Consider the following 115,343-nt stretch of genomic DNA (forward strand, 5'->3'; position numbering starts at 1 on the left):
GGAGAAAAAGCACTCACTTTTGTGGGTGCTTTTTGCGTTCGGTAGAAAAAATGTTATGTATTATGCCGCTGTCTGGGTTGAGCATGGGAGGAATATTTATTAAAGCACCTTAGAATTTGTGTAGGTGTTTTTTATTTTTTATGGGCATTTCAAAGGAATTTCAAAATGAATATTGCGATAGAAAAGTAACTGTGATTATTGGGAGAATTTATGATGCTTACCGTTTCGGCATGTGTAATAGCAAAAAATGAAGAAGAAAATATTGTCCGCTGCCTGCAAAGCGTGAAAGAGATAGTCGAAGAAATGATCGTTGTAGATACGGGTTCCACAGATGATACGGTTGAAATTGCAAGAGAGATGGGTGCTAAAATTTTTCATTATACCTGGCAGAATGATTTTGCTGCGGCACGTAATTTTGCCTTAGATAAGGTAAAGGGAGACTGGATTATCTTTCTTGATGCTGATGAGTATATTTTACCAAGCAAGATTAAAAATGTGAGACCGTTTGTAGAAAATATTCATGCTAGTTTAAACGTTCAATCCATTACCTGTCGGATGGATAATCTGGAAGGGGTTGACGGGCAAGTTAGAACCTCCAATCCGACAGTAAGAATATTCCGTAATTTGCAGTCAATTCGCTACGAGGGCCGTATCCATGAGAGTATTTTTAATTCCGGAAAACCTGTGCAAACCATCATGGACGATAAACGTTTAATTGTTATTTGCCATACCGGTTATACCAAAAAAACAATAACTGCCAAAATACAGCGTTATGCAGCTCAAATGGAGGAGGAATTGGCCAATGGTGTTGTACGGGATTTAACTTATTACTATCTAAGTGACGCTTACTGGATACTTGGGCAGTATGAACAGGCAATAGAGTTTGCCTGGCATGCACTTGAACATAAGGTAGCCAATAATCCGCTCGCTTATAAACCTTATGTTATACTAATCCACAGCATGGTCCAATTAAGAAAATATAGTGAGGAGACAATTAGAGCCATTTGTGAACAGGCGGCAGAGAATTTTCCCCATCATGCCGAGGTAACAATGTATCAGGCACTTTACTACCGGTCGATAGGCCATTACCAACTTTCTTTAGGACTATTCCTGAAATCGGTTGAAAAATCCGGTAATGACAGTTTAAACAGTGATTTTTACAAGCTGCCGTCAATGGAGTATCCAAGGGCGCTTATAAACATTGCCCAAATGTACACTATGATGAACCGGCCGGCTCAAGCTCTTGAATATTATGTTAAAACCCTACAGCTAGACAAGCGGAATAAGGCCGCTTTTGATGGTCTGATATCTTTAATTAGAAAACAGGCTCCAGTTGATATCATTTATTTTTTGAATACGCTATATGATATTAAAAATGAAGAAGATATCGGGTTTCTTGTTTCAAGGCTGTCTAGATTGAAGGTGAGAACGGTAGTAGATTATTACCATAAAATTTGGTATGAAAAGTATGGACATAATGAATTTGTCGGTATGATTCTCTTGCTTAACGAGAAGTTTGAAAAGGCATTCGAGATATTTACCGTTTCTTTTCAAAAATCCGGTGATTATGGTGCACAATTATTTGCAGTGCTGGCGGCGCTTATCAGTAGTAATCCAGGCTGGGTAACAGCAAAAGCAGGATTAAATTTCTTTAAAAAAAATTAGTGCCGCTTTCTATCGGGCAAAAGCCGGAATTCAGTTATCGTCAGATGATTTTTCATGTTATTGTGACCTAATGGTCGAACTGGCTTACCTCGGCAGTACCGATCAATTAGAGCGGTTGTTGCAATTGAAAGCGAATTTTTCAGAGGATGTGGATTTTACGCAGGCTGGAGACATATTGTTGTATCAAGGTTTTGTTCATTACGCACTTGATATGTATTTATTTCAAATAAATAGAGGAGTTCAAGGAGAGTATCCTTGTGGAGAATATTACTGCAAGGCTGGATTCTGCTGCTATAAATTAAAAGATTTTTCAGGGGCCATAACCTGTTTTGGACAAGCATTAACGTATGGATATCGTAATCATGATATTTTTGAATTTTTAGAGTGGGTGTATCAACAATGTGATAATGAGGTTATAAAAGAAAAATGTCACATACTGAAAACGGATAATAGTTACATACGAAAATGACAAAAGGAATATCGAAAATGGAAACAAGTATTATTATTTTAACTTACAATAAGCTAAAGTACACAAAAAAATGTATTGAAAGCATTCGTGCGTATACTACGCCGGGGACTTATGAAATCATTGTCGTTGATAATAACTCTACCGATGGAACCGTACAATGGCTGAAAAAACAACAGGATATCCGGGTGATATTCAATAAGGAAAATAAAGGATTCCCTAAAGGGTGCAACCAAGGAATGGAAGTCGCCCGTGGCAATAATATCATGCTGCTAAACAATGATGTGATTGTGACTCAATATTGGCTTGACAATCTCTTGAAAGCCTTATACAGTGATCCGCAGATTGGCGCAGTCGGTCCGGTCACAAACAATAGTTCCTATGGGCAAAAGATTAATGTTAACTATAAGTCTATTGAACAAATGCAAAACTTTGCTAAAGAGTATAATATTTCTAATCCGATGCGATGGGATAAAAGGTTAAAACTCATAGGATTTTGCTTGGTATTAAAAAGAGAAGTAATGGATCGTGTGGGCTTATTGGACGAAATGTTTTCTCCGGGCAATTTTGAAGATGATGACTATTCGGTACGGATCAGGCGGGCAGGGTATCATTTACTGCTTTGTCGTGATACTTTTATTCATCATTTTGGTAATATTTCTTTTCGAGATAAAGCAGATGCTTATGGAGACCTGTTACGTCACAATGGTGATTTGTTTGAAAAAAAATGGGGCTATCGAGCAGAATATTCCATGATGGTCCGCAATGAAATTATTAATTGGATGGATGCTCCCAACGAAGCTTCAGTTCGGGTATTAGAAGTCGGTTGTGCCTGCGGCGGTACTTTGCTGCAGATTAAAAACAAGTATGGTAACGCTTCTTTGTTTGGGATTGAGCTAAATGAAAATGCAGCAAAGGATGCCAGCCTTTTTGCTGAAATTTCAGCGGTAGATATTGAAAATGCTGAATTGCAGTATCCTAAACGTTTTTTTCATTATATTATTCTGGCAGATGTTTTGGAGCACTTGCGCAATCCGTGGGAAACTGTGAAGCGGCTTTATGAATATCTGACTCCGGACGGTCAGCTGTTAGCCAGCATTCCCAATGTAATGCATTTTAGTGTTATCCGGCACATGATCAACGGACATTGGACCTATGAGGATGCCGGCATACTGGATAAAACTCATTTACGCTTTTTTACATTGGATGAAATACGGAAAATGTTTGTCGCGAGCGGGTTCTCGGATATTCAGTTTGGAGCGACCCACACCGAATTATCGGAAGAGGATAAGAATTTTATTAATTCACTTGCAGCTATTACCCAGGAAAAAATGAAACCTCAGTATACAGCATATCAATATCTTGTCAAAGCTAAAAAAGGCTTTCCCGGAAATGATTTAAAAGCATTGCTTCTGGAAATTGAGCAGGGGAATCATACTGAAGAAAATGTTCAACATGTCAATCACTATAAAATCGAATCCGTTTTACATTACATAAGCCTTTATAGTACTGATAAGCTTAAAGTACTGAACCTCATAGCAACTACAAATTATGTTCTCAAGGCTTATGAGTATATTATTCCTTATTTGCATGCGGCTTTACAAGGTAATCCAACTGATGCCGAGACTTTGTATAATCTTGGTTATGTTCTGTTTATGATGCAAGAGTATGATTTGTCACTACGTTATTTGGATCAAATTGTAAATCAGAGCGAAACAGTCCAGTCTTTAATAGAAATAGTAAAAGAGAAAAAGGCTGCTGCCAGGGGAACAACAAAAATGATCAGTCATGCATCTGGCAAACGTATGGTCACTTTATTTCCGGAGGCAGAGAATGTTCATTTGGCTAAAGATGTCGGGATGATTCCATTTGTACTGTATAAACATTTTGGCTACGATTCTGTCCTGGTTTGCTACCGGAATGGAGATTATCCTTACCTTAGCCAGGAAGTAAATGGATTGAAGATTGACTTTCTGGACCGCTATTATAAAGATTCTGCCGGCGATGGGTGTGATTATATTGCAAAGCATGCCGCGGAAATTGACATATTACATCTGTTTCACCTGGAAAATAGAACGTTACAATGGATAACTCAATACAAATCCTTGAACCCGGAAGGCAAGGTATATCTTAAACTAGATGCGAACATTAGAGCACTTGGTCTGGAACTGGACCATGCAGTTTTACACATATTAGGCTTATGCGATCTGATTAGTGTGGAAACGAGGCAATTGTATCAAAAACTCAGCAAGCTATGGCCATTGAAGCTGGAGTATATCCCCAATGGTTTCTACGATTTTGGTGAGAAAAGAAATGTCAGATGGGAAGAAAAAGACAATATTATTTGTACGGTAGGCCGCATTGGGCTCCCCGTAAAGGCCAATGAAGTATTGCTTCAGGCTTTTAACTTGGCTTCTTCTTTTATCCCTGACTGGAAGTTAAAGCTTATTGGCCCTGTAGAAAAGGAATTTACAGCCTATATTGATCATTTTTTTGCCGAGAATCCTAACTTGGTGGATAAAGTTATTTTTACCGGTGAAATTTCTAATAAACAAATGTTAGATCAGGAATACCGAAAAGCTAAGATCTTTTGCATGACTTCCATCATCGAGAGTTTTGGGCTGGTTTTTGTTGAGGCTATAAAAAATGGCTGCTTTGTTGTTACCACGAAAGTCTCGGCAGCCAATGATATTACCGATAATGGCAAATATGGATATTTCTTTGAGGCTGGCGATGCCAATCAGCTGTCACAGCATCTGATTGCACTTTGCAATAACCAGGAATTTCCCAGGTCGGTTTGTGGGAGTATCCAGGCATACGCCTATAACCATTTCCATTGGGTCAATATATGTGAAAAGATACTTAAGGCCTTGCTGTCTGCCGGCGATACAGGTATGAGGTAAAATAAGTTTTGTAGTAAAGCTGAAGAAAGAATATTGCTGCGGCAAATGGTTTGTGTGTCGCTCAAACTCGCTCATTTATAAAATTACCGGAACCTTCACATGGGTATTTGTGAAAGGTTCCGGTTTTAGTTTGAAATATATTCATCCAGTTGAGCTTTTTATCTTTGATCGCGAATAGTAGCGCTACTGTTGTTAGATTATTTCCTCGCAGGATCGTAAGGAGCACCTGTTGGTATGCTGGCCGGTAATGCGATATCAACCGCATTTTCCGGTAATCCCCAGGAGTTTTCCGAGGAGACAAAATATAATTTCTATGCAGAGGTTTTGTGTAATAAAGACAATGAAAAAGTTATCAAGCGTTGTAATAGGACATACTAAAAGCTGGAATGGCGTATGTAAAATTAAGATAATGTTTACTCGGATGATAAAGGATTTTGACAGCATACAGCGAATACTAGCAAAGTTAAAAAGGATATACTCTAAGTAACTAAACAAACTGGAATGTTTTTATGTTCTTGGCGTGGCAGGAGGAGATAGTATTTGCCTGATAATATGGTGCAACTTGTGAATGTAGTAAAAGAATTCGAAGATAATGTTGCCGTAAACCAGCTTTCCATTGATATCCGGCGTGGGGAGTTTTTAACCCTGCTCGGACCCAGCGGCTGTGGTAAGACAACCGCCCTGCGGATGATTGCGGGCTTTGAGCAGCCAACTAAAGGGGATATATTCCTTGATGGTGAGAATGTGGTCGGCAAGCCTGCCTACAAGCGTGTTGTAAATACCGTTTTTCAAAATTACGCGCTGTTTCCCCATATGAATGTTGCGGAAAATGTTGCGTTTGGCTTAAAAATGAAGAAAATTCCCAAACCGGAAATAAAACAACAGGTTGACAATATGCTGCGAATGGTGCAGTTGGAAGAGTATAGTGAACGGCGTCCCGATCAGTTAAGCGGGGGGCAAAAGCAGCGGGTGGCTATTGCCCGGGCCTTAGCTACCAATCCCAAGGTGTTATTGCTGGATGAGCCGCTGGGAGCGCTGGATTTGAAGCTGCGCAAGCAGATGCAACTGGAACTGAAGCATTTGCAGCAGAAGCTGGGAATCACCTTTATTTTTGTTACCCATGACCAGGAAGAGGCACTCATTATGTCGGACCGGATTGGGGTTATGAATCAAGGGCGGCTGGAGCAATTGGGTACACCTGATGAAATTTATGATAACCCGGCTACGGTTTTTGTTGCCGACTTTATTGGTGAAACCAATCTGTTTCATTCGGTGATTTCTTCCGTAGAGGGAGAAACTGCCTGGGTGGAAGTGGAAAGCCAAAGAATACCGGTACATGGACGGCAACTGAAAGCCGGAGAGAAAATCTGCCTATCGGTGCGGCCGGAACGTATTCAGCTTACCGGTCAACCGACCGAGGTTGGTTTTGCCTTCCGGGCCAGACTAAAGGAACGTATTTTTGTAGGGACGGCCTTAAAAACAGTCGTCATTTTAGATACAGGTAAAGAAGTGGTGGTGAGCGAGCCGGCTCATACCCCTATAGAAGCAGGAGAAATGTATGTGTCCTGGCCTGTTCAGGCAGCGGTGGTGATAAAAACTGAATAAGAAAATGCCGTTACTAACCCTTTCGCCGTTTGTGGTTTGGATGACCGTTTTTTTAACAGCGCCGCTACTGTTAGTGCTCATTGTAAGTTTCTGTCAGCGAAGTGCCTATGGCGAGATCCAGTATGTATTTACGCTGGCGAACTACAGCCGAATGCTTGACCCGCTTTTCCTTAATATAGGCTGGAGTTCGTTTATTGTATCCTTGGCGACAACCGTTTTATGCCTGGTGCTGGGCTATCCCTTTGCTTACTTTATAGCGCGTGCCCCCAAGCGTTACCGTATTTTTCTGTTGATGCTTACCATTATTCCCTTTTGGACAAATTCTCTGGTTAGAACGTATGCCTGGATTATGCTGCTCCGGACAGAGGGCATTATCAATTCGTATTTGTTGGCATTGGGGTTTGTTGATAAACCCTTGGCCATGCTGTATAATCAGGAGGCTGTCTTATTGGGGATGGTTTATACCTTGTTTCCATTTATGGTGCTGCCCCTGTATGCGTCCATTGAAAAGATGGACCGGACTTATCTCGAAGCTGCCGCCGATCTGGGGGCCAATCCGGTTTATTCGTTTTTTAAAGTAACGCTGCCTTTAACTTTGCCGGGCATTGTTGCCGGATCCTTGCTGGTGTTTGTGCCGACTCTAGGTTATTTCTTTATCCCGGATTTGATGGGCGGCAGCAAGATTATGCTGATCAGCAATATGATTAAGAATCAGTTCCTGACAGCCAGAGACTGGCCGTTTGGTTCGGCATTATCCATTGTCTTAATTGTACTGACCTTGGCGTTAATTGCGCTGTACATGCGTGTATTAAGAAAAGAAAAAGATCCGGAGGTGTTTTAGTTGAAGCAGAAACGGTTTCAATGGGCATCTGCCGTTTATCTCTTTTTCGGTTTTTTGTTTTTGTATGCTCCCATTATTATGCTGGTTATTTTTTCTTTTAATGATTCTAAAGTGAATGCAGTGTGGACAGGGTTCACTTTTAAATGGTATATGCAGCTTTTTTCCAATCAGGCCGTGTTGGAGGCGGCAGAGAATAGTCTGATTATTGCTTTGGTGAGTACGGTCGTTGCTGTCATGCTGGGAACGGTCACGGCAGTAGGCATGTATAAGTCTGCATTTAAGGGGAAAGGCGCGCTGGATGCCTTGCTGTACATACCTATCGTAATCCCGGAGATTGTTTTGGGTATAGCCCTTTTGGCACTTTTTTCCCTGTTTAAAATCAGTTTAGGGATGCTTACTTTGATTATAGCGCATATTACCTTTTGTTTGCCGTTTGTTGTTTTGGTAGTCCGTGCCAGGATTCAGGGATTTGATTCTTCTTTGGAAGAGGCGGCCATGGATTTGGGCGCCAATCCCTGGCAAACATTTATGCAGGTGACATTCCCGATTATTTTGCCGGGCATTGTGGCCGGTGCGTTATTGGCGTTGACATTATCACTGGATGATGTCATTATCAGCTTCTTTGTAGCCGGACCGGCCAATGTGACACTGCCGCTGAAAGTATTTTCCATGGTGAGAGCGGGTGTCAGCCCGGAAATCAATGCCCTGTCTACTTTATTGCTGGTCATTGTGATCCCTTTGGCCCTGATTGCCGAAAGATTGCGGCATAACAACAGGTAATGCAATACAAAGATTTCTTTAGGAGGATGGAAATGTCAAAAAAAATACCAGGTAGTTTTTTTGTGGTTCTTTTAGTCGTTTTTATGAGCCTGTTTTTGCTGGCAGGCTGTGGCGGCAGTGCCGGCAACAAGCAGGCTGCGGAGCAGAAAGATACCGAGCTCAATTTGTTTATTTGGTCGGAGTATATACCGCAGTCGGTTATTGACAAGTTTGAAAAAAAATACGGGATCAAGGTCAACTATACGACTTACTCGTCCAACGAGGAGATGCTGGCCAAACTTTCAGCCGGAGCTTCTCAGTATGATCTGTCGGTAGCTACTGATTATATGGTGGAAATTCTGCATAAGCAGGAACTGATGCAGCCATTGGAATTAAGCAATATTCCTAACTTTAAAAATATCGGCGATGAGTTTAAAAATATCGCAGCCGATCCGGGCAACAAGTACACCGTGCCGTATATGTGGGGGGCGGTACCCATTGCTGTGAATACCGAAAAGGTCAAAGCACCGGTAACCTCCTATAAGGATTTATGGCGGCCGGAATTTGAAAATTCTTTGGTTGTGCTAGATGATCAACGGGCAATTATCGGGGCGGCTTTGAAAAAACTAGGATATTCTTTAAATGAAACTGATCCGGCAAAACTGGAGCAGGCTAAGGCAGAGCTAAAGAAATTGATGCCGAATATCAAGTCTTTTGACAGTGACAGTCCCAAAACGCTGTTAATTAACGGCGAGGCCAAAGCGGCTTTGGTTTGGGGTGCCGAAGTATCACTGGCCGCCCGTGAAAACAAAAATATTAAAGTGGTGTTCCCGGAAGAGGGCATGTATTTATGGCAGGATAATTTCTTTGTTCCCAAGGGGGCACCGCATCAAAAAGCGGCGGAACTGTTTATTAATTTTATTCTGGAACCGGAAATCAGTGCGGAGATATCGCAGGCCTTTCCTTATGCTAATCCCAATGTGGCTGCACATAGTCTGATTGACAAGGCTATTATGGAAGATAAAGCGGTGTATCCGCCCAAGGAAGAACTGGCTAAAGGAGAACATTTAAGAGACGTGGGCGAGGCGACTACGATTTTTGACCGGATTTGGTCGGAAGTGAAACAATAATATCCGGACGTATGACAAAGGGGGAGATTACGTGATTAGTGTAAAAATGCAGGACGCTATCAACAAGCAGATTCAGGCGGAAATGTATTCCGCAAATCTTTACTTATCTATGTCGGCTTACTGTGAGCTTAAAGGGGTTAAAGGGGTCGGGAACTGGCTCAGGGTTCAATATCAGGAAGAAATGGCGCATGCCCTTTTGCTGCTGGATTATTTAAAAGAGCGGGGAGGAAAGGTGCAGTTGGCGCAAGTTGAAGCACCGCCAGCCGATTTTGGAACGCTGACCGAAGTGTTCACCAAAGTACTGGAACATGAGCGGCATGTTACCGGTTTGATTAATCAGCTTTATGAAGTGGCGATCCAGGAAAAAGATTTTGCCGCACAAATCTTTTTGCAGTGGTTTGTGAATGAACAGGTTGAGGAAGAAGCCAATGCGACTGAGATTCTGGACAAACTGGCGATTATTGGCGACCGGGGTGTGGATATATTGTATATGGATAAAGAATTAAGTACCAGAGTGTTTGTACCTCCTTCCATTGCCGCTACAAACAGTAATGGATAAAAAACGATAGATGGCTAATGAAATAAAAAAGATATCCGTGCCGTTTGGTACGGATATCTTTTTTATTTCATCAAGTTCAAGGAACTAAAGGTGTAAACAGTGTAATCGGGCGGAGGTCCGGCCACAGGGGCACGGGGTATGGTCGAGAACGGCCATGTCACCGGTGCGATAGCGAATGAGGGGCATACCTTCGCGGGAAAGCGTGGTAAGCACCAATTCACCGGGCTGTCCGTCCATAAGTACTTCTTGCGTATCGCGATCGATAATTTCCGCATAGAAATGGTCTTCATGGATATGAAGTCCCTGTTTTAGGTGACATTCGCCGGCTATTCCCAGAGGCATGATATCGCTGTGACCATACAACGCGTAGACCGGTACCGTATAGTGGGCGGCGAGGTTGGTCCGTTGCTCGGGGGTTAACTGCCTTGCTTCGCACCATAGCTGGATCACCGGCAGGTCATGGGTTGAAAAACCTAAATGGTGTAACACTTGAGCTAGTTCAATTAAGGTTGAAGGAGCCGCAAACAGTGTAGTTACCCCAAACTCCAGCATGGTTTTCAACTGGTCTTTGGCATTGATGGTAAAACCGGTAATGACTGTAGCCCCCAGGGTTTCGGCTGTCTGTTGCAGCGACAAGACGTTTGCCGGATCGAGACCGGCCGGTAGGATCATCACCACAGAGGCCAGCGTGACGTTGCCGGCGATCAGGCAACGGGCCAGCATTTCAGTTTGGTTGGCAAGGTCTCGCTGTGTCAGACCTGTCGCCTTGGCGGGAGCCGACTGCTGAAAACGGACAATACCGCTGACCGGGATGGTCAGCAGGCCGTAGGGGAAATTAAGCATTAGGTCGTTGGCATTTATAAGCGGCAGTTTTCTGATATCTGCAATTGTTTGAATGTTATTGGGGGTCACATGGGAAGCTTGTAAAGCGTCGTGGTAAAACCGGTTTTTTTGGTCAATCCGTGTAAGCAGAGCGTGCAGTTGTTCGCTTTGCAGCGCTTCTTTTTCTGCCGGGGACAAAGTTTCCCGCTGTGTATTGAAGATCAATGAACCTACCTCCGCAAATGTAGTATGTTTACTTTTTACCATAACGTTTTGAGTCAAATGTGTCAAGAAAAGGTTCATTATATCTAATAGGCATAACCGTACAAGTTGAATGGATGTTTAATATTGATTTTGCGACAGGTAGGCTTTACCTTTTTTTATTCAGCTTATGTAAATAATAGGACTAATGTACTAATTTCGACGAAATATTTTAATTTACGAGGTTTTCCAAAGAAACTCCAATAAACATCTACGACAATTAAGTAAAGAAAGTTGTGATAAAGAAAAGGAGGAGCGTCAGCTTGGAAGTCGCTACAAGGGCTGTCAATACTGCAACGAATTTAGTCAGGATGCAGGATTACCTGCTGGATATAGAGCGCCGTATGGCTCTTTTAAATAACCGCTATGTCGATTTAACAACCAAAGAGTTTGATCTCTTGGTGTTATTTGCCAGACACCGGGGTATCGCTCTTTCGAGGGAACAAATTATCCGTTTTGTCTGGGGCGAGAATTATTTTGGTTCCGACCGGGCGGTGGATGATTTAATAAGAAGGATGCGCAAAAAAATGAAACGGCTCAGAGTAGAAACCTTATACGGCTATGGTTACCGGATCATATCCTGACGGTAATAGAACACAGCAATATGTCGCTTCAGAGTGATATGTTGCTATTTTTTTACTTTAATACAAAAAAATACAAAATCCCACAATTATCCCATAATTATTCCGAATTTGCTTTGTAAAATTACAGTGGTATAGGCATAGCCTCATGCAAAAACACAAAAACAAGGGGGATTTTTTATGAGCACGTCAGTATCTGTCGATTCATTGAATTCGAGTACCACCTCGACTACTACTACTACCAGCACAAGCAACACCACCATTGATTTTGAAGATTTTATTTCCCTGCTGGTAACCGAACTGCAAAACCAGGACCCAACAGATCCGGTAGAAACTTCGGAGTATATGTCGCAATTGATCGGGATTGAATCACTGGAACAATTGAACAACACCTATACTCTGAATGCCACGTCACAGGCCATCAGCTTAATCGGCAAGGAAGTGGCTTATCAGACGACCGATTCGAGCGGTAATACGACATCGGCAACAGGTACGGTGGATTCGGTTGTAGCTGTCAGCGGCAGTGTGTATTTGATTGTGGATGGTACCCAGGTGGATCTCAGTTCGGTATACCAGGTGGCAGATGCCTCAGATTCCACCACAACTGCTTAAGCTTATAAAAATGCATTCAGCCGGACCGTTAACGGGGGCTGAGGGCTATTTCTGAATGACGGAAGAAATAGTAACTAACAGGAGGACGATTCTATTATGATGGCATCAATTTATTCGGCCGTTTCGGGTGTTTCGGCCCAGGCGACCAAATTGGATGTAATTGCAAACAATATTGCCAATGTCAGTACAACGGGTTATAAGCAGCAGAATGTCACTTTCAGCGATTTACTGAGTCAGACAATTAGCGGTGCCACCGGCTCCAGCGCCACAAGAGGCGGCACCAATGCGGTCCAATTAGGGCTCGGGGTGGCTGTTGCCTCGACGAGCATTGATTTTACTGCCGGCACCGCGCAGTCAACCGGGGTGGGTACGGATGTCTCCATAGGCGGCACCGGTTTCTTTATTGTCAGCGGGGGAACGGAAGGGAAATATCAGTTTACCCGCGACGGCAGTTTTGATGTTGACGAAGATGGCAATTTGACGGTAAACGGCTATCTGGTCAACGGCTGGCTTTCTTATACAGAAAATGCGGACGGCACTTACAGCTACGATACCAGTAAAGATATATCGGCAATTAATATTTATTCGGATATCTATAATGGCGATAAATCGCAGCTTGCAGCTGAAGCCACAACAAAGGCGACATTGACAGGTACCCTTGATCCAAGCGCGGATGCCAACTCCAATGCAACGGCCTTGAATTCTATAGGCGAACTTTCGCAGACGACCACAATTAAAAGCAATTCCACCGGAGCCAGCGTTTCTTCGACTACCGGGCTGACCGACAGCAGTGTGTATACCGTAACCTTGAAGGACAGCACTGTTACGAGTGGTAACTTTGATATCACTTTAACGGATGCTGACGGCAATGTCGTCGCTACTCTTACCGATGAAGACCTTAGCGATGGAGCGACTTTGACGGGGACGAATGGTGAAACCGTTGTGCTGGGGGCGTCGGATAGTGCTACGGCAGGCACGATGAAATTTACGAGTGCCACTGATTGGACGACATCGACCTCCGTGACGGCTTATGATTCGAAAGGGACTTCTTACGATTTGAGTGTCAATTTTGCAAAATGCTACTATGATTCTACTACCGGTACGACCAGTTGGTACTATGATGTAACATCGACATCTGATGGGGTGACCTCGGTAACGGGCAGTGGCTATCTTTTGTTCGATTCCGATGGCAAACTGATTACGGATAATGGCAGCTACAGCACTACTCCTTCGATTACAGTAGCGACTGACGAAGGTTCGGATATTACCATGACACTGGATATGTCGGGCCTTTTATCACAGACTCAGGATGACGAAGACGACATGATTGTCTCTGTTTCGTCGGTTGACGGTTGTGCGGCGGGAACGCTGACGGATATTAGTATTGGTTCCGACGGGGTGATTACCGGAACATACAGCAATGGGGAGACCAGACCGTTGGCTATGATTGCTTTGGCTACCTTCCAAAACGAGGGTGGACTTGAAAAAATTGGTGACAATTTATATGTTCAAACCGCCAATACCGGAACTTTTAAGATCGTAGCTGCCGGTGCCGGCGGAACGGGGACTTTGTCGACAGGAACTCTGGAAATGTCCAATGTGGACCTGTCGGGACAGTTTAGTGAAATGATGATTACCGAACGGGCTTATCAGGCGAATACTAAAGTGATCACGGCTTCGGATGAATGCCTGCAAACCCTGATTAATATGATCTAAGGGCTATAATGGTTATGCTTTTATGAAAAGGAGGGATGGTTATGGGATCGACTTTTGGCAGCTATGGTATTGCCACTTCCGGTTTGCGTGTCAATCAGGCAGCTCTGACGGTGGTCAGCAATAACTTGTCTAATGTGAACACCACCGGTTACTCGCGTCAGCGTATCAGCATGGTGGAAACAAGCAACGGCACGTCCCTCGGCATGGGGGCTAATGTGGAAAGTATTACGCGGGCGCGTAATACTTTCCTGGACAAAACGTACCGTAATGAAAATACCGATGCCGGTTATTGGACGGTAAAAAGCGGCGATTTGGAATATATGCAGGAGATTGTCAATGAATATGAATATTCGTCGGATGATGAAACCACTAAGACCAGCCTGCAGACGCTGCTGGAGGATTTTTTTGACAGCTGGTCGGATGTGGCGACCGATCCCAGCGATCAGAGCAGCCGGGAAATTGCCGTATCAAGCGCAGTATCCCTGGTGGAAGCCCTGAGCGATATGGATGCCCAGTTGCGGCAATTACAGGAAGACGCCTGTGATCGTATCGGTGAAGGTGTTGATACGCTGAATAGCCTGGCACAGCAGGTTGCGGATTTGAATGAACAAATTATGGCGGGCAAGATAAACGGCGGGGAAGTCAGCTACTTGGAAGATGCGCGTGACAGCCTGATTGATGAGATGTCGAATTATGCTCAGCTTACGGTTACGACTTATTCGGACGGGAATGTAACCGTCAGTATCGGTGGTATCAATCTGGTTAATGAGGATAAGGTTAAAGAACTGGTCGTGTCCGGTACCGGATCGGTCAGTGATCCGGTCACGATTTCCTGGGCGGATACCGGCCAGAAAGCGGATATCAGCAGCGGCACGCTCGGCGCCTATCTGGAAGAGTCGGAACAGGTGGACCTGGATGCGCTGGATGGAACGGACCTGCCTTATAATTTTACGACCGGTTCGCTGAGTGAAATCAATACCATGCGCCAAGCATTAAACACTATGATCACGACTGTTGCAGTAACCGTAAATTCGCTTTGCACATCGGGAACGGATTTAAACGGGGATACCGGTATTGCCTTCTTTACCAAGATTGATGACAGCCAGCCGCTTAGCATTAGCAATATTCAGGTTAACCCCGAACTGCTGGAAGACGACGGCTACCAGAAGGTGGTTGCCTCCAGTAATGGCAGTGAGGGCGACAATACCATCGCCAACGCCATATATGCATTGCAGGATGAGGAACTGTTCCAGTTTAACGGCACGTCCATGAACATCGCGACCTTTTATTCTACGTTCACCTCCTGGCTGGGGACTGCTGCGGACGATGCCAACAGTTCGTATGATACGCAGGCGGCGCTGGTATCTTCTGTGGATTCTGCGCGGCAGGAAGTTTCTTCTGTTTCACTGGACGAAGAAATGGCGAATATGGTTCAATTTCAGAATGCTTATGCGGCCAGTGCCAGGGTGTTGAGTGCGATAGACAGCCTGATCGGTGATATGATTGATCAAATAGGCGGATAAAGGAGGGAAAGATATGGCTTCGACTTTTGCGGGTCTGGTTACTTCGACCAACGGCTTAACGGCCTCCAAGGCTGGTTTGACTGTGACCAGCAATAATATCAGCAATGTGAATACGACCGGGTATTCCCGGCAGGTGTTGATTCAAAGCGCCATTGGACCCGCGGCTGTATATAACCGCAGCGCGGTGGGTGTAGGGGCTTCGGTGGATTCGGTGACACGGGTCTCCGACTCGCTACTGGATAAAAAGTACTGGACGGAGAATGCCACCCTGGGTGCCACTACAGTTTCCGTCAGCTATCTGGAAGAGCTGGAAGCGGTCATGGGGGATGCGGATGATACCTTTTCTAGCCTGATGAATGACTTCTATGAAGCATTGGAAGATGTATCCACTGACTCTGGTAGTTCGGAAACACGTACGGCTCTACAAACAGCCGGAGAAGCAATTTGTGACTATCTCAATGAAATATCCAAAGGCTTGTCCCAACTGCAAAGTGATGTCAATACGGAAGTAAAAACGACAGCAACACAGATCAATTCCTACGCCAGCCAGATTGCGGCGCTTAATGATCAAATCAGCAAGGCCCAGACATCGGGTGCCTCTACAAACGAACTGGAGGATTCACGGGATGCCCTGCTGGACAAGCTCTCCAGCTTGGCTGACATCACGGTCGGAGAGGTGGTCGTCGGGACTAATGCGGATGGCAGCGACCGGACAAAATTGACGGTTAGCATTAACGGCGTTAATCTGGTGTATGGTGACGATGTCAATGAACTGACTTGTGACGATACCGACGGGGACGGTCTGTATGATGTGGGCTGGTCCAACGGGGCCAAGTTCAGCGTGGACGATGGAGAATTGGCCACCTACCTTAGCCTCCGCGATGGTTCAAGCAGTACGGACAAGGGCATTCCCTATTATACCAACAAATTGGATGAATTTGCGCAGACCTTTGCCAAAGCCTTCAATGAAGGCGTATTTGCCGACGGGGAAACCTATTATGCCGGTCATGCCGGAGGGTATGATGCTGATGGGGATACCGGCGTAAGGTTCTTTTCCTATAACGGACTGTCGTCGGAGGAGCTGGCCAGTCTTATCTCCACCAGCGGGGTGGATGCGGTGTATGCCAATATTACGGCTGCCAATATATCGCTGTCTTCCGATGTACAGGACGATGTTAATAAAATTGCCGCTGCCTCCGAGGGCGGGGAAGAAAGCAATAATGAAAATGTGGATGCCCTGCTGGATTTGTGCAAAGACAGCAGGATGTTCAGCACCGGTACGGCGGAGGACGCCATGGCTTCCATTGTCGCCATTTTGGGCTCGCAAAGCGAGTCGGCCCAGAACAAGAGCGACCGGCAGTCCACCATAGTAGACTTTTTAACGGCCAGCCGTTCCTCTGTGTCCGGTGTGTCTACCAATGAAGAGACAATCAATATGACTACCTACCAGGAAGCCTATGAAGCGTCAGCCAGCCTGGTCAGTATGTGGAATGAAGTTTATGCGACGACCATTAATATGGTCAATGATGATTAAGGGGGGGGATAACGGTGCTACGGATTACTGACAGTATGGTTACGGCACAAACGCTGGCCAATATCAACAATAATACCAAGCGTTTGTCGGAAGCCAATGACCGGGTGGCAAGCGGCAAGAAGATTGATGAAGCTTCGGATGACCCGACGGTCGCTGCGCGGGCCATCAAATACCGCAACTATGTCGCCAAAATCGAACAGTACCAGGATAACGCCAGTGCCGCCACTTCCTGGCAGAAGGTGACCGACGATGCCATGGACGACCTGGACGACGTGATTCAGCGTTTGCAGGAAATTACTACGCAGGCTGCCAGTACGGCGACATCCTCAGATACCGATATGGAAGCGCTGCAGCAGGAGGTTACCGAACTGCAGCAGCAGCTCGTGGATATCTTAAATACCAGCTATGCCGGACGCTATGTATTTGCCGGCTATGATACCGGCGAAGCGCCTTATGCCCTGGTGCAAACCTATACTGCGGCCGATGTCACCACTACGGACGACACCGGCTATACGGAAGACAGTATCGGCGGGATAACCGGTTTGACGGCCGGAAGCAGCTATACGCTTACGGTTGCCGACAGTACAGCGTATGCGGGCGCCTATAGCTATACTTTGACGGATGCCAACGGCAATATAGTGGCCTCTGTTGATAATATTACCGATACCACCACGGCAGTGACGCTGACGGGAACGGATGATGAATCAATTACGCTGGCTGGTACTACCGGGGTGACTACCGGGGATATGACCTTTACGGTCAACAATTCTTCGCTTGGCAGTACGATTACGTACAAGGGGCAGGTTCTTAGCCTGTGTGGCGTGGTGGATTCCTCGGTCAGCGACGACGATATTATCAGTTACTATACGGCTAACGCCAGCGTGGAATATGACGCTGCCAATTCCGGAACACAGGCCATTAAATATAATATCGGCTACGGGATTGAAATTGCCGTCAATGTGGAGGGCCAGGACATTACCGGCACCGGGGCTGACGATACCAATCTGTTTGATACCGTTGCCAAGCTGTTATTGTCGCTGGATGGGGATACCAGCTATAAGACCTATAACAGCGAGACCGGTGAGGTAGAGACGGTCTCCTTTACCACCGACGAACTGCTGACCGAGCTGCAGACCAATGAAGACCGGCTGCTGACGACGCGGACCGATCTGGGAGCGCGGATGAGCTATACCAGTACGGTAACTAGCCGGTTGTCGAATGATTTAACCACCTACAAAGAGTTCAAGAGCGACAATGAGGATGTGGATATTGCCGAAGCGGCTACCGAACAGGCTACGGCGGAATATGTGTACCAGGCATCCCTGACGGTGGGGGCGAGCGTTATCAGCAAAACGCTGGTGGATTACCTTGCCTGAGTAATGAGAGGAGGTATAAGCAATGAGTGGAATCAGTACGGTCAATGGAACAACCCGGTATACCGGCCTGGCTTCCGGCCTGGATGTGGATTCCATCGTGGAAAGCCTGATGACGGCGGAGAAAACAAAACTGAATTCGCTGAACCAGGATTTGCAGCTGGCCGAATGGAAACAGGAAGCTTACCAGGACATCATTGACGATATAACCGAATTTTACGATACCTATTTTAGTACGACCTCGAGCAGTTCTTTAATGTTGCAGTCGAGCTTTCTGAAGTTTGATGTCAGCAGCGACAGCAGTGCCGTTACGGCAACCTATACCAGCTCTGCCAGTGCAGGGACGCATACCGTTACTGTCAGCCAACTGGCGACAGCGGCTACGCTGTCAAATAGCACGAACATTTCCAAAGAGGTTCAGGGTTCGTCTTCGGCAGATTACTCCAGTCTGAGCGGCACAAGCTTTGTCATTACGGTGGATGATGCCACACGAACGGTGTCGCTGGATAATGTCAGCGATCTTGATTCGCTGCAGGAGGCCATTGACGCCGCTGTTGGCGAAGGGAAGGTGGTGGTCAGCGAAGACGACGACGGTGTGTTAAGCATTACTGCAGCCGATGACAGCGGGGTACAGGAAATTGCAATCAGTGCTCCCAGTTCGGGAACCAGCGCACTGAGTAAACTGGGGTTTGGCAGTGACGCCAACCTGTCCAACCGATTAACTATATCTACCAAGCTGTCCGCGCTGGCTGATCAGTTTTCCAACGGTACCTTGACCTTTAATTCCCTGGGGCAGATTGAACTAACGATAAACGGGACAACTCTTCAGTTTGATTCGGATGATACATTAAGTGAAATGATTAGTAAAGTCAACTCCAGCGACTGCGGGGCCACCATGAAGTATGACGAGGTGTCCGGCAAGCTGACGCTGACGGCCAATGACACTGGTGCGGGCAATACGCTGACGGTTACCGAAAGCGACGGCAGCAACTTCCTGGAGGCTGCTTTCGGGATTACCGGCAGCACGGCGACGGCTTCCGGCAAGGACGCGATCGTTACGGTTGACGGCGTGAAATTGACCCGCAGTTCCAATACCTTTACGGTGGATGGTGTAAAATATACAGTTACGGCCGAAACTTCCGAGAAGGCCAATATCACCGTTACCCAGGACTCGCAGGCAATTTATGACCTAATATCCAATTTTGTCGATGCCTATAACGATCTGATTGACACCATTAATTCAGCGCTCGACGAGGACTATGATTCCGACTATGCGCCGCTTACCGACGACCAAAAAGAAGAGATGACCGACGATGAAATTGAACAATGGGAAAGTAAAGCCAAGACCGGATTGCTGGAAAATGACAGCACACTGAAGAGTTTGGTGAGGAATTTGCGACAGTCGCTGACGGATTCGGTTTCCGGCATATCGACAAGTATCTTTGGTATTGGTATTAGTAGCGGCAGTTATGATGAAAAAGGGAAACTGTACATTGACGAAGATACCTTGATGGATGCTATTGAGAGTGACCCGGAAGCCATTATGAACCTGTTTACGCAAAAGTCGGAGACCTACGGCTCTACCAGTGATGCCCGCAATTTGACCTCCAAGCAGCAGAGTGTCCGTTATTCCGAGGAGGGGCTTGCCTGGCGGTTCTACGATATTTTGACCAAAAATGTTGCTACGAAAGTTGACAGCAGCGGTGATAAGGGGTTATTGATTGAACTGGCCGGCACTGATGATGATTCCAGCGCTACGGATAATACGTATTATACTAAAATCAGCAAACTGGAAGATGAGATTGCTGATGAAGAAGACCGGCTGGATGATTACGAGGACAGCCTGTATACCAAATACACCAATCTGGAAACTTATCTGGAAGAAATGAACCAGCAGTTGGCCACGTTGCAGTCTTTGCTCGGCTCGGATTGATACAGTATGGTTAGCATAGACGAGTGGCAGGAGTGGTTGTCGAAAAAACAGGAACTGCTGGAGAAACTGGCCTTTAATGCCAATACGCAGTGTATTTTTGTCCGTCGCCGCGAAATGCGCGGCCTGCGGCGGGTGATCCGGGAGCGCAAAACCTTGCTTGAGGAATTAGCTGCTGTCAACCGGAGTTTGCACGAAGCAGGTGACGGTATATGCCAGAAGCACTTTCAGTCAGTGCTGGATGCTATGACTGTCAGGCAAAGCGAAGTGTTGGCTGACAGTACCCAAGCTATTGCCGAGGCACGGACCGAGCGGGAGAAAATTGCCACAGAGCTTCGCCAGATCCGGCTGGGGAGAAATTTGCAAAGGCATTATGTGCGATCCTGGGAACAGGTACAGTTTAAGTCAGGCGGACGGATTAACAGAAAAGGCTAAGAAAAGCACTTGCTATATTGCTATAGCAAGTGCTTTTCTATGCGTTTAATTTATGCAAGGATTTGGCGGCATTGTTGGAAAAGTAGAAGGGTTTTCTCTACAGCTTTTCGACAGGAGTGCGAATAAGGCATAAAAAATACCCATTCAGAAGAATGGGTATTTTTAAAGTTAGAGCAAAATTTATTGCAACAAGGACAATACGTTTTGCGGCTGAGAATTGGCTTGAGCAAGCATGGAAGTAGCGGCTTGCGTGAGTACGTTGAGTTTCGTGTACTCGGCCATTTCGGAAGCCATATCGGTATCGCGGATCAGGGATTCAGCAGAGGTTAAGTTTTCACTGGCGGTAGTCAGGCTGCTGACGGTGTAATCCAACCGGTTTTGATAAGCGCCTAATGCCGACCGTTGTTTTGATACGGTGGAAATAGCGTCATCAATGGAGGAAAGAGCAGAGGAAGCTCCGTCGGTTGTGGTCAGGTCCAGGCTGTCAACGCCCAGAGCCAATGCACTCATGTCGCCAACGGAGATTTTCATGGTTTCGCCTTCATTGGCGCCTATCTGCAAAGTGGCGGCGTTATTTCTGACGGTGACGGCAGATGTCGTATTAGCTGCTGACAGAAGAGTGTCCACATCCATTGTCATTGTAAAGCCGTTAGCATTTAAGGTATCTGAAGTCAACGACGTATCTGCAGCGGAAGAATATACGCTGACGCCCGTTGTCGCATTGGTGACTTTCAGGGCGCCGGCATCAGCCAGGTCAGCGCCAAGCGTGAAGTTCATGCTGCCAGCCGAGGTGATTTTAGAGGCGTCGAGAGTAAACGTTACGGCTGTTCCGTCTGCTGCTGTGCCTGTCATTGCAGTTGCTGCAGTATTAGTAGCACTTGCCGAAGCCACTACGTTTCCGTCGGCGTCGGTTAATTCGAGGTCATACAGGGCAACTCCACTACCATCTACTCCGGCAGAGGTTGCGGTAAGTGTATAATCTCCTAAGTTAAGGCCGGAAATTGCAGTAGTAGCATCCATTGTGAAATCAGTGCCGTCATCTGCCAATCCGAGTGAATTGGTGTTAGCGGTTGCAGTAATTGTAGCAGCGCTGGTTAAGGTTACGGAATAGGTACCGCTGGCAATATCGGCGCTGTTAATACTGACACTGCCGATTCCAAGAGCATCGGTCGAATCGGTAGTGGCGTTGACGCCCATAGTCCCGTTTAACAAGTTCTTGGTGTTGAAGGTCGTGGTGCTGGCAATGGTGTTGATCTGGGTGGTCAATTGATCGATTTCGTCCTGAATGGCTGTACGGTCGCTGTCCGTGTTAGTTTCACTGGAGGCTTGTACGGCTAACTCACGCATACGCTGCAGGATATCTTCGGTATCGCTTAATGCGCCGTCAGCTGTTTGCAGCAGAGAAGTACCGTTTTGTGCATTTTCGCTGGCCTGATCCAGACCACGGATCTGTGAACGCATTTTTTCGGAAATTGCCAAACCGGCGGCATCGTCGGATGCACTGTTAATCTTATAGCCGGAAGACAGTTTTTCCAAAGATTTTGTTAACGCATTGCTGTTGGCGCTTAACGCGTTATACGTGTTCAACGCCGAGATGTTTGTGTTGATTACCATACCCATACTAAAATTCCTCCTTGAGTTTTGTGTGCTGGGCATCCCTGCCCGCTTTTGGAAATTAACAATTTTGTCTGCCATGTTGTGAAAAGCAACCTAGCTCGGGTTACTTTTCCATGTGAGGTCAGACAGACAAACCTCTGTTATACCGAACGTAAACCTCCTTTCGTTTGGTATGTCTATATATCGGCTGGGAATCTTTGAAGAATCTTTGAATTTGTAAAATATCGGTACAATTTTATTTTTTTTGCCATTTTATACAGAATTTTGTTTAAAGATGTAGAAAAGCCGCCGGAAAGATAATGCCGGCGGCTGATTTTGAAACCATAATATAGCAGTGTTAGCTGCATTTGCTCGGGATTTGGATGGTAAAGGTAGTGCCGATTCCCGGCGTACTGGCAACCTGAATGATGCCACGGTGTTTTTCCACGATCCATTTGGCAATGGCCAGTCCTAACCCGGCCCCGCCTTTGGAACGGGATTGATCGACCTGATAAAAGCGGTCAAAGATTTTGTCAAGGTAAGCAGGATCAATGCCCTCTCCTGAATCGGCCACTGTCAGCAGTGTCCGGGAGCCCTTGGGTGTCAGCCGCAGGGTGATTTGTCCGCCGGCCGGTGTATGGCGCAGGGCGTTGTCCATAAGGATACAAACGACCTGTTTAATTTTACCTTCATCCCCCTGTACAATGACTTGGGGACCGGCATCCACCAGCAAGGCAATGCCCTTGGACGCTGCCAGCGGTTCAAAGGAACGTACCGACTGGATAATCGTGGAAGCCAAGTCGAAGGCTTTATTTTCCATCTGCTGTTCCTGTGAATCGATCCGGGCTAAAAACAGCAGGGAATTGATGAGCTTGGTCATCTGCGTAGCTTCTTCCTGAATGTTGTCCAGCCAGCGTTTTTGGCTGGCAACCGTACCGGACGGCGTGTTCAGGACGATATCCAAATTGGTCTGCATAACTGCCAGTGGCGTTCGCAGTTCATGGGAAGCATCGGATAGAAATTCTTTTTGCTGCTGCAGGGCTTTTTGAATGGGAATCATAGCCCGTTCGGCCATAAAGGCGCTGCTGAAAAAGGAAAGAGCCAAACAGATAATGCCGACAATGCATAGCGCCGTAAGTAAGCCGCGCAGGGTGTTTCGAGCCATAGTCATGTCCTCAAAAACAATGACTGTTCCCGTATGGTTTTCCAGCGGGGATTTCATATAAAAATATTCAACATCACCGGCCTGGACATGCCCCTCCGAAGCTTTAGCCTGCAAACTTTGCGTTACCAGCACGTTTAAGTATTCCGGTTCAGTCATGCGTCCGGCGTCCGGCTTAAAGATAATATTGCCGCCTGGATCGGTTTTGACAAAGAAAATAGTATGTAATGGACCGGGGGGCGGCAGCGGCGGCAGCAGCTCGTCCATTTTACCGGATTTGATATCGGCGATTAATTTACGAGCGCCAAATTCGGTGCGGTTATTCATATTGGCCTGCATAAAATAATAGGTACCGCCGGTTAATACGACAAGCAGAAAAAAAGTAACGGCAACATTAATTAGTGTAAGCTTAAAGCGCAGTTGCTGAAACATGAGTATCGTCCTGTAAAAAATAACCTACGCCGCGCACCGTTTTAATATAAGGAACTTTGAGTTTCTTGCGTAAATAATGGATATATAAATCCACATTGCTGATTTCGGTGTCAGAATTGTAGCCCCACACCTTTTCCATAATCCGTTCTTTGGTCAGTACCTGTCCCTGGTTAATCATGAGAAGTTCTAATAACTGGGATTCCTTGGTGGTTAGATGAATCGTCAGATGATCTTTTACTACCTCACAGCGCAAGGGATAAAAAAGTAAATCAGCTACCTTGAGGCAGTCGTCTACTAAATGTTTGGTTTTTCGGCGGGTTAAGGCCCGAAGGCGGGCTAATAATTCCTCGGCAAAAAACGGTTTAATCAAATAGTCGTCGGCACCGGCATCCAGCCCTTCCACCCGGTCGTGGGTGCTGTCTTTGGCTGTCAGGAATAATACCGGGGTATCAAGCCCTAAAGCCCGGATTTCCCTGAGCAGGGAAAGGCCGTCAAGTGAAGGCAGCATGCGGTCTAAAATGATGACGTCATAAGAGCCGCTGGCTGCTATTTCGATGCCTGTTTCGCCATCCAGTGCCGCATCGACTACATAGCCATTTTTTTTCAGTAGGTGAGATAGTGATTCAATCAGCTTCTTTTCATCCTCGACTAACAATAATTTCATGTCGAACTCCTTTAATAACACAGCCCTGTAGAAAATTGTCCGTCCCTGGATTATTTTACATATTCTATTTTATTAGAGGTTTCTTTGAAATGCATTTGTTTTTTCAAAGAAACCTCTAACATTTAGATAAATTTTTCTAAGATTAGACATCATTTCTTTTACTTCTAGAATTTCTCCTTCTATTATAAATTAAATAGTCAAAAATAATAAAAGAATAGTATAGCATGTTCTATCCCATACTAATGTAAAATGCAGTAAACAATTAAGCAGGAGGGAACATAGGTGAAGCATGAAAGTTCTGATAAAAACGCCAGGGTTAATCAGGAAAGTAGCAAAGAATATGCAAAGAAGGTGGCGGCTATGGGCAATGCCGCCACAGTCGGGAAGGTAGGTTCCACCGTCCGGGAAAGCTTAAACCGGGAAGAAGTGGCCATGGCCAAAGCTGCCAATGGGGTGGGAGAACTTGATCCTGATAAAAAAGTATAAAGCTTACAAAGCCCGAAATAATCAGTTTCGGGCTTTGTAAGCTTTATACTTTTTTACGCCTGAAGGCGAAGATAATAAAACCTTGTCTTTACAGCATGATTATTTGGTTTTACTGGCGTGGTTGATAAAGTTTTTGCAATTGCTTGACGAAAAAAGGATTATAGCCTGAAATATAGAAATGTAATCTCAAGTTAACTGTATACATGAAGGACTTTTTCCCGCGACGAAATCGGCGAATTAGCAAATGATTTTAACAGTATGTTGATCGACAAATTATCCAAAACGGTTGCCGACTCTTCAGCGGAGCTTAAAAAGGCGGTAGAAGATTTTGATGCAAGCTGTTTTAAAACATGCGGAAAGTACCCATCAACTGCAAAAACAAGATATTGTCCGGTTACTTGAAGACGAGGCAACTGCAGCGGATTTGTTTGCAGCGGCCGACAGAGTCCGGGCAGCGTATGTCGGCAATGAAGTCCATTTGCGGGGCTTGATTGAATTTTCCAATACGTGTAAGCAGAATTGTTTGTACTGCGGCTTGCGCAGAGACAATAAAAAGATTACGCGGTATCGGCTGATGCCGGATATGATTGTTGAATTGGCACGCAAGGCACAAACCTACGGCTACAAAACAGTGGTTTTGCAGTCGGGGGAAGATCCCTACTATTCGCTAGCAATGATGCAGGAAATTCTGCTCAGGATTAAAACCCTGGGGTTAGCAATTACACTTAGTATTGGCGAAAAAACGCGGGAGGAATATCAGGCATACCGGGAGGCCGGGGCGGACCGCTATCTTCTCAGGATTGAAACAACGGATCAGGCGCTGTATGAACAGTTAAATCCGGGGATGAATTTTTTGAACCGGCTGCGCTGCCTGCAGGATTTGAAAGAATTGGGTTATGAAGTAGGTACCGGAATTATGGTGGGTTTACCTGGGCAGTCGTTGGAGTCGCTGGCGCAGGATATTCTGTTTTTTAAAGCGATCAATGCCGATATGATCGGTTTGGGACCCTTTATTTCCAATCCGGATACGCCGCTTAAAGCAGCGGGCGGGGGAGAATTCTCTCTGGCACTTAAAGTTATGGCCATTACCCGCCTGTTGTTACCGGACAGCAATATACCGGCAACTACGGCCATGGAAGCACTGAATAAACAAGGTAGGACTATTGCCCTTCAAAGTGGTGCTAATGTGGTGATGCCCAACGTAACCGAGGGGGAGTATCGGGAATTATATATGCTTTATCCAGGAAAAATCTGTATTAATGATACTCCGGCTCATTGTCGCCAGTGTATCGGCGGCAAAATTGCGGCTATTGGCAGAAGTGTCGCTCAGCATGCCGGTTTCAGGAACAGGAAAAGCCCGGAACAGTTATAACTGTTCCGGGCTTTTCTCAGTTTGTCCCGAATGAGCGATAAAAAAGCGGCTTTCGGGCAGTTTGGCGGCTGACCTTACTTTTGAACTGATTACCCATAGATTTACCAAGCGGGCCAAAAATAATATTCTGGCACTTTATCCAAATTCCCGGCTGCTGTTGGATGAGGGAGTACGCAGTTTTAAATTCGGACAGTTTGGTTATGGTAAATATATTTATGGTAAAGAGGTCAGGCAGGATATAAAAGATTTTATGGCCGGAGAATTACTGCGGCATTTTCCGACAGCCGAAATAGAATATTTTGTATAAATATCGACAAAAGAAGTGATTTTTAGAAGGATTATAACAAAAAAAAAAGAACTGTTAATTAGCATAAAAGTGTTTCTTAAGGTTAGGGAGGCCGCTGATTATATGAACCAGGAAGTGTGTATTATTGACGGCATTGTCCATCTAACAATTGGCGGTAGTATTTATGCAGAAGAAGCGGACATGCTTAAGGAGAGTTTGTGGCAATACATGGAGAACGGGTATAGTCGTTTCAGCCTTAAGTTTGATCATGTGGATTATATTGACAGCGCCGGGCTGGGAGCTCTGGTGGCGGCACAGAAGAGAGCCCTGTATTTTTCGGGTGAAATTATCATATGCGGACTGGGTGGTGCGGTGAAAGAACTATTTGAATTGAGCAGACTGAATACGGTATTTAAAGTGGAGTAGTGCATACGTCTCATTACATAACATGTTCCAGGCAGCAAAGTTTAGTCAGCTATACGCCCGTTGAGGGTTTTTGTTCATTTTGTTACCATAAATGTATTTATTGCAGTTTATGAAGGTTTATTTTGTGGTTAGGAGGCCGAATTTTGGAAAAGTCAACAGCGATAGGTATTATTCTTGGTTTATTAGCCGTTGGTGTCGGGATGGTATTAAAGGGTGCCAGCCTGTCAGCTCTAAACAACCCTGCTGCATTTTTGATTATTATCGTAGGTACGGTGGCTTGTATCTTTAATGCTTTCCCCATGGAAGACATTAAGAAGTTTCCCACGCTGATAAAAATGTTGTTCCGTCAGCCCGCTCTCTTCCCTAAAGAACAGCTTTTAAAATTGTTCGTGGAATTGTCGCAGACGGCCAGACGCGAAGGAATTTTAGCGCTGGAAAGCCGGGTGACGGAGATACCGGATGCTTTTTTGCGCAATGGCCTGTCTATGGTTATTGATGGCCTGGATCCCGATTTTGTGAGTGATGTACTGGATGCGGAAGTACAGGGAATGGAGGAGCGGCATCGCACCGGTGCCTTAATCTTTTCTCAGGCCGGATCATATGCACCGACACTGGGGGTTTTGGGAGCCGTTGTAGGTTTGGTTGCGGCGTTGGGCAATTTAAATGATATCGAAAAGCTGGGTCATTCGATTGCAGCTGCATTCATAGCCACAATGCTTGGTATTTTTACCGGATATGTGTTGTGGCATCCATTTGCCAATAAGCTTAAGCTTATGTCCAAATTGGAAGTCGAAAATAAAAAAATGATGATTGAGGGGATTTTATCATTACAGGCAGGCGACTCTCCAACCGCGATTGAAGCTAAACTGCTGGTATTCATTCCGCAAAAGGAAAGGGCGCTTTTAAAGCCTAATGCGGAGGCAAGAAATGGCTAAGAAAAAGCATCATGCCCAGCAGCACGAAGAACATATGGATGAGACTTGGCTGATTCCTTATGCTGACTTACTGACTTTGCTTTTAGCAGTATTTATTGTTTTATTTGCTTCATCGCAAATTGATCAAAAAAAGTTTGAACAGATTTCCAAATCAATGAGCGTTGCTTTTGGCAGTGGTAGCCCGGCCATTTTTGACAGTATGCGGGTAGATCCGCAGTCCAGCGATGACCCGTCTGCCGCCGACAGCCTCGCAAAATCAGCCCAGGAACAGGCGTATGTGGAAGAAAGTGCACAGCTTATGCGCACAAAACAAATTCTGGATAAGTATATTCAGGATAATGGCCTGACGAATGAACTGCAGACTATTCTTACCGATGAGGGCCTTTTGATCCGAATTAAAGATAATGCCCTGTTCCCTTCAGGCAGTGCGGATCTGCTGCCGGATTCGCGTCGTACCGGCGGGGAAATAGCCAAGATGCTGTTACCGCTTTCGCAAAAAATTATTGTATCAGGGCATACGGATAATGTCCCTATCAATACGGGGGCGTTTCCTTCCAACTGGGATTTGAGTACAAAACGGGCGGTTAATTTCGTGAAATTTTTATTATCTCAGGAAAAAATCGACCCAGGACGGTTCAGTGCTACCGGGCATGGAGAGTTTCGCCCCGTAGCTTCCAATGATACTGAGGAGGGGCGGGCTCAAAACCGCCGTGTTGAAGTTTTGATTGCACGTAATTACCGCTTACAATAAGAATCAGTCATTGAGAAAAACCTTGCATCCTGTATGCAGGGTTTTTTATTATGGAAAAATAAATAAATATAAATAAAAATATTTATATTTATTTATTGACCAAATGATACGGGAAGAACTGCAGCTTGGCAAACCCTATGGAAGAAGGCTATAATTACAAAAGGAAAAGAGACTAAGGAGACGGGCTGATGATTGTCGGGATAGGGATTGATATTGTTGAAATAGAGAGGATTCGTTCCGCTGTTAAACGGGATAGGTTTGTACGGCGGGTGTTTACCAGGGGGGAACAGGCCTATTGTGAAAGCCGTGGCCAACAAGGTGCCGCTTCCTATGCCGCACGGTTTGCCGCGAAGGAGGCTGTTATGAAAGCTTTTGGAACGGGTTTGGCAGGCGGGAACTGGACGGATATTGAGATTGTTGTGGATAAAAACGGACGCCCGTCGGTGGTTTTGCAGGGAATGTTCGCAGAACGGGCGCAGCAGTTGCATCTCGTGCAAATTTATATTTCATTAACCCATGCACAGGAATATGCCGCTGCTCAGACTGTATTATGGGGGAGGGAGCCTTGATGAAAGCGGCAACAGCTGAACAGATGAGAAAAATCGACAATTTGGCGATGGACCAATATAAAATTCCCGGCATTGTGCTCATGGAGAATGCCGGAAAAGCACTGGCTGAAGCCATAGAAGCCGCTTTGTACGGGGTCAATGAAAAAAAAGTCTGTATTTTTGCCGGCAAGGGGAATAACGGTGGGGATGGTTTTGTGGCTGCCCGGCATTTAAGCAACCGTGGGGCGAAAATAAAAGTATTTTTGTTTTGCCCCAAAGATCAAATTTCCGGTGATGCCGCACTTAACCTGCAAGTTCTGCTGCGGATGGGGGTGGATATTGTTGAAGTAACCGGGATTCGCGATTGGGATAAAGTAAAGATCGGAATTTCTTTCGCCGACTGCTTAGTGGATGCTTTATTGGGAACCGGTTTTAAAGGGGAAATTACCGGCAATATGGCACAGGTTATTGATCTGATAAATCTTGCCGGAAAAATCGTTGTTGCTGCTGATATTCCTTCCGGAGTCCATGCGGATAACGGGCAGGTGGGAAAGACTGCGGTACGGGCCCGGCATACGGTTACGTTTGGTCTATATAAACCAGGGCTGTTGTTTCATCCGGGTTGTGAATATGCCGGTCGAATCACGCTTGCTGATATCGGAATTCCCGGTATGCTGTTGGTTGATCCGGAAATTAAGCAGAATATGGTTACTCAGCAGGAGGTAACGGACACACTTAAGCCGCGCCATCCTGCCGCTCACAAGGGAATATGCGGTCATGTCCTGGCAGTGGCCGGATCACCAGGGCTTACCGGGGCCGCCGTATTGTGTTCGGAAGCTGCTATGCGTGCCGGTGCCGGCTTGGTAACGTTAGGGATTGCCGCCGGTTTGAATGACGTGCTGGCGATAAAATTGACGGAAGTGATGACCAAAGCCTTGCCGGAGCACACCGATGGGGTATTGGGAAACGAAGCCTGGGAAACGATCAGCCTGCTCTCTGCCAGGTGCCAGGTGCTGGCTGTTGGCCCGGGGCTAGGTCGGCATGAGGCTACGCAGGCATTGGTTGAAACCATCATAAAGCAAGCGCAATGCCCGCTGGTTCTTGATGCCGATGCGCTGTTTGCCATTAGCGGGAATACCGGCGTGCTGGCTGAAGCGCAAGCCTTGCCTGTCCTTACTCCTCATCCGGGAGAGATGGCTAGATTGACCGGGCTAAGTATTAGTGATATTAATGAAAATAAAACGGATATTGCCAGAATGGCAGCTGCTGAATGGCAGGCAATTGTCGTTTTGAAGGGAGCTCCGACGGTTACTGCTTTTCCCGATGGGGAAATATTTATTAATACTACCGGAAATGCCGGCATGGCGACAGCCGGAAGCGGGGATGTGCTGACAGGCGTAATTGCCGGCTTGGTAGCCCAAGGGTTATCTTCTCACGATGCGGCTGTCAGTGGGGTGTATGTGCATGGCCTGGCCGGGGATATTGCAGCGCAGCGCGGTATTACCGGAATGATGGCTGCCGATATCGTGAGAGCCTTACCGGAGGCTATTTACCGCATTCAGCATAGTAAATCGAACGGTGGTAAACTATTTTAGCGAGCATCGTGCCGGTTTTACTAGCCGGCTATATTTTGATGGCAATAGTAGGCATAATTTGTTTATTGCTAATGCATACTTAGTTATGATATAGTTGATTTTGACAGTATATAAAAACGTTGACTTGAGTATATAAAGATAGATATAATTAATATATGGATCATGTGTAGACTGGCGGGGGTGAAGGTGTGGCTGAGTTGAAACGTATTATGATAAGTATTCCCAACACTTTATTGCAGGAAGTTGATGGCATCATTGCCATGGAAAAGCTAAGCCGCAGCCAGTTTGTGCGCGAAGCGATGCGCCTGTATATTGAAGATCGCAAGAAGAAAGCTATTCGTGATATGATGCGGAAGGGCTACCAGGAGATGGCTGTTATTAATTTGTCGCTGGCCGAAGAAGGCTTGCTGGTTGATTCGGATATGTTTGAAATGCCTACTCTGCTGGCGGAGCGTGAATAGGCTATGATTGTGAAACGTGGGGATGTTTATTATGCCAATTTGAGTCCGGTGGTGGGATCGGAGCAGGGAGGGCATCGCCCTGTTTTAGTTATTCAAAATGATGTTGGAAATAAATACAGCCCTACCGTTATTGTTGCCGCAATTACTTCACAGATTTCCAAGGCCAAGCTGCCGACACATGTTGAATTGAGCGCTAAACAATATAATTTGGAAAAGGACTCGGTTATTCTACTGGAGCAGTTGCGGACTATTGATAAACGCCGGTTAAAAGAAAAGGTAACCCATCTGGGCGAAGATATTATGGGACAAATTGATGAAGCTGTACGGGTCAGTCTGGGGCTGGTGCAACTATGATAACAGAACAGTCAATTTTCGGCTATAGGCGGGCAACTGCCTATTTTTAGTTTATAACCAAAACAGGAGAGGATGTATGATATTGTCGCGCAGTTTTCATAAAGCTTTACTGGCCGGTATAATGGCACTGCTTTGTGCCGCTGTTTTTATCCTGCCCGGTTGCAGTGTCCAAACACAAGCGCCGGAAAAGGCTATAGGTATAACGGTGCATGTTATTGATGTCGGGCAGGGGGATGCTATTTTGATCTCGTCGTCCCGGGAGAATGTACTGGTGGACACAGGCGACGTACCGGACCGGGACAAACTGGTGTCTTACATAAAAAAACAGGGAATTTCCACTATTGATAAGGTCATTATTACTCATCCTCATGCCGACCATTTGGGGGGAATGCCTGCTGTCCTTGAGCATTTTACCGTGAAACAGCTGTATGACAGTGGACAAACTACAACAACCGGTTTATACCGGCGTTATTTAACTACAGTGAAAGACAAAAAAATCCCTTTCTCTATTTTAACTGGCGGGCAGACCCTCGAACTTGGCGACGGAGCCGTTTTGCATATTCTCTCGCCGGGTAAGCCTTATTTTGACGGGCCGGACGCATTAAACAACAATTCGATTGTGGCGAAACTGGTATATGGGAACTTTTCCATGCTGCTCACCGGCGACGCTGAGCAAGAAGCGGAACAAAAACTGGTCAAACTCTATGGAGAGGATTTGCACAGTACGGTTTTGAAAAGCGGTCATCATGGCAGTAATACTTCCTCGAGCAGTTCTTTTTTGAAGCAAGTGAGGCCGGAGGTCGCCGTTATTTCGGTGGGAGCCGGCAATGAATATCATCATCCTCACCCGTCGACGCTAAAAAAATATGGGGCGATGAAAAGCAAGGTATACCGTACCGACCGAGACGGCACCATAACCATATATAGTGACGGACAGTCTTATCAGGTGAGAAAGGAGAAAAACAACCAATGATCATTCAGGCAATTATTGATCGTTTTGAGGGCCAACAGGCGGTCCTGCTTATAGGCGCTGAAGAGGTTCGGGTTGTCTGGCCTTCTGTTTTTTTGCCCGAGGGCTGTCGGGAGCAGGATGTACTGAAGTTTGACCTCCGGCTCGATGCCGAGGCTACACAAAAGGCGAAACGGGAGGCTCAGGAATTGCTGAATCAATTGTTGCAATCCGGTAAAAAGGACGAATAAACAGTTTTTTTGTGATTTTTATTGATGATTTGCAGGATTTTTCTCAAAAAACGCGAATTTTAGTAAGGCACGTCGTAATATGGAGGTGTGTTGTGCGGCGCAAATTGGTTTTCGCGTTTTTTATGATTTTCTTGATTTTCCCGCAAATATTATTTGCGGCTGCCGCGAATAACGCAGCAGTTGTTTCGACAGCGGCAAAACCTTCTCAGGGTACTGCAAAGAACATGCAGCAAGTGAGTAGCAAATCGGCATCTGCAGAACTTTTAAATGTACGTTATGCCATACATAACGATGCGGTGAAGGGCGGCAGTACATTACGGCTGGTCATTGATTCTTCAGGACCGATTGAGGCGAGCGGTACTATGATTAATTCTCCGTCGCCCCGGCTCATCGTTGATGTAAAGGGGGCCGCGCTTGGCAAATTAAAGAAAAGCATGGTGCTGGATGGCACCATTGCTGAAAAAGTGAGTTTTTTGGCTGTTGGCAGCAAAAACAGCCGTATCCTCATTGATCTGCCGACCGTAATCAACAACAATGGGTACCGGGTTTTTACCTTAAAGAATGACCCGGGAGCCAAAAAGACCAATCGTGTGGTTGTGGATATTGAAAAACCGGTGCCGAAACCTGTATTCTCTTTTACGCCGGGACTAAAGGGAAAAACGATAGCGATCGATCCAGGTCATGGCGGCAGTGATCCGGGGGCTATTGGCAATAATAAAACCCAGGAAAAAAACGTTACACTGGCTGTGGCACAGAAAGTTCAGGCATTGCTGACTCAGGCGGGAGCCCAAGTGATTATGACACGGGACACGGACAGGGATGTTTTTGGACTGAATGCCAGTGCGGTGGACGAGCTTGGTGCGCGGACCTTGATTGCCAATAAGCGTAAGGCGGATGTGTTTGTCAGTATTCATATTAATGCCTTTACCGATCCGTCCGTTGGTGGTATCGCCAGTTATTATTATCCCAAGACCGGTTATGATATGATGTTGGCCCAGAATATACAGGATAAATTAATAACGGTTTCCGGCGATTTTCCGGACCGTGGTGTCAGCCAGGCAGGGTTTTATGTTATGAAGCATGCGGATATGCCGGCTACCTTGCTGGAACTTGGTTTTATATCTAATCCGCGAGAGGAAAAACTGCTTAACACACTTCAGTTTCAGCAGGAAGCAGCCCGTAGTATTGTTGACGGTTTGGAAAGCTTTTTTGCGCAAGCTGCTGCCGTAACAGGAGGTGGGCGATAGAATGAATGCAAGAACTTTAAGAGAATTTCTGCTTGCGTTGCTTTTAAGCATGTTGACGTTGCTTTTGGTTACCGGCTGCTCGGAACAAACCACCTCAGGCAATATTACCGAGCCTGCGGAGCAGACCACTGCTGCAGCTTCTGAAGAGCAGATATCCCCGGATAATCATCCGGCGGGACAAAAAAATACGATACAGATCGTAATCTATCAGGCGACCAAAGATGCTAAGTATCTCGTACCGGAGGTTCACGTGGTGCCGCTTAATGCTCATCCGGCCAGAACGGCCATTGAACTATTAATAGCAGGTACTAAAAACAAAGATCTGGTTGCCGTTATGCCGCCGGATACCCAGTTGCGTTCTTTGTCGATAAAGGATCATACTGCCTATGTGGATTTCAGTAGTCAACTGATAAAAAACAATCAGGGCGGGTCGGCTTCGGAAATGCTGCTGGTAGGTGCGGTGGTGAATACCTTGACAGAATTTCCGGAGATTGATAAGGTGCGTTTTTTGGTTGAGGGTAAACTGATTGATACGATTAACGGGCATATGGATATAAGTCAGCCGTTAAGTCGTTCGGAAAGCATGATAAAGAAAAACTGAGTAGTCAGTAGCTGATAGTAGCTTACAACCGGAGTTGTTTGTATGACGATGGTAAAAAGCTATTATCAGCTATTCTTGTTATGCCGGAATGTAAAACTTTAGTTCCTGATTTACAAATTTTTTCACGGAAGTGGCATACTAAGGATGCAGGAATAATGATATTTGCCAAGAATTACAGTTTATGAAAAAGCACATGGTGGTGTCTCTACTTCATGATGAATAGTGGGTTAAAAGACCTTGGCGAGTTTGGTTTAATTGATCTGATAAAACAGGATACCATTCAGGATCCGAGCAGCGTAATTGCCGGTATTGGCGATGATGCGGCCATTGTGTTGCCGACTCCCCGCCAACTGCAGCTTTTAACTACGGATATGCTGGTGGAAAGTGTTCATTTTGATTTGAAAACAACTACGCCCTGGCAGCTTGGCTACAAGGCGGTTGCCGTCAATCTGAGTGATATTGCCGCTATGGGCGGTAATCCTAAACAGGCGTTGGTTTCATTAGCCATTCCGAAAACTACGCCGGCTGATTTTGTTGTTGATTTATATAAAGGCATGAAGGAGATTTGCCGGGAATTCGGTGTAAACATTGTCGGCGGTGATACGGTTTCCACGCCGCAGACGTTGACCATCAACGTTGCCGTACTAGGCGAGGTAGAGCCCGGCGGTATCGTGCGCCGTTCGGGTGCCGGGATGGGGGATATTGTGGCTGTTACCGGAACATTAGGCAATTCCGGGGCCGGCCTTGACTTACTGCTGGCAGGAGATTGGGAAGAACACGATTTTGCCTGGCCTTTAGTGACCGCTCATTTGACGCCGCGTCCACAGGTGAAGGCCGGGCAGCTTTTAGGCGGGATGGGCGTCTCCAGTTTAAATGACGTCAGTGACGGGCTGGCCAGTGAAGCCCATGAAATTTCCCTTGCCAGCGAAGTGGGAATGCATATTTTTGCCGATAAGATCCCCTTGGCAGGTGAACTGAAGGCTGCTGCGGCTTTGCTGCATACCGAAGCGCTCCACTATGCGCTGTACGGTGGTGAAGATTATCAACTGTTGTTTACAGCGGAGCCGAGCCGCTGGGGGCAATTAGCCGAGATGGATATCGGAGTTGAAGTTACGGCGATTGGGAAAGTTACCAGGAAAGAAGAAGGGGTTAAACTGGTTATGCCTGACGGCAGGATTTTGCCGCTCGAACCCAAAGGATATAACCATTTTCGTTAGTGCGTGGACATTATAGTGAGCAGTAACAGGTTTAATTTTTCTGTTTTCGAATGACGCGTCAGGATAGGGAAAAGTGACAAGGAGTTAAAGTTCAATATGATCATATGTAAAACACAGAGCCCGGAAGCGACTTTCGCTTTCGGGAAAAAATTGGCCGGTTTATTACATAGTGGCGATGTTCTGTGCCTTGAAGGCGATCTGGGAGCAGGGAAGACGCTCCTGGTACAGGGAATAACGGCAGGATTGCCAGCTGCTGGTCCTGTTACCAGTCCGACGTTTACCGTAATGAATGTATATGAGGGACGGTTGCCGGTGTACCATTTTGATATCTACAGACTGGAACATCCCGCGGAATTGCAGGATATCGGCTTTGATGAATATACCGGTTCACATGTTGAAGGCATAGCCGTCATTGAATGGCCTGATAAATTTCCCGAATATATGCCGGAGGAAAATATATGGATTATCCTTTCAGCGGGTGAAAACCCGGATGAACGGGTATTATCTATTCAGGTACATGGAAAACGTTATGCAGACTATGAAGAGGAGTTGAGAAAGATTGCCGATTCTTGCCATTGATACAGCTACTCTCGTATCCAGCGTAGCGCTTGCTGCAGCGGATACGCTGGTAGCTGAACTTACTTTACAGACCAAAAAAACACATTCGGAATTATTGATGCCGCATATTGATCGAATTTTACAGATGGCGACAATCGAAAAGTCGTTACTTAAGGCAGTGGCTGTCAGCATTGGACCAGGTTCGTTTACCGGTCTTAGAATTGGTTTGGCTACGGCCAAGGCCTTGGCCTATGCGCTTCATATTCCTCTGATCGGAGTACCTAGCCTGGCGGCTCTGGCGTTTAACTGCCCTGTACCGGGAAGCATTTTATCACCGGTATTGGATGCACAAAAGGGGAATGTATATCAGGCATTATATACCTGGCAGAATGCGGAACTTACCGAACTGGTCCCACCCAGAGTCATCTCTTTTGCAGCCGCATTGGAGGAACTGGCAGTTAGGGAACACCCGGTGCTGTTACTGGGCGAAGCAGCAGTGGCGCATCGTCGTGAAATTGAAGCGCGGGGTGCTAATATCATGATGGCGGCACCTCATGTGGTTATGGCGCGTGCCGGCAGTATTGCCATGCTGGCACACCGGCTGTTAAAGCAGGGAGTGTACCACGATGTATTTTCCTTAGAGCCGCTTTATATTCGTAGATCGGAAGCCGAAGAATTGTGGGAAAAACGCTGTGGTGCGGTGCAATGAACCCAATAGGTATCCGGCGTATGCAAATGTTGGACATTGAGGCCGTTATGAAGGTTGAACAGGCATCCTTTTCCACTCCCTGGTCACAGCAGGCCTTTGAATCGGAGCTGAAAAACGAATTAACCTATTATCTGGTGTTGTGCGAAGGCAGGAAAATAATCGGATATGCGGGTATGTGGATTATCGTGGACGAGGCCCATGTAACCAATGTGGCCGTACTGCCTGAATACCGGGGACGGGGACTTGGTGAGAAACTAATGTCCTCGCTTAAGGAGGCTGCCGCGGCACGGGGGGCGGCCAGTATGACATTGGAGGTGCGCCCTTCCAACCGGGCGGCGCGGAGCTTATATGAAAAGCTGGGATTTGTCCGGTGCGGGTTACGCCGCAATTATTATACGGACACTGCGGAGGACGCACTCATCATGTGGTGCCGTCGCTTATAAAAAAAGACCACTCGCGTGGTCAAAGGGTGATTGTTCCTTTTACAATATGATGCCCGGCCAGAAAGTGTTACGAAAACAATGCAGGAAATGAAATATGTGGCTTGCAGTTGTCTGATTCATTTTACTGAAGTGGAGTGTAAGCTGCTCAATTACCAGTAATACGGGGGAGTCCATTTATGAAAGTTAGAACACAGCAGCGCTGTTTGATATTAGCGCTGGAAACCAGTTGCGATGAGACATCCGCAGCCGTCATTGCCGATGGACGCACGGTTTTGTCCAATATTATTTCCTCACAAATTTCCGTTCATCAAAAATTTGGCGGTGTTGTGCCGGAAATCGCGTCGCGCAAGCACATTGAAAATGTTATTGGAGTGGTGGATGAAGCATTGCATACCGCCGGTGCTGTCTTACAGGATATGGCTGCCATCGGGGTTACTTATGGACCGGGATTGGTCGGGGCACTTTTAGTCGGAGTGTCGGCCGCCAAGGCTCTGGCCTTTGCCGCCGATTTGCCGTTAGTAGGGGTAAATCATCTGGAAGGGCATATGTTTGCTAATTTTTTGGCTCATCCAGAGCTGCAGCCGCCTTTTGTTTCCTTGGTGGTATCCGGGGGACATACCTCCCTGGTTCATGTCCGTGAGTATAATTCATTTGCTTTATTGGGCCAAACAAGAGATGATGCCGCCGGAGAAGCTTTTGACAAGATCGCCAGGGTAATGAAATTACCCTATCCGGGCGGCCCGCACATTGATCGATTGGCTAAGACTGGTAATCCACATGCCTTTCCTTTCCCTAGAGCGCTTACCGGCGAAAATAGTTTTGAATTTAGCTTTAGCGGCCTAAAGTCAGCAGTTGTTAATTTTTTGCACAATGCCGAACAACGCGGTGAGACAGTTCAAGCTGCTGACATTGCTGCCAGTTTTCAGGCTGCAGTTGTTGATGTCCTAACGGAAAAAACGGTCCGGGCGGCTCAAAATAATCAGGTGGACCAGGTTGTCCTTGCCGGAGGGGTAGCGGCCAATAGCTATCTGCAACGGGAACTGGAAGGGCGGTGCCGGCAGGCAGGAATTAAGCTGTATTTTCCTCCGCCAATACTTTGTACCGACAATGCAGCCATGATTGCCTCCCGGGCCTATTACCAATACCTGGCCGGTGATCTGGCTGATTTACATCTTAATGCGGTTCCGGCACTACAGTTGGGGACCAAATAGTCCATACGCGATATGTTTGGTGAAAATGCTTGTCATACAATTGTGGATAGTGTGAATAAATAATAAAGAAATAATTATTTATCAGGAATTTCCCTGTGGATAGAATTGTGGATTGTGTGGATAACTTCGGGGATAATGTCTGGATAGCTGTTTTGACGGTGAGTTGGTGATAAAAGTATGAGAATGTGTTATTTTAACAATTGTTATAAAAGGAATTTTTACGTCTTCAGTAGAATAACTATAATTTGAACATTTCTGGAGGGAAATTGGGGGCTATGAGTGTTGCTGGAGACATATGCAGGAAAATAAGTGGATTGCAGTCCGCGCAGATTGAGCTATTAGAAAACATAACGGTGAATTTGGGCATTGTATCTGATTTAGCGCATGCACAAGTCACTGTATATGCCAGAGCCCGTGATGAAAATTTTGTAGTTATTTTAGCACAGGTAAAGCCACATACTAGCTTTATACAGCGAAAACCGAGTTTATTGGGTTCTACTCTTCCGATTGCCGAAGAACCACTTATTTTTCGCACTTTTGTCTCCGGTGAATCCATTTGCGGTCAGCGTGAATGGGCATTGGGGATGTGGATGGAAATGTGGACCTATCCGGTTTTGGATAATGAGGGCAATATCATTGCTGTCATTAGTTTTGAATCGAATTCCGATGAGGTCCGGGCTGAAGGACACAGCATTCTGGTAGAAAGTGCGTATATGCTGCAATTAATTTTGCGTGGCGTATCTAATCGTAAACTTTTTCGGCCTCTTTCGGCAAGTGACGGTATTTTAATCATCGATGAAATGGGGCAGATCATTTTTGCTAATGCGGCAGCTATCAGTATATACAAAGTATTGGGTGTAAGCCATATTGTCGGCCGGCGTTTTTATGATCGGCATGTGGATATGCGGCTGGTGCAAAAGGCAATTCGCAGCAAGGAACCGAGTGAAGTGGAAATCGAAGCCGGCGGAATGACATTGGTACAGCGTGTCATTCCCATTGTCAATGATACAGGGCAATTAATGAGAGTGGTTGTCATTGTTGCCAATGTCACGGAAATCAAGAAGAAGGAAAAGGAATTATCCATAAAGGCGGCTGTCATCCAGGAGATTCATCATCGGGTAAAGAATAATTTGCAAACCATTGCTAGCCTGCTTAGATTACAGGCGCGCCGTACCAAATCGCAGCCGGTCAAGGCAGCCTTAAGGGAAAGTGTGAACCGTATCCTCAGCATTTCTGTGGTGCATGAATTTTTGTCGCAACAGGATGCCGAATTTATTGATGTGGCTGAAGTGGCCAGGAATATACTGGATATGGTTATTCAAAATATGCTGGAACCGGATTTTAATCTGCAGACTATTTTCAACGGCAATACGGTGATACTGGCTTCGGAAAAAGCCAGCAGTCTGGCATTAGTGATTAATGAACTCATTCAAAATTCTATTGAGCATGGCTTTACCGGCCGCAGAGAAGGCGTAATCGGTGTGGATATAGCCACTTTAGAGGCTACCTACCAGATTGAAATATATGATAACGGGATTGGTTTACCACCTGATTTTAATGTGCAAACGTCCAATAGTCTGGGCTTGCAAATTGTACGGACTTTGATTGAAGAAGATCTTGGCGGTAATTTCCGGTTATATAGTGAACAGGGTACTCATGCTTGTATTACAATTCCCCGTGAGGTGGAGGGAGGGAAATAATATGCAACGGCTTAGAATTGTTATTGCCGACAATGAATCGATTATCAGAATGGATTTGAAAGAAATTCTGGAAGAAGCCGGACATACTGTGATCGGTGAGGCGACAGACGGTCTGAAAGCTGTGGATTTGGTGCGGCGGGAGCGTCCTGATTTAGTTATTATGGATATAAAAATGCCGGAAATGGATGGAATTACAGCTGCAAAGATTATTTCCAACGAAAAACTTTCTCCGGTTTTATTACTTACCGCTTTCAGTCAGAAGGAAATTGTAGAAAAAGCCAAAGATTCCGGCGTTATGGCATATTTGGTCAAACCGGTGAAAGAAGCCAATTTATTCCCGGCCATGGAAATTGCTCTGTCGCGTTTTAAAGAATTTATGGACCTGGAACAGGAACTGGAAGGTGTCAAAACCTCGTTAGAAACACGGAAAATTTTAGATCGTGCCAAGGGGATATTGATGGATGCCTATAATTTAACTGAAAGTGAAGCTTACCGGCGTATCCAGCAGTATAGTATGAGCAAGCGGAAATCCATACGGGAAGTAGCCGAGGCTATTGTGGAATCGGTCACAAAAAAAAGGTAAGAAGGGCCCAGCAGCTGTTTTGCTGGGTTTATTTTTATGGATAGGCTGAGACAGTAAGTGGTTTAACCAAGCTTAATAAGATTCTGGAAAACTGGAAAATATTCCGGGATTATTGAATATTTTTTCCAGTGGCAGAAAACAATACAATGCATGAGATAAAATTTACAAAAAAAATTAGTTTTTTCCCATGAAAAGTCTTGATTTTTTTTACCAAATTATATATCATAGTTTATGGAATTAGCACTCGACGTCAGTGAGTGCTAACAATTAAATTATAAATGACAAACACTATAAAGGGAGGTCGTTTTCATGATTAAGCCGTTAGGCGACAGAGTGGTTGTTAAAGTCGTGGAAAAAGAAGAAAAAACAAAAAGCGGTATCGTCCTGCCGGATACTGCCAAGGAAAAACCCCAGGAAGGCAAAATTGTAGCCGTTGGCACCGGCAAATTGCTGGATAACGGTCAACGTGTGGCCCTGGATGTCAAAGAGGGGGACAAAGTTATTTTTGCAAAATATGGCGGAACTGAAGTTAAAGTTGACGGGCAGGATTATCTCATCCTGAGCGAAAGAGATATTCTGGCTATTGTAGAATAATAAAGGGAGGTCATACATAATGGCTAAGCAAATTATTTTTGATGAAGAGGCACGCCGTGCGCTGGAAAGAGGCGTAAACGCTCTTGCCAATGCTGTAAAAGTTACTTTAGGACCTAAGGGTCGTAATGTTGTTCTGGATAAAAAATTTGGCGCACCTGCGATCACCAATGACGGTGTAACTATCGCTCGTGACATTGAACTGGAAGACCCGTTTGAAAATATGGGTGCACAACTGGTGAAAGAAGTTGCTACCAAGACCAATGATGTAGCCGGTGACGGTACGACTACTGCAACCCTGCTGGCTCAGGCTATGATTCGTGAAGGAATGCGCAATGTAGCAGCCGGTGCCAACCCGATGATCCTGAAAAAAGGTATTCAACGGGCTGTTGATGCTCTTGTTGATGAAATTAAGAAAAATGCTGTAAAAGTGGAAACCAAAGACGCTATTGCTCAGGTGGCTTCGATTTCTGCTGCCGACGATGAAATCGGTAAACTAATTGCCGAAGCTATGGAAAAGGTAGGAAAAGACGGCGTTATTACTGTAGAAGAATCCAAAACCATGGGTACCGACCTTGAAGTAGTAGAAGGTATGCAGTTTGACCGTGGTTATATTTCTCCCTATATGATCACCGATGCTGACAAGATGGAAGCTGTTTTGAACGATCCTTACATTCTTATCACCGACCGTAAAATTACCGCGATTGCTGATTTGCTGCCCGTACTGGAAAAAGTGGTCCAACAGGGCCGTGAATTGTTAATCATTGCTGAGGATATTGAAGGCGAAGCTTTGGCTACCTTGGTTGTCAATAAACTCCGTGGTACTTTTAAAGCCGTAGCGGTGAAAGCTCCCGGATTTGGTGACCGCCGTAAAGCTATGCTGGAAGATATCGCCATTCTTACCGGTGGTAGTGTTATTACGGAAGAATTGGGACGCAAACTGGACAGCGTTGAATTGACCGATCTCGGACGTGCCCGTCAAGTTCGCATTTCCAAAGAAGAAACTACCATCGTTAACGGCTCCGGCGAATCCGACGCTATTAAAGCCCGTGTGAATCAAATCAAGGCACAAATCGAAGAAACCACTTCCGATTTCGATAAAGAAAAACTGCAGGAACGCCTGGCTAAGTTAGCCGGCGGCGTAGCTGTCATTCAGGTGGGTGCCGCTACCGAGGTGGAACTGAAAGAAAAGAAACTGCGTATTGAAGACGCTCTTAATGCAACCCGCGCGGCTGTGGAAGAAGGCATTGTAGCCGGTGGTGGTACTACTTTCATTGATATTCAAACCGTACTTGAAAAATTAGCTCTTACCGGTGATGAAAAAACCGGTATGGAACTTGTTAAACGTGCTATTGAAGAACCGGTTCGTCAAATTGCCAACAATGCCGGACTGGAAGGTTCCGTTGTTGTCGAAGGTGTTAAAAAAGCCGGTAAAGGTTTTGGTTTCAATGCATTAACTGAAGAATATGTTGATATGATTAAAGCCGGTATTGTTGATCCTGCCAAAGTTACCCGTTCCGCATTACAAAATGCGGCAAGTATTGCGGCTATGGTATTGACAACGGAAACATTGGTTGCCGATAAACCGGAAAAAGATAATGGTGGTGCTGCTGCCGCTGCCGCTATGGGCGGTATGGGTGGCATGGGCGGTATGGGCGGCATGATGTAAGGACACCTTACAGCTCAGAAATCAAGGGGTCTCCCTCCATGGTAGGGAATACCCAATGCTGACATATTGCTAACAAATTTGAGGCCTCGCACGAGTTGAGAGAACTTGTGCGAGGCTTTCTCTTTCATTCTTCGCAAACACTGAAAGTTGGCAAATTAAACTTGTGGCAGCCTCTTGTTTCTTTTTCCCTTGGAGCATATTCTTTCTCCTTTTTGCATAAGTACTACTACAGTTTGTTAGGGAGTAGGGAGGTATGCGCATGGTTTTTAATCTGCGGCGTTTTCGAACATATCGGCATTTATTTTATAGTATGATTGGGTTATTGGCTATCAGCACAGTCTACGTAGAGATTGCCGAGCTGATTGCAAACGGCCCTATGGCCATTGCCGGTACCCGGACAGAACAAAAGGTAGTGGCTTTAACGTTTGATCATTCCTGGGGCAATAAATTTACGCCCTCTATTTTGGATACGCTAAAACAAAACGATGTGAAAGTTACCTTCTTTATTATGGGACCCTGGGCGAAAAAATTTCCGGAAGTGGCACAACGCATGGTGACTGACGGTCATGAAATCGCCAGTCATGGGTATCGGCACGAAAACTATGGCGATAAGCCGACTGAATGGGTGCGTGAAGATATTCAAAAAGCACATGAACTGATTAAAGAAGTTACCGGTGCGGAACCAACACTGCTTCGTCCGCCTAACGGCCATTATTCGCAAAATTCTCTGAAGGTCACGGATGAGTTAGGTTATAAGACGATTATCTGGAATGTCGATTCTTTGGATTGGAAAAATCCGGGACGTGATGTGATTGTGGAACGCGTAATGAAACGCCTTAAGCCTGGAGCCATTATTCTTATGCATGCATCCGACACACCGGTTCAAACAGCGGAAGCTCTGCCTATTTTGCTGGATAAAATAAAAGCGGAAGGCTATAAGATTGTGACGGTTGGCGAATTATTGCAAAATTATAGTGAAAAAGGGCTACTAAAGCATTAGCGGTGCGGAGCAGTCAAAAACTGCTCCGTATTCTTAATGTTTAGACATTTAACGAACAGGCAGGAAATGCGATTCTGCCGGCGAATGTAAAAAGGTTACATATTATGTTACGGGAATGAACAGAAGTGAAGGTGAATCCATGGTTACTGTTGATGCTGCTGCAGAAAAGATTTTATCCGGTAAGCGGCTGAATTTTTCTGAAGCAATGGCTTTATACCAGCATAACGATATAGTACATCTGGCTAAACTGGCTCGTTTGGTGAAGCAGGCTAAATCCGGGAGCCAGGTGTTTTTTAATGTAAACCGGCATATTAATTTGACGAATATTTGTGTTTCCGGCTGCCCTTTGTGTGCTTTTGCCTGCAAAGCGGAAAATGCTGCCGGCTACATTATGGATGAAGCAGAGGTTGTGAGGCTGGTGCGGGCTGCAGCCAATGAATATCCGGATCTTTCTGAAATACACATGGTAAGTGCCTTGCATCCGGACAAGCCGTTTCAATACTATCTGGATATTGTAAAAGCGGTTAAACGGACATTGCCTGCTATTCATGTAAAAGCCTTTACACCGGTGGAAATTATACATTTTAGTACCATTGCCCAGATTTCAATCGAAACCGTCCTTTGCAGGTTAAAGGAAGCCGGACTCGACTCACTTCCTGGCGGAGGTGCAGAAATACTGGATGATGAAGTACGCCGGCGAATTTGCCCGAACAAGGCCACGACTCAGCAATGGTGTGAAGTCATGAAAACAGCGCACCGGTTGGGTTTACCAACCAATGCAACCATGTTATACGGACATATTGAAACGGTTGAGCAAAGAATCCGTCATTTATTTACCATACGGGATATACAAGATCAGACGAGGGGATTTCAGGCTTTTGTCTCCTTTCCCTTTCATCCGGATAATACGGCATTAGCTGGACAAACGGCAAGAGCGAGTGCCTGGGAGGACTTAAAAATGATTGCCATTGCCAGATTGGTACTGGATAATATTGAGCATATTAAAGCCTTCTGGATGATGCTTACTTTGCCGATCGCTCAGTTGTCTCTTAGCTTTGGGGTGGATGATTTGGACGGTACTGTAGTGGAGGAAAAAATTATTCATGCCGCAGGAGCCAGTACCCAAAAAGGCATCACCAAAGGGGAGCTTATTAAGTTAGTCCGGGAGACCGGATTTATTCCGGTAGAACGTGATACTTTCTACCATCCTGTAAAAATTTATGGAAAGGATGGATCAGGCAATGATACAGCCGAAACTGGGACATATTAACTTTATCAATTGTTTGCCATTAGATTATGGTTTTAAGCAAGGCGGGTTTAATGAGGGCCTGTACATCTATCCGGAAGTCCCTTCGCGATTAAATCAAGCTTTACTTCAGGGAGAACTGGACGTCAGCCCGGTATCGTCTATTATTTACGCTTTGCATGCGGATGAGCTTTTGATCCTGCCTGATGTATCCATAAGTGCCGCTGCCGGACTCCAAAGTATTTTGCTGGTATCGAAACGGCCGATTGCCGAGTTAAACGGAGCAAAAATAGCTTTGACAGCCAAGTCGGCGACCTCGCATGCCCTGCTCAAAATCGTGCTGCAACAGGCTTACCAGGTGCAGGCCGATTATTTTATCAGTGGACTGTCTTTAGCGGAAGGGGTGCTGGAAACGGCAGATGCCGTTTTGTTTATTGGCGACGATGCCCTGCATGCCTATCTTCATCAACAAGAGCCTTACTATCATTATGATATGGGTGAGGAGTGGCGGAAGTTAACCGGCTTATCTATGGTTTATGCGGTATGGGCGGTTAACCGTTCTTTTGCTGAACAACAGGCTGACTTGCTACAGCGGATTTACCTTCAGGTGACAGGCGGTTTTTCCTATGGTTTGGTACGTATAGAAAAGGCCGCTGCCGTTGCCGAGCATACGTCACCGTTTGACGCCCGGCAGATTGTTACCTATCTATCCCTGCTCAATTATCAATTTACCGAAGCACATAAGAAAGCCTTGCTGACATTTTACCGACGTGCCTATGAACTTGCCATAATTCCCAGGATGCCTGTGCTGGATTTTGCCGAGGTGGGCCATGAATAAGCGGATTACAGCTGCAGAAGGCACTGAATTATTGTGTCAGGCGGATATCCTGGATTTGGGGCAGGCTGCCGATGCGGTGCGCCGGGAAAAACATCCTGGCGATGTGGTAACCTTTATTATTGACCGTAATATTAATTATACCAATGTATGTGTCAGCCAATGCCGCTTCTGTGCATTTTACCGCCCTGCCGGTCATAAGGATGCTTATGTATTGCCTAGAGAAGTTATTCTTGAAAAAATCAGGGAAGCCATGAATGCCGGTGGTACACAAATTATGCTGCAGGGAGGGTTGAATCCGGAACTGGGATTTTCTTATTATCTTGATTTATTGCAGTCAATAAAAAAAGAGTATGCGATTACCATTCATTCGTTTACCCCGACCGAAGTACTTTATCTGGCACAAAGAGAAGGATTGTCAATAAAAGAGACATTAATCCGTTTAAAAGAAGCAGGCCTGGATTCCCTGCCGGGGGGCGGGGCCGAAATTCTTGTAGACGAGGTGCGCCGTCAGGTTAGTCCGGGTAAAATCAGTGCAGGGGACTGGCTTGCGGTAATGGAAGCCGCACATCGTGCCGGACTGGCAACAACGGCTACCATGGTAATTGGTATGGGAGAAACAACGGAACAACGGATCGAGCATATGGAAAAACTCCGCCGGCTTCAGGATCAAACCGGGGGATTCCGGGCATTTATTATGTGGTCCTATCAACCGGGCAACACGGAGCTGGGCGGTGAGAAAATATCGGCCTGGGAATACTTGCGTACTCTGGCAGTGGCCAGGCTGTATCTGGACAATATCAGCCATGTTCAGGGATCGTGGGTAACGCAGGGTGAACGGGTTGGGCAGCTGACCCTAGCTTTTGGTGCCGACGATTTAGGCAGTATTATGCTGGAAGAAAACGTTGTAAGGGCAGCGGGAACACAATATCAAATGTCGATCAATAAAATGAAGGAACTGATTCGTGCGGCGGGTAGGCGCCCTGCACAGCGTGATACGGAATATAACATTATCAAATTGTTTTCTGAGGTGTAGTGATGAATTTACTTACAACGGAATTTGCAGTTATCGGCGGTTCGGGGACATTATCCAGTAATTTTCCACAGGGGATTGACGATGCAGGAGTTACCTTGCTGGCTGATGAACTGGAGTTTGAAACCCCTTATGGACTAAGTCCGGCCTTTCGTTTATTTAGCGTTGACGGCAGGCAGGTACTTACCTGCCGTATGCATGGCTGGCGCAGCGGGATCAGTCGCGCCGATGCTTCACGCCAGGTCTTCTGGGTTTTGCGTGAGGCCGGTGTAAAACGGATTATAGCGGAGGGCGGCGTGGGTTCGGTCAACCATCTGCTTGATCCGCGCGACTTTGTTATTCCGCATGATTATATCGACATGTCTCTCCGGAAGGACGTAGGGCTGGAGGGAAAATATCTTTTGATTATGCGGGATGCTCTTTGTCCGGAAATTCGTGATATCCTTCTGCAGAATACCAGGAAACAGTATACAGGACGTATTTTTGAGCGCGGAATTTATGCAGTGACGGAAGGTAGGCACTTTGAAAGCCCGGCAGAAATTGCCATGATGCGGGGAAATGCCGATATTGTCGGCCAAAGCCTGTGTCCGGAAGTCTATCTGGCACGAGAAATTGGAGCTTGCTACGCAGGGCTGTACTTTGTGGTTAACTATGGTGAAGGCGTGGTGAAAGACTGGTCGCACCAGCAGCTTAAAGACATTTTTTACGATGACGCACCCATGATTGGCCGCATTATTATCAATACCATCCGGGACCTGGCGGCGACGGGAAAATGCGGCTGTCGTGAATTAAGAAAAGAAACCTTGCTGAAAACTATTTACAATAAGTAGCAGGATATGATATATTACGCTCAAAGCAGGAGGGATAATAATATTTATGAAGCATAGTGAATTGATCATCATCATGGATTTTGGCGGCCAATACAGCCAGCTAATTGCCAGACGTGTCCGCGAATGCGGTGTGTACTGTGAGATTGTGCCGTTCAATACTGCAATTGAAAAAATTGCCGGCATGAATCCCAGGGGTATTTTATTTTCGGGCGGACCGTCCAGTGTCTATGGTGATAACGCACCTGTCTGTGACACGAAAATTTTTGAAATCGGCATTCCTGTTTTGGGAATATGCTACGGTATGCAGTTTATGGCACATACCCTGGGCGGCAAGGTGGCTCATGCCGCTACCAGGGAGTATGGCAATACCCGCCTGTATCTTGACGGGTATGAGGGAATATTTACCGAAATCAGCAATGAAACGCAAGTTTGGATGAGCCATGGCGACTACATCGAAGCGGCACCAGCCGGATTTAGCGTTACTGCCCATACCAACAGCACACCGGTAGCGGCTATGGCCAATGAGCAGAAACGCATCTATGGCGTTCAGTTTCATCCCGAGGTAGTGCATACGCCCGAAGGCATGAAGATGTTGCGCAATTTCTTGTTTAACATCTGCGGATGTACCGGTGACTGGAATATGGGGTCCTTTGTGGATAAGGCCATCCAGGCAATCCGGGAGCAGGTAGGCAATAAACGGGTTTTATGCGCGCTGAGCGGCGGTATTGATTCGTCCGTGGCTGCCGTGCTGGTGCACCGTGCCGTTGGTGACCAGCTAACTTGTGTGTTTGTAAATCATGGCTTTTTGCGTAAAGGTGAGCCGGAACAGGTGGTAAAAACCTTCCGTGACGGCTTTAAAATGAATCTTGTGTATGCCAATGTGGTAGACCGCTTCATGAAACGGGTCGACGGTGTAACCGATCCCGAGCAGAAGCGTAAAATTATCGGTGAAGAATTTATTCGCGTTTTTGAAACGGAAGCCGCCAAACTAGGCAAAATTGATTTTTTGGTGCAAGGCACGTTATATCCGGATGTGGTTGAAAGCGGCACGGCAACGGCAGCTGTTATTAAAAGCCATCATAATGTGGGTGGTTTGCCGGAGGATATGCAGTTTGAACTGGTTGAACCCTTACGCGAATTGTTTAAGGATGAGGTTCGTGCTTTGGCCAGAGAGTTGAATTTACCGGAAGATATCGTTTGGCGTCAGCCCTTCCCCGGGCCGGGACTGGCCATCCGGATTATTGGCGAAATTACTGAAGAACGGCTGGAGATTTTACGGGACGCCGATGCGATTGTACACCAGGAAATAAAGGCTGCAGGCCTGTATCGGAAAGTATGGCAATCTTTTGCGATATTGCCGGCAATGAAAAGCGTTGGTGTTATGGGTGATGAACGTACTTATGCCTATACGGTGGGGCTGCGGATCGTGTCCAGTGAAGACGGTATGACAGCCGACTGGGTGAGACTGCCGTATGAAGTTTTGGATACTATTTCACGGCGTATTGTCAACGAAGTAAAAGGTGTAAACAGAGTCGTATATGATATCACTTCCAAACCGCCTTCTACGATTGAATGGGAGTAATCCCAGCGTAAAATCCTGTAGAACCTTGTAAATTGAGGTTTTACAGGATTTTTTCTATACAGAGGCCGCTATAAATATGAATAAACATAAATTAAATATTTAATTTATGTTTTGAAGAATAGAGGAGTTGCTAGCTATTTGTAGAAGTAAATGAATCATTGACTCAATAGTGATAAACAGCCGTCAGAAGAAAAATAACAAAAATTCCATTTATTTCTAGACTTGGCTGTTTCAGAAAATTATAATTATATTGAAAACCAAGATGCAGGCGAAGTAGGTGATCAAACCCTTGCTTACTTCCTTCTTGAAGGGGAAGAGTATCCGTTTTAAATTACAGTTATATTTTTTTTCTCTGATTTTACTGCCTATTATTACCATGGGAATGATCGGTGATGTGATTTACAGCAAGGCCATGGAGGAGGAAGTGAATACTCACACGGCACAAATGATTGGAAAAGTTACCGATAATGTAGAGTTTTACATTCATGATATGGAAAACTTAATCTATTATCTGGCGAATGATCCCCGGGTTAAGCAGTTTCTCAATGCTTCAGAGAATGAATTATCGCAGTCAGGCAATGAGCAAAAAGGCGAAGTTTACAAGGTTTTAGCAACTTATAAATCCATTCATCCGGAGATTGCCGGAATTATGGTGGTCAGTGAAAATGACCGGTATGCCAGTAATGAAATGACGACAATTTCCAGAGATCCGCTTACTGCCGAGATGTGGTACAAACGTTCTGTTGCTGAAGCCAATACGGTACAGCTATTCAGTAAGCCTATCGGGCGCAATATCATGACCAATATTAACTATAGTGCGGATGATGTTGTTGCGGTTGCCAAAGCGGTTAAAAATCCTCTTACTGGCAGATGTATGGGAGTCATTCTTATTGATATGAAGCTGGAGGTCATCAAGAAATTGATTGATGGTATCACGCTGGGGAAAAAAGGATTTTTGTATATTATGGATGAAAATGGCGGAATTGTTTATGCTCCAATTAATCCGATTGTCTATCGTGTGAATTATGAATGGCTGGGCGAGCAGTCTGGCAGTACGGTAAAAAAAATAAAAGATGACCGTTATCAGATTATGTATAAAGAATCGGATTATACAAAATGGAAGACTGTCGGCGTATTTTCACTGAACGAAACGCTGGGCGAGGTAGCTCAAAACCGGTATTATTCTTTTTTTATTGCATTAATTACGCTGATGCTGGCCACGATCGCATCCCTGTTTTTTACGGCATCCATTGCCAAACCGCTGCTTGCACTTGGCAAGCTTATGCATAGAGCGGAAGACGGAGATCTTTCCGTACGGTTCCATAGCCGCTACAACGATGAAATTGGACGGTTAGGCAATAGTTTTAACAGAATGATCGGAGAAATCAGCAAGCTGATCGATATGGTCTATGAGGAGCAAAAAAGCAAGCGTGAAGCAGAACTGAAAACCTTGCAGGCGCAGATAAAACCACATTTTTTGTATAATACACTGGATACCATTCAATGGATGGCACAAGCGCAGGGGATGGCGGATATTGTCAAGATGGTCAACGCTTTGGCGAAACTATTCCGTATTGCTTTGAGCCGTGGCAGGGAGGTCATCAAGGTACGGGAGGAGTTGGAACATGTCAATAGTTACCTGACTATTCAGACAGTTAGATATGAGGGAAAGCTGGAGTATGATATTAGCTTTGAAGAAGATATATTGGAGTGCGAAGTAATCAAGCTGATTCTGCAGCCCGTTGTTGAAAATGCCATTTACCATGGTATCCATGCTAAGCGTGGCAAAGGTAAAATCAGCATCTACGCCGGTAAAGAGCAGGGGAATCTTTGTTTTATTGTTCGTGACAATGGGAAAGGGATGACTCCGGAAAAAATAAAGCAGATAACGGAGATGTTAAGAGCCAATAGGTCGCCTGAACAGTCAGGTTATGGCATGTTTAATGTTCATGAGCGCATCCGGTTATCTTTTGGTGTGGAGTACGGTTTGCAATTTGAAAGCGAATATGAGGCAGGCACGGTAGTAAAGATAATACATCCGCTTATGAAAGGGTGAAGCTGAATGTATAAGGTCCTGATTGCTGACGATGAACCGATTATTCGTAGAGGGCTGAGAGGCTTAATTGACTGGAAGGATCTGGGTCTGGAGGTCGTGGGTGAGGCGGAAGACGGTGAAATGGCTTTGGCTCAGGTTCAAGCGCTGCAGCCGGATATATTGCTCATGGACATCTGCATGCCTTTTCTCAGCGGCCTGGAGCTGGCCGAGCTGCTTACTCAGGTAGCAGCAAAGCAATGTATGGTGATAGTCATAACCGGACATGATGAGTTCTCTTATGCGCAGCAGGCTGTTCGCTTGCATTTATTTGATTATTTGTTAAAACCCGTATGCAGGGAACATCTGCTGGCTGTTCTCAATAAGGCTAAAGGCGAGATCGCCCGGAGCGGGGACAGGGAACATTTTCTTCAATGGGCCAATCAGCAAATGTGTAGAAATTTACCGGCGATTAAAGAGCAGTTTTTTTCCGATTGGACCGGCGGCCGGTTGACAGAGCCGGGAATTAAAGAACAATTGAGCTTTTTTCATTTGGAGTACCGGGAACCTTCCGGTATGATAGTGATAAAAATTATGGAGAAAATCAATAGAGACGAAACGGTGAAACAATGGGATAAGCAGGTACTGGTGTTTGCTGTGGAAAATATCGTGAATGAAATTTTGGAGAGTAGTTCGGGTACTATGGTATTTCACGATAAATCCGGCCATGTGATCGCTATTACGGCGATCACGCAGATGAGTGTCTGGCTTACATACGGAGCAAAAATTGAAGCTATGGTGGAAACATATTTAAAGAAAACCGTGTTTGTCGCGCAGAAGGGTATTGATGGGCTGGCACAGGTTGCAGTGGTGTATGCCGGCTTGCTGGCAGATATAAACAATAAAACCAATTGTACCCCTATTGTGATGCTCACGCAAAAATATATCGAGAGTAATTTCTATAAAGAAGATTTGTCTTTGCAAGAGGTAGCCGATCATATGCAAATTAGTGCTACCTATCTAAGCAGGTTGTTAAAGCAGGAAACAGGCTTGTCTTTTATTGACTATCTGACTCATGTGAGAGTCAGTAAGGCCATTCAGTTAATGGGTGACCCGGGGATCAAAATATATGAAATCGCAGAGCGTGTGGGTTATAGCAGTCAGCATTATTTTAGTACAGCTTTTAAAAAGGCCTTTGGCGTCTCACCTGTTGAGTATCGGAAAGGGAGGCCGCAGCATTGTTGAAGACCGTGTACTATAGGTATATACAATATATAATCGTGCTGGCAGTCGTGACCCTGGCAGTATTTTCTATTATGCAATATTGGCAAAACCGTAGCAGCAGTGAGGAGTGCAGCAGTCCGGTGAAATTTTTGATTGGGGTATCACAGGCTAATCTAATTGAACCCTGGCGCGTGGCCATGAACGAGGAAATAAAAAAAGAAGCCCTGGCCTATAAAGATGTACGGGTGGTTTTTAGCGATGCGGCACAAAGTTCAGACAAGCAGATTCGGGATGTGGAAGCATTACTGCAGCAAGGTATCGATTTACTGATTATTTCGCCTAATGATTCGGCGAAATTGACACCGATCGTATCGAAGGCCTATAAAAAGATACCTGTTATCGTATTGGATCGGGCAGTGGAGGGAGCTGATTACACGCTCTTTATCGGACCGGACAACAAGTTTATCGGTAAGGAAGCCGGCAGGTATGTCCTGGATTTGCTGCGCAGCAGCGGGGGAAAGGTAGTGGAAATTCAGGGTTTAGCCGGTTCACCTCCGGTACGCGAAAGAAGTGAAGGATTCCGTGAAGTCCTTAAGAATTATCCTCAGATAGAAATTGTCAAGACGATGGAAGCCGACTGGCAAAAGGATAAAGCGGAAGATAAGATGGCGGAGATATTAACCCGGAGCAGGGATATTGACATTGTGTTTGCCCATAACGATCCGATGGCACTGGGTGCCTATCAGGCAGTCAAAAAGGCGGGGGGAATTCCAGGAATAAAATTTATCGGCGTTGATGGGTTAAGCGGCCCCGGCGGGGGATTACAACTGGTGCGTGACGGTGTTCTGAAGGGAACATATACTTGCTCTACCGGGGGAAAAGAAGCTGTACGCTACGCTATCGATATACTGAACCATGAAAAGGGAGTTCCTAAAAAAATTATTTTACGGAGCAACAAAATCACTGCCGATAATCTAGCTGAGTATTTGCAAAATGAACGGCAGGTGGCGAAAGATCCCAGCCATGAAAGCCGGAAGATACGTATTGGATTCTCGCAATTAGGCAGGGAGAGCGAATGGCGGATGGCAAATTCAGATTCGATCAAACGGGCGGCAGCCGATGCGCGGGTGGAGTTGTTTTTTGAGGAAGCCGACCAAAAGCAGGAACGGCAAATCGCAGCCATCCGTTCTTTTATCGCCATGGGCGTTGATATTATCGCTTTTTCACCCGTGATAGAGACGGGCTGGGATGAAGTACTGCAGGAAGCCAAGCAGGCTAATATCCCTGTTATTTTGATGGACCGAACGATTAAGGTCGAAGACGATTCATTATACAGCAGCTTTATTGGTGCTGATTTTCAGGAAGAAGGGCGCAAGGCGGCCCGTTGGCTGATGAACAATACAAAAGAGCTGGCCAGTGTCAATATTGTTGAACTGCAGGGAACGCTGGGGGCGGCGCCGTCCATTGACCGCAAGCAGGGCTTTGCGGAGGTCATTCAGGACAATAAAAAATACCGGATTGTTTACTCGGAAATTGGGGATTTTACCAAAGCCAGCGGGAAAAAAATCATGCAGGATATATTAGCAAGGGAGACGACCGATATTCAGGCAGTATTTGCGCATAATGATGATATGGCTTTAGGTGCCATTGAAGCCCTGGAAGAGTATCATTTGCGGCCAGGCAGGGACATTATGATTGTTTCGATTGACGCTACCAAAAGTGCCTTTGAGGCGATGCTGCAGGGAAAACTGAATTGTACGGTGGAATGCAATCCGCTTTTAGGGCCGGAACTGATGAAGGCGGCAAAAGACAGGGTGTCCGGCAAACAACTGCCTATTAAAATTATTGCTGCGGAAAGTATTTTTCCGCAGGAGGTGGCTAGCCAGGAATATAAAAAACGCAAATACTGATAACAGCAGAATATGGCGGGAGAAGCCGCAGCAGGGGGCCAGTGAGACCTGCTGCGGTTATTATTTTGTCCGTGCCTTGTTGGTATACAGGCGGAGGGGAAATGACGGTCGCTTGCTTCTTTAAGTAACCTTGTATGTAAAATCATAAAAAAGTTATGAATATTTAAAATACTTATCGGTAAAAGTGCTTTATAATCTTAATTGATTCAAAATTATATTAGGGAGGGGAATGGTTATGAGGAAATCCCGAAAAATCATTGCCGGGATACTTGCCGGTGTCATGATGCTGGCACTGGCCGGTTGCGGCGCAAAACAGGAAGCCAATGCGCCGGCAGGTGAGAAAAACGCCGGTAAAAAAATTACAGTCGGTTTTTCTCAAGTTGGTGCGGAAAGTGAGTGGCGTACCGCAAACACAGAATCCATTAAGTCGGCAATGAAGGAAGCGGGTATTGATTTAAAATTTTCTGATGCACAGCAAAAACAAGAAAATCAAATTAAAGCTATCCGCTCTTTTATTCAGCAGAAAGTTGATGTTATCGCTTTTTCACCGGTGGTGGAAACAGGCTGGGATGCAGTCTTGCAGGAAGCCAAAGCCGCTAAAATTCCGGTTATCCTAACGGATAGAGCGGTTAAATTAAGCAGCGGCAATCCGGAAGAGTACTATGTCACTTTTATGGGGTCTGATTTCGTTGAAGAGGGACGACGGGCAGCAAACTGGCTGGTCGGATTTATGAAAAAGGATACTGAACCTGTCAATATAGTGGAACTGCAGGGAACAGTCGGTTCCGCACCGGCCATTGACCGCAAAACAGGTTTTGAAGAAGTGCTCAAAAATCATGCCAATTACAAGATTATAAAATCCCAGACCGGTGATTTTACGCGGGCAAAAGGCAAGGAAGTCATGGAGGCTTTCCTAAAATCAGCTAAAGCGGAAAATCAGAAAATAGACGTTTTGTACGCTCATAATGATGATATGGCCATCGGGGCGATACAGGCCATTGAAGAAGCCGGGCTAAAACCGGGCAAAGACATTATTATTGTTTCTATTGACGGGGTCAAAGGTGCCTTTGAAGCAATGATTGCAGGAAAATTAAATGCAACAATCGAATGCAGCCCCCTCTTAGGGCCACAATTGGTAGAGGCAGTAAAAGCCCTGACTGAAGGAAAAACTTTGGAAAAAAGAATCCTAACCCAGGAAGGGGTTTTTCCGGCTGAGGTAGCAGCCAAAGAATTACCTAACCGTAAATATTAAGAATAACGAACTTTATGCCACTCCGTAATTCTGTGAGGAATAGAAAATCAGGGGCTATCCGCAAGGAAAGTCCCTGATGGAGTGGGGTTTCTTTTAATCAAGCGTAACTGGCCTTTGCGAAAGGATGTATTCAATTTTTGGAGGTGAATAGTACGTTATGGCTGATAATAGAACAATATTGACAATGAAAGGGATCTCTAAATCTTTTCCAGGGGTCAAGGCACTCACGAACGTAAATTTTGAATTAAGAAGCGGGGAGATACACTGCTTAATGGGGGAAAATGGTGCCGGAAAATCTACCTTAATAAAAGTGCTTACCGGCGTGGAGACTTTAGATACCGGAGAAATTACGCTTGATGGTAAAAGTATCAGACCAAATTCACCGCATAATGCGCAGCAGTTAGGTATCAGCACCGTGTATCAGGAAGTAAATCTATGCTCCAATTTGTCGGTAGCGGAAAATATTTTCATTGGCAGGGAACCGATACGTTTTGGACATATTGACTGGCAGGAAATAAATAAGCGTTCAGCAGTATTACTATCGAGGTTAAATTTAAAGATCGATGTTACTCAGCCTCTGGAACGGTATTCTGTAGCTATTCAGCAAATGGTGGCAATTGCCCGTGCGTTGGATGTATCAGCAAAAGTGCTCATCTTGGACGAACCGACCTCTAGTTTGGACGCGAAAGAAGTAGAGAAACTCTTCGATGTAATGCGCAAATTAAAAAATGACGGTATGGGAATTGTATTTGTGACCCACTTTATGGATCAGGTATATGCAGTATCAGACCGTATTACGGTACTGCGTAATGGAGAATTAGTCGGTACGTATAACACCGCGGAATTATCGCGGGTACAATTAATTGCCAAAATGATTGGCAAAGAATTTGACGGATTTAAGGAAAAGACCAGCAAAACAGATGAATATTCAGGTCAAAAGGCACTTGAGACCTTCCTGACAGTTAAAGGCTTGGGAAAACAGGGTTCGATACATCCTTTTGATTTAGATGTTAATAAAGGCGAAGTACTTGGTTTTGTGGGATTGTTAGGTTCCGGCAGGACGGAGATGGCGCGGGTTCTTTATGGAATTGACCAACCGGATACCGGTGATATGATGGTCAGAGCTAAAAAGGCTAAATTTAAATCCCCGGCGGATGCGATTAAAAGTGGAATGGCTTTTTGTCCGGAAAATAGAAAAACAGAAGGTATTATTGCTGATCTTTCGGTCAGAGAAAATATTATCTTGGCTCTTCAAGCCAAGCTAGGATGGAATAAATATATTTCCCGTAAAAAGCAAGAAGATTTTGCCGATAAGTATATTAAGCTGTTGAATATAAAAACTGCCGGGCCGGAGCAAAGGGTCAAAAACCTAAGCGGTGGAAATCAGCAAAAAGTTATCTTAGCCAGATGGTTGCTGATCAACCCGGAATTACTGATCCTGGATGAACCTACCCGTGGAATTGATATTGGGACAAAGGCCGAAATACAAAAATTGATTTTGGAGCTGTCCGATCAACGAATGTCAGTTATTTTTATTTCTTCCGAATTGGATGAATCACTTCGGTGCTGTAGCCGTATGGCTGTCTTGCGGGACAGGATGAAGGTAGCGGAACTTTCCGGTGAAGAGATTGAAGAAAAAACGGTCATGCAGACAATAGCAGGGGTGTAAAATATGGAACTGATTAAAGAAAAGTGGAAGGAATTCAGTAAATCACAGCTGATCTGGCCGACAGTAGCGTTAGTAATCGTGCTGCTTTTTAATTTAATTTATACGAAAGATTTTTTTAGCATTGAAGTAAAAGACGGTCACCTCTATGGCGTTACGATTGATATTTTAAACCGGGCGGCGCCGCTGATGCTGTTGGCGATAGGCATGACACTGGTTATCGCTACCAGGGGGATTGATATCTCGGTGGGATCGGTCATTGCGATCTCCGGGGCGACAGCCGCTTCGCTAATTGGCGGCCATCTGGAATATATTGACGGAGTGCAGAACATGGTGGCCAATGTGCCGATGCCGCTGGCTATTCTGGCCGCACTGGCGGTTTCGGCATTACTTGGAATGTGGAACGGTTTTCTCATTTCCAGAGTGGGTATACAAGCAATAGTAGCCACACTGATCCTGATGGTGGCCGGCAGAGGGCTGGCCCAGTTAATCACACAAGGTCAGATTGTTACGATTTATTATAAGCCGTTCAGTTATATCGGCACAGGGTATTTGCTGGGATTGCCGTTTGCCATTTTCATCGTTGCGGCTACACTTGCCATCACCTTATATATGGTAAGAAAAACGGCAATTGGATTATTCCTGGAGTCCATAGGCATCAATGCCGCAGCCAGCAAATTTTCCGGTATCCATGTGGAAAAGTATATCTTTTCCGTCTATGTTTTTTCCAGTCTTTGTGCCGGAATCGCCGGTATCATCATTTGTTCTAACGTTAGTTCGGCTGATGGGAATAACGCGGGACTATTCATAGAAATGGATGCCATTCTGGCAGTAGCACTTGGCGGCAATTCTCTGGATGGCGGACGGTTCTCACTGCTGGGCAGTGTAATCGGTGCCCTGGTGATTCAAAGCATCACTACAACGATTTACGCTATCGGCGTGCCGCCGGAAGTAACCTTGGTGGTGAAAGCCATGGTAGTTATTGCTATTTGTTTGTTGCAGTCGGATCATTTTCGCCAACTGGTATTCAGTAAATTGGCCCAGAACAGGGGGAATCAGCATGAAAAAGTTACAGCTAAATTATAAATTTATTTCTCTATATATTACTATTCTACTATTTGCATTGCTGTTTGCAGCAGGGTCTGTATTATATACGGGATTCTTTTCACTGCAAGTTTTACTAAACATGTTGATTGACAATGCTTTTTTGATTATCACGGCACTGGGAATGACTTTTGTTTTGATTATTGGAGGCATTGACTTGTCGGTTGGGGCCGTAATTGCTCTGGTTTGCATGCTTTCGGCACATCTGCTGGAGCATGTTCAGCTAAGCCCGTTTATTGTTATTCCGTTAATGTTGCTTCTGGGAGTTTTTTTTGGTTTAGGACAGGGAGTTTTGATTCATTATTTTAAAATACAGCCGTTCATCGTTACGCTGGGTGGAATGTTCTTGGCGCGGGGTCTTTGCTATGTTATCAGTATTGATACCATTATGATTACGGATCCATTTTATCAGATGGTCTCCACTTACAGAATTCCGTTGCCATTTGATACTTCAATTACCATTAGTGTGCTGATTGCCCTGCTTACGCTCTTAGGAGCATTGTATCTGGCTAATTTCACGAAATTCGGCCGTACCGCTTATGCGATTGGCGGCAGTGAGCAGTCGGCTGTTTTAATGGGCTTGCCTGTAGCAAGAACAAAAATATTAGTTTATGCGCTCAATGGTTTTTGTTCCACGCTGGCCGGTATTGTATTCAGTTTCTATATGCTTTCCGGGTACGGCCTTCATACCGTAGGGCTGGAAATGGATGCAATCGCTTCAGCCGTTATCGGAGGCACTCCATTAACCGGCGGTGCCGGTTTCATGACCGGTACGTTGTTTGGCGTGTTAATTCAGGGCGTGATTCAGACTCTAATCATGTTCCAGGGAACGCTAAGTTCATGGTGGACGAAAATTGCGATTGCCGCTTTACTGTGTATCTTTATTGTTTTACAGCGTTTGATTATTTCCCGTAAGGACAGCCGTAAAGCCCTGGCTTAAATTGCTTTAACACAAAAGATCTCCTGCTCATTGTGCAAGGAGATCTTTTGTGTTAAAGCAAATAGATAAAAAAGAGGGATAGAGCTAAAAAATACAGGATTATCCTGATAAATGATAATTGCTATTAACAGAAAACGATTGACAAATAAATTGATTAATATTACAGTAAATATTGTAAGAAATGTAAAAGGAGGTTAAAGGATGAGCGAGATCTTCTTAGCACGATGGCAGTTTGGCATTACTACCGTATATCACTTTTTATTTGTACCTCTGACTCTTGGATTATCAGTTTTGGTTGCCCTGATGGAGACGGCTTATGTACGGACGGGAAATCCTCAGTACAAGCAGAAGGCAAAATTCTGGGGAAAACTATTCCTCGTTAATTTTTCGGTAGGGGTAGTAACCGGAATTGTCCAGGAGTTTCATTTCGGGATGAACTGGTCGGAATATGCAAGGTTTATGGGGGATATTTTTGGCGCTCCCTTAGCCTTGGAAGCCTTGACTGCTTTTTTCCTGGAGTCTGTATTTTTAGGATTGTGGATTTTCGGCTGGGACCGTTTGTCAAAACCCTTGCATGCGGCCTGTATCTGGATAGTGGCCTTTGCCAGCAATTTATCCGCTTTTTGGATTTTATCGGCCAACTCCTTTATGCAGTCGCCGGTCGGTTATGCGTTGCGTAACGGGCGGGCGGAAATGACCGATTTCTCTGCACTGATTACCAATCCCTACGTATGGAGCCAGTTCCCGCATACCGTAGTATCCGGTCTGGTTACGGCAGGGATATTTGTTATGGCGATTAGTTCTTATCATTTGCTGAAGCGAACTCATCTTGATTTTTTTCGCAGTTCTTATAAAATTGGTGTTGCCTGTACGCTGATCAGCTGTATTTTAATCATGGGAACCGGCCATCTGCAAGCACAGTTTATTGCCAAAGCCCAGCCTATGAAACTGGCGTCGGTTGAAGCCTTATGGGAGACTGCCGATCCGGCACCATTTGCCATAACCGCGGCCATTGACGAAGAAAATCAAAAAAATACGCTGGAGCTGGGAGTCCCCTACGCTTTATCTTTTTTAGCGCATAATTCGTTTACCGGGGAGATCAAGGGAATTAAGGAACTGCAACAGATGTACGTAGAGAAATACGGACCAGGTAACTATATACCGGCCGTTACTCCTCTGTTTTGGAGTTTTCGGATCATGATTGCAGCGGGAATCTGGATGCTTTTCCTGGCAGCGGTTAATGCCATGCTGTTATACTGGAAACGGACGGAGTCTGCCCGCTGGGCGCTGCAGGCCGTGTTATGGAGTTTGCCGGTTCCTTATCTGGCTAATTCCACGGGCTGGTTCGTTACAGAAGGAGGACGCCAGCCTTGGATTGTTTATGGGTTGCAACGCGTGAGTCAGGCCGTTTCGCCAAATGTGTCCGCCGCTGAAATTTGGATTTCACTGATTGGTTTTACACTGCTATATGGTGTTTTGGCGATTGCTGCAGTTTATCTGGTATGTAAATTTGTAGCCAAGGGCCCGGATCAAAGTGAGAACATCACGCTGCAAGTGGCAAAGGGGGCGGCATTATGGAATTGAACGAGCTGTGGTTTGTGCTCATCACGGTTTTGTTTGCCGGTTTCTTTTTTCTGGAGGGTTTCGATTATGGAGTAGGTATGCTGCTGCCGTTTCTGGGAAAGAATGATACCGACCGGCGTATCCTTATTAATACAATCGGACCGGTTTGGGATGGTAATGAAGTGTGGATGATTACGGCTGGAGGAGCTTTGTTTGCAGCTTTTCCTCACGTGTATGCCACCTTGTTCAGCGGGTTTTACATGGCTTTGTTTTTAATGCTCATGGCTTTGATTGTCCGCGGCGTTGCCTTCGAATTCCGCAGTAAAGACGACAATCCAGTATGGCGGCACACCTGGGACTGGATGATTTTTGTCGGTAGTATTGTGCCGGCACTGTTATGGGGAGTGGCTGTCGCCAACTTGATTAAGGGAGTTCCAATTGATGAAAATATGCATTACGTGGGAACTTTTTTTGATCTGCTGAGTCCATATACGCTGTTGGGAGGTCTGGCCTTCCTGCTGGTGTTCCTATTTCATGGCGCTCTGTTTCTCGCCTTAAAAGTGGAAGAACGGCTGGTCGAGCCGGTACGGCAAACGGCTGTTACGGTTGGGCTTGCGGCTGCTGTTGCTTTTTTAGGTTTATTGGCGCTGAGCTATATACATACCGATTTGTTTAACAGTTCCCTGGCGGGAACAGCCTTCTGGGGCGCTGCCCTGTTGTTTGTCGGCGGCTATTTGCTGGCTTGGCGGTGTAAATATGGTTGGGGCTTTACCTTGAGTGGTTTATCTATTATCTTAACAACCGTGGCATTTTTCGCCGGTTTATTTCCTAGATTTATGGTATCCAGTTTGAATCCGGAATGGAGTTTGACAATCCATAACGCGTCATCCAGTGCCTACACGTTAAAAATAATGACGATAGCCGCTTTGACGTTGGTACCGGTAGTTTTAGTCTATCAGATATGGACGTACTGGATATTTAGAAAACGGGTAACCGCAAAGGGCTTGGAATATTAAGTTTATTGCTCAGCAGAGGCTGCAGGCTATATTGCCGGATGAACCGGGATATAGCCTGTTTGTGCTTTTGCTAGTTTGTCTGTTTGGAGGATTGTCATGATTGATAAACGGCTTGCCCGTGAAATAAAGCAATATAGCTGGCTGTTATATATACTGATTGGCTTAAGCTTAGCCGGTGGTTTGTCAGCCATAGTACAGGCATGGTATCTGACAAATGTAATAAACGGGGTGTTCTTAACCGGCTTAAGATTAGTGGAAATACGGCACTGGATGATCATTCTTCTGTTTTTTATTTTTATCCGGGCCGTCATTGTATGGCTGCTGGAGTTCGTCGGCCACCGTTTGGCTGCGGGGATTAAGCAAGAGCTGCGCCGACGGCTGCTGGATAAAATTTTCAGTATGGGTCCTGTTTCCGGCGGGCCGGAGCGGACGGGAGAGTTGGTTACCCTGCTTAGCCAGGGAATCGAACAACTGGAAGTCTACTTCTCGCGTTATTTGCCACAACTCTGTATTGCTGTGCTGATTCCGTTGTCTATTTTAACGGTTATTGTGGTGCGCGATCCCGTTACGGCAGGTATTCTGCTGGCGACAGCGCCGTTAATTCCTGTGTTTATGGTTTTAATTGGCAAACGGGCGCAACAAAAGGCTGCAGAACAATGGGGTGTTTTATCACGGGTGAGCGCTCATTTACTTGATGTTTTGGAAGGGCTGGCCACTCTCAAGCTGTTCGGACGCAGTAAAGAACAGGTGAAGGTGGTTGACAGAATGAGCCGGGAGTTTAGTGAAATAACACTTGGTGTCCTGCGGATCGCCTTTCTTTCTGCTCTGGTACTGGAACTGGTGGCTACGATTAGTACGGCCTTGGTGGCTGTCGGTATTGGATTACGGCTATTGTATTCGCAGATACAGTTTAGAGAGGCTCTGTTTGTTTTGTTATTAACTCCCGATTTTTATTTGCCGTTACGGCAACTGGGCAGTCATTTTCATTCCGGTTTAACCGCAGTTTCGGCAGCCGACCGGATTTTTTCGTTGCTTAACCAGGAACATCCCCCGGCGCAGTTCGGCAAAGAGCAGTTTCCTTTTCCGAAAGAACTGAATGTTGAATTGGAAAACGTCAGCTTTTCTTATCCGGGGAGAATGATTCCAGCCTTGGAGAATGTATCGGTTTCCGTTCGTTCCGGGGAACGGATCGCTATTGTGGGACCCAGTGGAGCCGGAAAAAGTACGCTGATTCACCTGCTGCTCGGATTTATTATACCGCAGCGAGGCGTTATCCGGGTAAATGGCAGGGTTTTGCAGGAGCTTTCCTTGAATCAATGGCTGCAGGCTGTTGCCGTCGTACCGCAATCACCGCATTTGTTTCATTGTTCGGTTGCCGATAACATAAGGATGGGCAATAGCACGGCCTCTTTAGCTGCCGTGATGAAAGCCGCGGAAGCTGCCGGCGCGCATGAATTTATCCGGCAATTGCCTGACGGTTATGAAACTCTGCTAGGGGATGGCGGGTATAGTTTAAGCGGCGGACAGAGACAGAGGCTGGCTATTGCCAGAGCTTTTTTGAAAAATGCGCCGCTGCTCATTCTGGACGAAGCCAGCAGTGGCCTGGACCCTGTGAATGAACAGTGGCTGGAACGAAGCCTTACCGATTTAATGAGAGACAGAACGGTGTTAATCATCGCTCATCGTCTTTCGACAGTATCACGTGCCGACCGTATTCTGGTTATGCAGCAGGGGCAGGTGGAGGAAAGCGGCAACCACCAGGAACTGATGGAACGAAGGCAAAGCTATTATCAGATGGTCACTGCATTCCGGGGGACAAAATAGATGAAAATATTGTGGAAGCTAATTATGTACGTACGTCCGGCGTGGATGCTGATGGTCCTGGCAGTTTTACTGGGAGTGCTGTCGATTGCCGCTAATGCGGCGCTTTTGGCGGTGTCTGCTTTTTTGATTTCCATGGCTGCCTTGCATCCGCCGCTGAGTGCCCTATCGACAGCCATTGTTGGAGTACGGTTTTTTGGTCTCGCACGGGCGGTACTACGTTATTTGGAACGCTATGCCGCCCACGCGGCAACCCTCTCACTTCTGACTGGTTTGCGAACTTGGGTTTATGCCAGACTGGAACCTTTACTGCCGCAGCGTTTATCCATACAAAACGGTGAACTATTAACAATGCTTGTACAGGATATCGAAATTTTAAAAGAAATGTATTTGCGCTTGCTCGCGCCTCCAGTAGTTGCGCTGATCGTATTAGTAATGGCAGGGGCAGGTGTTTTGCTCGGCGGAGGGCAGTCTGCGATGGTATATATCCTGATTACCGCTTATCTGGTTTGCGGTGTGGTCTGTCCTCTGGCTGTCTATTGGTGGAACAGGCGGCAGGGCCGCCGGTATGTTTTTACCCAGGCACGGCTTAACGGATACCTGGTCGACAGCATTAACGGAATGACCGAATTGACTGCGTTTCAATATAAAGAGCAGATTTTGTCAAGGATTGAAAGCTATGGCGCCCAGTTAGCCAAATTGCAGGAACGGTCGGCTATGCTTACTGCCGCAACAGAGGCTGCCGGTGTGTTTTTTACACACCTATCGGTCTGGGGAATTCTTTTGCTTGCCGTCAGCCTGGTGGAATCAGGACAACTTGCCGGTGTGTATGTAGCGGCTTTGGTTTTAGGCCTGCAAAGCAGTTTCGAAGCCGTGAGTCCGCTGGTTCAGGCAGCCCGGTTTTTACCGGACAGCGTGGCGGCGGGCAAAAGGCTGGTTTCGCTGCCGCCGGCTCCGGTAACGACCGGTGACCTGACGACAGCGGTTCCGCGGGCAACCGATCTGTTGGTAGAAAATCTCAACTTCCGCTATCAAAAAGGTCTGCCGGTTGTTTTAAAAGATGTTTCATTTTATTTACCGGCAGGTAAGCAGATAGCCATTGTCGGGCCAAGTGGTGCCGGTAAAAGTTCTTTGATCGCGGCTTTACTGCGTTTCGGACAGTATGAGGGCGGTAAGGTTTTTCTCGGTGAAATGGATAGTGCCACCCTGCCGGATAAAACTATCCGTGAGTTTTTCAGCGTTGTACCGCAGCAGGTTTATTTATTTAATGCCAGTATCAGGGACAATATTTTGCTGGCCAGACCGTCGGCCAGTGACGGTGAACTGGAATCCGCCGTCAGACAGGCTGCGTTAAGCAACTTTATTCACTCTCTACCGCAAGGGTATGACACTTTAGTCGGACAACACGGACAAGCTCTGTCCGGGGGGCAGCGGCAGCGGGTAGGCATAGCCCGGGCACTGTTGAAGGATGCACCGGTTTTGCTTTTGGATGAGCCTTATGCACAGTTGGATACCGTGACGGGTAAAGCGGTATATAGCGCTTTGCAGCAGGCAATAAAAGGGCGGAGCTGTATGCTGATAACCCATCAGCTTACGGGGCTGGAAGCGATGGATGAAATTCTGGTTATCCATGAGGGGAAAGTGGCGGAGCGGGGCACAATGGATGAACTTATACAGCGGAATGGATTATTTAAACACCTGTGGACTTTGGAAAGAGATGTGCTGCCTTTTTAGCGTAATCCGAACGTTACTGTGGTTGACATCGTTAAAGTTCACATTTTAGTTGACACACTTTGACGGCAACTGTTAAAATGATAGCGTAAGTTCATACTGCTCGTATAAATTTGAGGATATGGCTCAAAAGTTTCTACCAGGCGACCGTAAATTACCTGACTACGAGTGAAATTGTACCTAGGGTTCCGCGTGCCGGGGAGGGTTTCTCTATGAGCAGGCATGGCTGTGACCAAGTGGTACAGGCACTTCAGTGCGGTAGTGCCACACCGTGGGATAAAAACCCGGACGGGGAAGTTTCGCTCGTTTATCGAGGCGATCTCCCTGTCTTTTTTATTTATGGAGGTGAAACTTAGTATATTGCAGGTATTGTCATTTTGAGTTAAGGAGAGAATAAGAATATGTTAGAAAAACTATTTGCGCTGCGAGCGCGCAAAACCGATGTAAACACCGAAGTGATGGCCGGTATTACCACTTTTATGACTATGGCCTATATATTATTTGTCAATCCCAGTATTCTCGGGTCTGCCGGCATGGATAAGAATGCCGTGTTGTTGGCAACGGCTCTCGGTGCCGGAATTGTCACGATCATGATGGGACTTTTTGTTAATTATCCGATTGCTTTGGCGCCTGGTATGGGGCTTAATGCGTTTTATGCCTTCACCGTAGTTATCGGGATGGGGGTTTCCTGGCAGGTAGCACTGGGGGCCGTTTTTATTTCGGGTCTTATTTTCATTCTTCTTACCGTTACAAAAGTGCGTCAGCTTCTGGTTGAGGGGATGCCGGCGTCCTTAAAGCACGCAATCAGCGTGGGGATTGGTTTGTTTATTACCATTATCGGGTTAAAGCTTTCCGGAATTATGAGCGTACGGTTATCGCTGATTCCGCCGACCCTGGAAAAAATTATTGCCGGCCACGGCAATGGTACGCCATTGAGTTTTGAAACCATTATTGAGATGGGCAAACTGGCGGACAGGGAAGTATTATTAGCGGTTTTCGGACTTTTATTTATTGGTGTTTTGATGGCGCGCAACATTAAAGGGTCAATGCTGATTGGCATATTGGTTACTACGGTGCTTGGTATTCTTATGGGAATTGTAAAGGTCCCCGCAGGTTTTAGCCCGGTGGCCATACCCGATTTCAGTCAAAATGCTTTTTTTGCGCTGGATATCATGGGGGCTATTCACATGGGGCTTCTGACCATTATTTTTACTTTTACCTTTGTAGAATTGTTTGATACCATGGGGACGTTGGTTGGTACGGCAACGAAAGCCGGTTTGATGGATAAAAAAGGGAATTTCCCGGGTATAGGCAAGGCCATGCTGGTGGATGCTACAGGTGTCAGCCTCGGGGCGTTGCTGGGGACCAGTACCATTACCGCTTATGTGGAGAGTGCTGCCGGTGTTGGTGCCGGTGGGCGCAGCGGCTTAACTGCCGTGGTTTGCGGCATACTCTTTTTAGCTGCTTTGTTTTTTGCCCCCTTGGCGGGCTTAATTCCTAATGCGGCAACAGCTCCCGCTCTTATTATTGTAGGAGTTTTAATGATGGAATCGGTCCGTCATATCGACTTTTCCGATTTTACCGAAGCCATGCCTGCATTTCTTACGATTACTATGATGCCGTTTACCTACAGTATTGCTAACGGTGTTTCGGCAGGGTTAGTTTTATATCCTCTGTTAAAACTGGTTACCGGTCGTGGACGTGAAGTACACTGGGTTGTCTATATGTTAGCCGTACTGGTTTTGGCGCGTTTTGTATTCCTGTCTGAATAATGGCAGGAAGGATAATTACCCAGACAGCGGGCGACTGCTGTCTGGGTTTACTAATTGAAAATAACGGATGTTTATATAGAAAAACTGAATTAAATATATCATAAATTCAATAGTTAGATACTAAAAAACAGGAGAGATATAAAATGAAAGTTGCCATTATTATGGGTAGTGATTCCGACTGGCCTGTGCTGGAGCCGGCAATTAACATGTTGGAGGGGTTCGGCATACAGACGGAGGTTATGGTGGCATCCGCACATCGTACTCCGGATAAAGTGCACACCTTTGCAGCAACCGCCCGCGAACGCGGTGTAAAAGTTATTATTGCGGCGGCGGGGGCAGCCGCTCATCTGCCGGGCGTTGTTGCCAGTTTTACCACTTTGCCGGTGATTGGCGTTCCCATCAACAGTACACCACTTAACGGCGTGGATGCGCTGTACAGTATCGTGCAGATGCCGTCCGGAATTCCGGTGGCTACGATGGCCATTAACGGGGCAAAAAATGCGGCCATATTTGCGGCACAGATCCTCGGAATTTCGCAAAGCGATATAGAAAATAAACTTGTTCAGCATCGCCGGGATATGGCTGCAGAAGTAGAAAAAAAGGCTGTTAAGGTTTTGGCAAAAAAGTCTGTATAAACTAGGAGGAGTATTCATGGAAAGAAAACCTTTGTACGAAGGAAAGGCAAAACAAATTTTTGCTACCGATAAAGCGGATGAATATATTGTATATTATAAGGATGACGCTACTGCCTTTAATGGCCTTAAAAAGGGAACTATTGCGGATAAAGGCGTACTGAATAACAAAATTTCCAGTTTCTTCTTCCAACTGTTAGGGAAAGAGGGCATTCCCCATCATTTCATCCGTAGGCTCAGTGACCGGGAAATGCTGGTAAAGGAACTTAAAATTCTTCCGGTTGAAGTGGTTGTTCGCAATATTGCGGCAGGAAGCCTGGCGAAACGCATTGGCTGGGAAGAGGGAACTAAACTGCCTTCCACCGTGCTGGAACTGTACTATAAAAATGATGATTTGGGTGATCCGCTGATTAATGAGTATCACATCCAGGCAATGGGGCTGGCTACGCCGGAACAGGTGAAAACCATGTCGGAGTATGCTCTTAAAGTTAATAAAATTCTTTCTGCATATTTAAAAGAAAAAAAACTGGAATTAATCGACTTTAAGCTGGAGTTTGGCGTTCATAAGGGAGAGGTTATTCTTGGTGATGAAATCTCACCGGATACCTGTCGCTTCTGGGATAGCGAAACAGGCCAAAAAATGGACAAGGACAGATTCCGCCGCGATCTGGGCAATGTGGAAGAAGCATATAGAGAAGTATTACAGCGTCTTACAGGAGAGACCGCATGATGTACGAAATAGTGGAAAGCGACAAACCGCATGAGGAATGTGGAATATTTGGGGTTTACTCGGCTGCGGATAATGTAGCGTTAAGCACCTACTGGGGCTTGTATGCTCTGCAGCACCGCGGACAGGAAAGCGCGGGTATTGCTATCACCGATGGTGCCTGGATGGATGTACACCGGGGAATGGGGTTGGTTAATGAAGTATTTCGCCACCAGCTTCCTCATATGGAAGGACAGCGTATTGCTATCGGGCATGTGCGTTACTCTACCACCGGCTCCAGTCTGCTGATTAATACGCAACCGCTTATGGTTACTTATTCCGGCGGGCATATTGCGATGGCCCATAACGGTAACCTGACCAATGCGCAAAAACTGCGCGCAACACTGGAAGAGACCGGCAGTGTTTTTCAGACATCCATTGACAGTGAAGTGATTGTTAATTTAATTGCCCGTTCGCGCAAGTCCACTATTGAGGAAAAGATTATGGAAAGCCTTACCAATATTGAGGGCGCTTACTGTTTGGTAATTATGACCGAAAATAAACTGATCGGTATCCGGGATCCGCATGGATTCCGACCGCTGTGTATTGGCAAGCTTCATGACGGCTGGGTCATTGCGTCGGAATCCTGTGCGCTGGATACCGTCGGTGCTGAACTGATCCGTGATGTTGAACCCGGTGAAATGGTGGTTATTGATGAAGAGGGGCTGCATACTCACCGGTTTGCTAATAATGATACACGAGCGTTATGCATTTTTGAATATATTTATTTTGCCCGTCCGGACAGCGTGATTGACGGACAGAGTGTGTATCAGGCTCGTTTTGAAATGGGAAGGCAATTGGCCCGGGAAAGCGGCTACCGGGCCGATATTGTGATTTCCGTCCCGGATTCCGGAACTACTGCGGCTCATGGCTTCAGCCGGGAAGCGGAAATACCCTTTGCCGAAGGGTTGATGAAAAACCGTTACATTGGGCGGACCTTTATCCAGCCGGAGCAGAAGAAACGTGATTTGGGAGTCCGGATTAAATTGAATGCCGTTAAAGCAGTGGTTGAAGGCAAATCGGTTATTATGGTGGATGATTCCATTGTGCGTGGCACCACCAGCGGAAAAATAGTCCGGATGTTAAAAGAGGCAGGGGCCAAATCCGTGCATATGTGTATTAGTTCTCCGCCCATTGCATATCCCTGTTATTATGGGATTGATACGGCGGTGCGGAAAGAACTGATTGCTGCCAGCAAACAAGTGGAAGAAATCAGAGAATATATCGGCGCTGATTCTTTGCACTATTTGTCGCTGGAGGGTTTATATCGTTCCATTCAGAATATACATTATGATAAGATGTGTTATGCTTGTTTTAACAGCTGTTATCCTGCCAGCATACCTGGGGAATCTTCATGCGGCAGTAATAAATTTGTTTTTGAACAACGGGTTGCCAGAAACCGCTGATTGGTATGATGGAAATTTGGTATATTTAAGATAGGTGAGGGATAAGTGTGGGTGAAAGAAAAGCTTCAAATCCGGATATATTGACCGCCGGAGGAGCATTAACATACCGTGCGGCCGGTGTTGACATTGATGCCGGAAACCGTGCCGTCGATTTAATCAAAAAAAAGGTGCAATCAACCTACCGCCCGGAGGTGCTGGGAGATATTGGCGGCTTTGGCGGCTTGTTCGGTTTGAACACCGCAAAATACCGCGAGCCCGTTCTAGTGTCGGGCACTGATGGTGTGGGTACCAAACTTTGCATTGCTTTCATGATGGACAGACATGATACCATTGGGCAGGATGCGGTTGCCATGTGTGTCAACGACATCCTGGTACAGGGAGCGGAACCTTTGTTTTTTTTGGACTATCTGGCGGTAGGCGAACTGGAACCGGAAAAGGTGGCCGATATTGTCAGCGGTGTAGCAAATGCCTGCCGGGAATCCGGCTGTGCATTGATTGGCGGTGAAACGGCCGAAATGGCCGGCTTTTATCAACAGGGTGAATATGATATTGCCGGGTTTGCGGTAGGTGTGGTGGAGAAATCAAAAATTATCACCGGTGCCAGGATTACACCGGGAGACGTATTAATTGGTTTACCATCCAGCGGTTTGCATTCCAACGGATTTTCTTTAGTCCGGAAAATTTGTTTTGATGTCAAAAAACTGGCAGTTGATGATGCCGTACCGGAACTGGGAAGAAGCATCGGCGAAGAACTTCTGGTGCCGACTACCCTGTATCCGAAAGCCTGCCTGCCGTTGCTTGCGAGCTTTGATATCCGGGGTATGGTGCATATTACCGGGGGCGGTTTTTATGATAACGTTCCGCGGATGCTGCCCAACCATTGTGCAGTGGAAATCGATACCACTCTTTGGCCCAAGCCGGTTATTTTCTCTTTGCTGCAGGAATGGGGGCAGGTTGCTTGGACGGAGATGTACCGGACTTTTAATATGGGGATCGGTATGATTTTGGTTGTGCCGGAAGAACAGGCCGACAGGGTACAGGCAAATTTAACCGAACGGGGAGAAGCTTCTTATCGGATTGGCCGGGTTATCCCGGGGTCACGGGAAGTTATATTAAAAGGAGGCGTATTTGGTGAATAAAAAGGTATTAGGAGTGCTGGCTTCAGGCCGTGGCAGCAATATGCAGGCAATAGTGGATGCCATTGATGCCGGCAGGCTGAACGCTAAAATCGGAGTGGTGATTAGCGATAATCCTAATGCCAATGTTCTCAAACGTTTAGCCGATTCGGATGTTCCGGTGACCTGTATCGAAAGAAAAAACTTTGCCGCGAAAGAAGAGTGGGAAGCCGCCATTGCGGCCGAACTGAACGCACATCAGGTGGAACTGGTCATATTGGCCGGATTTATGCGTATTTTGAGTCCGTATTTTGTTAATTTGTTGTCCGGGCGCGTTATGAATATTCATCCTTCTCTATTGCCTGCTTTTCCGGGGAAGAATGCGCAGGAACAGGCTATTCGTTACGGAGTGCGGGTTTCCGGCTGTACGGTACATTTTATCGACGAAGGCATGGACACCGGGCCGATTATCTTACAGGAGGCCGTGCCGGTGGAAAGTGACGATACAGCGGAAATATTGGCCGAGCGTATTTTGCATGTTGAACACGTACTCTACCCGCGGGCTATTGCCCTGTATTGTGAGGGCCGTTTAAAAATAGAAGGCCGCCGGGTCATCATTTTAGAAAAAGGTGAGGAACTTTATGAAGATTAAACGGACGTTGATCAGCGTTTCTGATAAAACCGGTATTGTTGAGTTTGCCCGCCAACTCCATCAACATGGAGTCGATATCATTTCAACCGGCGGGACAATGAAGGCCTTGCGTGAAGCCGGCATACCGGTTACTTATGTGAGTGATGTAACGGGTTTTCCGGAAATTATGGATGGCCGGGTGAAAACTTTAAATCCTTATATTCATGGCGGCATATTGGCCATCCGGGACAATCCCGAGCACGTTGAAGCCATGAAACGCCATCATATTCAGGGGATTGACATGGTCGTCGTCAATCTTTATCCCTTCCGGCAGACGATTGCCAAGGCCGGTGTGACGCTGGAAGAAGCGGTGGAAAATATCGATATCGGCGGGCCGGCGATGATCCGGGCGGCAGCTAAAAATTTCCAGTATGTAGCAGTGGTTGTTAATCCGGAACGCTATGAAGATATTGTAAAGCAGCTGCAAGCAGGTGGTGAAATTTCCGCGGAGTTCTGCATGGCGCTGGCCCAGGAGGCGTATAATCATACGGCGGAATACGACGCCTGCATTTCAGGGTACCTGGCACAGCAGCTTGGAGAAGGGCCTTTCCCGGCTACGCTGCATACGGTCTATGAAAAGGTGCAGGGGCTTCGTTATGGGGAAAATCCACACCAGCAGGCTGCTTTTTACCGGGAAAAATATGTTAACGGTTCCGGTATTGCCAATGCCAGACAACTGCATGGTAAAGAGTTGTCATTTAATAATATCGTTGATGTGGAGGCGGCCTATGTGATTGTGTCGGAATTTGACCACCCGGCGGCAACCATTATCAAACATACCAATCCTTGTGGAACCGGTATTGGCAAAGACTTGGCCGATGCCTATGCTGCGGCCTATGAAGCCGACCCCGTATCTGCTTTTGGCGGCATTGTCGGTCTGAACCGTGAAGTCGATGCAGCTACTGCCGAACAGATCAGCAAGATATTTATCGAAGCGGTTATCGCTCCGTCTTTCAGCGATGCGGCCTTAACTATTTTAACCAAAAAACAAAACATCCGTTTGCTGACAGCAGAGCTGCCCGAAACAGACAGCCAGCAATTTGATATTAAGAAAGTTTCCGGCGGTATTTTATTACAGGATAAGGATACCAGGGATGCCGTTCTGGAAGATATGAAAGTGGTCACCAAGCGTCCGCCGACACAGGCGGAATGGGAACAGCTCATGCTTGCCTGGCGGGTGGTAAAACATGTGAAATCCAATGCCATTGTGGTAGCTGCCGGTAACCGGACTTTGGGAGTCGGCGCCGGACAAATGAACCGTGTCGGTGCCGCTGCCATTGCCTTGACCCAGGCAGGCGAGAAGGCAAAAGGTGCTGTCCTGGCTTCGGATGCGTTTTTTCCGTTTCGTGATACCGTGGACACAGCGGCTGCTGCCGGGATTACGGCCATTATTCAGCCCGGCGGTTCCGTTAAAGATCCCGATTCAATTCAGGCAGCTGATGAACACGGTATTGCCATGATCTTTACCGGAATGCGTCATTTTAAACACTAATCATGATATGGATAAAGCCAAACTTAAGTGATCAGTATCAAGAGGTGAAATTGTGCGAATTTTAGTGATTGGCAGCGGTGGTCGGGAACATGCCTTAGTTTGGAAATTAAAAATGAGTCCACGGGTGGAAAAGATCTATGCCATACCCGGCAATCCGGGAATTTCCCAGCTTGCCGAATGTATTTCCATGAATATGGAGGACAACCGGGCGTTAGCGGATTTTGCGCAGAAACATGGGGTGAATTTGACAGTTGTTGGGCCGGAGGCGCCGTTGGCTAACGGGATTGTTGATTATTTTCATAAGCAAGGCTTAACTGTGTTTGGTCCTACGCAGGCCGCGGCAGAACTGGAAGGTTCCAAGTCCTTTGCCAAAGGGCTTATGCAGAAATATAATATACCTACTGCCCGTTTTGCTGTTTTTAATAACCCCGATGAAGCGGCTTTCTATATACAAAAGCAGGGGGCGCCGATTGTTGTAAAAGCAGACGGTCTGGCCGCCGGCAAGGGTGTTATTGTAGCTATGACAGTGGAGGAAGCGCTGCAAGCTGTGGATACAATTATGCGTGAGCAGGCATTTGGTACTGCAGGCAGTCAAATTGTAATTGAGGAATTCTTAAGCGGTGAAGAGGCATCCTTATTGGCTTTTACCGATGGGAAAACAGTTGTGCCTATGGTGGCGGCCCAGGATCACAAGCGGATCTTTGATGGAGACCAGGGACCCAATACGGGCGGAATGGGAGCCTATGCACCGGCACCGGTCGTAACGGCTGTTATGAAGGAGAAAATCGTGCATGAGATTCTTCAGCCTGCCGTCGATGCTATGCGTGCCGAAGGACGGCTCTATCGCGGCTGCCTGTATGCCGGACTGATGATTACGGCCGAGGGCCCTAAAGTCATTGAGTTTAATGCCCGTTTTGGCGATCCGGAAACCCAGGTGGTATTGCCGCTGTTAGAAAGCGATTTGGTCGATATTATGGAAGCTTGTACTTCAGGAACTCTTTCAGAAAATATGGTTAGCTGGCGGCAGGAAGCTGCCGTTTGTGTGGTTATGGCTGCCGGCGGTTATCCGGGAAATTATGCCAAACATGATCCCATCAGCGGCCTGGAAGCGGCAAAACAGCAGGGAGCTTACGTATTCCATGCCGGTACGGCGGCAGTTAAGGATGCTGTTGTCACCAATGGCGGCCGGGTGCTGGGAGTTACTGCTACGGCAGGAACTATTGCCGCTGCCGTAACGAAAACTTATGAGGCTGTCCGGTGTATCGGTTTTAATGGCATGCAGTTCAGAACGGATATTGCTCATCGGGCCATGAACCGGTAGTGGCAGTTGTGTACAGATACATCTTTATGTCGCAAGCAAACAGCCAAATGGCCCTGGTTCAACCTCCGGGGCCATTTGGCTGTTTAAACAGGGCGGAAAGAAGGGAATTTAACAGATTATGCAGAAGTTAAAGAATAGAAAGGGCGGGGTTGATGAATGACGGTGCTGGGTTAAGTTTTGTCCGCTCAATTTGAGTCAGTCGGTATGGAGGCTACTATGAGTTATAATCGAGAAGCAGTACTATCACATTCGGATACGCGCAGTAAACGTCAGCAGATTCTTGATGCTGCTTATATAGTTTTCTCCCGCAATGGCTATCATCGTGCAACTGTTGATGAAATCATTGCTTTGGCAGATACGGGGAAGGGAACGGTCTACAATTATTTCGTTAATAAGGAGCAATTGTTTTATACCCTAATCAAGGAACGCAGCCTGCCTTTTGAAAAAAAGCTGGATGAAATCGTTTGTTCGGAGAAGACGCCTTTTGATAAGATCGAAGCAATGATTAAAGTTTTTTTGGATTTTTATATAGTAAATGCCGACTTATGGCGTGTTATGATGCATGAGGTTCGTGGCTTTGGTAATGAAAGCCATACCGGTTTTACACCGGAACAAAGTGAAAAATACCACAAAGAATTTCAGGATACGATCGGGATGCTTGAGAAAGTGCTGGTTGAGGGGATCGATAAGGGGGTCATCAGGGAGTGCGATGTGGTTAAATGTGCGTACGGCCTGTTCAGTGTCATTGTTACGCTTGTCTTCCAAAAACTTGCCGGTGACACCGAAGAATGTTCCCGGATGATAGCCGATTTGTTTCTTCATGGGGTGGCCAAACGATAACGAATACTGCAGGTTTTGTCTGTTATTCATGGGATGTGCAGAAAATAGGTGGATTTATGCTGGGTCGCAGTTTTGAGACGCTGCTTATTGCTGTAATGGGCGGCGTTCTTTTTAGTTATATTCATATTCCGCTGCCCTGGATGCTGGGGCCTTTATCAGCTGTAATGCTTTGGAATGCGCTGGCTAAACGAAAGGTCTACTGGCCTGTGAAGCTTAGAAATGCCGGGCTGATTGTATTAGGGTTTATTATGGGAAGCCCGTTTACTCTGGAGACCGGGCGGCAAATCGTGCTGCAGCTTCCAACAATGCTGGCGGCAACGCTGGCTACCGTTTTTATAAGTATGGGTATCGGCTATTTTACCGCGCGTCAGACCGGTATCAGCCTTTCAAGCAGTCTTGTCGGCAGTGTCCCAGGAGGATTGTCGCAGATGGTCGTGCTTGGCGAAGAGCTTGCCGATACCGATATTACGGTGGTTACATTTATGCAGACTGTCCGCTTGTTATCCGTTGTATTTATTGTTCCTTTTCTTGCGATACATGGATTAGCCCCAGGCACGGATACGAGTACTTTTGTTACCGTTAATACGGCATTTGCCGATGAAAGAGATTATGGATTATTTGCTGCAGTCAGTCTGGTTAGTGCTGTTGCGGCTGCCTTTTTTAAGCTGCCGACGCCGTATATGCTGGGCCCTCTACTGGGTACGGCTTGTACTGTGCTGGCAGGGTTTGCTGCACCTTTGCCGCCTGATGAGGTCGTACTGCCTGCCCAGCTGGCAGTGGGTATTTACATGGGGACCGGTATGAATTTACAGAGTTTAACAAATTGGAAGAGTATTTTCCCCTATACGCTTATGGGGGCCATTGGCGTGGTGCTGTTTTCCTTAGTATTAGGTTATCTGATTAGTTCACAGCATTCCTATTCTTTAGTGACTGCTTTTTTGAGTACGGCGCCAGGCGGTATGACGGAGATGGGACTGACAGCTATGATACTGCATGCCGATTTATCGGTTATTATAGCCTATCAAATATTCAGGCTGGTTTTTATTCTTTTGGCTGTTCCTCCCCTGCTAAAGTGGCTGCTGCAATTTATTCGACAAAAGAATGAGTTCAACTAAAACAGGGTAAGAGCGGGATAAGCTAATCCGGTGGCAGGCCTGCTTAAATCAAGGAAGATAGTTTGCCGGTTTACCCTGCTGATATTTATGCATCTTTGTGCATGATTTTGAGATTAATTCTTGAGCATTAGATTTCAATGTGTTAAACTGAAAAACGGGGTTAAAATATACAATAGGGTTAATCTGCTTTATAAGTGAAGTGGCTGCCGTATGGAAAGGGGCGATTAGGTTATGAATATTATCTCAAGTAAAATATTTGAGAAGAAAGTTATAATTAAAGTGAAAGACAGAGTATGTGATACGCCGGAAGAGTTATTGTCAAGCGATTTATTTGCCCGGGTAGTAAAAATGGCAATTAGAGATCTGACAAAGAGAAATTCTATTCTTTTGGATATTTTCACCAATAAAAATGATATCACAGACAAAGATATTAGGCTGTTAATTGACACGCTGATTTATGCTTCCAAAATGCCGATTGATTTAGTTGTCAACGTGGTGAAAGGTTCTGAGCAATTTGCCAAAAACCCGATGCTGTTGAATGATTTTATCCAGTATTTATACAATTTCTGGCGGAATTTTGACCGCTTTGTTATTTGTAACTCCGATGATGATGAGTTGGATAAGCGTCCATATCGTACGTTTAATACTACAGTAGATCAATTGACTAATTTGGTGCGTAAAATATACCGGGATCTGCAGGATAATGTGGCGAAAAAGCATCCTAACGTATTCCGTCAGGTTAAAGCCGGTGCCCAATTGGCGGCAATCGGTAAATGTAAGGACATCCCTTATAGCGGTGATATTTATAAGAAACTGGACAAGGTACCTGTTATCCGGCAAATACTGTTAAATCCTCCATTGGTATTAGATCCCCCAATGAACAAGAGAACGGGAAAATTTGAACGGGTATACAAAAATCCTCTGGATTTGGTGGATATTAATACTGATGAATGGCTTTGCTTTCCAGCTAAAGTGGGTCCTCTTTTAATTAATATTTATTTTCATGAAAAATTTTACGATTTAGGATTTTCGCTGTGCAATTTATTCGAAATTGCCAATGATGTTGATTTGGAAAAGAAGCCCGATGCCATTTATTTATTCGGAGTGCCTGGTGATGTTTTGGATGAACTGGCACCGTTACCAACTGTTTTCTTTGATGATGAAGAAAATGACATGTTTGTTGCTGCTGTTCCCAATCGTGATCAATTCGGTTATTTCGGCTATCTGAAGAAAATGGCGCTGACATTACATAATATCCGTATGATGCGTGCCGGAAAAATGCCGTTTCACGGCGCTATGTTTAGAATTGTATTAAAAGGCAATAAAGAAGCTAATGTTTTGGTTATGGGGGATTCGGGTGCGGGCAAATCGGAAACTTTAGAAGCTTTTCGCGTGCTTGGCCAGGAATTCATTCAGGACATTATTGTTATTGCGGATGATATGGGTTCGTTGTCTATTGATGATCATGGCGATATTATTGCCTATGGAACAGAAGTCGGCGCTTATGTAAGATTGGACGATTTGAATCCGGGCTATGCTTTCGGTCAGCTTGACCGGGCTATTATCATGAATCCCAGTCAGAAAAACGCCCGTACCATCTTACCGGTTACATCCTATGATAATGTGATTAAAGGACACAAGATTGATTTTGTTCTGTATTGCAATAACTTCGAAGAAATTGACGAAGATCATCCGGTTATAGAACGGTTTACCTCGCCGGAGGAAGCGATTAAGGTGTTCCGTTCCGGGGCGGTTATGAGTAAGGGGACCACGACTTCTACCGGTCTGGTTCATACTTATTTTGCCAATGTGTTTGGACCGCCTCAATACCGTGAAACGCATGAAGTCATTGCACAGAAATACTTTGCGCAATTCTTCAAAAAAGATGTATTTGTTGGGCAAATGCGTACCCGTTTGAGCATAAAAGGCTGGGAGCAGAAAGGGCCTCAGGAATCGGCCAAAGGCTTGCTTGCCATGATTCAAACCATGCCAAGTAAAGAATGAAGGATTGGTCTCGTGACAGGGCGCTTGAAAACTGCTTGGTCTAAATAACTTAGAAGGCTTGAGTTTAATTAAAACTCAAGCCTTTCTTTTAATAGAACGGTGACATATGGTGATGTCATATTTTTGTCATAGCTTTAAAATATAATAATTTATAATGCCTAAATAGCAGGAAAACACTTATTGCTGGCTTCGGCAGATATTTGGGAGAGGGTGAATTATGCTACCGCTTATTAAAAGTTACAAAAGGGGAAAATTTTTATGGATTGCCGGATTTTCGGTCATTTTATGTTTAGGTCTTTTGGTTGTTTTTCGGCTTGTACATAGTTCTTCCGGTAGCCGTGATAGTAATAAGATACCGCAAACAATGGTAGATGTGTTGACGGTGCCACGTACTGATTTGCTAAAACGCATCTCACTGACAGGACAGACAGTGCCGAAAGCACAGGTGGACATATCCGCAAAATATCAGGGGAAAATTGTTGCGGTTAATGCGGAGTTAGGTCAACCGGTAACGACAGGGCAAGTATTGATTGAACAAGATACCGGTGATGCCGAACTGGCTATTGCGCAAAATCAGGCGGCCTATCAACAGGCAACTGCCGATGCGATAAATAGCGATGTAGCTTTTAGAGCCAATTATAATAGGGCAAAAGCCGATTATGACAGGGCCTTGGCCAGCTACCGGCGCTACAAGACCCTATATGAGGCCGGCGGCATTGCAAAGGACGCTCTTGACACAAATGAACAGCAAATGATTGATGCCAAGGCAACTTTGGATTCTCTGGTCAATCAAATGAACGCCCATTCTGTACCGGCTACTGTAGAAGCCGCCCGTGCAGCTGCAGAAAAGGCTCAACATGGCGTAAGCGCAGCCGAAAAACAAAGGAATGATCTAATCCTGCGGGCGCCGTTTTCCGGAGTTATCGGTTACCGCCAGGCAGAAATTGGCTCTATGGTTACAGCTGGGCAAAAGCTAATGACCGTTGTGGATAATAGTAAAATTTTTGTGGATTGCCAGGTGTCAGAACAAGATTTGCCTGCTTTGTCGACAGGTATGGAGGTAAATGTGCAGCTCGAAGCTTTAAGCAGGGAATTTCCTGGCAAAATTATTTATATCAGTCCGGCAAGCGACAGCTCCAATTTGTTATTTTCTTTACGTATTGATCTTACCAATCCGGCTCCGGATATCAAAGGAGGCATGTTTGCCCGGACCGTTATTCAGAGTGTTTTGCGACCCCGGGTGCTGGTTGTTCCGAAAACAGCGATACTGGATAAAAACGGAAAAAGTTACGTTTTTGTCATTGATGACCAAAATGTTGCGGAGGAACGTGCAGTAGAGATCGGGGCAAGAGGCGATCAAAATGTGGAAATATTAGAGGGTTTGCAGGAAGGAGAAAAAATTGCGGTAAGCAATCTTTCGCGATTGCGGTCAGGTCTGAAAATTAAGGCTAATCCGGTTGCCCTGGATAATCGGGGTGACAGTCAGTGAACATAACCCGCTTTTCCATTCAAAAACCGATCGGTATTTCGATGATTGTCCTGCTGTTTGTCGTATTAGGATTATTTAGTTTTTACCGTATTGGCGTGGAATTACTACCGTCAATTAATATACCCTATGTCACAGTAACAGTAGAATATCCGGGAGCCAGTACGGAACAAGTCGAACAGGATGTTATCAAGCCTTTGGAAAATTCCCTCTCCTCTCTTTCCAACTTGAAGCATATTACCTCGGTGGCTCGTCCGGAAAAAGCGCAGATAACGCTGGAATTCGAATTCTGGGCCAATGTGGACACTTCGGCTGTTGATGCAACACAGTATGTTAATGCGGCAATGAGTAAACTGCCGACAGGGGTCAAAACGCCGTCTGTTATCAAGCGGGACATCAATGCCGCACCGATTATGGAAATTTCTGTCGTTTCCGGCAAACCGTTGTCAGAGGTATATGCTTTGGCCGATGACGTTTTTGCTGAGCGGCTGCAAAGAGCCAGCGGAGTATCGGATGTTTCCCTGTTTGGTGGCCGGGATAAGGAGATTGCCGTTGAAGTTGACAAAGATAAATTAGCTTATTACAATATTTCCTTAAGTTCTATCGTTAACCGGATTCAGCAGGAGAATCTTTTAACCCCGGCAGGCTCGGTATTTGATGACAAGACGGAAACAAATGTGCGTTTGACGGCGCAGTACGCTTCACCGGAAGAATTGGCAGGCATTCATGTTACCAACGCCAGAGGGGTAAACATACCCTTGAGCAATCTGGCAACGGTGACAGAGCAAGATCAGCGGGTTACACGCTATGCCCGGACCAACGGGCAGGATGTAGTATCGCTGACCGTTTACAAAAATAGCAATGCTAACTTGGTGGATACGGCCAACGCGACTAAAGAACAACTGGATACATTACGTGCTGAGTATCCTGATTATCAATTTATCGTTATTACTGATGCTTCCCGTTATGTGCAGGATTCCCTGCATAATACGCTGGAAGCACTTATTGAAGGACTGTTTACAACCGGTCTGGTGCTATACCTGTTTTTACGGGGCTGGCGTTCCACAATGGCGGTCTTGATTGCTATCCCTACCTCATTGATATCTACATTTTTCGTTATGTATATGGCTGGTTTTACTTTTAATATGATGTCACTGATGGGAATGTCCTTATGTATCGGTACCCTGGTGGATGATTCCATTGTGGTGCTGGAAAATATTCACCGCCATTTTCAAATGGGCAAGGATGCCAGGACAGCGGCTGAGGAAGGTAGAACGGAAATTGGCATGGCTGCTCTGGCCATAACATTGTGTGATGTAGTGGTCTTTATGCCGATCGCCTTTATGAACGGGATGACCGGGCAGTTTTTCCGGCAATTTGGTCTTACTATTGTTTTTGCTACCTTGTGTTCTCTCTTTGTCTCTTTTACTTTAACACCGATGCTGGCATCAAGATTCTATAAAAACGGAATGGCAGAACCGAGGGGCAGGCTCTGGGCTTTTATGAGCCGATTGGAGCAAGGGACTATTCTGAAATATGAAAATTTGCTGCGCTGGAGCTTGGATCATCCGGTCAGGGTGATTACAACGATAACAATCCTGTTTATTGTTTCCCTTTCCTTTGTTCCATTGGGAATTATCGGATCTGAATACATGCCGAAGACCGATGAAGGAAGTTTCCGGATCATGGTGCAGTTTCCGGTAGGACAGAATATTGATCAAACCAATTCCGAAGTAAGGAGAATAGAAGAGTATCTTACGACAATACCGGAGGTAACGAATTATCTGTCCAGTGTAGGCACTCCGGCGGGCAATTATGGCAGCGTCAGCGTTCAAATGATTGACCGGAAGGAGCGAAACCGGAGTATTTGGCAGGTTACCGACCAGGTGCGTCAGCATCTCCATCAAAATTTTCCGCAGGCAACGGTGCAGGTCAGTGAAACGCAGTCTTCCATTGCCGGTGTATCGGGAGGCAGCGGAACCGGCGGAGGAGGGCCTAATAATTCTCCTGTGCAAATTGAAATCAGAGGAGCCAGTTTGGACAATCTCGTTAAGGCATCATATCGAATACAGGATGTTGTGTCCAAAGTCCCCGGTGTAAAAGATATCCGGAGTTCCTATAGTGAAGGCATGCCCGAAATAAGACTGGTAGTTGACCGGGAACGGCTGAGATTTTTCAATACCACAGTTAATGAGGTAAATAATGTATTTTCGGGAGCAGTAGCCGGAACACTGGCCGGTTATTATGCTAACGATCCAGCCAATGACGGCCAGGACACCGATATTTACGTACGGCTTAAAAATAGTGACGGATTTAAGGCATCCGATATAAGCTCCATACCGGTCCAGTCCGGTAATGGATTGGTGAAACTGAGCGACGTGGCCCGTTTGCAGGATGAGGTTGGACCGGTTATGTTGCGGCGGGTTGATAAACAGGAATCCATCAATATTGCCGCTAATGTAACTGACCGCCCCCTGCAGGAAGTGTTGCAAGATATCAGGAATAGCATAAAACCGGAAGATCTAGGAACCAATGTAACTTACCGTTTTACCGGTCAGGCGGAGAATATGAGCAGTACCTTTGCGGAAATGGCTCAGGCGCTTGGATTATCGATGATATTGGTATATATGTTGTTATCCACTCTATATGAATCACTTTCCACGTCTTTCATCAGAATGTTTTCGCTCCCTTTTGGCTTAATCGGGTCATTGGTTTTTCTGGCAGTCACCCGCAATACGATTAACCTGTATTCTTTAATTGGGATATTGGTAATGGACGGAGTGGTGGCAAAAAACGGAACACTGCTGCTGGATTATACTTTAACTTTGATCGACAAAGGGATGAACGCGCGGGATGCGATTATTGAAGCCGGTAAGACCAGATTAAAGCCTATTTTTATGACTACCCTGACGATGATAACAGGAATGTTGCCGACGGCATTGGCTATAACGGCAGGGGCTGAGACCAGGGTCAGTATGGCTTGGGTTGTCATTGGCGGACTGATTTCCTCTACCTTCTTTACGTTGATTGGTATACCCATTATCTTTTTGTTTTTTGAAAACCATTCATTATTGTCGTGGCTGAGAAATATCCTGCTCCGGGCAATACCCAAAAAGCACTCAACGTAACAAGAGGCTGGCGGGGAAAAATGCCGTTTACGGCAGATAACCAATCTTTATGCAAAGTCAAATAAGAAACTCACATGCGCTAGGCATGTGAGTTTCTTATTTATAAAAGATAAATATATAATAATTAAAAAGTTTAATGACTGAATGGGAGCCGTTATTAAGTAGAAGAGGTTACTAAAAAGCAGGAACAACTGCCCCTTGAAATTTATCATTGATAAATTTCTTAACTTCTTCTGATGTTAAGGCTTTTACCAGTTTCTGAATTTCCGGGCGATTTTCATCTCCCTTACGAACAACCAAAATGTTAACATAAGGAGAATCCTTCTGTTCGATAAACAGGGCATCCTTGGTTGGAACTAATTTGGCTTCCAAAGCATAGTTCGTGTTGATCACGGCTATCGCCACATCATCCAAAGCACGGGGAAGCTGTGGAGCTTCGAGTTCAGTTACTTTCAGGTTTTTCGGATTGTCAACAATATCCTTGGCAGTAGCGTTAATACCCACGCCTTCTTTTAACTTAAGAACACCGGCTTTTTCCAGTAAGGCCAGAGCACGCCCGCCGTTGGTAGGATCATTGGGAATGGCTACTTGCGCACCGTCAGTCAGGTCATTCAGGCTTTTAATTTTTTTGGAGTAGACGCCCATGGGCTCAATATGGACACCGGCTACGTTGGCAAGCTGCAAATTGTGTTCGGCACTAAATTTTTCTAAGTAAGGGGTGTGCTGGAAGAAATTTGCATCCAGTTCCTTTTCAGCGACAGCCATGTTGGGCCGCACGTAATCATTCATTTCAACAATTTGCAAATCAATGCCTTCTTTTTCCAACAGCGGTTTTACCACTTGTAAAATTTCGGCATGCGGTACAGGTGTTGCGGCCACTTTTAGCGTAGTTTTAGCGGCGGTACTGGCTGTTTCTTTGTCGCTGCTGCCGCACCCGGCAAATAATAGCGTTAATGCCAGAAGGGAAAGAAGCAGTAATGCTAGCTTTTTCATAATAAAATCCTCCTAAAGTTTTTATAATATATATTTATATATGGAAAATAAAACCGTAGTTGAGCTGCAATTATTTCTTATTCAGGCGACGGGATAAAAAATCTCCGCCTGATTGAACGATTTGGACCTGGGCGATGAGGATGGCCACCGTGGCCAGCATGATGTCTCCACGGAAGCGCTGGTAGCCATAACGGATAGCTACATCCCCGAGACCGCCGCCGCCAATGGCTCCGGCCATTGCAGAATAACCGATCAAATTGATAATAGTCAGGGTAATGCCGGACACGATAGAAGGAAGTGCCTCCGGAATTAACACTTTGCTGATAATAGCACAGGGAGAGGCTCCCATAGCCTGAGCGGCTTCGATGACTCCGTAATCAACTTCTTTCAGAGCGGTTTCCACAACGCGCCCGACAAAGGGAATTGCGGCAATACTCAGGGGAACAATAGCCGCGTTCGTACCGATGGAAGTGCCGGTCAGCAAGCGGGTTAGCGGAATAATGGCCACCATAAGAATAATAAACGGAGTAGAGCGGGCCGCATTTACAATGCTGCCTAGAATTTGGTTAAGATATCGGTTTTCCAGGATGTGGCCGCGATCGGTAGTAACTAAAACAACCCCGAGAGGGATACCGAATAAGATGGAAATAACCGTGGAAACAGCAACCATATAAGAGGTATCTAATAAGGCCTCAAACAGTAGTGCCAGTATGTCCGGGGACATAGCCAATCACCTCGATTCCTAAATCTTGCGATTTCAAATAGTTCAGAGCGTTGTTCATAGCAGCCTGCCGGCCGGATAATTCGAGGATTAACGTACCAAACGAGGTGTCTTTTATGTGATCAATATTGCCGTATAGAATACTGGCATCAATATCAAAACGGCGGATAAGTCCGGCAATAACCGGTTCTTCGGCTGTCACGCCGATAAAAGATAATCGTATAATGACATTGCTGTTGTCAGATGCATGAGCCGAATAGACCGCATGACGAAACCGTTCAGGCAAATCATGATTCATGATGGTAGCAATAAATTCCCGTGTAGTTGGCGCCTGGGGCTTGGTGAAAATATCCAGTATGGCACCTTGTTCGATGATAATGCCGTTTTCCATGACTGCGACCTGGTCGCAGATTTCTTTAATCACATGCATTTCATGGGTGATCAGAACAATGGTCAGTTTTAATTCCTTATTGATGGTTTTTAAAAGTTCAAGAATAGATTTGGTTGTTTGCGGATCCAGCGCTGAAGTGGCTTCGTCACAAAGCAGTACTTTAGGTTGATTGGCAAGAGCGCGGGCAATACCGACGCGCTGCTTTTGTCCGCCGCTTAGCTGGGACGGATATTGATCGTGTTTTTCGGCTAGTCCGACCAGGGCCAACAGGCGGGTAACTATTGGCCGGATATGCGCTTTGTCATAGCCGGCTAACTCAAGGGGAAAAGCGACATTTTGAAAAACCGTACGGGAAGAAAGCAGATTGAAATGCTGAAAAATCATGCCGATTTTTTTACGGGCTTTTCTAAGATCGGTTTCATTTAATTCCGTTATATTTTGACCGTCCACCATGACGGTGCCGCCAGAAGGGCGTTCCAACATGTTGATACAGCGTATCAGCGTGCTTTTACCGGCACCGCTTTTACCAATGATACCGAAAATCTCGCCTTCTTTAACGGAAAGGGTTACTCCTCGTAAAGCAGGGACTGGTCCGGACTGACTGTGATACGTCTTTGCAATGCCGTCTAATTGAATCATCAGGGATATACCACCTTCCGTGCAAATAAAAAATCTCTCCACAGACGAAGAGACCGGCAGATAAAATCCAGATCACTCTCATCTATCAGGACCTGTGTCCTGGAGGAATTGGCACCGTTCCCGTTTGGATGGTTGCCGCGGCTTCATTGGGCCAGTCCCTCAGCCAACTCTTGATGAAAAGAGATATCATATTTTAGAAAATCGTAGCATTTTTTTGAGTGTGTGTCAAGAGGATTCATATCGCCTGCTTCTTTACAGAAAGAACAAATAAATTTTCACAAAGTAAAGAATGAAAGAAGTAAAGGGAGGAAAAAAGAAACAGGAAGCGAATACTAAATATCAGAGTAGATACAGTCCGGAAAAGGAGTGGAAATATCATGTCGGCTAATCCAAAGCTGAAAGATACACTAACTGATCAGTTATTTCAGGCTATTTTGCGATTGAAGAATGAGGAAGAATGCTATCAGTTCTTTGAAGATATCTGTACGATTGGGGAGCTCAGATCCTTGGCGCAGCGGCTTGAAGTTGCAAGAATGTTGCAGCAGGGATTTACGTATGATGATATTGTGGAAAGAACAGGAGCCAGTACTGCGACAATCAGCAGGGTAAAACGCTGCCTGCATTATGGTGCTGATGGTTACAAACTGATTTTGTCACGTATTACTAAAACGGAAGAGTCCGAAAAAGCTAATCTCAAAACTGAACATTGAAGAATGGAGTGTACCGGATTTATGAAAAAAAATGAATTTGTGCCGCAAATTCCCTATGGAACAAGAGATTTCCTGCCACGGGAAGCAAAATATAAACGCAGTGTCGAAAGCGCTTTGGCAGCATTGTTTGCCAAATGGGGTTATGACGAAGTGATTACTCCCACTTTTGAGTATTTGGAGACACTGGCAGCCGGTACCGGCGATAGTATGGATCAAAACATGTTTAAGTTTTTTGATAAAGATAATCATATCCTGGCATTACGGCCGGATATGACAACTCCCATATCCAGGGTGGCTTCTACCCGGTTAAAGGAAAACAGTCTGCCGCTCCGGCTGTTTTACTTAACCAATGTGTTTCGCTATGAGCAGGCACAGGCCGGCCGGCAATGCGAGTTTTACCAGGCCGGTGTCGAACTGCTTGGAGTGCCGGGCCCGGCAGCCGATGCCGAGGTGATTGCCCTGGCTGTGCAGTCGATGCTGGATGCGGGATTGAGCAATTTTCAGATCAGTATCGGGCAGGTTGAGTTTATTAACGGCATTATGGATGAAAGCCGCTTATCGCTGGACCAGCGGCAGGAAGTAAAATATTGCATGGTCGCCAGGAATCTGGTAGGATTAGGCGAGATTTTAGCAGCGAGCGGACTGGCTGGAGAGGTCCAGGATCTGCTGCGGCAGATTCCGTTGTTGTATGGCAGGGAAGAATTGTTGGAAAAAGCCTATGCCATGGTGAAAAATCCTGTCAGCCGTATGGCACTGGATAATTTGTCGGATATTTACCGCCTGTTAAAGAGTTACGGCGTACAGCAGTACGTTAATTTTGATTTGGGTATTATTCGTGATTTTTCTTACTATACCGGAATGGTGTTTGAAGGCTATACTCCGGGTTTAGGTTTCCCGGTTTGTGGTGGCGGCCGTTATGATCATATGCTGTCCTCTTTTGGGGTCGAATGCCCTTCCACCGGCTTCGCACTGGGTATAGAGCGGATTTTGCTGGCGCTGGAACGCCAGGGAATCTGCATCCCGGCTGATTTTAGAGAATGCTATGTTGGCTGGCGTGAGGGAAAGCTGCAAGAGGCTATTGCAGAAGCAGCAAAGCTGCGGCATAGCGGCCGGTCCGTTGAATTGGCCCTCATTGCCCAGTCAAGGGAAGAGGCGGAAGAAAAGCAGTTAAAACATGGTTGTAAACAACTAATCTACATTGAGTAGCAGGAGAAGGTAGAGCCAGTATGCTGAGCCGAATCAGACAGGTCATGTCCGCTTTAACTGCCCGGATCGGTGCGGAAGAAAGGCAGTGGATAAATCAATATCTGACAGTAAATGAACAGCAGCTCTTTTGGGGTATGAGTGTAGCCGATCAGCGCCATGCTTTGAATGTAGCTTATTCGGCCTTACGACTGGCAGAGTCCAACGCCGTGTCCGTTACTCTTTTGTTACGGTGCGCTTTGTTGCATGATGTGGGGAAGGTAAGCGGTGATATCAGCACTATTGATAAAATTATTGCGGTGCTGGTCAGCTCCTTTGTCCCGGAATGGGCACAAAGCTGGGGAAAGCCGGGGAAAGGCAGCCGCTATCAGAATCTGCGGCATGCTTTTTACGTCCATTTTTATCATCCGCAGCGGTCAGCACAGCTTTTGACTGATGCCGGAACAGAGGCGCGGATTATTGATATTGTTCAAAAACATCATAAAACTCCGGCGGGTGATGACCCGCCGGAGCTTATTATTCTGCGTAAAGCTGATGCAGCCAACTAACGGCACAGTTAATATCCCTTCTGTTTGTCGACAACATTCAGCATTTCATTATACCGGGGAAACCTTGTTAAGTTGTCGGCAAACAGCGGGATGGCCCGATCAAGATAGCTGGGAGATAAACCGGCCAAATGAGGTGTGATGATGACATTAGGCATATTCCATAATGCGGAGGTTTCCGGCAGGGGCTCCTCGCTTACAACATCCAGTCCGGCCCCTTTAATAAGACCCTGCTGCAAAGCGCTTATCAAATCCTTTTCATTGACAACACCGCCACGCGCTATATTAATGAAATACGCCGATCTTTTCATCGCCGTAAAATGTTCCAGGTCGAACAACCCTGCGGTTTCTTCGGTCAGTGGCAGCGCGACAACGACAAAGTCAGAGACGGACAGCATTTCTTTAAGCTGCTGTGGTGCATATAAGGTGTCTACAAAGAGTTCTGTTGTCATTTCGCGTTTGGAAGCCGTAACATGCATACCCAGCGCTTTGGCCTTTTTGGCAATTTCTCTTCCGATATTTCCGAGACCGACAATTCCAATGGTTTTTTCATGTACTTCATCCACAAAAACTCGTTTCCATTTGTGTTCCTGTTGCTGGCGCAGGAGCGGGTACAAGCCTCTGGTAAAGGCAAGGATGAGGGCCAGCACATGTTCGGATATCGGAATGCCATGAATACCTTTCGAATTAGTCAATACCGTGCTGCCGGACAGCATTTCGGGAAAAAGGAAGTTTTCTACACCGGCACTCAGAGCATGAACCCATTGGAGTTTGGGTGCGGATAAATAAAGCGGGCGAATATCCTGGTGACCCCAGGCTACGAGAATGTCAGCAGTGGCAATATGCTGTGTAGCTGTATCCATGTCGGCAGTAATGATTGTGCTGTTGGGAGAAATATCGCGGATGGCTGCGATATGGTGTTTTTTTAGCGGGTTTAAAACCAGAATGGTATAATCGGGCATCAAAAGACCCCCCTTTTCTAAAAATAGTATCAATAAAAGATATTCGACATATGCATAACAAAATCCTATGCAAATTAAGACATAAGAGTTAAGAAGCAATTTATGGAGAATTAGGGTTGACGACGGCAAGAATAAGATGCTAATATATTAGCATATTAGTACTTTAAATAACTAAAGCATATAGGGGGACACCGTATGACGTCCAGCGATATGAATTACCTGACAGTAGCCTTGCCGAAGGGCAAATTGTTTGACTATTCGGCAAGGATGCTGGCTGAATTAGGCTATACCGCCGAGGGGTTAAGCGAAAAGTCACGCAAGCTTGTCATTGTTAATGAAACCAAAAAAATAAAATTTATTATTACCAAAACCGCCGATTTACCCACGTATGTCGAGTATGGGGCTGCCGATATCGGCATTATCGGCAAAGATGTTTTGCTTGAAGAAGAAAAAAATGTTTATGAGTTGCTGGATTTGCAATTCGGTTATTGCCGTCTGATGGTCGCCGTCCCGCAGGCTTTGCAGCAGGATAGTTTCAGTGATTATGCCCATATGCGTGTGGCAACTAAATTTCCTAAGATTGCCGAACGTTTTTTTCGTAGTAAGGGGATTCAGATGGAAATTATTAAATTGAATGGCTCAATAGAACTTGCGCCTATGGTGGGATTGGCAGAAATGATTGTCGATATTGTGGAAACAGGCAGAACCTTAAAAGAAAATCAGTTAATTGAAGTAGCGCAGATTGCGCCTGCCACGGCACGTTTGATTGCCAACCGGGTGAGTTTTAAAATGAAGTTTGACCGTATTCACCAGTTAACGGAAGAACTTAAGAACCTTCTTGGCAGGGGGGAGGAGCGATGAGGACAGTTATTGCCGGCGAGATGACAAAAGATGAGATGACGGCTTTGCTGACAAAACCTGCATTTGACCAGCTGGAGTTAGGAGAGAAGGCCAAAAGGCGTATTCAAGAAACATTTGGGCGTGACATGACGGCTTCGCAGGTAGTGGAGGTCATCGTTAATGAAATCCGGCATCAGGGGGATGCAGCTCTCTTTAAGTATATACAACAGATCGACGGCGTTGCTTTTACCGCCGCCACCATCGAGGTAAAACCGGCGGAAGTGGAAAACGCCTATCAAAAGGTGGATCGGGATACGCTTCAATCACTGCGGCGCGCCGCTCAGAATGTACGTAAGTTCCATACTGAGCAGTTGCCTAAAACCTGGCTTACACAACGTGAGCACGGTGCAATGCTGGGACAAAAATGTTTGCCGCTTGAGCGTGTCGGCATTTATGTTCCGGGGGGGACGGCTGCCTACCCTTCCTCGGTTATTATGAATGCGGTACCGGCTACAGTAGCAGGGGTAACGGAAATTATCATGGTGGTGCCGCCTGATCGTGACGGGTGTGTAAATCCGTATTATCTGGTGGCAGCCCGGGAAGCCGGCGTATCCAGGATTTTTAAAGTCGGTGGTGCTCAGGCGGTCGCTGCACTGGCTTTTGGTACGGAGACCATACCGAAAGTTGATAAAATTACAGGACCTGGCAATATCTTTGTCACGTTAGCCAAGAAAGCGGTTTACGGGTATTGTGATATTGATATGCTGGCCGGGCCGAGTGAAATTTTAATTATTGCCGATGAAACGGCAGACCCGGACTATGTTGCCGCCGATATGCTTAGTCAGGCCGAACATGATGTGTTGGCCTCCAGCATTCTAATAACCAATAGTCACGGACTGGCGGAAAAAGCAGCTGAGGCCGTAAAAAAACAGGTAATACAATTGCCGCGTCGTGACATTGTTGAGGAAGCCTTGTTAAAAAACGCCTTGATTATTGTTACCGGTACGATCCGGGAGGCTGTGGAACTCGCCAATATTTCGGCACCGGAACATTTGGAATTGATGACTGCCGAACCTTTTGCCCTGTTGCCTTATATAAAAAATGCCGGAGCTGTTTTTCTGGGGGCTTATTCGCCGGAACCTCTGGGTGATTATTTTGCCGGTCCTAATCACGTTCTGCCTACCGGAGGTACCGCCCGGTTTTACTCCGTATTAAATGTGGAAACATTTATGAAGAAAACCAGCATTATTGCCTATACCCAGGAGGCACTGCACCAGGTAAGCCAGGATATTATCCGCTTGGCGCATACCGAAGGACTGGAAGCGCATGCCAATGCAGTCAGGGTCCGGGACCGGTGAGAAGCTTACAACAAGAAGGTACAAGGAGGTTATGCTATGCGTACAGCGACAGTAGCGCGTAATACAGCGGAGACCGCTATTACAGCAGCGGTCAATATTGATGGGACCGGTCAGGCGGATATTGTCACCGGTATAGGATTTTTTGATCACATGTTGAACTTGTGGACCAGGCACGGATTGTTTGATTTAACGCTTACGGTTCAAGGTGACCTGGAAGTAGACGGGCATCATTCGGTAGAAGATGCCGGGATTGTTTTGGGGCAGGCCCTGCTAAAGGCCCTGGGCGATAAGGCAGGCATCAAACGCTATGGTACGGTTTTTGTTCCCATGGATGAAACGCTGGCGATGGTTTCGCTGGATATCAGCGGCCGTCCCTACCTGGTGTATGAGGTGGCCTTGCCGCCGGTGCGCATTGGCGAATTTGACAGCGAATTACTGGAAGAATTTTTGCGTGCGCTGGCCGTTCATGCGGGTCTGACCCTGCATGTGCGCGTTTTATACGGGAAAAATGCCCATCATATTGTGGAAGCGGTTTTCAAAGCACTGGGCCGGGCCTTGGGTGAAGCCACCCGGAAGGATGAACGGATCGTTGGTGTGATGTCCACCAAGGGAATGTTGTAGTTCTAGAGGGGAGAAATGTATGATTGCAATTATTGATTATGGGATGGGCAATCTGTATAGCGTGGAAAAAGCATTTGTTAAACTGGGAACCGAAGTTGCCGTATCCAGCGATCCCCTGGTTATTGCTGCGGCGGAAAAGGTAGTCTTGCCAGGGGTTGGCGCTTTTGGGGACTGTATGGATAATCTGCAGAAATGCCATTTAGTTCCGGTGATTCATAAGGTCATTCAAGAGGGAAAACCTTTTCTGGGTATTTGCCTGGGCCTGCAGGTTTTATTTGAGGGCAGTGAAGAAGATCCGGGAGTAAAAGGATTGGGCGTGTTTCCCGGAATGATCCGGAAAATTGTTGCTCCCGGCATGAAAATTCCCCAAATGGGCTGGAATAGTCTGCTTTACCGCAATTCAACTCCACTATTTGCCGGTCTCCCGGAAACAGCCTATGTATATTTTGTTCATAGTTTTCACGCGGTGCCTGAGAACCCGGAAGTGGTGACTGCGGTAACTGATTACGGCGGTCCGGTAACTGCTGCAGTGGGCCGCGGTAATGTTCAGGCCGTGCAATTTCATCCGGAAAAATCCAGCAGTATTGGCCTTGACTTGCTGCGGAATTTTGTCCAGATGAAGGCCTAGTACCTTGGTCGGATTAAAACTTTGTTTATCTTACGGAGCTTTTTCTCACCCTGCTTTATTGCCGTCGCCGATATGCGCGGCTCCTCCGCCTTGCAGGGCGAAAAATCTCCGCAATCTAACCGGAATTTTCAATCCAAGGTGCTAGCGTTGCAAAAAATGCTGTAGAGTAGTTTTTTATAAGGAGTTGATATTGTGATTATCTTTCCGGCGATTGATATACGTGGTGGTAAATGTGTGCGCTTAACGGAGGGCCGGTTTGACCGGGAGACCGTGTTTGACGATAATCCGCTGGCGGTGGCTGAGCGCTGGGTACAGGAAGGCGCAGAGTATTTGCATCTTGTTGATCTGGATGGTGCTCTGGAAGGAAAGTCTGTGAACCTGGCAATGATTGCCGCTATTGCACAAACGGTTACGGTTCCGGTACAGCTAGGCGGCGGTATCCGCACGCAGGCTGTCATTGAAGACTTGCTTGCAAAGGGCATTTCCCGGGTAATTCTGGGCTCCGTTGCCGTTCGGCAGCCTGAACTGGTAAAAGAGGCCTGCCGCAAGTACGAAGACCGTATTGTCGTAGGCATAGATGCCCGCAACGGACAGGTTGCCGTGGAAGGCTGGGGCGTCAGCGGCGGCATCGAAGCGGAGGAATTAGCGAAAAGAATGGCTGCAGCCGGAGTAAAACGCATTATTTACACGGACATTGCCCGTGACGGGACGTTGACGGGTGTCAATGTTCCGTCCACACGGTCACTGGCGAGAGCCTGCGGTATACCGGTGATTGCTTCGGGTGGTGTCAGCGGCCTAAACGATATCGCAGAGGTAAAAGCAGCAGAAGGTGACGGGATTGAAGGCGTTATTATAGGAAAAGCTCTGTATACAGGAAAATTGACGCTGGCTGAGGCGATCGAAGCGGCACGAGGGGAGTAAACTCATGTATACAAAACGAATCATACCCTGTCTGGATGTGAAAGACGGACGGGTGGTTAAGGGAACCAATTTTGTAGCGCTGCGTGATGCCGGTGATCCGGTGGAATTAGCCAAGGTATATGACCGCGAGTTTGCCGATGAACTGGTCTTTTTAGATATAACGGCTTCCCATGAGGAGCGCAATACGATGGTCCAGGTTGTTGAAAATACGGCGGCGCAGGTGTTCATTCCCTTTACCGTTGGCGGTGGTATCCGGACGGCTGATGATATCCGCAAAATGTTAAAAGCCGGTGCGGATAAGGTATCCCTGAACACGGCTGCCGTGAAAAATCCTGAATTGATTGCGGAAGGGGCCAGGCGCTTTGGACGGCAGTGCATCGTGCTTGCCGTAGATGCCAGAAGCATAAGCGAAGATAACTGGGAAGTCTATGTTAACGGCGGCAGAACTCCTACCGGTATAGATGTTCTGGAATGGGTCAAGAAGGGGACTGAGCTCGGTGCGGGGGAAATTTTGCTTACCAGTATGGATAAGGACGGAACCAGGGATGGTTATGACATTCCCTTGACCAGAGCGGTCTCGCAGTCTGTTGACGTACCGGTTATTGCCTCCGGCGGAGCCGGTGAACTTGAGCATTTTTTCGAGGTATTAACTGCAGGACAGGCGGACGCCGTGCTGGCAGCATCGGTATTCCATTATGGGCAGTTTACCATACGGCAGGTTAAAGAATACCTCAAATCCAAAGGTGTGGAGGTTAGGTTATGATGACTATCGGCAATATAAATTTTAATGAACAAGGACTGGTACCCGCCATTATTCAGGATGAAAAAACAAATGCAGTGCTTATGCTGGCCTATATGAATCAAGAGGCAATTCAAAAGACTGCTGAAAGCGGGGTAACCTGGTTTTACAGCCGCAGCCGCAAGCGGCTGTGGCAAAAAGGCGAAACTTCCGGACATATCCAAAAAGTGCGGGAAATTTATTATGATTGTGATGCCGACACCTTGCTGCTCAAAGTGGAACAGGTAGGTGCCGCCTGCCATGAGGGCACCTACTCCTGCTTTAGCCGTAAGCTGGGAAACGGCCAATGGCAGGCCGAGCCGGTTGTGGATGCGGAAAAAGTTTACAGCCAGTCAGTTTCTTCCATACTTTACGAATTATATGATGTGATTATGGACCGCAAGCTAAATCCGAAGGAAGGTTCCTACACCAACTATTTGTTTACCAAAGGACAGGATAAGATCTTGAAAAAAGTCGGCGAAGAGTGTGCTGAAACAATAATCGGTTCGAAAAACAACAGCAAAGAAGAGATTTTGTATGAGATGGCTGATCTTTGGTATCATTGTCTGGTATTGCTCGGCTATCATAATATCAGTCCGGGCGAACTTCTGGCCGAACTACAAAAAAGAAGAAAATAAAGGACCGGTAAAGTGCGGACATATTAAAAAATCCGCACTTTTTATGTAGCATTACTTACCGGAATTTGTTTAGAGGAAAGCGGGAAATGTTGTCGAAATTACACCTTTAGCGATTGTAATTCGCCGACAGTTTTTTTGCCGGGAGAATAATAAAAACAAACTGCGGCGGATGGGAGGTGGAGCCTTTGCGTATAATAAAGAAAGCGGTCATCAGGCATAAAAACGGGCTTCATGCACGGGTTGCAGCCATGGTCGTACAAAAGTCCTATGAACTTAAAAAAAAATATGACGTCTCATTGTATCTGCACTGTCAGGATCGGGAAAAAGTAACTGCCAGCAGTTTGATGCTGATCGTTTCGCTGAGAATCAAAGAGGGTGATGAGGTTTGGGTATCCGGTGAGGGCGAGCGGTCCGAAACGGCAGTAGGCGAAATGGTGTCCTTTTTGGAAAGTGATTTTCCCATGGCGGATTTCCGGACGATTACGCAGGTGGATGACCTTCTCCATGAAAATACATTTACTGCGGAACAGGTTTTTCACTGTATGGCCAACGGTTTGGTGGTAACCGATGAAAATGATATTATCACTATTTTTAATCCGGCGGCGGAACGGATTATGGGTATTGCGGCGATGGAGGCTGTGGGAAAGCCGGCATGCGACGTTATACCGGGTTCACGCATGCATATTGTTAATAAAACCATGGTTCCCGAACTTGGCTGCCGGCAGCTCATCGGCAATTCTATCATTGTCACCAACCGCAGCCCCATCATTGTTAATGGGGAGGCCAAAGGGGTCGTTGCCATCTTTGAAGATATTTCAGCCATGGAAAAGACAGCAGGCGAACTGCGGGAGGTTAAACAACTCAAGGAAAAGCTACAACTGGTTTTAGAGTCGGTACATGACGGAATTTGCGTTTTAGATGAAGAAGGTTTTATTACTTATGTGAATCCGGCGTATTTGCGCATAGTCGGTGAAGAAAGGGAAGATTTGCTTAACCATAGTATTGAGCTGATTTCACCGCAGGGCGCGCGCCATAAAGTACTGGCAACCGGAGAGCAGGTGCTGGGAAGCATTAGTACTAAACCAAACGGGGTAACCATTGTAGCTAACGTCAACCCCATTGTCGTGGACGGAGAGATTGAAGGTGCGGTATCGATTGTCAAAGATGTTTCCGAGGTACAGGGGCTGGTGGAAAAGCTAAACCGGGTTTCGGCCAAGGCAGAATATCTGGAACAGGAGTTATGGCGCATTCGAAGGCCGTCGCGTGCTTTTTCACGGTTTATCGGGAGAAGCGGCAAGGCATTGGATGCTCTGGCAATTGCGGCTAAAGCTGCCGAGGGCTTGTCTACAGTGCTGATCCGCGGTGAGAGCGGAACGGGAAAAGAGTTGGTGGCCGAGGGAATTCATTGTTCCAGCTCGCGTTTGAGCGGACCGTTTATCCGGGTGAATTGTGCGGCTATTCCGGCCACATTACTGGAAAGCGAACTGTTTGGCCATGAAAAAGGAGCGTTTACCGGAGCGATTAAGAAAAAACTGGGAAAATTTGAGTTAGCCAATAAGGGGACTATTTTCCTTGACGAAATCGGTGAAATGGAAAAAAGCATGCAGGCCAAGCTGCTCAGGGTGATTCAGGATAAAGAAATTGAACGGGTTGGCGGTGAGGAAACTTTTAAGGTGGATGTTCGGATTATTGCCGCAACCAATCGAAATCTGGAAGAAATGGTAGCCGATGGAGAATTTCGTGAAGATTTGTATTACCGTTTGAATGTTATTCCCATCTTCTTACCGTCACTACGGGAACGAAAAGAAGATATTCCGATGTTGGTCGAGCATTTTATTAATAAAGTAAATGGTGAGTTATATAAAGACATAAAAGGAATTAAACAGGAGGCGCTTGATATACTGCTGCAATACCGCTGGCCGGGAAATGTAAGGGAATTGGAGAATGTCATTGAACGGGCAGTGACGCTGACTGACGGCCAATATATCGAAAGCCGTGACTTGCCGTTATATGTAAGGGAAACAGGTTCTTCGCAAATTGTACCGATTGATGGCCGGGAGATAGCGGACACCATTCTCCCCTGGGCAGAGTATGAGAAACATATTATCCAAAAAGCCCTGAAAAAGTATGGAAGTTATAATGCTGCTGCCAAAGTGTTAGGACTCACCCATAAAACTGTGGCGGCTAAAGCGCAGAAATACGGTATTGAAAAAAATGTATTTTGGGAAAAAAGGATATAGTGTGGTAAAAAATATCAAGACGATTTTAGAAGGTTGATACTTTTTACCAATGATGAAATAGGAATTTAGTCCTAGGCTATAAAAATAAGGCTTTAAATAATTGGCATGGATTTTGCATGTAGTATTGGAGTGGCGAGAGGGAGGATAGGGAAAAACACTCTCTCAGCATTATCCGCTAACGCTAAATATTTTATAAAAGGAGAAATGATAATCATGGTTGAATCAAAAATGACAATTAATAATCCTGCAGGGTTGCATGCCAGACCGGCTGCACAATTTGTAAAAACAGCTTCCAGCTTTAAGAGCAAAGTAAAAATTGCAGCTAACAGCAAAACTGCTGATGGAAAAAGCATTTTATCCGTTATGGCTATGGGGGTAACCAAGGGAACTACCATTACCGTATCGGTTGACGGTGCTGATGAAAAAGAATGTTTGGCTGCATTAAAAAAATTAGTTGACAGCAATTTTGGTGAATAATCATTCCCGATAATTATTATCTGAAAGGCAGGTCTGGTTGTGGCAAAGGTCTTACATGGTAAAGGTGTAGTAACAGGCGTTGCAGTTGGTCAGGCGAAAGTATTAGCGACTGACTTATCCGCGTATCTTGATAGTTATGCTGCGGGTACTCCTGCTGAAGAAATCGAAAAATTGAAAGCTGCTTTAGCTGTAGCAATAGAAGAAATACAAAAAATTGTCGATAAAGCTAACGGTTCCGGGGAAGAAAGTCAGGCAGCCATTATGGAAGCTCACATTCAGATTCTGAATGACCCTGTCTTCGAAACGAGCATTTTCGACAGAATCAACAAGTCGATGCCGGCACCCCGTGCTATGTTGGCCGCTGGTGATGAATATGCTTCGATGTTTGAAGCCATGAACAATGAGTACTTTAAGGAACGGGCAGCTGATGTCCGGGATGTAAGTAAACGGGTTACCCGGCATATTCTTGGAATCAAGGGTATGGAATTTGGTGATGAACCGGTTATTTTATGCGCATCGGAAATTGAGCCGTCCGTTATGGCGGATATCCCCATTGAAAAAGTGCAGGGGGTCATCCTGGGAACAGGGAGCACAACTTCTCATGCCGTCATTATTGCTAAATCGCGTGGTTTGGTAACTGTTGTCGGTTTGGCGGATTCTTTGGGCGACATTGCTGACGGGGAGCAACTGATTCTTGATGGTTATTCCGGTCAGGTTGTGCTTTCACCCGGTAAAGACCAGCTGGATGAATACATGGCTATGCTGGAAGAACAAAAAGAACAACGTCGCCGTGACCTGGAGAATGTTAAATTGCCGGCTATGACTACCGACGGCGTAAAAGTTCAGCTGGCTGCCAATATTGGCGGTCCTGGCGATATGGATAATTCTTTGAAATTCGGTTGTGAGGGAATCGGCCTGTTCCGTACGGAATTTCTGTTTATGGGACGTGAAAATATACCAACCGAAGAAGAGCAGTTTAACGCTTATAGACAAGTTGCGGAAAAATGCGGTGAGCATATCTGCGTTATCCGTACCATGGATATCGGCGGGGACAAACCCTTGCCTTATCTTCAGGTCGGCGAAGAAGAAAATCCTTTTCTGGGGTACCGGGCTTTACGTATTAGCCTGCAGCGTCCAGATGTATTCATTCCACAGCTAAAAGCGTTATTGCGTGCCGGCCTGTACGGTCGTGTGGCCATTATGCTGCCGATGGTTATCAGTATCAGCGAAATTCGTAGGGCTAAGGCCTTTATTGAACAGGCTAAAGAAGAATTACGCAAGGAAGGCAAAGAATTCTCCGATAAGGTTCCGGTAGGTATCATGATTGAAACACCGGCAGCTGCGGTTACTGCGGATTTACTGGCTAAAGAATGCGATTTCTTTAGCATCGGAACTAACGACTTAGTTCAGTATACGCTGGCCGTTGATCGTGGCAATGTACAGGTAAGCCCGTTATATAATCAATTCCATCCGGCTGTGCTGAAGTTAATTGCCAATACCATCAAAGCAGCGCATGACAATGGCATCTGGGCCGGCATGTGCGGGGAAATGGCCGGTGATCCGCTGGCGACCGCTTTATTGGTGGCTATGGGTATGGACGAACTTAGCATGAGTGCCCCGGCGATTCCTCGTGTGAAAGAAATCGTACGGAAGCTTTCGCTGGAACAGTGCCAACAAATCCTTGATGAAGTGCTGGCGATGAACGATGCTGATGAGGTCAGAGATTTTCTGAGAAAGAAATTTACTGTAAAACGTAAATAGGCTGGAGTATATAAAAGAGCCGTCGCAATTGCGACGGCTCTTTTATATACTGGGAGAAGAGGAACTTCGCAAACCCATCAGGCAGGATTTCTTTTTTTTTCAGGGAAGAATAATAACGTAATTATGATAAATTATGGATTGGTGTAATTAAAAAACAGGAGAGACGCTATGCTACAATACCGTAAATCTCTTGTTTGGTTTTTGGCTGTTATCTTAGCGGGATTTGCCGTGCTATACGGCTTTTACCGGCAGGGGTACCGGCCTAATGCTGACAAGAGTTATGAAATCCAAAAAACAGGTGCAGGGTCTGTGGTTGATTTTACGGCAGTTTCCCGTGAGATTCATGCTGCGGTGGATACCGTGCTGCGTAAGAAGCAATTGGTTCTGGAAAATCAGAAAGAGCTGGAGCAGGAAGTTGCTAAACCAGGGATGGAGGGCCTGGTAAAATGGCATATGCGTCAGGGAAGTTTAAAAGGACTGGATGGGCAGGCAGTAAAGGAACTGGAGCAAGCGTTTGAAGAAATGCCATTGGCTACAGAAATTAAGGTTTTAGCTGTCGAAAAAGCCGCTTACCAAGGACAGGAGGCGGTGCGGATAGATATAGGCCTGCGCCAGCAGTTGGAGGGGGAAGACATAACAGCCGTTACGGACCAGATATTTCTGCTGAAAAAGAACGGGATTTTATCAGGGGCGCAACAGCAAGTGAGGAAGACAGGGGAAAAGGGACTAATGGCAGTCATTATTGACGATTTTGGTTATCATCAGGAGCCGATCAAGGCTTTTAGCGAAATTGACCGTCCGCTTACCTTTGCTGTACTGCCCTATCGTTTTTTTACTAATGAAGCAGCTGTCAACGGCTTGCAATCAGGGCACCAAGTTATACTACATCTACCCATGGAACCTATAGATACGGCGATGCAATCGGAAGCCAGAACCATTACCGTGAATATGGGCAATGAGGAGATACAGAAAGCGGTGAAGGAAGCCATTCAGTCTGTGCCGGGCATTATCGGAGTAAATAACCACCAGGGATCAAAGGCAACTGAGAATGGCAGGGTGATGGAACAGGTGGTTACAGTAATGAAAGATGCCGGGTTGTTTTTTGTTGACAGCCGTACCAGCAGCCGGTCGGTGGCTATGAAGGTAGCACGGCAGATGGGAGTGCCGACAACAGAAAATGCACTGTTTCTGGATAATGATAATGCTGTGGATGCCATAAAAAAGCAGTTGCGGAATGCCGGGGACAGGGCAATACAACGGGGCAGTGTTACCGTGATTGGCCATGCGCGAATGACTACTGCCCAGGCCTTGCGGGAAATGATCCCGGAACTGGAAGGCAGGGGGATCAAGTTTGTATTTGTAGCGGATTTATTGTGAACTAGTATCAGAGGCAATTTCCTTTGGAGGGGTATTCAGACATCTGTTGCCCGTTTTGGGCAGTAATGGAGACCGGGTATTAGGAGTACGACAAAATTCGGTCATGTATTGCCAGTAATGCTTTGGCATATGACTCATCCGGCAGGTGGGATTATAACGCCCCTCAACGGCAATCGTATCATAAAACAACTGCCAAAGTTTGCGATAAGTCTGCTCTTGCTCGTCGGCTCCCGGCAGTTCGAGCTGTTCAACAGGAATAATGGCAGCCTGGTAGGGCTGATAGACTAAGCCCATACCATGTGTTTTGTCATGGATGAAAAAACTTTCCTGGGGATACCGTTCGCAAAAATGCTGTACCAGCAGTGGCAGTACCATATTTTGGGGCTCTATTTCAGCGATAAGAACCTGATTGACAATGGAAAAACGCAAAAAACCTTTTAACAGATGACTTTCCCGTTCCAGATGCCTAACCGCTTTAAAGAGTGTATTCACAACGTTGTTGGTTAACATGTTCACTACGGACGGGCCATGGCGGTATCCCAAGCGAAAAAATAGTAAAATGTATAATTCTTTTTGTGCAAGGCAGGTTAAAAAGGCGTGCCGTATAACATGCAGTGCTGCCTTCCCCAGCTTTTCGGGAATGGAAATCAATACCCGGTTGGCCTTTTGCGCGTCTGTCGGAATTGCTTTTGCAGGAAAAAGAAGAGAGGCGGCGGCATCCGGCGGGAGAATATCCAGCGGAATTTCCTTTTTCTCATAACTTTCAAACACACAGCATAGCAAACCGTCAAAACTTCCGTCGTAGCGATAAATTAGTTCAGATTGCACAGGCATTGCTGCTATCCTCCTGTCACGGTGTCTGTTCAAAAAGTGAAAGCTGTTTGCACTGCAGGGATACATTGGCTTGATATAATTCCAGCGTTTTTGCCGATAATAAAGAACGGAGCATGGTATTTTCCGTTATTTTTATACCGTCTGCTGTTCTCCCTTCGCAGGTGATGAAACACTGGGCTCGTTTCAGGACAACGCCCAGTTTTTTCAGACCGTCAAAGTGGAGTGCTCCGGTACGACGGGCGGCAATAATCCGTTTGGCACTGACGACGCCGATACCTGGTACCCGCAGCAGGTCGCGGTATGGTGCCCGGTTTACATCGACCGGGAAAAAATTCATATGCTGGAGTGCCCAGGTGCATTTAGGATCTAAATACGGATTGAAGCTCTGATGTTGTTGATCCAGGAGTTCGTTCGCGGTAAAACCGTAAAACCTTAGCAGCCAATCTGCCTGATAAAGCCGGTGTTCGCGCCATAGCGGCGGTTTAGTACCCAGTGACGGCAGGAGGCTGTTTTCCGTAATGGGCATATAGGCGGAGAAAAAGACCCGTTTTAGCTGGTATTTTTTATAAAGACCCTCGGTTACATTCAAAATTTGGAAGTCTGTGTCCGGTGTGGCACCAATGATCATTTGTGTACTTTGTCCGGCAGGGGCAAATCTTGGCGTATGGCGAAAGGTAATTATATCCCGTGAATTTTCCTGTATGCGGTTTTGAATATGACCCATGGGGGCAAAAATAGAATGTTTGGATTTATCAGGTGCCAAAAGCTGCAGACTGTTTTGCGACGGCAGCTCAATATTCACGCTCATGCGATCGGCCAGCATACCCAGGCAGGTGATCAGCGCATTGTCCGCTCCGGGAATGGCTTTGGCATGAATATAGCCGGAAAACCGATATTCCTCGCGCAGTATCCGGAGTGCCATGATCATTTGCTCACAGGTATAATCCGGGTTTTTTAGCACACCGGAACTCAAGAACAGCCCTTCAATGTAATTGCGGCGATAAAAGTTGATGGTCAGATCGGCTAATTCCCGTGGGGTAAAAGCGGTACGGGGAATGTCGTTTGACCGGCGGTTGACGCAATATTTACAATCATAAATACAGATATTGGTCATCAGGATTTTTAACAGAGAGATGCAACGGCCGTCCGCGGAAAAACTATGACAAATGCCGCAGGCAGCCGCACTGCCGATACCTCCTGGCGCCGCCTTTTTATTTACACCGCTGGAGGTGCAGGCAACATCATATTTCGCCGCATCCGTTAAGATTTGCAGCTTATCAAAAATATCCATTTTGTTAACTCCTTGCTTGCCAGTATGAATAAAACCTGCATAAAGCAGTTCCTTTTTTGTGCTGCGTATTGTACTTTATTACTATTATACAAATAGCGGATAAGTAAAACAAGTGTTTGGAGAACATTTGTTTGGTGTTGCTTTACAGGACAGTGGCAAGGTATACTGATAGTAGCATTGTAAAAATACCGAATATTTTTGCTATAATCGTACCGTATACAGGAAAACTAGTAAGAATTTGTACTGAGAATGATTGACAGGGTTTTATGAATATAATGACGGGGTGGTATATTTGTCGAAACCAATTTACATAATCGGTCATCGCAACCCGGACACGGATTCTATCTGTTCAGCCATTGGGTATGCGCATTTGAAACGTTCTTTGGGGGCTAATGTGATCGCCGCCCGGGCCGGCAGGATAAACGCGGAAACCAAATATGTCCTGGAAGCGCTTGGCGTAGAAGCACCACCGTTAATCAGTGATTTATATCCACGCGTAAAAGACGTCATGAATTATACATCGGTGGCCGTCAGCCCCCGGTCTACGCTGCGCGAATTAGGCAGTATCATGAAACAGCATAAAATGAAATCCATTGCCGTCATCGACGAGGAAACTAAAAAACTGGTGGGCGTGGTGTCGGTTGGTGATCTGGCAAACCGGTATTTTGAAGAAATTGAAATGCAGGATTTGGCACAGGCCGGTGTCGACTTTTACAGTGTCCAGAGGGCATTGGACGGCGAAGTGGTATGCGGCAAAAATTTGGAACGCAAGGTACAAGGAGAAGTACGGATTGCTGCGGCACGGATTTTTACCATCCTGAATATTGCCAAGCCCGGTGATATTATGCTGGTATCAAATAATTTTGACGCCCAAATGGCGTGTATTGAAAAAGGGGTTGCCTGTTTGATTGTTACGAGCGAACGGGCCATCGAAGAAGAGGTCATTGCAGCTGCCAACAAGCAAGGCGTGATTATTATTCGTTCTCCTTATGATACCTACACTTGTGCACGGCTGATTAATCAAAGTATTCCGGTTAGCATGATGATGCAAAGGAAGACGGTGTCCTTCCGGTCTGACGATTTATTGAGTGACGTGAAAAAGGTAATGGCCAGCACCAATTACCGGAGTTATCCGGTTGTAGATCACGGTAAACTGGTGGGGTATATCACCCGGGATCATTTACTTACCAAGAAAAAAGAAAAGGTCATATTAGTGGATCATAACGAACACAGTCAGGCGGTAGAGGGTATTGAAGAGGCAAAAATTATCGAAATTATCGACCATCATCGTCTGGGCGGTCTGCAAACCAGCGAACCCATCTTTATCCGTCATGAACCGGTAGGCTGCACGGCCACTATCGTGGCTAACATGTTATGGCACCGGGATATTGAAATACCGCCTAAAATTGCAGGTTTACTGATGGCTGCCATTGTATCGGATACGATGCTGTTTAAATCACCGACGGCAACGCCTAAGGACCGGGATACGGCAGAAAAACTAGCCATGTTGGCAGGTCTTGACCTGGAAGAGTTTGGCATGGCTATGCTGCGGGCTGGGACAAGGCTGGGAGATATGACGGTGACGGAACTTCTTCATTATGATGTAAAAGAGTTCCAGATTGGTGAGTATCGCGTTGCGGTAGCTCAGCTGTCGGTTCTTGATCCGGAAGAACTTTTGGCGGCCAGGGAACAAATCCAGGCGGACATAGAAAATATGTGCAAACGGAATAATTATGACATTGTTTTATTTATGATTACCGATATCATCAAAGAAGGGACTCATCTGTTATTTGGTGGAAAACAAAAGGTGCTGATTGCCGAAGCGTTTGGCAGCAGCGAAGATGACGGGGTATTATATTTGCCGGGGGTTATGTCGCGCAAAAAACAAATTATTCCTCCGCTGTCGGAAGCGGCACGGGAAAAATCTTTGTAGGGGTCGCTTTATCTTGATTGCGGAGTGATGCGCCGAAGGGAGTGAGTTTTCATTTCCTTCGGCGCAATTTATGACATAACCGGGTAAAGTTAGTGTGATGTGACAGGAAAAACAGTTCGAATGAAGAAAAAAGGATAAGAATCTTATATTATAGTTCTGGAGAGGAATACATGAATAGTATGCTAAATCAATTGAATCCGGCTCAGGTATCGGCGGTCACTCACCGTAACGGTCCATTACTGATTATGGCGGGAGCCGGTTCAGGAAAAACCAAAGTGTTGACCTGCCGTATAGCCTATCTGTTGGAGCAAGGTGTAAAACCATGGAATATTCTGGCTATTACGTTTACCAATAAAGCGGCCGCGGAAATGAAAGAACGTGTGCATAATATGGTGGGGGCGGTGGCCAGGGATATATGGCTCAGCACCTTTCATTCTTTTTGCGCGCGCTTTTTGCGAATGGAAATTGAATACCTGGGAAGATATAAAAAGAATTTTGTCATTTACGATGCCGGCGACACACTGGCACTGGTGAAAATATGTTTACGGGAGTTAAACTTAGACGAGAAGCAGTATGCACCCCATGGCATTCAGTCTACGATTTCGAATGCCAAAAATGCACTCTTGGATGCCCGGGCCTTTGCACGTGATGCGGATAATTTCCATGCAAAAAAAGTTGCCGAGGTTTACGAATTGTATCAACAAAAGCTTCTCAATAACAATGCGCTTGATTTTGACGATTTGCTGATGTTGTCCGTGCAACTGCTGGAACAGAATGCGGAGGTGAGACAGCGGTATCAGCAGAAATTTCAGTACATTATGATTGATGAATACCAGGATACCAACCGTGCCCAATATTTATTGGCCCGTCTTCTGGCTGAACAGCACCGGAACTTATGTGTCGTTGGTGATGCCGACCAGAGTATCTATGCCTGGCGGGGTGCTGATATACGGAATATCATGGATTTTGAGCAGGATTATCCCGAAGCCGTTATCGTAAAACTGGAACAGAACTACCGGTCAACCCAGGTCATACTGGATGCTGCAAACGCGGTTATTGAGAACAACAGTGAGCGTAAACCCAAAGTATTATGGACCGATAACCCGGAAGGTGAATTAATCACCCATTATCTTGCGCAGGACGAACGGGATGAAGCCCAGTTTATTGCCGGAATGATTACGAAATTGAATACGGTATATAATACATCATACGGGAACGTGGCGGTTCTGTACCGCACCAATGCACAATCACGGGTTGTAGAAGAAGCCTTTATGAAGCAGGGGATTCCCTACACCATGGTTGGCGGCCTGAAATTCTACGACCGTAAGGAGATAAAAGACATACTGGCGTATGTGAAAGTTATTTTCAATCCGGCGGATACAATGAGTCTGCTGCGCATTATCAATGTCCCCAGACGCGGTATTGGCGATACCACCATTGGCCGGCTGAACGATTTTGCCGTCCGGAACAATATGACTTTGTTCGATGTGATCAGCAATCCCGATTTAGTCCTTGATTTACAGGCAAGAGCCAAACGGCCGCTGGAATCGCTGGCGGAACTGATTTTTAATCTGATGGCGGCTGCCGGCAGCCTGCCGGTAGTACAACTGCTGGAAAGGGTTATGAAAGAAACCGGCTATATAGCAGAACTGGAAAAAGAAGCGACCGTTCAGGACGAAGCCCGGCTGGAGAATTTGCGTGAATTGTTGACGGTAGCAAAAGAGTTTGCCGCCGCCGAGGAAGAAAATACCCTGGAGAATTTCCTCAGTCATGTTTCCCTGGTATCAGATATCGACACGGCAGAACTGGCTGATGAACGGGTTACATTAATGACATTGCATTCGGCCAAGGGACTTGAGTTTCCGGTGGTTTTTCTCGCCGGCCTGGAAGAGGGGATTTTCCCGCATGCGCGAACCTTAATGAATGAAGCTGAAATCGAGGAAGAGCGCCGTATTTGCTATGTGGGGATAACCCGGGCACGACGCAAGCTGTATCTTTCCCATGCCCGCATGCGAACAATCTATGGCCGGACATCTATGTATCCGCCTTCCCGCTTTTTGACGGAAATTCCAACTTCGCTGCTCGAACGGTACCAGGCACCGCGTGAATCTTATTCTGTTAGCCCAAGAACAGGCAGCTTTGGTATGCAAAAAACGGCTTTGCCAAGATCTATGGCGCAGGGAAGGGACAGTCAGGCGACTGACACTTCCCCGCATAGTACCGATTGGCGTCCTGGCGATAAGGCCCGGCATGGCAAGTGGGGAGTGGGAACAGTTGTGGAAGTGCGCGGGACGGGCGAAAGCCAGGAGCTTAGAATTGCTTTTCCCAATCAGGGAATCAAACAACTCATGGTTAAGTTTGCACCCATCAATAAAGTGTAATCAGCCTTATCATTTTTCCGGGAGTGATGTTATGCCGAGTAGTAATTTGCCAGAGAACGCAGAAGCGGCAAAAGCAGAAATTCGAGAATTAAGGACTCAAATCAATTATCATAATCACCGGTATTACGTACTGGATAATCCGGATATTGAAGATAAAGAGTATGACTTGTTAATGCGACGTTTAATTACACTGGAAACGGCTTACCCGGAATTGATAACCGGGGACTCACCCACGCAACGGGTAGGGGGGGCACCGGCGGAAGGGTTCCTTCGTGTCGCTCATCTGACGCCGATGCGCAGCCTGGGCAATGCCTTTTCAGAGGAAGAGCTTATGGCCTTTCATCAGCGGGTCATCAATGGTCTGGCACAAACGGCAGACATTGAATATGTGGTTGAATTAAAAATTGACGGACTGGCTATAGATCTGGTGTATGAAAATGGACGTTTGATCCGGGGGGCTACCCGTGGCGACGGCTATGAGGGGGAAGATGTAACCGGTAATATCCGAACTATCCGTTCGGTACCTTTGGCTTTGGAGCACGAAAGCCTGGCTATCCCCCCACTGCTGGAGGTGCGGGGGGAAGTATACATGCCCCGCAAAGCTTTTGACCGGCTGAATAGGGAACGAAGTGCTGCGGGGGAGCCGCCGTTTGCCAATCCCCGTAATGCTGCTGCCGGTTCCTTGCGGCAATTGGATCCGCAAATGACATCAAAACGGGCGCTGGATGTTTTTATCTATGGAATCGGGATCCATGAGGGAGTCGACATCCAAACACATACGCAAATGCTGCAATATTTACAAAAACTGGGATTTAAGATTAATCCGTTGTACCGGGTGTTTAAACGGATTGAAGATGTTGTCGGATATTGTACGGAGTGGGCGCAGAAGCGTGGAGACTTAGCCTATGATATTGACGGAATGGTTGTAAAAGTAAATGACTTAGCCGGTCAGGAAAGGCTTGGCTTTACGGCAAAAGACCCGCGGTGGGCGATCGCTTATAAGTTTCCTGCCGAACAGGCTGTTACCGTGGTCGAGGATATTTTTACCGGGGTCGGCCGGACCGGTGTGTTAACGCCGACAGCCATTTTACGGCCGGTGAAAGTGGCCGGTTCGACGGTTAGCCGGGCTACGCTGCACAATCAGGATTTTATTAACGAGAAGGATATCCGTATTGGTGACACCGTTATCATTCATAAGGCCGGGGAAGTTATTCCGGAGGTTATTGGGGTTATTGTGGAAAAACGTATGGGAAAAGAGCAGCCTTTTGTAATGCCCGCCGCTTGTCCGGAATGTGGATGGCCGGTGGTCCGGCAGCAGGGGGAAGCAGCTCACAAATGTACCAATGCGCACTGCCCGGCGCTGTTCCGTGAGGGGCTGATTCATTTTGTCTCACGTGACGCTATGAACATAGAGGGATTGGGCCCTTCTATTTTAACGGCTTTGATTGATGCCAAACTGGTAACCAGTGCCGCTGACTTGTATACATTGACTGCCGGACAAATTATCAATCTGGAACGAATGGGAGACAAATCGGCGCAGAATCTGCTAGCGGCGATTGAGGCCAGTAAACAAGCGGGTTTAGCCAGATTATTATATGCTCTAGGCATCCGGTTTGTCGGGGTGAAAGCGGCCGGTATTATTGCCAGACACTTTGGCTGTATGCAAGCCGTCAGGGAAGCGAGTTTTGCTTCACTGACTGAATTGAACGAAATTGGTGAAAAAACCGCTGAAAGTATTGTCGCTTTTTTTGCTGTTCCGGAAAATCTGGAATTTATCGAGAGACTGGAAGCTGTTGGAGTTGTGATGACGGAAGAAAAACCGCAGCAAACTGCCAGTCAGTTACTTCAAGGAAAAACCTTTGTATTAACAGGTATCTTGCCAACCATGACCAGAACGGAGGCTACTGCCGTGATTGAGCGCCTGGGAGGAAAGGTAACCGGTTCGGTAAGCAAAAAGACAGATTATGTTTTAGCAGGTAGTGAGGCCGGGAGCAAATTAGATAAAGCCCGGAATTTAGGGATTGAAATTTTGACTGAGGAACAGTTCCGCCAATTGGTGGAATAGGACTAAGGTCTCAATCCGCGGTTTGTGGGTAGGTTTCTGTGGCAAATCATGGTATGATAAGCATAGAACAGATACGAGTTGGTCGACCGATCAGTTGCAACTAGGAGGGGTGACTATGCATAAGGTGTATGCCATTATTGGACCTCCGGCTTCCGGAAAAACATCCATTGTAAAGGGGTTGTTTGCCGGATACAGAGTTCCGGCTCTTGTCAGCCATACGACACGTCAGCCAAGGACCGGGGAAGAACAGGGAAAAGACTATTACTTTGTCGGCGAGGAAGAATTTTCCCGCACCGTTTTTTTGGAAAAAGCAAATTATTCGGGGTATTTCTATGGGTTGAGCAAAGAAGAAGTGGTGAATAAAGTGGGGGTACATCCGGTTTCGGTGGTAGATATCACCCTGGCCGGCTTTGAACAACTGAAAAAGGTACTGGGAGAACGGGTTGCCGCTATTTATCTCCTGGTAGATAAAGATACGGTCATTAACCGTTATATCCTGCGGGGAGATGATGCCGCAGTTATCAATAAAACCATTGAGTATGCTCAACAACGCGGGGAATTTAATAACTGGGAAATTGCTGACCATGTTGTGAAGAATACCGGAGAACTGGATATTGCCTTACGGCAAGTTGCGGCAATTATGAATCTTACATAATGGATTGTAGCGGTAAAAAAAGACAGCCTGTCAAGTAAGGCTGTCTTTTTATGAAGCAAGTCAATATTTTTGTATCAGGTATACTCCGGCCACCAACAGGACAAGCCCGCCTAAACGCAAGGGGCTGACCGGATGCAGGGTAAATCCGAGCAGGCCGAAATGTTCCAGCAGCAGTGCTAGAAAAAGCTGGCCGAAAACGACCAAACTGAGCATATTGGCAGGGCCGATTTCGGGGGTCAGTACGATAACGGCGTAGACAAAAAATGCTCCCAGGATGCCGCCGGTCCATTTCCACCAACTGACAAGGCTTAACGAAGCAAGTGAAGGGAGCGGTCCGTTGTAGAAGTACATACATAGAAATAGAACCAAGGTGCCGACGGTAAAGCTGGCAAGAGAAGCGGCCACCGGGTTCTGCAGGGCACTGCGCAGCTGTGTATTGACGCCCGTCTGGAAAGTTACGGCAAGACCTGCACAAAAGGCTAGAAAAAAGTAGATCATTGTACTCCTCCATAAAATTGAAATGATAATTGCGTCGTTATAGTAGAAACGGGTAAAGAGGTGATTTTTATGCAGGACATTCAGTTGGAAAAGGCAGTCCGGCAAGAAATAATGGGTTATCTTAAAGAGTTTTTCAGCAAAGAACGGGACGAAGAATTAAGCGATTTTCAGGCGGATATGATTCTGGATTTCGTAATTAAAAAGATTGGCCCCCATTTGTATAATCAGGCTTTAAGCGATGCCCATGCGCTGATGAGTAAAAAGATAGAGGATATTTATAGCTTGGAAAAACGAATTAGCATAAAAGGAAATGGATAATGGCATGGACGCCATCAGCCTTCACGGTAATTCGGGAGTTTTTTTAGCAGATAATACATCATGTCATCGGTGATATAGTCCGGAAATGCCGTCGGCATGGCAGCGCCATGGTAGGATTTCCTGTCGCGAACCTCAATATAGTTCTGAGAAGCCCGCTGATAGCTGGCCAGGCGTATAGCTACATTGGTTTCCTGAATTTGTTCGCCGTCCCAGCGGGTGTAGCTAAAGTCCCGATAGGAAGTTACCTCGGCGGCGATGACAATGTCCGCAGAAGTTTTTTCGGCAATGGCAGCAAGCATATTCCGATTAACCGACAGCTTGTTTTTTTCAGGCTGCAGCACAGTCATTGCCTCTTTTACCGTAGCTGCCGGCAAAATTTCAAAAACCGGTACGATCGAAGACAGGGATGTATGGAATTTTTTATGGAGCCCATTCGCTATGATGCTCTCGATCTCAGGACTTAATGCCACATGAGCAGAGGTTAGTACCGGTAGGATGGCTACTTTTTGCGGTGTTGCAGCCGAACAGGTGGTGAAACTGCCGGAAAGAAGAAGGAAAGCAAACGAAAAGCTGAGAATAAAATTTCGCATCAGACATCACTCCCAGTGATTAAGATTTGTTTTTATCACATAGTTTGATTCCCTGACTTTAAACAATAGGAGGGGACATTGAAAAAAGTGACAGGTACATCTTTTTATTTATTTCATGATCACCGCTGATTTATCCTTCAGCCGGTAAAGAAGACTTTTGTATTTTTCAGCGATGGGCAATTCGATTTATTTTACACGATTTTTACTTCTTTTTAACAATACTATGTCCGTATTATGTCATAATTTAAGTATGAAAGATGAACACTTCTCCCCTCACTATAGATAAAAATAGATAAAAAGAAGGCGCAGGTTGTCTGTATGGCAACCTGTGTTTTCTTTTTGCAGGATATTCTGTAATCAACCGTTTCATTCTTTTCCAGCCGTGGTATAATATTATGGTATGATAAAGCCAAATAGGGAATAATTGTGAAACTTTAGTTTGGATGGTGAAGAAATGAAGATTACGCGAAATCACGTGGAAAAGGTTGCACTCTTGTCAAGACTGGAAATGCCGGAAAGCGAATTAGAGGCATTTACCGAGCAATTAAACGCTATTTTAGAATATGCCGATTCACTCAACAGGGTGGACACTACTGGTATTCAGCCAACGGCACATGTCCTTCCCTTGAAGAATGTCATGCGGGCCGATGAAGTAAAACCTTCTTTGCCGCGTGAACTGGCGCTGTCAAATGCTCCGGAGCAGGAAGACGGCTATTTCAAAGTGCCTAAAATTATAGAAGGGTAAAGAAAATACAGGGTGAATTTACAGGCGGACAGCCTTTAGGGAGGACAAGTATGGAACTATTTACATACACAGCACAACAGCTACATCAGAAATTAATTGATAAAGAGATATCGGCAGTTGAGATTACAAAAGCGGTATTATCCCGGATGGATCAGGTGGAAGAACGGGTCAGGGCATACATTACCCAGACACGTGATACCGCTCTCCGGCAGGCACAGGTGGTAGACGAAAAATTGGCCAGGGGAGAAACGATTGTGCCTTTAGCCGGTATCCCGGGAATCATTAAGGATAACATGTGCACCAGGGGAATTAAAACGACCTGTGCGTCGCATATGCTGGAAAATTTCGTCCCGCCGTATGATGCGACCGTTATCGAAAAATTGGCGGTAGAGGGAATGGTTATGACCGGCAAGGCCAATATGGACGAGTTCGCCATGGGTGGTTCCACGGAGAACTCCGGTTTCTTTCCCACGCGCAATCCCTGGGATATGGACCGGGTACCTGGCGGCTCAAGCGGCGGTTCGGCGGCGGCTGTTGCGGCAGGAGAGGCGATTTGGGCTCTGGGGTCGGATACCGGTGGCTCCATTCGCCAGCCGGCAGCTTATTGTGGTGTGGTCGGGATGAAACCCACCTACGGCCGGGTTTCGCGTTATGGCTTGGTGGCATTTGCTTCTTCGCTGGATCAGATTGGACCGATTACCCGCGACGTGACGGATTGTGCTTTGGTGATGAATGCCATTGCCGGCTACGATCCCAAGGATTCGACATCCATTAACGCCGCTGTACCGGATTATACCCAAGCCCTGGTACCGAATGTAAAGGGACTTAAAATCGGCATACCCCGGGAATATTTTGTTGACGGTATGGATACGGAAGTTGAGCACACTGTGCGCAAAGCGATTGAACAACTGGTGGCTTTAGGGGCTGAATGCAAGGAAATTGCCATGCCGAACACGGAATATGCCCTGTCCGCTTATTATCTGATTGCGCCGGCCGAAGCCAGCTCCAATCTGGCCAGATATGACGGCGTCGGGTTTGGTCACCGTGAACCTGGCAACGATATTGTCGCGATGTATAAAAAAACGCGCAGCGAAGCTTTTGGCCCGGAAGTCAAACGCCGGATCATGCTGGGAACGTATGCATTAAGTTCAGGCTATTATGACGCGTATTATCTCAAGGCACTGCAGGTACGTACCTTGGTCAAACAGGATTTTGACAGGGCTTTTGAAGACGTGGATGTACTCGTTACGCCGACCGCGCCGACAACCGCTTTTAAAATCGGCGAAAAGACCAACGATCCGCTGGCTATGTATGTGCAGGATATCTGCACTATTCCGGTCAATCTTGCCGGTGTACCCGGAATATCCGTTCCGTGCGGTTTTGCCGGAGGCTTGCCGGTAGGCATGCAGATTATCGGCAAGCCTCTGGACGAGGAAACAATCATCCGTGTGGCGTATACGTTTGAACAGAGTAATGATTATCATAAGCGTTTTGCGCCGGTGGGAGGTTAGAATATGGATTATGAAATTGTAATAGGTCTTGAGGTTCATTCCGAATTAAAAACAAAATCGAAAATTTTCTGCGGGTGCAGCACACAATTCGGTTCGGAGCAAAACACTAATGTTTGTCCGGTATGTTTGGGACTGCCGGGTGTATTGCCGGTGATTAACGAAAAGGTTGTAGAGTTCGCCATCCGTGCCGGACTGGCGCTTAATTGCGAAATTTTGCCGTTCAGCAAATTTGACCGGAAAAACTATTATTATCCGGATTTGCCGAAAAACTTTCAAACTTCACAATATGATTTACCGATTGCCGTGAAGGGGTATCTGGATATTGAAGTCGACGGACAGGTAAAACGCATTGGCATTACCAGGGTTCATATGGAGGAGGATGCCGGTAAACTGGTGCATTCCGGCACCATCAATAAATCCGACTATGCCCTGGTTGATTATAACCGCACCGGTGTGCCTTTGATCGAAATCGTTTCCGAACCGGATATCCGCACGCCGGAAGAGGCAAAAGCCTATCTGGAAAAACTCAAGGCCATACTGCAGTATATTGACGTATCCGACTGCAAAATGGAAGAAGGCAGTTTACGTTGTGATGCGAATATTTCTCTCCGGCCGCGGGGAACGGAAACGTTTGGCACCAAAGCGGAAATTAAA

At 46.2% G+C, this 115,343-nt stretch carries 104 protein-coding genes and 2 riboswitches (1 of these 106 running past the window's edge); of the genes, 92 read left to right on the top strand and 12 right to left on the bottom strand.

Going from position 1 to position 115,343, the window contains the following annotated elements; genetic code table 11:
* Positions 1-210 precede the first annotated feature (210 nt).
* The 8 genes from P22_RS11610 (at position 211) to P22_RS11645 (ending at position 9,928) form a co-directional block, all read left to right on the top strand.
* Positions 211-1,665, top strand: coding sequence for a glycosyltransferase (locus P22_RS11610; RefSeq protein WP_082378473.1), 1,455 nt, complete (start codon positions 211-213; stop codon positions 1,663-1,665).
* A 70-nt stretch (positions 1,666-1,735) separates the two neighbouring features.
* A complete protein-coding gene (locus P22_RS11615; protein ID WP_054260412.1) occupies positions 1,736-2,134 on the top strand; it encodes a hypothetical protein in 399 nt (132 codons plus the stop codon).
* A gap of 17 nt (positions 2,135-2,151) precedes the next feature.
* Positions 2,152-5,034 (top strand): glycosyltransferase, encoded by a 2,883-nt coding sequence (locus P22_RS20920; RefSeq protein WP_069972815.1) that lies wholly within the window; start codon positions 2,152-2,154, stop codon positions 5,032-5,034.
* Between the two features lie 540 nt (positions 5,035-5,574).
* A complete protein-coding gene (locus P22_RS11625; protein WP_082378474.1) occupies positions 5,575-6,639 on the top strand; it encodes an ABC transporter ATP-binding protein in 1,065 nt (354 codons plus the stop codon).
* Positions 6,640-6,643: 4 nt separating this feature from the next.
* Positions 6,644-7,480, top strand: a complete 837-nt coding sequence (locus tag P22_RS11630) for an ABC transporter permease (RefSeq protein ID WP_054260413.1) — start codon at positions 6,644-6,646, stop codon at positions 7,478-7,480.
* On the top strand, positions 7,481-8,260 hold the full coding sequence (locus P22_RS20550) for an ABC transporter permease (protein ID WP_054260414.1): 780 nt from the start codon (positions 7,481-7,483) through the stop codon (positions 8,258-8,260).
* Between the two features lie 32 nt (positions 8,261-8,292).
* Positions 8,293-9,369: an ABC transporter substrate-binding protein gene (locus tag P22_RS20555; protein ID WP_216598072.1), complete on the top strand. Its 1,077-nt coding sequence runs from the start codon at positions 8,293-8,295 to the stop codon at positions 9,367-9,369.
* 31 nt (positions 9,370-9,400) lie between these two features.
* Positions 9,401-9,928 carry a ferritin gene (locus tag P22_RS11645; RefSeq protein WP_054260416.1) on the top strand — a complete coding sequence of 176 codons (528 nt, stop codon included), beginning with the start codon at positions 9,401-9,403 and terminating at the stop codon, positions 9,926-9,928.
* Positions 9,929-10,012: 84 nt separating this feature from the next.
* On the opposite strand, the gene P22_RS11650 is transcribed toward P22_RS11645, so the two are convergent.
* Positions 10,013-11,041 (bottom strand): phenylacetate--CoA ligase family protein, encoded by a 1,029-nt coding sequence (locus P22_RS11650; RefSeq protein WP_235814634.1) that lies wholly within the window; start codon positions 11,039-11,041, stop codon positions 10,013-10,015.
* A 233-nt stretch (positions 11,042-11,274) separates the two neighbouring features.
* On the opposite strand from P22_RS11650, the gene P22_RS11655 reads away from it, so the two are divergent.
* The 8 genes from P22_RS11655 (at position 11,275) to P22_RS11690 (ending at position 20,715) form a co-directional block, all read left to right on the top strand.
* Positions 11,275-11,595 carry a winged helix-turn-helix domain-containing protein gene (locus P22_RS11655; RefSeq protein WP_054260418.1) on the top strand — a complete coding sequence of 107 codons (321 nt, stop codon included), beginning with the start codon at positions 11,275-11,277 and terminating at the stop codon, positions 11,593-11,595.
* A 177-nt stretch (positions 11,596-11,772) separates the two neighbouring features.
* Positions 11,773-12,204, top strand: coding sequence for a flagellar hook capping FlgD N-terminal domain-containing protein (locus tag P22_RS11660; protein WP_054260419.1), 432 nt, complete (start codon positions 11,773-11,775; stop codon positions 12,202-12,204).
* A 96-nt stretch (positions 12,205-12,300) separates the two neighbouring features.
* Positions 12,301-13,920, top strand: coding sequence for a flagellar hook protein FlgE (locus P22_RS11665; protein ID WP_054260420.1), 1,620 nt, complete (start codon positions 12,301-12,303; stop codon positions 13,918-13,920).
* 41 nt (positions 13,921-13,961) lie between these two features.
* Entirely contained in the window at positions 13,962-15,443 is a 1,482-nt protein-coding gene (gene flgK, locus P22_RS11670) for a flagellar hook-associated protein FlgK (protein WP_054260421.1), read from the top strand.
* A 13-nt stretch (positions 15,444-15,456) separates the two neighbouring features.
* Entirely contained in the window at positions 15,457-16,977 is a 1,521-nt protein-coding gene (flgK, locus tag P22_RS11675; protein ID WP_054260422.1) for a flagellar hook-associated protein FlgK, read from the top strand.
* A gap of 14 nt (positions 16,978-16,991) precedes the next feature.
* Positions 16,992-18,353: a flagellar hook-associated protein FlgL gene (gene flgL, locus P22_RS11680; RefSeq protein WP_054260423.1), complete on the top strand. Its 1,362-nt coding sequence runs from the start codon at positions 16,992-16,994 to the stop codon at positions 18,351-18,353.
* A 22-nt stretch (positions 18,354-18,375) separates the two neighbouring features.
* Positions 18,376-20,283: a flagellar filament capping protein FliD gene (fliD, locus tag P22_RS11685; protein WP_054260424.1), complete on the top strand. Its 1,908-nt coding sequence runs from the start codon at positions 18,376-18,378 to the stop codon at positions 20,281-20,283.
* Positions 20,284-20,289: 6 nt separating this feature from the next.
* The gene (locus tag P22_RS11690; protein ID WP_156318942.1) at positions 20,290-20,715 is read left to right on the top strand and encodes a hypothetical protein; all 426 of its coding nucleotides are present in this window, start codon (positions 20,290-20,292) and stop codon (positions 20,713-20,715) included.
* A gap of 180 nt (positions 20,716-20,895) precedes the next feature.
* On the opposite strand, the gene P22_RS21475 is transcribed toward P22_RS11690, so the two are convergent.
* From P22_RS21475 to P22_RS11705, 3 genes are all read right to left on the bottom strand, one after another.
* A complete protein-coding gene (locus P22_RS21475; protein WP_054260426.1) occupies positions 20,896-22,335 on the bottom strand; it encodes a flagellin N-terminal helical domain-containing protein in 1,440 nt (479 codons plus the stop codon).
* 334 nt (positions 22,336-22,669) lie between these two features.
* Entirely contained in the window at positions 22,670-23,905 is a 1,236-nt protein-coding gene (locus tag P22_RS11700; protein ID WP_054260427.1) for a sensor histidine kinase, read from the bottom strand.
* Positions 23,883-24,569 (bottom strand): response regulator transcription factor, encoded by a 687-nt coding sequence (locus tag P22_RS11705; RefSeq protein WP_054260428.1) that lies wholly within the window; start codon positions 24,567-24,569, stop codon positions 23,883-23,885. Before P22_RS11705 ends, P22_RS11700 begins: the two co-directional genes overlap by 23 nt.
* A gap of 282 nt (positions 24,570-24,851) precedes the next feature.
* On the opposite strand from P22_RS11705, the gene P22_RS11710 reads away from it, so the two are divergent.
* The 54 genes from P22_RS11710 (at position 24,852) to P22_RS11970 (ending at position 84,065) form a co-directional block, all read left to right on the top strand.
* On the top strand, positions 24,852-25,055 hold the full coding sequence (locus P22_RS11710; protein WP_054260429.1) for a hypothetical protein: 204 nt from the start codon (positions 24,852-24,854) through the stop codon (positions 25,053-25,055).
* 331 nt (positions 25,056-25,386) lie between these two features.
* Positions 25,387-26,427 (top strand): [FeFe] hydrogenase H-cluster radical SAM maturase HydE, encoded by a 1,041-nt coding sequence (gene hydE / locus P22_RS11715; protein WP_054260571.1) that lies wholly within the window; start codon positions 25,387-25,389, stop codon positions 26,425-26,427.
* Between the two features lie 37 nt (positions 26,428-26,464).
* Positions 26,465-26,734 carry a spore photoproduct lyase family protein gene (locus P22_RS11720; RefSeq protein WP_373432674.1) on the top strand — a complete coding sequence of 90 codons (270 nt, stop codon included), beginning with the start codon at positions 26,465-26,467 and terminating at the stop codon, positions 26,732-26,734.
* Positions 26,735-26,836: 102 nt separating this feature from the next.
* Complete coding sequence (locus tag P22_RS11725; RefSeq protein ID WP_054260431.1) at positions 26,837-27,139, top strand: STAS domain-containing protein; 303 nt, start codon at positions 26,837-26,839, stop codon at positions 27,137-27,139.
* Positions 27,140-27,282: 143 nt separating this feature from the next.
* Positions 27,283-28,074, top strand: coding sequence for a flagellar motor stator protein MotA (motA, locus tag P22_RS11730; protein ID WP_054260432.1), 792 nt, complete (start codon positions 27,283-27,285; stop codon positions 28,072-28,074).
* Positions 28,067-28,825: a flagellar motor protein MotB gene (locus tag P22_RS11735; RefSeq protein ID WP_054260433.1), complete on the top strand. Its 759-nt coding sequence runs from the start codon at positions 28,067-28,069 to the stop codon at positions 28,823-28,825. Before motA ends, P22_RS11735 begins: the two co-directional genes overlap by 8 nt.
* Before the next feature lie 188 nt (positions 28,826-29,013).
* A complete protein-coding gene (gene acpS / locus P22_RS11740; RefSeq protein WP_054260434.1) occupies positions 29,014-29,394 on the top strand; it encodes a holo-ACP synthase in 381 nt (126 codons plus the stop codon).
* Entirely contained in the window at positions 29,394-30,968 is a 1,575-nt protein-coding gene (locus P22_RS11745) for an NAD(P)H-hydrate dehydratase (RefSeq protein ID WP_054260435.1), read from the top strand. Before acpS ends, P22_RS11745 begins: the two co-directional genes overlap by 1 nt.
* 188 nt (positions 30,969-31,156) lie before the next feature.
* Complete coding sequence (locus P22_RS11750) at positions 31,157-31,429, top strand: CopG family ribbon-helix-helix protein (RefSeq protein WP_054260436.1); 273 nt, start codon at positions 31,157-31,159, stop codon at positions 31,427-31,429.
* 3 nt (positions 31,430-31,432) lie between these two features.
* The gene (locus P22_RS11755; RefSeq protein ID WP_054260437.1) at positions 31,433-31,783 is read left to right on the top strand and encodes a type II toxin-antitoxin system PemK/MazF family toxin; all 351 of its coding nucleotides are present in this window, start codon (positions 31,433-31,435) and stop codon (positions 31,781-31,783) included.
* Between the two features lie 76 nt (positions 31,784-31,859).
* Positions 31,860-32,756 (top strand): ComEC/Rec2 family competence protein, encoded by an 897-nt coding sequence (locus tag P22_RS11760; protein ID WP_054260438.1) that lies wholly within the window; start codon positions 31,860-31,862, stop codon positions 32,754-32,756.
* Positions 32,753-32,983, top strand: coding sequence for a DUF3006 domain-containing protein (locus tag P22_RS11765; RefSeq protein ID WP_069972816.1), 231 nt, complete (start codon positions 32,753-32,755; stop codon positions 32,981-32,983). The genes P22_RS11760 and P22_RS11765 overlap by 4 nt, the downstream gene beginning before the upstream one ends.
* 92 nt (positions 32,984-33,075) lie before the next feature.
* Positions 33,076-34,230: an N-acetylmuramoyl-L-alanine amidase family protein gene (locus P22_RS11770; protein WP_235814635.1), complete on the top strand. Its 1,155-nt coding sequence runs from the start codon at positions 33,076-33,078 to the stop codon at positions 34,228-34,230.
* A gap of 1 nt (position 34,231) precedes the next feature.
* Positions 34,232-34,831: a GerMN domain-containing protein gene (locus tag P22_RS11775; protein WP_054260439.1), complete on the top strand. Its 600-nt coding sequence runs from the start codon at positions 34,232-34,234 to the stop codon at positions 34,829-34,831.
* A 212-nt stretch (positions 34,832-35,043) separates the two neighbouring features.
* A complete protein-coding gene (gene thiL / locus P22_RS11780; protein WP_054260440.1) occupies positions 35,044-36,048 on the top strand; it encodes a thiamine-phosphate kinase in 1,005 nt (334 codons plus the stop codon).
* 96 nt (positions 36,049-36,144) lie between these two features.
* Positions 36,145-36,627 (top strand): tRNA (adenosine(37)-N6)-threonylcarbamoyltransferase complex ATPase subunit type 1 TsaE, encoded by a 483-nt coding sequence (gene tsaE, locus P22_RS11785; RefSeq protein ID WP_054260441.1) that lies wholly within the window; start codon positions 36,145-36,147, stop codon positions 36,625-36,627.
* A complete protein-coding gene (gene tsaB / locus P22_RS11790; protein ID WP_054260442.1) occupies positions 36,608-37,315 on the top strand; it encodes a tRNA (adenosine(37)-N6)-threonylcarbamoyltransferase complex dimerization subunit type 1 TsaB in 708 nt (235 codons plus the stop codon). The genes tsaE and tsaB overlap by 20 nt, the downstream gene beginning before the upstream one ends.
* The gene (gene rimI / locus P22_RS11795) at positions 37,312-37,758 is read left to right on the top strand and encodes a ribosomal protein S18-alanine N-acetyltransferase (RefSeq protein WP_054260443.1); all 447 of its coding nucleotides are present in this window, start codon (positions 37,312-37,314) and stop codon (positions 37,756-37,758) included. The genes tsaB and rimI overlap by 4 nt, the downstream gene beginning before the upstream one ends.
* 176 nt (positions 37,759-37,934) lie before the next feature.
* The gene (gene tsaD, locus P22_RS11800; RefSeq protein WP_054260444.1) at positions 37,935-38,969 is read left to right on the top strand and encodes a tRNA (adenosine(37)-N6)-threonylcarbamoyltransferase complex transferase subunit TsaD; all 1,035 of its coding nucleotides are present in this window, start codon (positions 37,935-37,937) and stop codon (positions 38,967-38,969) included.
* A 275-nt stretch (positions 38,970-39,244) separates the two neighbouring features.
* Positions 39,245-40,669, top strand: coding sequence for a sensor histidine kinase (locus tag P22_RS11805; protein WP_054260445.1), 1,425 nt, complete (start codon positions 39,245-39,247; stop codon positions 40,667-40,669).
* Position 40,670: 1 nt separating this feature from the next.
* Entirely contained in the window at positions 40,671-41,252 is a 582-nt protein-coding gene (locus tag P22_RS11810; protein WP_054260446.1) for an ANTAR domain-containing response regulator, read from the top strand.
* A gap of 309 nt (positions 41,253-41,561) precedes the next feature.
* Positions 41,562-41,846 carry a co-chaperone GroES gene (groES, locus tag P22_RS11815; protein ID WP_054260447.1) on the top strand — a complete coding sequence of 95 codons (285 nt, stop codon included), beginning with the start codon at positions 41,562-41,564 and terminating at the stop codon, positions 41,844-41,846.
* A gap of 19 nt (positions 41,847-41,865) precedes the next feature.
* Positions 41,866-43,512, top strand: a complete 1,647-nt coding sequence (groL, locus tag P22_RS11820) for a chaperonin GroEL (protein ID WP_054260448.1) — start codon at positions 41,866-41,868, stop codon at positions 43,510-43,512.
* 259 nt (positions 43,513-43,771) lie between these two features.
* Entirely contained in the window at positions 43,772-44,512 is a 741-nt protein-coding gene (gene pdaB, locus P22_RS11825) for a polysaccharide deacetylase family sporulation protein PdaB (RefSeq protein ID WP_054260449.1), read from the top strand.
* 139 nt (positions 44,513-44,651) lie between these two features.
* Positions 44,652-45,782: an aminofutalosine synthase MqnE gene (gene mqnE / locus P22_RS11830; RefSeq protein WP_054260450.1), complete on the top strand. Its 1,131-nt coding sequence runs from the start codon at positions 44,652-44,654 to the stop codon at positions 45,780-45,782.
* Positions 45,754-46,596 carry a menaquinone biosynthetic enzyme MqnA/MqnD family protein gene (locus P22_RS11835; protein ID WP_054260451.1) on the top strand — a complete coding sequence of 281 codons (843 nt, stop codon included), beginning with the start codon at positions 45,754-45,756 and terminating at the stop codon, positions 46,594-46,596. Before mqnE ends, P22_RS11835 begins: the two co-directional genes overlap by 29 nt.
* Positions 46,589-47,629, top strand: coding sequence for a cyclic dehypoxanthinyl futalosine synthase (mqnC, locus tag P22_RS11840; RefSeq protein WP_054260452.1), 1,041 nt, complete (start codon positions 46,589-46,591; stop codon positions 47,627-47,629). Before P22_RS11835 ends, mqnC begins: the two co-directional genes overlap by 8 nt.
* Positions 47,630-47,631: 2 nt before the next feature.
* The gene (locus tag P22_RS11845; protein ID WP_054260453.1) at positions 47,632-48,456 is read left to right on the top strand and encodes an MTAP family purine nucleoside phosphorylase; all 825 of its coding nucleotides are present in this window, start codon (positions 47,632-47,634) and stop codon (positions 48,454-48,456) included.
* Between the two features lie 37 nt (positions 48,457-48,493).
* The gene (gene guaA / locus P22_RS11850; protein WP_373432675.1) at positions 48,494-50,038 is read left to right on the top strand and encodes a glutamine-hydrolyzing GMP synthase; all 1,545 of its coding nucleotides are present in this window, start codon (positions 48,494-48,496) and stop codon (positions 50,036-50,038) included.
* Positions 50,039-50,315: 277 nt separating this feature from the next.
* Positions 50,316-52,094 carry a cache domain-containing sensor histidine kinase gene (locus tag P22_RS11855; RefSeq protein ID WP_235814636.1) on the top strand — a complete coding sequence of 593 codons (1,779 nt, stop codon included), beginning with the start codon at positions 50,316-50,318 and terminating at the stop codon, positions 52,092-52,094.
* A 6-nt stretch (positions 52,095-52,100) separates the two neighbouring features.
* The gene (locus P22_RS11860) at positions 52,101-53,315 is read left to right on the top strand and encodes a response regulator transcription factor (protein ID WP_054260455.1); all 1,215 of its coding nucleotides are present in this window, start codon (positions 52,101-52,103) and stop codon (positions 53,313-53,315) included.
* Positions 53,309-55,204, top strand: coding sequence for a substrate-binding domain-containing protein (locus P22_RS11865; protein WP_235814637.1), 1,896 nt, complete (start codon positions 53,309-53,311; stop codon positions 55,202-55,204). The genes P22_RS11860 and P22_RS11865 overlap by 7 nt, the downstream gene beginning before the upstream one ends.
* Positions 55,205-55,439: 235 nt before the next feature.
* Complete coding sequence (locus tag P22_RS11870; RefSeq protein ID WP_072169800.1) at positions 55,440-56,456, top strand: ABC transporter substrate-binding protein; 1,017 nt, start codon at positions 55,440-55,442, stop codon at positions 56,454-56,456.
* 157 nt (positions 56,457-56,613) lie between these two features.
* The gene (locus P22_RS11875; RefSeq protein ID WP_054260456.1) at positions 56,614-58,125 is read left to right on the top strand and encodes a sugar ABC transporter ATP-binding protein; all 1,512 of its coding nucleotides are present in this window, start codon (positions 56,614-56,616) and stop codon (positions 58,123-58,125) included.
* Between the two features lie 3 nt (positions 58,126-58,128).
* Positions 58,129-59,208 (top strand): ABC transporter permease, encoded by a 1,080-nt coding sequence (locus tag P22_RS11880; protein ID WP_054260457.1) that lies wholly within the window; start codon positions 58,129-58,131, stop codon positions 59,206-59,208.
* Positions 59,183-60,166, top strand: coding sequence for a galactofuranose ABC transporter, permease protein YjfF (gene yjfF / locus P22_RS11885; protein ID WP_054260458.1), 984 nt, complete (start codon positions 59,183-59,185; stop codon positions 60,164-60,166). Before P22_RS11880 ends, yjfF begins: the two co-directional genes overlap by 26 nt.
* Before the next feature lie 201 nt (positions 60,167-60,367).
* Complete coding sequence (locus P22_RS11890; RefSeq protein ID WP_054260459.1) at positions 60,368-61,750, top strand: cytochrome ubiquinol oxidase subunit I; 1,383 nt, start codon at positions 60,368-60,370, stop codon at positions 61,748-61,750.
* Positions 61,741-62,745 (top strand): cytochrome d ubiquinol oxidase subunit II, encoded by a 1,005-nt coding sequence (cydB, locus tag P22_RS11895; RefSeq protein WP_054260460.1) that lies wholly within the window; start codon positions 61,741-61,743, stop codon positions 62,743-62,745. The genes P22_RS11890 and cydB overlap by 10 nt, the downstream gene beginning before the upstream one ends.
* Positions 62,746-62,841: 96 nt before the next feature.
* Positions 62,842-64,569: a thiol reductant ABC exporter subunit CydD gene (cydD, locus tag P22_RS11900; RefSeq protein WP_054260461.1), complete on the top strand. Its 1,728-nt coding sequence runs from the start codon at positions 62,842-62,844 to the stop codon at positions 64,567-64,569.
* Positions 64,570-66,300: a thiol reductant ABC exporter subunit CydC gene (cydC, locus tag P22_RS11905; protein WP_054260462.1), complete on the top strand. Its 1,731-nt coding sequence runs from the start codon at positions 64,570-64,572 to the stop codon at positions 66,298-66,300.
* An 80-nt stretch (positions 66,301-66,380) separates the two neighbouring features.
* A riboswitch (purine riboswitch) is annotated at positions 66,381-66,482 on the top strand.
* Between the two features lie 27 nt (positions 66,483-66,509).
* Positions 66,510-66,653 (top strand): hypothetical protein, encoded by a 144-nt coding sequence (locus tag P22_RS20560; RefSeq protein WP_156318944.1) that lies wholly within the window; start codon positions 66,510-66,512, stop codon positions 66,651-66,653.
* A 45-nt stretch (positions 66,654-66,698) separates the two neighbouring features.
* Positions 66,699-68,069 carry an NCS2 family permease gene (locus P22_RS11910; protein ID WP_054260463.1) on the top strand — a complete coding sequence of 457 codons (1,371 nt, stop codon included), beginning with the start codon at positions 66,699-66,701 and terminating at the stop codon, positions 68,067-68,069.
* 143 nt (positions 68,070-68,212) lie between these two features.
* Entirely contained in the window at positions 68,213-68,704 is a 492-nt protein-coding gene (purE, locus tag P22_RS11915; RefSeq protein ID WP_054260464.1) for a 5-(carboxyamino)imidazole ribonucleotide mutase, read from the top strand.
* A 16-nt stretch (positions 68,705-68,720) separates the two neighbouring features.
* The gene (purC, locus tag P22_RS11920; RefSeq protein WP_054260465.1) at positions 68,721-69,431 is read left to right on the top strand and encodes a phosphoribosylaminoimidazolesuccinocarboxamide synthase; all 711 of its coding nucleotides are present in this window, start codon (positions 68,721-68,723) and stop codon (positions 69,429-69,431) included.
* Positions 69,431-70,873, top strand: coding sequence for an amidophosphoribosyltransferase (gene purF / locus P22_RS11925; RefSeq protein WP_054260577.1), 1,443 nt, complete (start codon positions 69,431-69,433; stop codon positions 70,871-70,873). The genes purC and purF overlap by 1 nt, the downstream gene beginning before the upstream one ends.
* Before the next feature lie 47 nt (positions 70,874-70,920).
* On the top strand, positions 70,921-72,012 hold the full coding sequence (gene purM / locus P22_RS11930) for a phosphoribosylformylglycinamidine cyclo-ligase (RefSeq protein WP_304437569.1): 1,092 nt from the start codon (positions 70,921-70,923) through the stop codon (positions 72,010-72,012).
* Positions 72,005-72,640 carry a phosphoribosylglycinamide formyltransferase gene (gene purN / locus P22_RS11935; RefSeq protein WP_054260466.1) on the top strand — a complete coding sequence of 212 codons (636 nt, stop codon included), beginning with the start codon at positions 72,005-72,007 and terminating at the stop codon, positions 72,638-72,640. Before purM ends, purN begins: the two co-directional genes overlap by 8 nt.
* Entirely contained in the window at positions 72,630-74,171 is a 1,542-nt protein-coding gene (gene purH, locus P22_RS11940) for a bifunctional phosphoribosylaminoimidazolecarboxamide formyltransferase/IMP cyclohydrolase (RefSeq protein ID WP_054260467.1), read from the top strand. Before purN ends, purH begins: the two co-directional genes overlap by 11 nt.
* A 52-nt stretch (positions 74,172-74,223) precedes the next feature.
* On the top strand, positions 74,224-75,492 hold the full coding sequence (gene purD / locus P22_RS11945) for a phosphoribosylamine--glycine ligase (RefSeq protein WP_054260468.1): 1,269 nt from the start codon (positions 74,224-74,226) through the stop codon (positions 75,490-75,492).
* Between the two features lie 216 nt (positions 75,493-75,708).
* On the top strand, positions 75,709-76,332 hold the full coding sequence (locus tag P22_RS11950; RefSeq protein ID WP_054260469.1) for a TetR/AcrR family transcriptional regulator: 624 nt from the start codon (positions 75,709-75,711) through the stop codon (positions 76,330-76,332).
* A 56-nt stretch (positions 76,333-76,388) separates the two neighbouring features.
* Positions 76,389-77,447, top strand: a complete 1,059-nt coding sequence (locus P22_RS11955) for an AbrB family transcriptional regulator (RefSeq protein ID WP_054260470.1) — start codon at positions 76,389-76,391, stop codon at positions 77,445-77,447.
* Between the two features lie 231 nt (positions 77,448-77,678).
* A complete protein-coding gene (locus tag P22_RS11960) occupies positions 77,679-79,451 on the top strand; it encodes a hypothetical protein (RefSeq protein WP_054260471.1) in 1,773 nt (590 codons plus the stop codon).
* Between the two features lie 217 nt (positions 79,452-79,668).
* Positions 79,669-80,940, top strand: a complete 1,272-nt coding sequence (locus tag P22_RS11965; protein ID WP_054260472.1) for an efflux RND transporter periplasmic adaptor subunit — start codon at positions 79,669-79,671, stop codon at positions 80,938-80,940.
* Positions 80,937-84,065, top strand: coding sequence for an efflux RND transporter permease subunit (locus P22_RS11970; RefSeq protein WP_054260473.1), 3,129 nt, complete (start codon positions 80,937-80,939; stop codon positions 84,063-84,065). The genes P22_RS11965 and P22_RS11970 overlap by 4 nt, the downstream gene beginning before the upstream one ends.
* 174 nt (positions 84,066-84,239) lie before the next feature.
* On the opposite strand, the gene P22_RS11975 is transcribed toward P22_RS11970, so the two are convergent.
* From P22_RS11975 to P22_RS11985, 3 genes are all read right to left on the bottom strand, one after another.
* Positions 84,240-85,058, bottom strand: a complete 819-nt coding sequence (locus P22_RS11975; protein ID WP_054260474.1) for a MetQ/NlpA family ABC transporter substrate-binding protein — start codon at positions 85,056-85,058, stop codon at positions 84,240-84,242.
* A 70-nt stretch (positions 85,059-85,128) separates the two neighbouring features.
* Positions 85,129-85,782: a methionine ABC transporter permease gene (locus P22_RS11980; protein ID WP_054260475.1), complete on the bottom strand. Its 654-nt coding sequence runs from the start codon at positions 85,780-85,782 to the stop codon at positions 85,129-85,131.
* Positions 85,751-86,809: a methionine ABC transporter ATP-binding protein gene (locus tag P22_RS11985; RefSeq protein ID WP_054260476.1), complete on the bottom strand. Its 1,059-nt coding sequence runs from the start codon at positions 86,807-86,809 to the stop codon at positions 85,751-85,753. The genes P22_RS11980 and P22_RS11985 overlap by 32 nt, the downstream gene beginning before the upstream one ends.
* 75 nt (positions 86,810-86,884) lie before the next feature.
* A riboswitch (SAM riboswitch) is annotated at positions 86,885-86,989 on the bottom strand.
* Between the two features lie 197 nt (positions 86,990-87,186).
* Between P22_RS11985 and P22_RS11990 the strand changes: the two genes are divergently transcribed.
* Genes P22_RS11990 through P22_RS12000 form a run of 3 tightly spaced genes read left to right on the top strand, consistent with a single transcriptional unit; the run spans position 87,187 to position 89,270 of the window.
* Positions 87,187-87,519: a YerC/YecD family TrpR-related protein gene (locus P22_RS11990; protein WP_054260477.1), complete on the top strand. Its 333-nt coding sequence runs from the start codon at positions 87,187-87,189 to the stop codon at positions 87,517-87,519.
* 21 nt (positions 87,520-87,540) lie between these two features.
* Positions 87,541-88,725, top strand: coding sequence for an ATP phosphoribosyltransferase regulatory subunit (gene hisZ / locus P22_RS11995; RefSeq protein ID WP_082378477.1), 1,185 nt, complete (start codon positions 87,541-87,543; stop codon positions 88,723-88,725).
* Between the two features lie 20 nt (positions 88,726-88,745).
* The gene (locus P22_RS12000; protein ID WP_054260479.1) at positions 88,746-89,270 is read left to right on the top strand and encodes an HD domain-containing protein; all 525 of its coding nucleotides are present in this window, start codon (positions 88,746-88,748) and stop codon (positions 89,268-89,270) included.
* Positions 89,271-89,278: 8 nt separating this feature from the next.
* Here P22_RS12000 and P22_RS12005 read toward each other — a convergent pair whose 3' ends face one another.
* On the bottom strand, positions 89,279-90,229 hold the full coding sequence (locus P22_RS12005; RefSeq protein WP_054260480.1) for a D-2-hydroxyacid dehydrogenase: 951 nt from the start codon (positions 90,227-90,229) through the stop codon (positions 89,279-89,281).
* A gap of 195 nt (positions 90,230-90,424) precedes the next feature.
* On the opposite strand from P22_RS12005, the gene hisG reads away from it, so the two are divergent.
* The 11 genes from hisG to P22_RS12060 all read left to right on the top strand — a co-directional run bounded on the left by hisG (position 90,425) and on the right by P22_RS12060 (position 101,868).
* The gene (gene hisG / locus P22_RS12010; RefSeq protein ID WP_054260481.1) at positions 90,425-91,090 is read left to right on the top strand and encodes an ATP phosphoribosyltransferase; all 666 of its coding nucleotides are present in this window, start codon (positions 90,425-90,427) and stop codon (positions 91,088-91,090) included.
* The gene (gene hisD / locus P22_RS12015; protein WP_054260482.1) at positions 91,087-92,427 is read left to right on the top strand and encodes a histidinol dehydrogenase; all 1,341 of its coding nucleotides are present in this window, start codon (positions 91,087-91,089) and stop codon (positions 92,425-92,427) included. Before hisG ends, hisD begins: the two co-directional genes overlap by 4 nt.
* 36 nt (positions 92,428-92,463) lie before the next feature.
* A complete protein-coding gene (hisB, locus tag P22_RS12020; RefSeq protein ID WP_054260483.1) occupies positions 92,464-93,048 on the top strand; it encodes an imidazoleglycerol-phosphate dehydratase HisB in 585 nt (194 codons plus the stop codon).
* Positions 93,049-93,067: 19 nt separating this feature from the next.
* The gene (hisH, locus tag P22_RS12025; RefSeq protein WP_054260484.1) at positions 93,068-93,676 is read left to right on the top strand and encodes an imidazole glycerol phosphate synthase subunit HisH; all 609 of its coding nucleotides are present in this window, start codon (positions 93,068-93,070) and stop codon (positions 93,674-93,676) included.
* A gap of 192 nt (positions 93,677-93,868) precedes the next feature.
* Positions 93,869-94,597: a 1-(5-phosphoribosyl)-5-[(5-phosphoribosylamino)methylideneamino]imidazole-4-carboxamide isomerase gene (gene hisA, locus P22_RS12030; protein WP_054260485.1), complete on the top strand. Its 729-nt coding sequence runs from the start codon at positions 93,869-93,871 to the stop codon at positions 94,595-94,597.
* A gap of 4 nt (positions 94,598-94,601) precedes the next feature.
* Positions 94,602-95,360, top strand: a complete 759-nt coding sequence (gene hisF / locus P22_RS12035; RefSeq protein WP_054260486.1) for an imidazole glycerol phosphate synthase subunit HisF — start codon at positions 94,602-94,604, stop codon at positions 95,358-95,360.
* Positions 95,357-96,013 carry a bifunctional phosphoribosyl-AMP cyclohydrolase/phosphoribosyl-ATP diphosphatase HisIE gene (gene hisIE, locus P22_RS12040; protein ID WP_054260487.1) on the top strand — a complete coding sequence of 219 codons (657 nt, stop codon included), beginning with the start codon at positions 95,357-95,359 and terminating at the stop codon, positions 96,011-96,013. Before hisF ends, hisIE begins: the two co-directional genes overlap by 4 nt.
* A 185-nt stretch (positions 96,014-96,198) precedes the next feature.
* A complete protein-coding gene (locus tag P22_RS12045) occupies positions 96,199-98,253 on the top strand; it encodes a sigma 54-interacting transcriptional regulator (RefSeq protein WP_054260488.1) in 2,055 nt (684 codons plus the stop codon).
* Between the two features lie 213 nt (positions 98,254-98,466).
* Positions 98,467-98,730, top strand: coding sequence for an HPr family phosphocarrier protein (locus P22_RS12050; RefSeq protein ID WP_054260489.1), 264 nt, complete (start codon positions 98,467-98,469; stop codon positions 98,728-98,730).
* Positions 98,731-98,769: 39 nt separating this feature from the next.
* Positions 98,770-100,491 carry a phosphoenolpyruvate--protein phosphotransferase gene (ptsP, locus tag P22_RS12055; protein ID WP_054260490.1) on the top strand — a complete coding sequence of 574 codons (1,722 nt, stop codon included), beginning with the start codon at positions 98,770-98,772 and terminating at the stop codon, positions 100,489-100,491.
* Positions 100,492-100,659: 168 nt separating this feature from the next.
* Positions 100,660-101,868: a divergent polysaccharide deacetylase family protein gene (locus P22_RS12060; protein ID WP_054260491.1), complete on the top strand. Its 1,209-nt coding sequence runs from the start codon at positions 100,660-100,662 to the stop codon at positions 101,866-101,868.
* Here P22_RS12060 and P22_RS12065 read toward each other — a convergent pair.
* Positions 101,860-102,702: a TIGR03915 family putative DNA repair protein gene (locus P22_RS12065; protein WP_054260492.1), complete on the bottom strand. Its 843-nt coding sequence runs from the start codon at positions 102,700-102,702 to the stop codon at positions 101,860-101,862. The two genes, P22_RS12060 and P22_RS12065, sit on opposite strands and share 9 nt — an antisense overlap.
* 16 nt (positions 102,703-102,718) lie before the next feature.
* Positions 102,719-103,993: a putative DNA modification/repair radical SAM protein gene (locus P22_RS12070; protein ID WP_054260493.1), complete on the bottom strand. Its 1,275-nt coding sequence runs from the start codon at positions 103,991-103,993 to the stop codon at positions 102,719-102,721.
* A 292-nt stretch (positions 103,994-104,285) separates the two neighbouring features.
* Here P22_RS12070 and P22_RS12075 point away from each other — a divergent pair, with 292 nt between their 5' ends.
* From P22_RS12075 to P22_RS12090, 4 genes are all read left to right on the top strand, one after another.
* Positions 104,286-105,926 carry a putative manganese-dependent inorganic diphosphatase gene (locus P22_RS12075; RefSeq protein WP_054260579.1) on the top strand — a complete coding sequence of 547 codons (1,641 nt, stop codon included), beginning with the start codon at positions 104,286-104,288 and terminating at the stop codon, positions 105,924-105,926.
* Positions 105,927-106,096: 170 nt separating this feature from the next.
* Positions 106,097-108,307: a DNA helicase PcrA gene (gene pcrA / locus P22_RS12080; protein WP_054260494.1), complete on the top strand. Its 2,211-nt coding sequence runs from the start codon at positions 106,097-106,099 to the stop codon at positions 108,305-108,307.
* A gap of 31 nt (positions 108,308-108,338) precedes the next feature.
* Positions 108,339-110,372: an NAD-dependent DNA ligase LigA gene (gene ligA / locus P22_RS12085; RefSeq protein WP_054260495.1), complete on the top strand. Its 2,034-nt coding sequence runs from the start codon at positions 108,339-108,341 to the stop codon at positions 110,370-110,372.
* A 115-nt stretch (positions 110,373-110,487) separates the two neighbouring features.
* Entirely contained in the window at positions 110,488-111,027 is a 540-nt protein-coding gene (locus P22_RS12090; RefSeq protein ID WP_054260496.1) for a guanylate kinase, read from the top strand.
* Positions 111,028-111,087: 60 nt separating this feature from the next.
* Here the strand turns inward: P22_RS12090 and P22_RS12095 are convergent, their stop codons facing one another.
* Entirely contained in the window at positions 111,088-111,525 is a 438-nt protein-coding gene (locus P22_RS12095; protein ID WP_054260497.1) for a DMT family transporter, read from the bottom strand.
* 69 nt (positions 111,526-111,594) lie between these two features.
* Here P22_RS12095 and P22_RS12100 point away from each other — a divergent pair, with 69 nt between their 5' ends.
* On the top strand, positions 111,595-111,843 hold the full coding sequence (locus P22_RS12100) for a DUF2164 domain-containing protein (RefSeq protein ID WP_054260498.1): 249 nt from the start codon (positions 111,595-111,597) through the stop codon (positions 111,841-111,843).
* A gap of 14 nt (positions 111,844-111,857) precedes the next feature.
* On the opposite strand, the gene P22_RS12105 is transcribed toward P22_RS12100, so the two are convergent.
* Positions 111,858-112,433, bottom strand: coding sequence for a hypothetical protein (locus tag P22_RS12105; RefSeq protein WP_054260499.1), 576 nt, complete (start codon positions 112,431-112,433; stop codon positions 111,858-111,860).
* Positions 112,434-112,887: 454 nt separating this feature from the next.
* Here P22_RS12105 and gatC point away from each other — a divergent pair, with 454 nt between their 5' ends.
* The 3 genes in view from gatC to gatB are tightly spaced (at most 50 nt apart) and all read left to right on the top strand, a layout consistent with a single transcriptional unit that may run on beyond the window.
* A complete protein-coding gene (gene gatC / locus P22_RS12110; RefSeq protein ID WP_054260500.1) occupies positions 112,888-113,178 on the top strand; it encodes an Asp-tRNA(Asn)/Glu-tRNA(Gln) amidotransferase subunit GatC in 291 nt (96 codons plus the stop codon).
* A 50-nt stretch (positions 113,179-113,228) separates the two neighbouring features.
* Positions 113,229-114,689 carry an Asp-tRNA(Asn)/Glu-tRNA(Gln) amidotransferase subunit GatA gene (gatA, locus tag P22_RS12115; protein ID WP_054260501.1) on the top strand — a complete coding sequence of 487 codons (1,461 nt, stop codon included), beginning with the start codon at positions 113,229-113,231 and terminating at the stop codon, positions 114,687-114,689.
* Positions 114,690-114,692: 3 nt separating this feature from the next.
* On the top strand, positions 114,693-115,343 hold the 5' end (the start) of the coding sequence (gatB, locus tag P22_RS12120; protein ID WP_054260502.1) for an Asp-tRNA(Asn)/Glu-tRNA(Gln) amidotransferase subunit GatB. The gene runs 783 nt beyond the window's last position; only the first 651 of its 1,434 coding nucleotides appear in the window; it begins with the start codon at positions 114,693-114,695; its stop codon lies off the right edge, out of view.

Origin of the sequence: Propionispora sp. 2/2-37, assembly GCF_001298735.1 — a bacterium.
In the GTDB taxonomy this organism is placed as follows: Bacteria; Bacillota; Negativicutes; order Propionisporales; family Propionisporaceae; genus Propionispora.

Coding starts and splice junctions, on each gene's coding strand:
- hydE (WP_054260571.1), top strand. CDS start 25,387: ATGCAAGCTGTTTTAAAACATGCGGAAAGTACCCATCAACTGCAAAAA.
- P22_RS11965 (WP_054260472.1), top strand. CDS start 79,669: ATGCTACCGCTTATTAAAAGTTACAAAAGGGGAAAATTTTTATGGATT.
- P22_RS11805 (WP_054260445.1), top strand. CDS start 39,245: ATGAGTGTTGCTGGAGACATATGCAGGAAAATAAGTGGATTGCAGTCC.
- P22_RS20555 (WP_216598072.1), top strand. CDS start 8,293: ATGTCAAAAAAAATACCAGGTAGTTTTTTTGTGGTTCTTTTAGTCGTT.
- P22_RS11845 (WP_054260453.1), top strand. CDS start 47,632: ATGAATTTACTTACAACGGAATTTGCAGTTATCGGCGGTTCGGGGACA.
- purF (WP_054260577.1), top strand. CDS start 69,431: ATGTACGAAATAGTGGAAAGCGACAAACCGCATGAGGAATGTGGAATA.
- hisH (WP_054260484.1), top strand. CDS start 93,068: ATGATTGCAATTATTGATTATGGGATGGGCAATCTGTATAGCGTGGAA.
- yjfF (WP_054260458.1), top strand. CDS start 59,183: ATGAAAAAGTTACAGCTAAATTATAAATTTATTTCTCTATATATTACT.
- P22_RS11835 (WP_054260451.1), top strand. CDS start 45,754: ATGATACAGCCGAAACTGGGACATATTAACTTTATCAATTGTTTGCCA.
- cydB (WP_054260460.1), top strand. CDS start 61,741: ATGGAATTGAACGAGCTGTGGTTTGTGCTCATCACGGTTTTGTTTGCC.
- P22_RS12100 (WP_054260498.1), top strand. CDS start 111,595: ATGCAGGACATTCAGTTGGAAAAGGCAGTCCGGCAAGAAATAATGGGT.
- cydC (WP_054260462.1), top strand. CDS start 64,570: ATGAAAATATTGTGGAAGCTAATTATGTACGTACGTCCGGCGTGGATG.
- hisZ (WP_082378477.1), top strand. CDS start 87,541: ATGAAAAAAAATGAATTTGTGCCGCAAATTCCCTATGGAACAAGAGAT.
- P22_RS12105 (WP_054260499.1), bottom strand. CDS start 112,433: ATGCGAAATTTTATTCTCAGCTTTTCGTTTGCTTTCCTTCTTCTTTCC.
- P22_RS11890 (WP_054260459.1), top strand. CDS start 60,368: ATGAGCGAGATCTTCTTAGCACGATGGCAGTTTGGCATTACTACCGTA.
- P22_RS11775 (WP_054260439.1), top strand. CDS start 34,232: ATGAATGCAAGAACTTTAAGAGAATTTCTGCTTGCGTTGCTTTTAAGC.
- P22_RS11980 (WP_054260475.1), bottom strand. CDS start 85,782: ATGTCCCCGGACATACTGGCACTACTGTTTGAGGCCTTATTAGATACC.
- P22_RS12000 (WP_054260479.1), top strand. CDS start 88,746: ATGCTGAGCCGAATCAGACAGGTCATGTCCGCTTTAACTGCCCGGATC.
- hisB (WP_054260483.1), top strand. CDS start 92,464: ATGCGTACAGCGACAGTAGCGCGTAATACAGCGGAGACCGCTATTACA.
- P22_RS11665 (WP_054260420.1), top strand. CDS start 12,301: ATGATGGCATCAATTTATTCGGCCGTTTCGGGTGTTTCGGCCCAGGCG.
- P22_RS11615 (WP_054260412.1), top strand. CDS start 1,736: ATGGTCGAACTGGCTTACCTCGGCAGTACCGATCAATTAGAGCGGTTG.
- hisIE (WP_054260487.1), top strand. CDS start 95,357: ATGATGACTATCGGCAATATAAATTTTAATGAACAAGGACTGGTACCC.
- purH (WP_054260467.1), top strand. CDS start 72,630: ATGAAGATTAAACGGACGTTGATCAGCGTTTCTGATAAAACCGGTATT.
- P22_RS11870 (WP_072169800.1), top strand. CDS start 55,440: ATGAGGAAATCCCGAAAAATCATTGCCGGGATACTTGCCGGTGTCATG.
- P22_RS11745 (WP_054260435.1), top strand. CDS start 29,394: ATGAAAGCGGCAACAGCTGAACAGATGAGAAAAATCGACAATTTGGCG.
- acpS (WP_054260434.1), top strand. CDS start 29,014: ATGATTGTCGGGATAGGGATTGATATTGTTGAAATAGAGAGGATTCGT.
- purE (WP_054260464.1), top strand. CDS start 68,213: ATGAAAGTTGCCATTATTATGGGTAGTGATTCCGACTGGCCTGTGCTG.
- cydD (WP_054260461.1), top strand. CDS start 62,842: ATGATTGATAAACGGCTTGCCCGTGAAATAAAGCAATATAGCTGGCTG.
- P22_RS12070 (WP_054260493.1), bottom strand. CDS start 103,993: ATGGATATTTTTGATAAGCTGCAAATCTTAACGGATGCGGCGAAATAT.
- P22_RS11760 (WP_054260438.1), top strand. CDS start 31,860: ATGATATTGTCGCGCAGTTTTCATAAAGCTTTACTGGCCGGTATAATG.
- P22_RS11950 (WP_054260469.1), top strand. CDS start 75,709: ATGAGTTATAATCGAGAAGCAGTACTATCACATTCGGATACGCGCAGT.
- P22_RS11725 (WP_054260431.1), top strand. CDS start 26,837: ATGAACCAGGAAGTGTGTATTATTGACGGCATTGTCCATCTAACAATT.
- rimI (WP_054260443.1), top strand. CDS start 37,312: ATGAACCCAATAGGTATCCGGCGTATGCAAATGTTGGACATTGAGGCC.
- P22_RS11860 (WP_054260455.1), top strand. CDS start 52,101: ATGTATAAGGTCCTGATTGCTGACGATGAACCGATTATTCGTAGAGGG.
- P22_RS11660 (WP_054260419.1), top strand. CDS start 11,773: ATGAGCACGTCAGTATCTGTCGATTCATTGAATTCGAGTACCACCTCG.
- P22_RS11955 (WP_054260470.1), top strand. CDS start 76,389: ATGCTGGGTCGCAGTTTTGAGACGCTGCTTATTGCTGTAATGGGCGGC.
- hisD (WP_054260482.1), top strand. CDS start 91,087: ATGAGGACAGTTATTGCCGGCGAGATGACAAAAGATGAGATGACGGCT.
- P22_RS11875 (WP_054260456.1), top strand. CDS start 56,614: ATGGCTGATAATAGAACAATATTGACAATGAAAGGGATCTCTAAATCT.
- P22_RS11910 (WP_054260463.1), top strand. CDS start 66,699: ATGTTAGAAAAACTATTTGCGCTGCGAGCGCGCAAAACCGATGTAAAC.
- P22_RS11735 (WP_054260433.1), top strand. CDS start 28,067: ATGGCTAAGAAAAAGCATCATGCCCAGCAGCACGAAGAACATATGGAT.
- gatA (WP_054260501.1), top strand. CDS start 113,229: ATGGAACTATTTACATACACAGCACAACAGCTACATCAGAAATTAATT.
- thiL (WP_054260440.1), top strand. CDS start 35,044: ATGATGAATAGTGGGTTAAAAGACCTTGGCGAGTTTGGTTTAATTGAT.
- groL (WP_054260448.1), top strand. CDS start 41,866: ATGGCTAAGCAAATTATTTTTGATGAAGAGGCACGCCGTGCGCTGGAA.
- P22_RS11610 (WP_082378473.1), top strand. CDS start 211: ATGATGCTTACCGTTTCGGCATGTGTAATAGCAAAAAATGAAGAAGAA.
- tsaE (WP_054260441.1), top strand. CDS start 36,145: ATGATCATATGTAAAACACAGAGCCCGGAAGCGACTTTCGCTTTCGGG.
- hisF (WP_054260486.1), top strand. CDS start 94,602: ATGTATACAAAACGAATCATACCCTGTCTGGATGTGAAAGACGGACGG.
- P22_RS11705 (WP_054260428.1), bottom strand. CDS start 24,569: ATGAAATTATTGTTAGTCGAGGATGAAAAGAAGCTGATTGAATCACTA.
- tsaD (WP_054260444.1), top strand. CDS start 37,935: ATGAAAGTTAGAACACAGCAGCGCTGTTTGATATTAGCGCTGGAAACC.
- gatC (WP_054260500.1), top strand. CDS start 112,888: ATGAAGATTACGCGAAATCACGTGGAAAAGGTTGCACTCTTGTCAAGA.
- pdaB (WP_054260449.1), top strand. CDS start 43,772: ATGGTTTTTAATCTGCGGCGTTTTCGAACATATCGGCATTTATTTTAT.
- P22_RS12065 (WP_054260492.1), bottom strand. CDS start 102,702: ATGCCTGTGCAATCTGAACTAATTTATCGCTACGACGGAAGTTTTGAC.
- P22_RS11700 (WP_054260427.1), bottom strand. CDS start 23,905: ATGTTTCAGCAACTGCGCTTTAAGCTTACACTAATTAATGTTGCCGTT.
- P22_RS12005 (WP_054260480.1), bottom strand. CDS start 90,229: ATGCCCGATTATACCATTCTGGTTTTAAACCCGCTAAAAAAACACCAT.
- fliD (WP_054260424.1), top strand. CDS start 18,376: ATGAGTGGAATCAGTACGGTCAATGGAACAACCCGGTATACCGGCCTG.
- purC (WP_054260465.1), top strand. CDS start 68,721: ATGGAAAGAAAACCTTTGTACGAAGGAAAGGCAAAACAAATTTTTGCT.
- pcrA (WP_054260494.1), top strand. CDS start 106,097: ATGAATAGTATGCTAAATCAATTGAATCCGGCTCAGGTATCGGCGGTC.
- P22_RS11990 (WP_054260477.1), top strand. CDS start 87,187: ATGTCGGCTAATCCAAAGCTGAAAGATACACTAACTGATCAGTTATTT.
- P22_RS11880 (WP_054260457.1), top strand. CDS start 58,129: ATGGAACTGATTAAAGAAAAGTGGAAGGAATTCAGTAAATCACAGCTG.
- mqnE (WP_054260450.1), top strand. CDS start 44,652: ATGGTTACTGTTGATGCTGCTGCAGAAAAGATTTTATCCGGTAAGCGG.
- P22_RS11960 (WP_054260471.1), top strand. CDS start 77,679: ATGAATATTATCTCAAGTAAAATATTTGAGAAGAAAGTTATAATTAAA.
- groES (WP_054260447.1), top strand. CDS start 41,562: ATGATTAAGCCGTTAGGCGACAGAGTGGTTGTTAAAGTCGTGGAAAAA.
- P22_RS12060 (WP_054260491.1), top strand. CDS start 100,660: ATGCTACAATACCGTAAATCTCTTGTTTGGTTTTTGGCTGTTATCTTA.
- P22_RS12090 (WP_054260496.1), top strand. CDS start 110,488: ATGCATAAGGTGTATGCCATTATTGGACCTCCGGCTTCCGGAAAAACA.
- P22_RS11810 (WP_054260446.1), top strand. CDS start 40,671: ATGCAACGGCTTAGAATTGTTATTGCCGACAATGAATCGATTATCAGA.
- P22_RS11975 (WP_054260474.1), bottom strand. CDS start 85,058: ATGAAAAAGCTAGCATTACTGCTTCTTTCCCTTCTGGCATTAACGCTA.
- P22_RS12050 (WP_054260489.1), top strand. CDS start 98,467: ATGGTTGAATCAAAAATGACAATTAATAATCCTGCAGGGTTGCATGCC.
- P22_RS11755 (WP_054260437.1), top strand. CDS start 31,433: ATGATTGTGAAACGTGGGGATGTTTATTATGCCAATTTGAGTCCGGTG.
- P22_RS21475 (WP_054260426.1), bottom strand. CDS start 22,335: ATGGGTATGGTAATCAACACAAACATCTCGGCGTTGAACACGTATAAC.
- ligA (WP_054260495.1), top strand. CDS start 108,339: ATGCCGAGTAGTAATTTGCCAGAGAACGCAGAAGCGGCAAAAGCAGAA.
- P22_RS11690 (WP_156318942.1), top strand. CDS start 20,290: ATGGTTAGCATAGACGAGTGGCAGGAGTGGTTGTCGAAAAAACAGGAA.
- mqnC (WP_054260452.1), top strand. CDS start 46,589: ATGAATAAGCGGATTACAGCTGCAGAAGGCACTGAATTATTGTGTCAG.
- flgK (WP_054260422.1), top strand. CDS start 15,457: ATGGCTTCGACTTTTGCGGGTCTGGTTACTTCGACCAACGGCTTAACG.
- P22_RS11985 (WP_054260476.1), bottom strand. CDS start 86,809: ATGATTCAATTAGACGGCATTGCAAAGACGTATCACAGTCAGTCCGGA.
- P22_RS11630 (WP_054260413.1), top strand. CDS start 6,644: ATGCCGTTACTAACCCTTTCGCCGTTTGTGGTTTGGATGACCGTTTTT.
- P22_RS11765 (WP_069972816.1), top strand. CDS start 32,753: ATGATCATTCAGGCAATTATTGATCGTTTTGAGGGCCAACAGGCGGTC.
- P22_RS12095 (WP_054260497.1), bottom strand. CDS start 111,525: ATGATCTACTTTTTTCTAGCCTTTTGTGCAGGTCTTGCCGTAACTTTC.
- P22_RS20560 (WP_156318944.1), top strand. CDS start 66,510: ATGAGCAGGCATGGCTGTGACCAAGTGGTACAGGCACTTCAGTGCGGT.
- flgK (WP_054260421.1), top strand. CDS start 13,962: ATGGGATCGACTTTTGGCAGCTATGGTATTGCCACTTCCGGTTTGCGT.
- P22_RS20920 (WP_069972815.1), top strand. CDS start 2,152: ATGGAAACAAGTATTATTATTTTAACTTACAATAAGCTAAAGTACACA.
- hisG (WP_054260481.1), top strand. CDS start 90,425: ATGACGTCCAGCGATATGAATTACCTGACAGTAGCCTTGCCGAAGGGC.